94 protein-coding genes, 2 pseudogenes and 1 riboswitch (1 of these 97 only partly in view) are annotated in these 103,525 nt (G+C 63.4%); of the genes and pseudogenes, 36 read left to right on the forward strand and 60 right to left on the reverse strand.

All coding sequences use genetic code 11. The features are described from left to right. On the reverse strand, window positions 1-167 hold the 5' end (the start) of the coding sequence (locus ACKAMS_RS16475) for a nitroreductase family deazaflavin-dependent oxidoreductase (protein WP_019748853.1). The gene continues 268 nt to the left of window position 1, outside the view; the window shows 167 of its 435 coding nt (coding positions 1-167); the start codon lies at window positions 165-167; its stop codon lies off the left edge, out of view. A 220-nt stretch (window positions 168-387) separates the two neighbouring features. On the opposite strand from ACKAMS_RS16475, the gene ACKAMS_RS16480 reads away from it, so the two are divergent. Continuing rightward, window positions 388-621, forward strand: coding sequence for a hypothetical protein (locus ACKAMS_RS16480; RefSeq protein WP_408989262.1), 234 nt, complete (start codon window positions 388-390; stop codon window positions 619-621). Between the two features lie 95 nt (window positions 622-716). Here the strand turns inward: ACKAMS_RS16480 and dnaE are convergent, their stop codons facing one another. The 5 genes from dnaE to lspA all read right to left on the reverse strand — a co-directional run bounded on the left by dnaE (window position 717) and on the right by lspA (window position 7,607). Then, a complete protein-coding gene (dnaE, locus tag ACKAMS_RS16485; protein WP_003941755.1) occupies window positions 717-4,253 on the reverse strand; it encodes a DNA polymerase III subunit alpha in 3,537 nt (1,178 codons plus the stop codon). Window positions 4,254-4,352: 99 nt separating this feature from the next. After that, window positions 4,353-5,306 (reverse strand): EamA family transporter RarD, encoded by a 954-nt coding sequence (rarD, locus tag ACKAMS_RS16490; RefSeq protein WP_029255546.1) that lies wholly within the window; start codon window positions 5,304-5,306, stop codon window positions 4,353-4,355. Window positions 5,307-5,317: 11 nt separating this feature from the next. Continuing rightward, window positions 5,318-6,001: a hypothetical protein gene (locus ACKAMS_RS16495; RefSeq protein WP_408989263.1), complete on the reverse strand. Its 684-nt coding sequence runs from the start codon at window positions 5,999-6,001 to the stop codon at window positions 5,318-5,320. Next, the gene (locus ACKAMS_RS16500; RefSeq protein WP_408989264.1) at window positions 5,998-6,924 is read right to left on the reverse strand and encodes an RluA family pseudouridine synthase; all 927 of its coding nucleotides are present in this window, start codon (window positions 6,922-6,924) and stop codon (window positions 5,998-6,000) included. The genes ACKAMS_RS16495 and ACKAMS_RS16500 overlap by 4 nt, the downstream gene beginning before the upstream one ends. Continuing rightward, window positions 6,921-7,607 carry a signal peptidase II gene (gene lspA / locus ACKAMS_RS16505; RefSeq protein WP_408989265.1) on the reverse strand — a complete coding sequence of 229 codons (687 nt, stop codon included), beginning with the start codon at window positions 7,605-7,607 and terminating at the stop codon, window positions 6,921-6,923. Before lspA ends, ACKAMS_RS16500 begins: the two co-directional genes overlap by 4 nt. Before the next feature lie 68 nt (window positions 7,608-7,675). Here lspA and ACKAMS_RS16510 point away from each other — a divergent pair, with 68 nt between their 5' ends. The 3 genes from ACKAMS_RS16510 (at window position 7,676) to ACKAMS_RS16520 (ending at window position 10,897) form a co-directional block, all read left to right on the forward strand. Further along, window positions 7,676-8,602: a hypothetical protein gene (locus ACKAMS_RS16510; RefSeq protein ID WP_097387282.1), complete on the forward strand. Its 927-nt coding sequence runs from the start codon at window positions 7,676-7,678 to the stop codon at window positions 8,600-8,602. Further along, window positions 8,599-9,363: a sensor domain-containing protein gene (locus tag ACKAMS_RS16515; RefSeq protein ID WP_408989266.1), complete on the forward strand. Its 765-nt coding sequence runs from the start codon at window positions 8,599-8,601 to the stop codon at window positions 9,361-9,363. Before ACKAMS_RS16510 ends, ACKAMS_RS16515 begins: the two co-directional genes overlap by 4 nt. A 142-nt stretch (window positions 9,364-9,505) precedes the next feature. Then, window positions 9,506-10,897 carry a glutamate decarboxylase gene (locus ACKAMS_RS16520; protein ID WP_046378698.1) on the forward strand — a complete coding sequence of 464 codons (1,392 nt, stop codon included), beginning with the start codon at window positions 9,506-9,508 and terminating at the stop codon, window positions 10,895-10,897. A gap of 83 nt (window positions 10,898-10,980) precedes the next feature. On the opposite strand, the gene ACKAMS_RS16525 is transcribed toward ACKAMS_RS16520, so the two are convergent. The 25 genes and pseudogenes from ACKAMS_RS16525 to ACKAMS_RS16645 form a co-directional block, all read right to left on the reverse strand. Then, window positions 10,981-11,472, reverse strand: coding sequence for a hypothetical protein (locus tag ACKAMS_RS16525; RefSeq protein ID WP_228117853.1), 492 nt, complete (start codon window positions 11,470-11,472; stop codon window positions 10,981-10,983). Window positions 11,473-11,603: 131 nt separating this feature from the next. Beyond that, on the reverse strand, window positions 11,604-12,968 hold the full coding sequence (locus tag ACKAMS_RS16530; RefSeq protein ID WP_019748863.1) for a DNA polymerase IV: 1,365 nt from the start codon (window positions 12,966-12,968) through the stop codon (window positions 11,604-11,606). 36 nt (window positions 12,969-13,004) lie between these two features. Further along, window positions 13,005-13,343, reverse strand: coding sequence for a TfoX/Sxy family protein (locus tag ACKAMS_RS16535; protein WP_003941748.1), 339 nt, complete (start codon window positions 13,341-13,343; stop codon window positions 13,005-13,007). A gap of 68 nt (window positions 13,344-13,411) precedes the next feature. Continuing rightward, a complete protein-coding gene (gene ileS, locus ACKAMS_RS16540) occupies window positions 13,412-16,525 on the reverse strand; it encodes an isoleucine--tRNA ligase (RefSeq protein ID WP_020908068.1) in 3,114 nt (1,037 codons plus the stop codon). Between the two features lie 420 nt (window positions 16,526-16,945). Continuing rightward, a pseudogene (locus ACKAMS_RS16545) lies at window positions 16,946-17,131 on the reverse strand (hypothetical protein); the annotation flags it as partial. Between the two features lie 49 nt (window positions 17,132-17,180). After that, a complete protein-coding gene (locus tag ACKAMS_RS16550) occupies window positions 17,181-18,008 on the reverse strand; it encodes a DivIVA domain-containing protein (RefSeq protein WP_003941722.1) in 828 nt (275 codons plus the stop codon). Between the two features lie 126 nt (window positions 18,009-18,134). Further along, window positions 18,135-18,413, reverse strand: coding sequence for a YggT family protein (locus tag ACKAMS_RS16555; RefSeq protein WP_003941780.1), 279 nt, complete (start codon window positions 18,411-18,413; stop codon window positions 18,135-18,137). A gap of 189 nt (window positions 18,414-18,602) precedes the next feature. Then, window positions 18,603-19,253, reverse strand: a complete 651-nt coding sequence (locus ACKAMS_RS16560; RefSeq protein WP_003941752.1) for a cell division protein SepF — start codon at window positions 19,251-19,253, stop codon at window positions 18,603-18,605. Window positions 19,254-19,338: 85 nt separating this feature from the next. Continuing rightward, window positions 19,339-20,088, reverse strand: coding sequence for a YggS family pyridoxal phosphate-dependent enzyme (locus ACKAMS_RS16565; protein ID WP_408989267.1), 750 nt, complete (start codon window positions 20,086-20,088; stop codon window positions 19,339-19,341). 6 nt (window positions 20,089-20,094) lie between these two features. Continuing rightward, on the reverse strand, window positions 20,095-20,862 hold the full coding sequence (gene pgeF, locus ACKAMS_RS16570; protein WP_408989268.1) for a peptidoglycan editing factor PgeF: 768 nt from the start codon (window positions 20,860-20,862) through the stop codon (window positions 20,095-20,097). Window positions 20,863-20,970: 108 nt separating this feature from the next. Then, window positions 20,971-22,158, reverse strand: a complete 1,188-nt coding sequence (gene ftsZ / locus ACKAMS_RS16575; RefSeq protein WP_003941788.1) for a cell division protein FtsZ — start codon at window positions 22,156-22,158, stop codon at window positions 20,971-20,973. A 276-nt stretch (window positions 22,159-22,434) separates the two neighbouring features. Further along, a complete protein-coding gene (locus ACKAMS_RS16580) occupies window positions 22,435-23,241 on the reverse strand; it encodes a cell division protein FtsQ/DivIB (RefSeq protein ID WP_019748870.1) in 807 nt (268 codons plus the stop codon). After that, a complete protein-coding gene (gene murC, locus ACKAMS_RS16585) occupies window positions 23,238-24,746 on the reverse strand; it encodes a UDP-N-acetylmuramate--L-alanine ligase (RefSeq protein WP_020908071.1) in 1,509 nt (502 codons plus the stop codon). The genes ACKAMS_RS16580 and murC overlap by 4 nt, the downstream gene beginning before the upstream one ends. Beyond that, window positions 24,743-25,912: an undecaprenyldiphospho-muramoylpentapeptide beta-N-acetylglucosaminyltransferase gene (gene murG / locus ACKAMS_RS16590; protein WP_019748872.1), complete on the reverse strand. Its 1,170-nt coding sequence runs from the start codon at window positions 25,910-25,912 to the stop codon at window positions 24,743-24,745. The genes murC and murG overlap by 4 nt, the downstream gene beginning before the upstream one ends. Further along, on the reverse strand, window positions 25,909-27,387 hold the full coding sequence (gene ftsW / locus ACKAMS_RS16595) for a putative lipid II flippase FtsW (protein ID WP_020908072.1): 1,479 nt from the start codon (window positions 27,385-27,387) through the stop codon (window positions 25,909-25,911). The genes murG and ftsW overlap by 4 nt, the downstream gene beginning before the upstream one ends. Next, the gene (gene murD, locus ACKAMS_RS16600) at window positions 27,384-28,907 is read right to left on the reverse strand and encodes a UDP-N-acetylmuramoyl-L-alanine--D-glutamate ligase (RefSeq protein ID WP_408989269.1); all 1,524 of its coding nucleotides are present in this window, start codon (window positions 28,905-28,907) and stop codon (window positions 27,384-27,386) included. The genes ftsW and murD overlap by 4 nt, the downstream gene beginning before the upstream one ends. 5 nt (window positions 28,908-28,912) lie before the next feature. Then, window positions 28,913-29,995, reverse strand: a complete 1,083-nt coding sequence (gene mraY / locus ACKAMS_RS16605) for a phospho-N-acetylmuramoyl-pentapeptide-transferase (RefSeq protein ID WP_003941699.1) — start codon at window positions 29,993-29,995, stop codon at window positions 28,913-28,915. After that, window positions 29,992-31,551 (reverse strand): UDP-N-acetylmuramoyl-tripeptide--D-alanyl-D-alanine ligase, encoded by a 1,560-nt coding sequence (gene murF / locus ACKAMS_RS16610; protein ID WP_020908074.1) that lies wholly within the window; start codon window positions 31,549-31,551, stop codon window positions 29,992-29,994. Before murF ends, mraY begins: the two co-directional genes overlap by 4 nt. After that, window positions 31,548-33,182: a UDP-N-acetylmuramoyl-L-alanyl-D-glutamate--2,6-diaminopimelate ligase gene (locus ACKAMS_RS16615; RefSeq protein ID WP_408989270.1), complete on the reverse strand. Its 1,635-nt coding sequence runs from the start codon at window positions 33,180-33,182 to the stop codon at window positions 31,548-31,550. The genes murF and ACKAMS_RS16615 overlap by 4 nt, the downstream gene beginning before the upstream one ends. 168 nt (window positions 33,183-33,350) lie before the next feature. Next, a complete protein-coding gene (locus ACKAMS_RS16620) occupies window positions 33,351-35,225 on the reverse strand; it encodes a penicillin-binding protein 2 (RefSeq protein WP_020908076.1) in 1,875 nt (624 codons plus the stop codon). Continuing rightward, window positions 35,222-35,866: a hypothetical protein gene (locus tag ACKAMS_RS16625; RefSeq protein WP_019748878.1), complete on the reverse strand. Its 645-nt coding sequence runs from the start codon at window positions 35,864-35,866 to the stop codon at window positions 35,222-35,224. The genes ACKAMS_RS16620 and ACKAMS_RS16625 overlap by 4 nt, the downstream gene beginning before the upstream one ends. Further along, on the reverse strand, window positions 35,863-36,876 hold the full coding sequence (rsmH, locus tag ACKAMS_RS16630) for a 16S rRNA (cytosine(1402)-N(4))-methyltransferase RsmH (protein ID WP_020969860.1): 1,014 nt from the start codon (window positions 36,874-36,876) through the stop codon (window positions 35,863-35,865). Before rsmH ends, ACKAMS_RS16625 begins: the two co-directional genes overlap by 4 nt. 190 nt (window positions 36,877-37,066) lie before the next feature. Next, window positions 37,067-37,498, reverse strand: coding sequence for a division/cell wall cluster transcriptional repressor MraZ (gene mraZ, locus ACKAMS_RS16635; RefSeq protein ID WP_408989271.1), 432 nt, complete (start codon window positions 37,496-37,498; stop codon window positions 37,067-37,069). A gap of 596 nt (window positions 37,499-38,094) precedes the next feature. Continuing rightward, window positions 38,095-38,541 (reverse strand): DUF3040 domain-containing protein, encoded by a 447-nt coding sequence (locus ACKAMS_RS16640; protein WP_019748880.1) that lies wholly within the window; start codon window positions 38,539-38,541, stop codon window positions 38,095-38,097. 237 nt (window positions 38,542-38,778) lie between these two features. Then, window positions 38,779-39,330, reverse strand: coding sequence for an SAV_6107 family HEPN domain-containing protein (locus tag ACKAMS_RS16645; protein WP_020908080.1), 552 nt, complete (start codon window positions 39,328-39,330; stop codon window positions 38,779-38,781). A gap of 147 nt (window positions 39,331-39,477) precedes the next feature. Between ACKAMS_RS16645 and ACKAMS_RS16650 the strand changes: the two genes are divergently transcribed. The 3 genes from ACKAMS_RS16650 (at window position 39,478) to ACKAMS_RS16660 (ending at window position 42,543) form a co-directional block, all read left to right on the forward strand. After that, window positions 39,478-40,083: an N-acetyltransferase gene (locus tag ACKAMS_RS16650; RefSeq protein ID WP_029255555.1), complete on the forward strand. Its 606-nt coding sequence runs from the start codon at window positions 39,478-39,480 to the stop codon at window positions 40,081-40,083. Next, window positions 40,080-41,678: an NAD(P)/FAD-dependent oxidoreductase gene (locus tag ACKAMS_RS16655; protein ID WP_256064334.1), complete on the forward strand. Its 1,599-nt coding sequence runs from the start codon at window positions 40,080-40,082 to the stop codon at window positions 41,676-41,678. The genes ACKAMS_RS16650 and ACKAMS_RS16655 overlap by 4 nt, the downstream gene beginning before the upstream one ends. Window positions 41,679-41,748: 70 nt before the next feature. Further along, a complete protein-coding gene (locus ACKAMS_RS16660; RefSeq protein ID WP_408989272.1) occupies window positions 41,749-42,543 on the forward strand; it encodes an LppM family (lipo)protein in 795 nt (264 codons plus the stop codon). Between the two features lie 48 nt (window positions 42,544-42,591). Here ACKAMS_RS16660 and ACKAMS_RS16665 read toward each other — a convergent pair whose 3' ends face one another. Further along, window positions 42,592-43,581 (reverse strand): methylenetetrahydrofolate reductase, encoded by a 990-nt coding sequence (locus tag ACKAMS_RS16665; protein WP_003941803.1) that lies wholly within the window; start codon window positions 43,579-43,581, stop codon window positions 42,592-42,594. A gap of 170 nt (window positions 43,582-43,751) precedes the next feature. Between ACKAMS_RS16665 and ACKAMS_RS16670 the strand changes: the two genes are divergently transcribed. From ACKAMS_RS16670 to ACKAMS_RS16685, 4 genes are all read left to right on the forward strand, one after another. Continuing rightward, on the forward strand, window positions 43,752-44,891 hold the full coding sequence (locus ACKAMS_RS16670) for a polyprenyl synthetase family protein (protein WP_021344573.1): 1,140 nt from the start codon (window positions 43,752-43,754) through the stop codon (window positions 44,889-44,891). Window positions 44,892-44,893: 2 nt separating this feature from the next. Beyond that, the gene (crtI, locus tag ACKAMS_RS16675; RefSeq protein WP_408989273.1) at window positions 44,894-46,486 is read left to right on the forward strand and encodes a phytoene desaturase family protein; all 1,593 of its coding nucleotides are present in this window, start codon (window positions 44,894-44,896) and stop codon (window positions 46,484-46,486) included. A gap of 98 nt (window positions 46,487-46,584) precedes the next feature. Then, window positions 46,585-48,162, forward strand: a complete 1,578-nt coding sequence (locus tag ACKAMS_RS16680) for an alpha-(1->6)-mannopyranosyltransferase A (RefSeq protein ID WP_408989274.1) — start codon at window positions 46,585-46,587, stop codon at window positions 48,160-48,162. Between the two features lie 10 nt (window positions 48,163-48,172). After that, window positions 48,173-49,117 carry a phytoene/squalene synthase family protein gene (locus ACKAMS_RS16685; RefSeq protein WP_029255559.1) on the forward strand — a complete coding sequence of 315 codons (945 nt, stop codon included), beginning with the start codon at window positions 48,173-48,175 and terminating at the stop codon, window positions 49,115-49,117. Window positions 49,118-49,137: 20 nt separating this feature from the next. On the opposite strand, the gene ACKAMS_RS16690 is transcribed toward ACKAMS_RS16685, so the two are convergent. Further along, the gene (locus tag ACKAMS_RS16690; protein ID WP_020969869.1) at window positions 49,138-49,506 is read right to left on the reverse strand and encodes an Rv2175c family DNA-binding protein; all 369 of its coding nucleotides are present in this window, start codon (window positions 49,504-49,506) and stop codon (window positions 49,138-49,140) included. A gap of 333 nt (window positions 49,507-49,839) precedes the next feature. On the opposite strand from ACKAMS_RS16690, the gene pknB reads away from it, so the two are divergent. Both pknB and ACKAMS_RS16700 read left to right on the forward strand, forming a co-directional pair. Then, window positions 49,840-51,903, forward strand: a complete 2,064-nt coding sequence (pknB, locus tag ACKAMS_RS16695; protein ID WP_019748891.1) for a Stk1 family PASTA domain-containing Ser/Thr kinase — start codon at window positions 49,840-49,842, stop codon at window positions 51,901-51,903. 27 nt (window positions 51,904-51,930) lie between these two features. Next, window positions 51,931-52,359, forward strand: coding sequence for a protein-tyrosine phosphatase family protein (locus tag ACKAMS_RS16700; RefSeq protein WP_020969872.1), 429 nt, complete (start codon window positions 51,931-51,933; stop codon window positions 52,357-52,359). Window positions 52,360-52,442: 83 nt separating this feature from the next. On the opposite strand, the gene ACKAMS_RS16705 is transcribed toward ACKAMS_RS16700, so the two are convergent. The 8 genes from ACKAMS_RS16705 to ACKAMS_RS16740 all read right to left on the reverse strand — a co-directional run bounded on the left by ACKAMS_RS16705 (window position 52,443) and on the right by ACKAMS_RS16740 (window position 59,091). After that, window positions 52,443-53,828, reverse strand: coding sequence for a class II 3-deoxy-7-phosphoheptulonate synthase (locus tag ACKAMS_RS16705; protein WP_007730070.1), 1,386 nt, complete (start codon window positions 53,826-53,828; stop codon window positions 52,443-52,445). Window positions 53,829-53,918: 90 nt separating this feature from the next. Then, window positions 53,919-54,410 carry a polyadenylate-specific 3'-exoribonuclease AS gene (locus ACKAMS_RS16710; RefSeq protein ID WP_003941683.1) on the reverse strand — a complete coding sequence of 164 codons (492 nt, stop codon included), beginning with the start codon at window positions 54,408-54,410 and terminating at the stop codon, window positions 53,919-53,921. Window positions 54,411-54,476: 66 nt separating this feature from the next. Next, window positions 54,477-55,283 carry a lysophospholipid acyltransferase family protein gene (locus ACKAMS_RS16715; RefSeq protein WP_378668671.1) on the reverse strand — a complete coding sequence of 269 codons (807 nt, stop codon included), beginning with the start codon at window positions 55,281-55,283 and terminating at the stop codon, window positions 54,477-54,479. 94 nt (window positions 55,284-55,377) lie between these two features. Then, a complete protein-coding gene (locus ACKAMS_RS16720) occupies window positions 55,378-56,418 on the reverse strand; it encodes an ROK family protein (protein WP_020969875.1) in 1,041 nt (346 codons plus the stop codon). Between the two features lie 124 nt (window positions 56,419-56,542). Continuing rightward, a complete protein-coding gene (locus ACKAMS_RS16725; protein WP_019748896.1) occupies window positions 56,543-56,938 on the reverse strand; it encodes a hypothetical protein in 396 nt (131 codons plus the stop codon). Then, window positions 56,935-58,203 (reverse strand): ArsA family ATPase, encoded by a 1,269-nt coding sequence (locus ACKAMS_RS16730; RefSeq protein WP_408989275.1) that lies wholly within the window; start codon window positions 58,201-58,203, stop codon window positions 56,935-56,937. The genes ACKAMS_RS16725 and ACKAMS_RS16730 overlap by 4 nt, the downstream gene beginning before the upstream one ends. Beyond that, window positions 58,204-58,641, reverse strand: coding sequence for an SRPBCC family protein (locus tag ACKAMS_RS16735; RefSeq protein WP_019748898.1), 438 nt, complete (start codon window positions 58,639-58,641; stop codon window positions 58,204-58,206). Between the two features lie 63 nt (window positions 58,642-58,704). Continuing rightward, window positions 58,705-59,091 (reverse strand): hypothetical protein, encoded by a 387-nt coding sequence (locus ACKAMS_RS16740; RefSeq protein WP_019748899.1) that lies wholly within the window; start codon window positions 59,089-59,091, stop codon window positions 58,705-58,707. A 159-nt stretch (window positions 59,092-59,250) separates the two neighbouring features. On the opposite strand from ACKAMS_RS16740, the gene ACKAMS_RS16745 reads away from it, so the two are divergent. Beyond that, on the forward strand, window positions 59,251-61,062 hold the full coding sequence (locus ACKAMS_RS16745) for an AMP-dependent synthetase/ligase (protein ID WP_408989276.1): 1,812 nt from the start codon (window positions 59,251-59,253) through the stop codon (window positions 61,060-61,062). Window positions 61,063-61,144: 82 nt separating this feature from the next. Here the strand turns inward: ACKAMS_RS16745 and ACKAMS_RS16750 are convergent, their stop codons facing one another. From ACKAMS_RS16750 to ACKAMS_RS16765, 4 genes are all read right to left on the reverse strand, one after another. After that, entirely contained in the window at window positions 61,145-62,272 is a 1,128-nt protein-coding gene (locus tag ACKAMS_RS16750) for a glycosyltransferase family 4 protein (protein ID WP_020908095.1), read from the reverse strand. 106 nt (window positions 62,273-62,378) lie between these two features. After that, window positions 62,379-63,737 (reverse strand): hypothetical protein, encoded by a 1,359-nt coding sequence (locus ACKAMS_RS16755; protein WP_307846892.1) that lies wholly within the window; start codon window positions 63,735-63,737, stop codon window positions 62,379-62,381. 74 nt (window positions 63,738-63,811) lie between these two features. Beyond that, on the reverse strand, window positions 63,812-64,864 hold the full coding sequence (locus ACKAMS_RS16760) for a C40 family peptidase (protein ID WP_020969878.1): 1,053 nt from the start codon (window positions 64,862-64,864) through the stop codon (window positions 63,812-63,814). A gap of 324 nt (window positions 64,865-65,188) precedes the next feature. Further along, complete coding sequence (locus ACKAMS_RS16765; protein WP_019748904.1) at window positions 65,189-65,746, reverse strand: C40 family peptidase; 558 nt, start codon at window positions 65,744-65,746, stop codon at window positions 65,189-65,191. A 14-nt stretch (window positions 65,747-65,760) separates the two neighbouring features. Next, a riboswitch (cyclic di-AMP (ydaO/yuaA leader) is annotated at window positions 65,761-65,939 on the reverse strand. Window positions 65,940-66,460: 521 nt separating this feature from the next. On the opposite strand from ACKAMS_RS16765, the gene ACKAMS_RS16770 reads away from it, so the two are divergent. Both ACKAMS_RS16770 and ACKAMS_RS16775 read left to right on the forward strand, forming a co-directional pair. Continuing rightward, window positions 66,461-68,221, forward strand: coding sequence for a DEDD exonuclease domain-containing protein (locus ACKAMS_RS16770; RefSeq protein WP_182261442.1), 1,761 nt, complete (start codon window positions 66,461-66,463; stop codon window positions 68,219-68,221). Between the two features lie 78 nt (window positions 68,222-68,299). Next, complete coding sequence (locus ACKAMS_RS16775; protein WP_003941677.1) at window positions 68,300-68,575, forward strand: Lrp/AsnC family transcriptional regulator; 276 nt, start codon at window positions 68,300-68,302, stop codon at window positions 68,573-68,575. Window positions 68,576-68,583: 8 nt separating this feature from the next. Here the strand turns inward: ACKAMS_RS16775 and trpD are convergent, their stop codons facing one another. Next, on the reverse strand, window positions 68,584-69,675 hold the full coding sequence (trpD, locus tag ACKAMS_RS16780; RefSeq protein WP_408989277.1) for an anthranilate phosphoribosyltransferase: 1,092 nt from the start codon (window positions 69,673-69,675) through the stop codon (window positions 68,584-68,586). A 126-nt stretch (window positions 69,676-69,801) separates the two neighbouring features. After that, window positions 69,802-70,290, reverse strand: a complete 489-nt coding sequence (locus ACKAMS_RS16785; RefSeq protein ID WP_054826532.1) for a hypothetical protein — start codon at window positions 70,288-70,290, stop codon at window positions 69,802-69,804. A gap of 127 nt (window positions 70,291-70,417) precedes the next feature. Between ACKAMS_RS16785 and ACKAMS_RS16790 the strand changes: the two genes are divergently transcribed. The 4 genes from ACKAMS_RS16790 to ACKAMS_RS16805 all read left to right on the forward strand — a co-directional run bounded on the left by ACKAMS_RS16790 (window position 70,418) and on the right by ACKAMS_RS16805 (window position 74,748). Continuing rightward, window positions 70,418-71,029 carry a heme-copper oxidase subunit III gene (locus ACKAMS_RS16790; protein WP_007730060.1) on the forward strand — a complete coding sequence of 204 codons (612 nt, stop codon included), beginning with the start codon at window positions 70,418-70,420 and terminating at the stop codon, window positions 71,027-71,029. A gap of 64 nt (window positions 71,030-71,093) precedes the next feature. After that, on the forward strand, window positions 71,094-71,945 hold the full coding sequence (locus ACKAMS_RS16795) for a cytochrome c (protein WP_020908102.1): 852 nt from the start codon (window positions 71,094-71,096) through the stop codon (window positions 71,943-71,945). After that, window positions 71,942-73,084, forward strand: a complete 1,143-nt coding sequence (locus ACKAMS_RS16800) for a ubiquinol-cytochrome c reductase iron-sulfur subunit (protein ID WP_020908103.1) — start codon at window positions 71,942-71,944, stop codon at window positions 73,082-73,084. The genes ACKAMS_RS16795 and ACKAMS_RS16800 overlap by 4 nt, the downstream gene beginning before the upstream one ends. A gap of 59 nt (window positions 73,085-73,143) precedes the next feature. Then, window positions 73,144-74,748, forward strand: a complete 1,605-nt coding sequence (locus ACKAMS_RS16805) for a cytochrome bc complex cytochrome b subunit (RefSeq protein WP_044480654.1) — start codon at window positions 73,144-73,146, stop codon at window positions 74,746-74,748. Window positions 74,749-74,896: 148 nt separating this feature from the next. On the opposite strand, the gene ACKAMS_RS16810 is transcribed toward ACKAMS_RS16805, so the two are convergent. Continuing rightward, the gene (locus ACKAMS_RS16810) at window positions 74,897-75,193 is read right to left on the reverse strand and encodes an antibiotic biosynthesis monooxygenase (RefSeq protein WP_020908105.1); all 297 of its coding nucleotides are present in this window, start codon (window positions 75,191-75,193) and stop codon (window positions 74,897-74,899) included. 66 nt (window positions 75,194-75,259) lie between these two features. Between ACKAMS_RS16810 and ACKAMS_RS16815 the strand changes: the two genes are divergently transcribed. Next, window positions 75,260-75,649 (forward strand): DUF3224 domain-containing protein, encoded by a 390-nt coding sequence (locus ACKAMS_RS16815; protein WP_029255570.1) that lies wholly within the window; start codon window positions 75,260-75,262, stop codon window positions 75,647-75,649. A gap of 107 nt (window positions 75,650-75,756) precedes the next feature. On the opposite strand, the gene ACKAMS_RS16820 is transcribed toward ACKAMS_RS16815, so the two are convergent. Beyond that, a complete protein-coding gene (locus tag ACKAMS_RS16820) occupies window positions 75,757-76,173 on the reverse strand; it encodes a cytochrome c oxidase subunit 4 (RefSeq protein ID WP_003941723.1) in 417 nt (138 codons plus the stop codon). Window positions 76,174-76,212: 39 nt separating this feature from the next. Further along, a complete protein-coding gene (locus ACKAMS_RS16825; RefSeq protein WP_019748910.1) occupies window positions 76,213-77,277 on the reverse strand; it encodes a cytochrome c oxidase subunit II in 1,065 nt (354 codons plus the stop codon). Window positions 77,278-77,596: 319 nt separating this feature from the next. Here ACKAMS_RS16825 and asnB point away from each other — a divergent pair, with 319 nt between their 5' ends. After that, a complete protein-coding gene (gene asnB / locus ACKAMS_RS16830) occupies window positions 77,597-79,522 on the forward strand; it encodes an asparagine synthase (glutamine-hydrolyzing) (protein WP_397510220.1) in 1,926 nt (641 codons plus the stop codon). A gap of 62 nt (window positions 79,523-79,584) precedes the next feature. Here the strand turns inward: asnB and ACKAMS_RS16835 are convergent, their stop codons facing one another. The 3 genes from ACKAMS_RS16835 to ACKAMS_RS16845 form a co-directional block, all read right to left on the reverse strand. Continuing rightward, on the reverse strand, window positions 79,585-80,562 hold the full coding sequence (locus ACKAMS_RS16835) for a carbohydrate kinase family protein (protein ID WP_003941700.1): 978 nt from the start codon (window positions 80,560-80,562) through the stop codon (window positions 79,585-79,587). Between the two features lie 196 nt (window positions 80,563-80,758). After that, window positions 80,759-81,109, reverse strand: coding sequence for an iron-sulfur cluster assembly accessory protein (locus tag ACKAMS_RS16840; RefSeq protein ID WP_007730053.1), 351 nt, complete (start codon window positions 81,107-81,109; stop codon window positions 80,759-80,761). 149 nt (window positions 81,110-81,258) lie between these two features. Continuing rightward, the gene (locus ACKAMS_RS16845; protein ID WP_408989278.1) at window positions 81,259-82,326 is read right to left on the reverse strand and encodes a glycerate kinase; all 1,068 of its coding nucleotides are present in this window, start codon (window positions 82,324-82,326) and stop codon (window positions 81,259-81,261) included. A 134-nt stretch (window positions 82,327-82,460) separates the two neighbouring features. On the opposite strand from ACKAMS_RS16845, the gene ACKAMS_RS16850 reads away from it, so the two are divergent. The 6 genes from ACKAMS_RS16850 (at window position 82,461) to ACKAMS_RS16875 (ending at window position 87,578) form a co-directional block, all read left to right on the forward strand. Then, entirely contained in the window at window positions 82,461-83,117 is a 657-nt protein-coding gene (locus ACKAMS_RS16850) for a DUF3043 domain-containing protein (protein WP_007730051.1), read from the forward strand. A gap of 2 nt (window positions 83,118-83,119) precedes the next feature. Continuing rightward, entirely contained in the window at window positions 83,120-83,707 is a 588-nt protein-coding gene (gene cobU / locus ACKAMS_RS16855; protein WP_060938899.1) for a bifunctional adenosylcobinamide kinase/adenosylcobinamide-phosphate guanylyltransferase, read from the forward strand. A gap of 23 nt (window positions 83,708-83,730) precedes the next feature. Beyond that, on the forward strand, window positions 83,731-84,876 hold the full coding sequence (cobT, locus tag ACKAMS_RS16860) for a nicotinate-nucleotide--dimethylbenzimidazole phosphoribosyltransferase (protein ID WP_050793993.1): 1,146 nt from the start codon (window positions 83,731-83,733) through the stop codon (window positions 84,874-84,876). Between the two features lie 2 nt (window positions 84,877-84,878). After that, on the forward strand, window positions 84,879-85,646 hold the full coding sequence (locus tag ACKAMS_RS16865; RefSeq protein ID WP_029255574.1) for an adenosylcobinamide-GDP ribazoletransferase: 768 nt from the start codon (window positions 84,879-84,881) through the stop codon (window positions 85,644-85,646). 9 nt (window positions 85,647-85,655) lie between these two features. Next, the gene (locus ACKAMS_RS16870) at window positions 85,656-86,630 is read left to right on the forward strand and encodes a GlxA family transcriptional regulator (RefSeq protein WP_408989279.1); all 975 of its coding nucleotides are present in this window, start codon (window positions 85,656-85,658) and stop codon (window positions 86,628-86,630) included. Between the two features lie 126 nt (window positions 86,631-86,756). Further along, window positions 86,757-87,578, forward strand: a complete 822-nt coding sequence (locus ACKAMS_RS16875; protein WP_256064322.1) for a dienelactone hydrolase family protein — start codon at window positions 86,757-86,759, stop codon at window positions 87,576-87,578. Here the strand turns inward: ACKAMS_RS16875 and ACKAMS_RS16880 are convergent. Together ACKAMS_RS16880 and gcvT are read right to left on the reverse strand one after the other, a co-directional pair. Then, window positions 87,572-88,675 (reverse strand): branched-chain amino acid aminotransferase, encoded by a 1,104-nt coding sequence (locus ACKAMS_RS16880; RefSeq protein WP_003941766.1) that lies wholly within the window; start codon window positions 88,673-88,675, stop codon window positions 87,572-87,574. The two genes, ACKAMS_RS16875 and ACKAMS_RS16880, sit on opposite strands and share 7 nt — an antisense overlap. Before the next feature lie 32 nt (window positions 88,676-88,707). Next, on the reverse strand, window positions 88,708-89,808 hold the full coding sequence (gene gcvT / locus ACKAMS_RS16885) for a glycine cleavage system aminomethyltransferase GcvT (protein ID WP_408989280.1): 1,101 nt from the start codon (window positions 89,806-89,808) through the stop codon (window positions 88,708-88,710). 159 nt (window positions 89,809-89,967) lie between these two features. On the opposite strand from gcvT, the gene ACKAMS_RS16890 reads away from it, so the two are divergent. Continuing rightward, on the forward strand, window positions 89,968-91,485 hold the full coding sequence (locus ACKAMS_RS16890) for a leucyl aminopeptidase (protein WP_113683681.1): 1,518 nt from the start codon (window positions 89,968-89,970) through the stop codon (window positions 91,483-91,485). Window positions 91,486-91,541: 56 nt separating this feature from the next. Here the strand turns inward: ACKAMS_RS16890 and ACKAMS_RS16895 are convergent, their stop codons facing one another. Further along, window positions 91,542-91,892, reverse strand: coding sequence for a hypothetical protein (locus tag ACKAMS_RS16895; protein WP_003941713.1), 351 nt, complete (start codon window positions 91,890-91,892; stop codon window positions 91,542-91,544). A 364-nt stretch (window positions 91,893-92,256) separates the two neighbouring features. Between ACKAMS_RS16895 and sucB the strand changes: the two genes are divergently transcribed. The 5 genes from sucB (at window position 92,257) to ACKAMS_RS16920 (ending at window position 97,698) form a co-directional block, all read left to right on the forward strand. Beyond that, the gene (gene sucB, locus ACKAMS_RS16900) at window positions 92,257-94,005 is read left to right on the forward strand and encodes a 2-oxoglutarate dehydrogenase, E2 component, dihydrolipoamide succinyltransferase (protein WP_020908115.1); all 1,749 of its coding nucleotides are present in this window, start codon (window positions 92,257-92,259) and stop codon (window positions 94,003-94,005) included. Between the two features lie 120 nt (window positions 94,006-94,125). After that, complete coding sequence (locus ACKAMS_RS16905) at window positions 94,126-95,013, forward strand: TIGR01777 family oxidoreductase (RefSeq protein ID WP_019748921.1); 888 nt, start codon at window positions 94,126-94,128, stop codon at window positions 95,011-95,013. Window positions 95,014-95,042: 29 nt separating this feature from the next. Further along, complete coding sequence (gene lipB, locus ACKAMS_RS16910) at window positions 95,043-95,804, forward strand: lipoyl(octanoyl) transferase LipB (protein ID WP_408989281.1); 762 nt, start codon at window positions 95,043-95,045, stop codon at window positions 95,802-95,804. A gap of 51 nt (window positions 95,805-95,855) precedes the next feature. Continuing rightward, complete coding sequence (gene lipA, locus ACKAMS_RS16915; RefSeq protein WP_003941610.1) at window positions 95,856-96,866, forward strand: lipoyl synthase; 1,011 nt, start codon at window positions 95,856-95,858, stop codon at window positions 96,864-96,866. Between the two features lie 76 nt (window positions 96,867-96,942). Beyond that, window positions 96,943-97,698: a DUF4191 domain-containing protein gene (locus tag ACKAMS_RS16920; protein ID WP_003941625.1), complete on the forward strand. Its 756-nt coding sequence runs from the start codon at window positions 96,943-96,945 to the stop codon at window positions 97,696-97,698. A 71-nt stretch (window positions 97,699-97,769) separates the two neighbouring features. On the opposite strand, the gene ACKAMS_RS16925 is transcribed toward ACKAMS_RS16920, so the two are convergent. Next, window positions 97,770-98,243, reverse strand: coding sequence for an RDD family protein (locus ACKAMS_RS16925; protein ID WP_019748923.1), 474 nt, complete (start codon window positions 98,241-98,243; stop codon window positions 97,770-97,772). Between the two features lie 213 nt (window positions 98,244-98,456). Here ACKAMS_RS16925 and glnA point away from each other — a divergent pair, with 213 nt between their 5' ends. Then, the gene (gene glnA, locus ACKAMS_RS16930) at window positions 98,457-99,893 is read left to right on the forward strand and encodes a type I glutamate--ammonia ligase (RefSeq protein ID WP_003941609.1); all 1,437 of its coding nucleotides are present in this window, start codon (window positions 98,457-98,459) and stop codon (window positions 99,891-99,893) included. Window positions 99,894-100,037: 144 nt separating this feature from the next. On the opposite strand, the gene ACKAMS_RS16935 is transcribed toward glnA, so the two are convergent. Beyond that, window positions 100,038-100,655: a YdeI family protein gene (locus ACKAMS_RS16935; protein WP_047887990.1), complete on the reverse strand. Its 618-nt coding sequence runs from the start codon at window positions 100,653-100,655 to the stop codon at window positions 100,038-100,040. A gap of 122 nt (window positions 100,656-100,777) precedes the next feature. Then, the gene (locus ACKAMS_RS16940; RefSeq protein ID WP_408989282.1) at window positions 100,778-101,743 is read right to left on the reverse strand and encodes a helix-turn-helix transcriptional regulator; all 966 of its coding nucleotides are present in this window, start codon (window positions 101,741-101,743) and stop codon (window positions 100,778-100,780) included. Between the two features lie 110 nt (window positions 101,744-101,853). Here ACKAMS_RS16940 and ACKAMS_RS16945 point away from each other — a divergent pair, with 110 nt between their 5' ends. After that, window positions 101,854-102,795 carry an alpha/beta fold hydrolase gene (locus ACKAMS_RS16945; RefSeq protein ID WP_408989283.1) on the forward strand — a complete coding sequence of 314 codons (942 nt, stop codon included), beginning with the start codon at window positions 101,854-101,856 and terminating at the stop codon, window positions 102,793-102,795. A gap of 86 nt (window positions 102,796-102,881) precedes the next feature. Here the strand turns inward: ACKAMS_RS16945 and ACKAMS_RS16950 are convergent. Beyond that, window positions 102,882-103,162, reverse strand: a pseudogene (locus ACKAMS_RS16950) (ATP-binding protein); the annotation flags it as partial. Between the last annotated feature and the right edge of the window lie 363 nt (window positions 103,163-103,525).

A 103,525-nucleotide genomic window follows, 5' to 3' on the forward strand; every position in this document is an offset into this window, starting at 1 on the left:
AGCGGCGTCTTCCTGACCTTGCCGGACTTTGCCCCGACGGTCGTGAGAACGACGACGGGCATGCCGTTCATGTCGTTTCCCTCGGTGCCACCGGAGTTCTCGATGCGTGCGACCTGATCGGCGGCCCACGACGCTGGACTGGGTTCGTACTCACCTGTGATTGGCATGTGTACCAGTGAACACCCACTCGAGCACCTTGGCCACCGAACCACACCGACCAGGACCGTCGTCGGCACACTCCCCTGGTTGATCGATTAAGTGAGCTGCCGATCAATAAAGTTCGCTTGCCCGAACTCTCATCTCTGGCTACTCTGAAACCACAGCTTCGAACAGCCGTATCGCTAGCCAAGCCGCATCGAGAACAGACTGCACCGAGAAGGGGACGAGATGACTACCGCAGATATCTCCACTCGCGAATCACGCCCCTCGTCCGACCATTTCGTCGATCTGGCCGGGACTCAGTGGCCGCTGTACAAGATCGAAGCTCTCGCGGTCGGTTTTGTGTTGTTCGTGGTCGCCGGAGCTGTCACCCAGTCGATGCAGGTAGCCGTACTGACTGCCGCAACAGCAGCCGTGGTCACCTGGTGGGCGCGTCGCGTGTACTACTCACGCACCACCTGATCACCCCACTCCCCGATCTCCCGCGAACCACGAAGGGACCTTGCTGCTGATGCAGCAAGGTCCCTTCGTTCTGTTCAGATCCGCTCGATCGGCGGTCAGACCGTCAGACAGCTCGGCCCGAGTAATGCCTTCAGGTCGCCCATCAAAGCCGAGGATGGTTCGACCCGAAGGACGTCGTCGACCTTCCACAAGCTGATCTCGGTTCCACCGATCAGCCGAACGTGAACGTCGGATGTTCCGGGGTGCCTCGTCAGCACCTGCTTGAGAGCACTGAGCTTGTCCTTGGTGCATTGCCGAAGCGGCAGCGAGACCGACAGGGGGCGCGCGACCCCGATCGCCGAAATATCAGGCACCGCAAGGTCGTTGCCGATCAGCGACATCCGATCGTCTCGGATCGAAACGCGAGCCTTGACCAACACGATGGCATCCTCGGCGATGTCCATCCCGTACACGGCGTAGGCCTGCGGGAAGAACAGCACCTCGATTCCACCCACGAGGTCTTCGAGCTGCACGATGCACCAGGTCAGACCGTTCTTGTTGACCCGACGGTCCACCGAGGCAATGATTCCGCCGAGAGTTACCTGGGCACCGTCCTGAACGCCGCCTTCGAGTATCGCAGCGATGGACGTGTCGGACTGCTGGCGAAGAATGTGCTCGACTCCGTTGAGCGGATGGCCGGAGACATACAGCCCCAACATTTCTCGTTCGAGTGCCAGGCGATGCTTGGAGTCCCACTCTTCGTCAGGAATCTTGACGTCGAACACCGAGGTGATCGACTCGTCCGCCTCGGCACCGCCGAAGAGGTCGAACTGTCCGATCGCCTCTGCCTTCTTGGTGCTCATCACGGAATCGATGGCGTCGGCATGAACCAACATCAGGCCCTTGCGCGGGTGACCCAACGAGTCGAAGGCACCGGCCTTGATGAGAGATTCGGTGACCTTCTTGTTGCATGCCATCGCGTCGATCTTGCCGAGATAGTCGGAGAAATCGGTGAACTTCGATTTCTCGGTGCGCGCCTTGATGATCGAGGCAACGACGTTGGCGCCGACGTTGCGCACCGACCCCATACCGAAACGGATGTCGTCGCCGACCGTCGCGAAGTCGACGCGTGACTCGTTGACGTCCGGTGGGAGAACTGTGATGCCCAACTTGCGGCAGTCTGCGAGGTAGATCGCGGACTTGTCCTTGTCGTCACCGACGGAGGTCAGCAGACCTGCCATGTACTCGGCCGGGTAGTTCGCCTTGAGGTACGCAGTCCAGTACGACACGAGTCCGTAGCCGGCGGAGTGCGACTTGTTGAACGCGTACCCGGCGAAGGGAAGGACCGTGTCCCACAGCGCCTTGATGGCGGCTTCGCTGAAGTTGTTGTCCAACATGCCCTGCCGGAAGCCGGCGTAGGCCTTTTCCAGCTCGGACAGCTTCTTCTTACCCATGGCGCGACGCAGCAAGTCGGCCTGACCCAGGGTGTAACCGGCCACCTTCTGCGCCAGTTGCATGATCTGCTCCTGGTAGATGATCAGGCCGTACGTCTCCGAGAGGATCTCCGCGAGCGGCTCCTCCAGCTCGGGGTGAATCGGCTTGACGTCTTCCAAGGCGTTCTTGCGCTTGGCGTACGAGATGTGGGCGTCCACACCCATCGGTCCCGGTCGATACAGCGCCAATGCGGCGACGATGTCGCCGAATCCGGTGGGCTGCATCAGTTTCAGCAACTCGCGCATACCGCCGCCGTCGAGCTGGAACACACCAAGAGTGTCGCCGCGGGCGAGCAGTTCGTATGTTGCCGCATCGTCCATCGGCAACGTGTCGAGGTCGAGGTCGATGCCGCGGTTGGCTTTGATGTTCTCGAGCGTATCGCCGATAACCGTGAGGTTTCGCAGACCGAGGAAGTCCATCTTGAGCAGGCCGATAGCTTCACACGATGGGTAGTCCCAACCGGTGATGATGGCGCCGTCCTGGGCGCGCTTCCAGACCGGGATTGCGTCGGTGAGCGGTTCGGACGACATGATGACCGCGCAGGCGTGCACACCGGCGTTACGGATCAGCCCTTCCAGACCCACCGCGGTCTTGTAGATCTTCGCGACGTCCGGGCTGGAGTCGATGAGCGCTCGAACCTCGACTGCCTCCTTGTACCGCTCGTGCTTCGGGTCGGTGATACCGGAAACCGAGATGTCCTTGGCCATGATGGGCGGCGGGAGCGCCTTGGTGATCTGATCGGCGATGGCAAAGCCCGGCTTGCCGAACTGGACGCGAGCCGAGTCCTTGATGGCAGCCTTGGTCTTAATGGTGCCGAAGGTGATGACCTGGGCGACCTTGTCGTTGCCCCACTTGTCCGTCGCGTAGCGAACCATCTCGCCGCGACGGCGATCATCGAAGTCGATATCGATATCTGGCATGGACACACGCTCGGGGTTGAGGAATCGCTCGAACAGCAACCCGTACGGGATGGGGTCGATGTTGGTGATACCCATCGCGTAGGCCACCAACGAACCGGCAGCCGATCCACGGCCGGGCCCGACGCGGATTCCGACGTCCTTGGCGTGGTTGATCAGGTCGCCGACCACCAGGAAGTAGGCCGGGAAGCCCATTTCGTTGATGACGCCGATCTCGTAGTCGGCGCGGGCGAGGTACTCCTGCGGAGGTCCGCTCGGGAAGCGGCGATCGAGTCCGCGCATCACCTCGGCGCGCAGGAAGGTCTGCTGCGTGTGACCCTCCGGGACCGGGAAGATCGGCATGCGGTCGTGGAACGCCCACACGTCCTCGTACGACTGCACACGCTCGCCGATGGCCACGGTGTTGTCGCACGCCCCCGGTACTTCGTTGTCCCAGATGGCGCGCATCTCGGCAGCGGACTTGAGGTAGTAGCCGTCGCCGTCGAACTTGAAGCGAGTGGGGTCGGACAGCGTCTTGCCGGTCTGGATGCAGAGCAGCGCCTCGTGGTTCTCGGCGGCGTCCTTGGTGACGTAGTGGCAGTCGTTGGTGGCAAGTGGCGGAATACCGAGTTGCTTGCCGATGTCGAGCAGACCCTCGCGCACCCGGCGCTCGATCGAGAGACCGTGATCCATCAGTTCGAGGAAGAAGTTGTCCGGTCCCCAGATCTCCTGCCACTTCGCGGCAGCTTCGAGAGCCTCGCGATCGTGGCCGAGACGAAGGCGCGTCTGGATCTCACCGGACGGGCAGCCCGTGGTGGCGATGATGCCCTCGGCGTGCGCCGCGATGAGTTCCTCGTCCATGCGAGGCCACTTGCCGAGCTGTCCCTCGATTGACGCGAGAGAAGACAGCTTGAAGAGGTTTCGGAGCCCCGTGGCGTTCTCGGCCACCATCGTCATGTGCGTGTACGCACCGCTACCGGAGACGTCGTCGGACTTCTGGCTGCGATCTCCCCAGAGAACTCGTTTGGTGTTGAAGCGAGACTCGGGTGCGATGTACGCCTCGATGCCGATGATCGGCTTGATGCCGGCACTCTTGGCCTCGTTGTAGAACTGGCTGGCGCCGTACATGTTTCCGTGGTCGGTCATGCCGACAGCGGTCATTTCGAGACGAGCGGCCTCCTCGAACATGGCGCCGACCTTGGCCGCACCGTCGAGCATCGAGTACTCGGTGTGATTGTGAAGATGTACGAACGAGTCAGCCACGTGCGCCTCTCTGAAGGTCTGGGAGCGAGATCGAGTGTATGCCGCGTTGCCGACACGTTCGGCGACCGCCATCGAGGAGTCGCAGTGTGCCGCCTCCGATCACGTGACCGGAACCTCAGGTTCGGCGCTCGACCTCATCGAACGCCGCGAACGTCGACTGGCGACGAAGGTATCTGTCGTGAAGATCACCAGCGCAGCCCAGATCAGAACGAAGCCGATCCAGCGTGAGGCCGGCATGTCCTCGTGCATGACGGCCACACCCCACGCCATCTGCAGCGCCGGGGTGAGGTACTGCAGCATGCCCATCGTCGCCAAGGGAACTCGCTGAGCGGCAACGCCGAACAGGAGCAGGGGCAGTGCAGTGACCGGGCCGGCGGCAAGCAGCAACAGGCTGTGTCCGGCGCCGCTGCTGATGAAGGCACCGGCCCCGGTCAGGCCGAGAAACACGAGGTAGCCGACCGCGAAGGGTGCGGCGACGACTCCCTCGGCAGTCAAACTGGTTCGGGGATCGAGCGGAACCACCTTCTTGACCAGCCCGTAGGTGGCAAACGAACCGGCGAGCACCAATGCGACGATCGGCGGTTTACCGAAGTCGACCGTGATCACGACAACTGCCGTTGCAGCGAGGACGAGGGCAGCGATCTGAGCGCGGCGCAATCGTTCGCGGAAGATCACGACGCCGAGCAGAACAGTGACCAGCGGGTTGATGAAGTACCCGAGGGCCGCCTCCACGACGCGGCCTGACACCACGGCATAGATGTACGTTCCCCAGTTCACCGCGATCGCCGCTGATGCCGCGGTCACCAGCAGCCAGGTGCGTGCGCTGATTCCGCGAAGCGATCCGAGGCGGCCGGCAAAGGCCAACACGATCAGCATTAACAGAAGGGTCCACACCACCCGGTGCGCAAGGATCTCGACCGGATCGGCGAAGTCGAGTAGTCCGAAGAATGCCGGGAACGTTCCCCACAACAGGAAAGCCGCCACACCGTAGAAGATCCCCGAGGACGAACCGGACCTAGCGCGTTCGTCCTTGTTCACAGAACCGGAGTTCACGGAACCGGAGTTCACGGGACCGGGCCGTCGTCGGGGCCGGGAGCAACGACGTCCACGTACTCCGGCAGCAATGGACGGACGGCCGCCAACCACGTCGAGGCGTCGGACGGCAATGCTTCCACTGCACGGACGTTCGAGTCATGTTCGATCGCTTCGAGTCCTTCGGGAGTAGCTCGCACCAGCACGCCCACCGCGCAGGCGCACCCGGCGGACAATTGCTTCGCCGACGCGAGCGCCACCTGTTGCTGACGATCGGTGTCGCCGCCGAGCGAGATCAGTCGCGTGGCTGCAACACCGGGCGATCTGCGCACTGCTTCGTCGTTGTCGGGAACGGGCACGGACATGAGCGGCGTCTGGACGCGCTCGATCGGAACTCGGAACATGACCCTGGAAACGCGAACGCCCGAGACCTCAGCGCCCGGCACCTGCACACTGCTGGTCGACGTGATGACCTCGTCGACGGTGAGTGCCTTCGTGAACGAGACCAACGCCCACACCGGCCCGTCGACCGACGCGACCGAATCTCGCGCTCGGTCGAGGTAGTCCGGCACAGCTTCCCCACTGTCCGGACCGAGAGTGTCCGTCGTGATCGGCGGGGTCGGCACGGGATTCGCGAACCCCACGCCCACCACCGCCGCCACACCGACCACCACTGCGACGACGGCCAGCGCGGGGGTAAGCCCGCGCGGTGTCATGAGGACCGGAGAACTTCGAGTGCGTGTTCGAGATCCTTCGGGTGCTTACTCTTGATCTCGACCCAACGACCGTCCGCCGGGTGGGCGAAGCCGAGCGAGACTGCGTGCAGCCACTGGCGTTCGAGACCGAGCCTCTCGGCAAGTCGGGGGTCCGCGCCGTAGGTCAGGTCGCCGCAGCACGGATGGCGCAACGCCGAGAAGTGGACACGGATCTGGTGTGTGCGACCGGTTTCGAGGTGCACGTCCAGCAGACTCGCTGCCTGGAACGCCTCGATGGTGTCGTAGTGCGTGACGCTGGGCTTGCCGTCGGCCGTGACCGTGAACCGCCAGTCGTTCCCGTGGTGGCGTCCGATCGGGGCGTCGATGGTTCCGCTGCTCGGGTCGGGGTGTCCCTGCACGAGTGCGTGGTAGCGCTTGTCGATGGTCCGCTGCTTGAAAGCGCGCTTGAGCAAGGTGTATGCGCGCTCGGAGGTGGCAACCACCATGACACCCGACGTTCCGACGTCCAGACGGTGAACGATGCCCTGACGCTCGTGGGCACCGGACGTCGAGATACGGAAACCGGCCGCGGCAAGTCCGCCGATGACGGTCGGTCCCGTCCACCCGACGCTGGCGTGCGCGGCAACTCCGACGGGCTTGTCGACTGCAACGACGTCGTCGTCGGCGTAGAGGATCTCCATCCCCTCGACCGGTGTCGCCTCGATGGTCAGGGGCCGCGGCGGTTCGGGCAGGACAACCTCGAGCCACGACCCTGCGGTCAGACGATCGGACTTGCCGACCGCCACACCGTCGACGAGTACCGAACCCTCTTCCGCGAGTGTCGCGACCACGGTGCGCGAGAGTCCGAGAAGGCGCGCGAGGCCGGCATCGACCCGCATGGCGTCGAGGCCGTCGGGCACGGGCATCGAACGGGATTCCCTCACTTGGTTTCTCCCTCGGCTGCGGCCTTCGATTCGGTGAGCTTCTTGTCGTCCGCCTTGTGATCACGCAGGCGTTCGCCGTTGGGTTCGAAGCCGAAAAGAGTCAGTAGGACAAGCAGGATCGCGCCACAGACGATCGCGGCATCCGCGATGTTGAACACGGGCCACCAACCGACGGAGACGAAGTCCACCACATGTCCGCGCATGATTCCGGGAGAGCGGAAGAATCGGTCGACGAGGTTACCCAGCGCGCCGCCGAGAACGAGGCCGAGACCGAGCGCCCACCACGGTGATCGGAGCGTGCGACCGATCTTGATCACACCGATGACGACACCGATGGCGACGAGGGTGAGGATCCACGTCATCGACGTCGCCATCGAGAACGCTGCACCGGGATTGCGCACCATCGTGAATGTGACCACGTCACCGATGATTTCGATCGGCTGCCCCGGCTTGACCGCGGCGACTGCCCACACCTTCGTGAGAATGTCCGAGAGCAGGATGACAGCGGCGATGGCAATGAGCATGGTCAGCCGGCGGGGCTTTGCGACCGGCGCAACCGCCAGGTCACCGTCTTCCGATTTCACGGCTTCCGGTTTCACGGTTTCGGGCTCGTCGGCCTTCGAGATTTCGGTAATCGGCTGATCCTCCGCGTTGACATCTCGGTCTGGGTGGTCTGTACTCACGCAACCATCATCCCTCATGTTCACCGCACCGGGTCACGCACTCTGCAACTGCGGCTAGCCTGGAGCGCGTGCCACTGCTGTCCACGACCGGCCGACGAGTTCCGTTCGCCCTCGCTGCCCTCGCTCTCACCACCGTTCTCACCGCTTGCGGCGACTCGGATCAACCTCCCACCACACCTACCTCGTCGCCGAGCGAAGTCACTGTTCCGGTGACCGCCGCCACCGTCGAGGTACTCGATGCGGGAAGCGAACCGCGCGAGGTACTGCGCATGAACTTGCCTGTCGGCACCACGCAGACGGCGACGCTCGTCACCCAGGCGGTCGTGAGTCAGCAGATCGATCAACAGCCGGCACAAGATTTCTCTTCGCCGGAGATCACGATCCCGCTCTCGGCAAACGTGACCGCTGACGATCCCACCGCTGTCGTAGACCTGACGCTGTCGTCGATGACCTCGCCGGACGCAACGCTGCAGGCAGCGCTGAGCGGGGCAGACGGATCTGCGGCCGGATTGTCGGTCACGGATTCGGGCGCCATCACCGCCCTACGGTTGAAGCCGTCCGCCAACTCGGCCAATGCTGCCCGCGCTGCAATCGAACAGGCGCTCGGCCAAGCGGTCTACCGGACCGTTGCACTCCCCGACGCTCCGGTCGGTGTCGGCGCACGTTGGGTGGTTCGACAACAAGTCAGCAGTGAAATCCTGCTCGATCAGACAACCACCGTCACGCTCACCGCGCGGGAGGGCAATCGGCTTTCGCTCGCGGTGGACGTATCGCAGACCCCGCAGAGCCCGGTCTGGAACCTGGCCGGTGACGCCGGAACGCTGAACATCGATCAGTACGTCATGGCCGGCTCCGGAAACCTCACCGTCGACCTCTCACTCCCCTTGCCGATCGCCGGACAGATGACCGTCGGCGGCGACCAGGCGTACGGCGATCCGGACAGCTCCTCGGTGATCCGGCAGACGATCTCCAACAGCATTCGGTGGGAATCGTGACACGCCGGTCGCTCGCACTGGGCCTGACAACAACGGCGGCACTGTTCGTCGTCACCGGTTGCGGCTCGGACGACTCTCCTAGTGCTGACACAACTACGCAGGTTTCCGCCCCACAGGTCGGCTTGGCGCCGTTCACAGCTGCTCCGGCCGCACCGCTGAGCGGGGCACCTCTCGACCGTGATGCGCTGCAACGAGCCGCGCTCACCCTCTCCGAACTACCTGCGGACTTCGACATAGTTCCCGACCCGGTCGACGACCTCGGCCTCGCACCGGCGCCGGAGAGTTCGGAGGCGGACAAGTCGAGCACCGACCCCGCCGTCTGCGCTCAGGTTCTGGCACCGATAGCCACCCAGGCTCCCGGATCGGTCGCCGACCTCTCCGACATGTTCACCGGCCCCGATTTCACGAGCATCGATCAGGACTCTGCTTCGTACGCCGACGGCGCAGCGGCAGCAGCAGCTTTCGAGAAACTTCAGACCACGCTGGCCGGGTGCGCGGAATATTCGGGAACCGATGCCGACGGAACGACAATCACCTATCGCGTCGGCGGAGCGTCGGACCCGAACGTCGGCGACGCGTCTTTCGCTTTCCGAATCATCACGGAGAGTGGCGGTTTCACCTTGGTCGCCGATGCGATCGTGGCCGCAGTCGGGACCACGTTGACCCAGGTGTCCGCAACTGCGCCGAGTCCGATCGCCCCCGACGTGCTGCACTCGATGGCATCGGCCGCCGCCGATCGCCTGCGCGCACAAACGCCCTGACAACGAGCGGATTAGTCCCGTCTCGGCCTTACGCGAATGATTCGGGACCACAGACCCTTTGACAACTGCCCGTCCACACTGAACGGTGAGAGTAGGTACGAAACAGACCAACGCGACACACTGATGTGAGGAGCCAGAGTTCATGCCGGAACCCAGAAGGTCAGATCACACCGATTACGTAGCCGTCAATCCGATCTTCTCGAGGCCTGGCGAGGATTCGGTTGCATCGAAGTACACACTCGAACCCGACGGCATGCTTCCCGAGACCGCGTATCAGATCGTCCACGACGAAACGATGCTCGACGGCAATGCGCGGCTCAATCTCGCGACGTTCGTCAGCACGTGGATGGACGATCACGCCACCAAACTGTATGCCGAGTCGTTCGACAAGAACATGATCGACAAGGACGAGTATCCACAGACCGCCGCGATCGAAACCTATTGCTGGCGCATCCTTGCCGACCTCTGGCACTCGCCCTCCCCCAAGGACGCAATCGGTACCTCAACGATCGGTTCGTCCGAGGCGTGCATGCTCGGTGGCCTGGCGATGAAACGACGCTGGCAGCACGCACGAAAAGCCGCGGGGAAGTCCACCGAAAAACCAAATCTCATCATGAGTTCCGCCGTCCAGGTGTGCTGGGAGAAATTCTGCAACTACTGGGACGTCGAGGCGCGCTACGTGCCGATCAGCGAGGAACACCGGACCCTCGACGGTCACGATCTGGACAAGTACGTCGACGAGAACACCATCGGCGTAATCGCGATCATGGGTGTCACGTACACCGGGATGTACGAGCCGGTCCTGGAAATCTCGAAGGCACTCGACGCGATCCAGGAAAAGACGGGACTCGACGTTCCCATCCACGTCGACGGCGCTTCCGGCGCAATGATCGCCCCGTTCCTACAGCCGGAACTCGAATGGGATTTCCGGCTCCCGCGCGTGCACTCCATCAACACCTCGGCGCACAAGTACGGACTCGTCTACCCCGGCCTCGGCTGGGTGGTCTGGCGATCGCAGGATCTACTTCCCGACGACCTCGTGTTCAAGGTGAGCTACCTCGGCGGCAGTATGCCGACCTTCGCGCTGAACTTCTCGCGGCCCGGCGCTCAGGTGATCCTGCAGTTCTACTTGTTCCTGCGTCTCGGCCACGACGGCTATCGCGCGATCCAGCAGTCCTCACAGGACGTGGCGAAATTCCTCGCCGAAGGAATCGGGAAGCTCGACGCCTTCGAATTGTGGAACGACGGTTCCGACATCCCGGTCTTCGCGTGGCGCCTCGCCGAGGGCCACACGTCCAACTGGACGCTGTACGACCTGTCGGACCGACTGCGGGGCAAGGGCTGGTTGGTGCCGGCCTATCCCATGCCGGACGATCTCTCGGATCTGACAGTGCAGCGCATCGTGGTTCGTAACGGACTGAGCATGGACCTGGCAGCCAATCTGCTGCGCATCATCGAAGAGGAAACCGCGTTCCTCGACGAACTCGACAGCCCGATGCCGCGGCCACGCGTCACCGAGGGATTCCATCACTGACGACGATCACTGCATGAAGAGCGGCCGCCGACTCCCTTTCGGGGGTCGACGGCCACTCTGGTGTTTCAGGTGTTGCGCAGAGATCAAGCAGCGCAAGCAGGCGAGGTCAGACCTGCAACGCCGACGATCTGGCAAGCGGTGGTCTTCGAGAGCTTCCAGACGCCGTCCTCGTAGACGAACGAAGCCTGCAGACCCTGCTGCAGCGGCTGGCCGTTGACGACGATGTTCAGCGAAGCTGCGGCCGTCTCGCTACCCGTGTCGGTGACCGGGTCGAGGATCTCGACCTGCGCGCCGGCAGCCTTGGCGGCAGCGGCGACCTGGTTGATCAGCTCGGGATCCTGCTCGGCGCCCTGGACGAGGTTGACCTTGTCTGCGGCCGGAACGGTCTCGTCGAGTGCCTGGGCGACCTTGCCGTTGAGCTCAGCAGACGTCGGGAGCTCGGGAGCTGCAACGTCCGTGGTGCTGGTGGTGGCCGTCGCACTCTTGGACGTCGTGGTGGGTGAGTCGGTCTTGTCATCCGAGCCACAAGCGGTCATCGTCAGGGCTGCTGCGATCGCCACGGCTGCAACGGTCATCTTCTGAAGCTTCAACTTCTCAGTCCTATCCATTCGGGTGTTCACATTCGAGCGTCAGTCGAACATCGTGCTTGCTCGAGGATCGTCGACAACATTACCCAACGGTAAGCGGAAAAAGTCTAAGGACATCCTCAGAGAAGGCTGTCGACCGCATCTGCTACCTCGAGCACCTCATCCGATTCGGCGAAGGTTTTGGCTATTCCCGTTCCGCTGGAACGGGTTTCGAAGCGAACTGTCACCACTCCGTGCCCGGCGCCTTGCACCCAACCGTGTCCGTATTCTGGATGCTTCACGTCCAAACCAGGGTGCCAGTAGCGCTGAGGGACGCGTGCGGCCACCGGAACGTCGAGTTCGGCCTCATCGAGGGCGCCCGTGAGAGTCTCGACCGGATAGCCGGGAACATCCTGATCCAACTCGGGAAAAAGTGATCCTTGCCGAACGGTGGACAAACCGGCGAATCCCACACCGACGAGGCGAATCGGCCCCAATTCCTGCGGGTCGATGACCTGTTTCTGCGCAGTCGCGACAAGGATTTGGCGGTCGATGGTGGCAAACGGCAACGTCACGGATCGCGTCAGAATGCTCATATCGGACTTCTTGAGCTTCAGTACGACGGTGCGAGCTGCTCTTCCGTCCTTCTCCAGCCTGGAAAATGCTGCGCGACCACTACTTTCGACGGCCGCGCGCAATTGTGCCATCGTGACGATGTCTGCGGCGAACGTGGATTCCGCGCTGATCTGCTTGGATTCGGCACGCTCGGCGACCGGCCGATCGTCGATCCCCTGCGCGAGCCGATGCAACCCCGGTCCGACAGTGGTTCCGAGTATCGACGCCACCTCCGCTATGGGAGTGCGGGCAAACCCTCCGATGGTTTCGATTCCGAGACGCTTGAGCTTTTCCTCGGCAACAGGACCGATCCCCCACAGCTTTCGCACCGGAAGAGGATCGAGCAACTCGTGCTGCATCCCGGGAGGAATCACTGCGACGCCGTCGGGCTTTGCCAGTCCCGACGCGATCTTGGCGACCTGCTTACCTGCGCCGGCACCGATCGAGGCGACCAACCCGGTCTCGGCCTTGATCAACGCCCGCAGGTCCTCGCAAAACGCGCGGACCTCGTCGGCCCCGACTCCGGCCAACTCCACCGGTTCACCGAAGGCCTCGTCCACCGACAATTGCTCGAGGATCGGCATACGAAGGCGCAACGCGTCGAAGGTGCGTTTACTCAGAACCGAATACAACGACATCCGCGGTGGCAATACCACCGCTCCGCCACCGACCATCCGGCGTGCTTGGTGCATCGGCATTGCCGAACGCGCACCGAAAACTCTCGCTTCGTAACTTGCCCCGGCCACCACTCCGCGCCCACCCAAGCCGCCGACCAGCACCGGGCGACCTCGCAGCGTGGGACGGGTCAACTGCTCGGCAGAGGCGAAAAACGCATCCATGTCGAGATGCAGCACCCACCTGCGACTTCGTGTGGGATCACCTTGATTCATCGGGCGTTACGGTTCTCTCAAAAGTAGGTGCAGAATTTACGTCCGCGCCTTCTTCTTGGGCGACTTCTTCTTCGGCAGGGGTAGTACGTCGGCAGTCCGTTGAATGAAGGCGTGCAGGTGATCGAGGTCCTGCAGCCTTTCCTCCGTCACCCGGTAGTAATCCTTCGCTCCCGGGTACGGCGGAGCCAGATCGGCCTCTGATCCGAATTCGGTACTGACCTCGGTGGGTTTGACGAACAGAACGTCTCCGCAGATCAAGCCCACGATCTTCTCGTCGCAATACAATCCGTACTCGCCGAACATCGCCCTTGCCCGCACGTCGAGCGGTTCCAACTGCTCGAGAATGCGCGCCACGGTTTCCTTGCTCGTACTCATGAGAGCAAACTACTCCGGCACCCCGACATACAGACATTCATCGGGGAGCCGGAGTAGTTTCGGCGGTATTAGACCTTCGTGATCGCGGCGCGGATACCGTCACCGAGATCGACGGCGTCGTCTCCCGCTTCACCCACCGAGAACGAGGTGGCCAGAACCTCACCGGCGATCAATTCGCGATGACGCTCCGCCCACTCCTTGCAGTCCTGCGGAACCTCGAGTACGACGTTGATCCGGTCCGAGACGTCCAAACCGGCGGCACGACGCGCATCCTGCAACTGACGGATACGGTCCTTCGCCCAGCCCTCGGCTTCGAGTTCCTCCGTCACGACGGAATCGAGTACGACGAGTCCCGCACCGTCTGGCAATGCAGCCGTCGAATCAGGCTCGGCTGCAACCAGTTTCTGCGTGTACTCCTCGGGCAGCAGTTCGATGCCCGCCGCAACTACGACGCCGTCCGCGTTCTCGGTCCAGTCGCCCGCCTTGACCGCCTTGATGACAGTCTGAACGGATTTGCCCAGACGCGGTCCTGCAGCACGCGCGTTGACCGCGATCTCGAAGCGCCCGTGCACGTCGACGTCATCGGTCAGATCGACCTTCTTGACGTTGACCTCGTCGGCGATCAGTCCGAGGAACGGACGCAGACGCTCGGCATCCGGCGCCGCAACCGTGACCTCGGGCAGCGGAAGACGAACTCGCAGATTCTGTGCCTTGCGCAGGCTCAGCACCGTGGAGCACACGGTCCGGACGTCGTCCATCGCCGCTACCAGCTCGGGGTTCGCGGGGAGCTCCGACGCCTCCGGCCAATCAGCCAGGTGAACCGAGCGCTCCCCGGTCAACCCGCGCCAGATCACCTCGGACACCAGCGGCAACAGCGGCGCAGCGAGACGCGTCACGACCTCGAGCACGGTGTGCAGGGTGTCGATCGCGTCGCGATCCTCGTCCCAGAACCGCGAACGAGACCGTCGCACATACCAGTTGGTGAGCGCGTCGCAGAACAACCGAAGCTCGTCGCACGCGCCGGCGATGTCGTTGACCTCGAGGGCCTCGGTGATCACGTCGCGGGTGGTAGCGAGCTTGGCCAGGATGTACTGATCGAGGATGTTCTCCGAATCGGTACGCCACACACCGGATTCCGGCGCGTACAACTGCAGGAAGCTCCAGGCGTTCCACAGCGGGAGCAACGCCTGACGTACGCCTTCGCGGATGCCCTGCTCGGTCACGATGAGGTTTCCGCCGCGCAAGATCGGCGAAGACATCAGGAACCATCGCATGGCATCGCTGCCGTCGCGGTTGAACACCTCCTTCACGTCCGGGTAGTTGCCCTTGGACTTGCTCATCTTCAGTCCGTCGTCACCGAGCACGATGCCGTGCGCAGCAACGGTTTTGAACGCCGGACGATCGAAGAGTGCGGTTGCCAGCACGTGCAGCGTGTAGAACCAGCCGCGAGTCTGCCCGTTGTACTCGACGATGAAATCGCCCGGGAAATGGCCCTCGAACCATTCACGGTTCTCGAATGGGTAGTGCACCTGCGCGTACGGCATCGAACCGGATTCGAACCAGCAGTCGAGCACCTCGGGAACGCGACGCATCATCGACTTCCCGGTCGGGTCGTCGGGGTTCGGACGGACCAGGTCGTCGATCATCGGGCGATGCAGGTCGGTCGGACGCACACCGAAGTCTGCCTCCAACTGATCGAGCGAGCCGTACACGTCCGTACGCGGGTACTGCGGATCGTCCGACACCCACACCGGGATCGGGCTGCCCCAGTAACGGTTTCGGCTGATGTTCCAGTCTCGTGCACCTTCGAGCCACTTGCCGAACTGGCCGTCACGGATGTGCTCGGGCACCCACGTGATGTCCTTGTTCAGCTCGACCATGCGATCTCGGAACTTGGTGACCGCGACGAACCACGAGGGAACCGCCATGTAGATCAGCGGCTGCCCACTGCGCCAACTGTGTGGGTACGAGTGCTCGATCGTCTCGTGCCGCAGCAGCTTTCCGGCAGCCTTGAGGTCCTTGATGATGACCGGGTTGGCGTCGAACACCATCAGGCCCTCGTACGGCGGAACCATCGAGGTGAACTTTCCACCCGGATCGAGCGGCTGTACGACCTCGATACCGTTGGCCGTGGCCACGTCCATATCCTCTTCACCGAAAGCCGGTGCGAGGTGGACGATTCCGGTTCCGGAGTCGGTTGTCACGTAGTCCGCCGAGAGCACGACGTGCGCATTCGGATGTCCGAGGAAGAAGTCGAACGGCGGTGTGTACGACAGTCCGACCAGCTCGGCGCCCTTGTGACGGGAAACGACCTCGGGGTCCTCCCCCAGCTCACGTGCGTAATGAGCTACCCGTGCTTCTGCGAGCACGTACCGCTTTCCGTCCTCGCCGAGCACCTGGACGTAGTCGACCTCGGGATGAACCGCAGTGGCCAAGTTGGACGGCAGTGTCCACGGAGTCGTGGTCCAGATGATCGCGTTTGCGCCGTCGAGGGGTGAACCCGGAGCGACCAACGGCATGTCGACCGTGACTGCAGGATCCTGACGCATCTTGTACGCGTCGTCGAGACGAGTCTCCTGATTGGACAGCGGAGTCTGCTCGTACCAGCTGTAGGGCAGCACACGGAAGCCCTGATAGATCAGGCCCTTGTCGTGCAGCTCCTTGAAGGCCCACATGACGGACTCCATGAAGTCGACGTCCAGGGTCTTGTAGTCGTTGTCGAAATCGACCCAGCGCGCCTGGCGGGTGACGTAGTCACGCCACTCGTCGGTGTACTTGAGCACCGAGGCCTTGCAGTACTCGTTGAACTTGGCCAGACCCATGACTTCGATCTCGGCCTTGTCCTTGATGCCGAGCTGCTTCTCCGCTTCGAGCTCTGCCGGAAGGCCGTGGCAATCCCAGCCGAAGCGTCGTTCGACCTTGCGTCCACGCATTGTCTGGAAGCGCGGCACCAGGTCCTTGACGTACCCCGTCAGCAGGTGGCCATAGTGCGGCAAACCGTTTGCGAATGGCGGTCCGTCGTAGAAAACGAACTCTTCGTTACCGTCCCGATTGGAAACCGACGCACGGAAGGTGTCGTCGTCGTCCCACTGTTTCAGGACTTTCTGTTCCAGTTCGGGGAACTTGACTCCGGTGTCGGCGGGGACACCGTAGTCGACTTTGGGATACCCGTTACTCGCCATGGCGATCTCCTCGTGCCAGTCGGACTCGGCACGGGGACGACGTGACGCTTGTGCGCCGACACCGCGGTACCACCCCGTTTGCACCCCGCAGATCCGTGCTTTCACACCGGATCTCGAGCTGCCACTCGATCGAGCTGTGACGGGCTCACCCGTTCGGTTCTACTGGGTCCTCGACACGTACGAAAGCGTCGACAACCGTTCTTCCGAAAGCTCCCCGGTGATTGCCGGATCACAGCCTGGTATTCGTGTTGGACAGTCTAATACTCGTCCTGGACCTTGTCGGAACTCGCCCTAGGACTTGTCGGGGGCACCCGGCGACCCGCCGTGGTTTCCCTGATTGTCGTCGTTGGCAGTAGCTGCATCATCGGTCGAGGAATCCGAGGAACTCTCGACTCGACCGTAAGGCGACGACACGCCGCTGCCCGATATCGGGTCATCCAACGAAGGAACCGCCTTCCTGCTGGTCAGCGCACTGACCAGCAGGAGGACGGCACCTGCTACACAAATCGCGATACATGCCCACGCCCAGATCAGCGACCCTGTGGTCAGGGCAACGATCAGGAGAGCGAAGCCAACTCCCGCGAGAACCAACGTCACGACCAGCACGTATCAACCTTTGTCCGGTCCGATAGCTGAGCCGACGAGGCGCTCTCGGTCAGCTGTTTCCCTTGGCGAAGGACGGGCTGTAGGAATCCTGTCCACCGTCGACCGGAACGGCCGAGCCACGCTGTTCGAGCTCTTCGAGCTGCGATTCCAGGTAGGACTTCAGGCGCACCCGGTACTCACGTTCGAACGTCTTGAGCTGCTCGATACGGCCCTCGAGGACCGAACGCTGCTGGTTGATGGTCGCCATGATTTCGGTGTGCTTCTTCTCGGCGTCTGCCTTGAGAGCGTCTGCCTTCTCCTGAGCCTGGCGAAGCTGGGTCTCGGAGCGAGTCTGAGCGTCGGTCAGCATTGCTTCCGACTTGTTGCGCGCATCCGCGATCATGCCGTCGGCCTTGCTTCGAGCCTCGCTCATGAGCTGCTCGGAGTTGGTGCGAGCACTGCCGAGCAGCTGCTCGGATTCGGTCTTGGCATCGTTGGTGAGGCGATCCGCCATCTCCTGAGCCAGTCCGAGGACCTTCGCGGCCTGCATGTGGGTGTCGCCACTCTGCGGCGCTGCAACGGCAGCGGCGGCGGGAACCGGAGCTGCAACGGGTGCAGGCTTGGGCGGTTCTACGACCCGAGCGGGCTCCGGCTTGGGCTGCGCTGCGACGGGTGCTGCCTGCTGAGCAGGTGCCGGCGACTTCTTGGCAGCCGCGAGCTCCTGATCCAGCTCACCTACGCGCTGGCGCAGGTCCGCATTCTCTTCGATGAGCTGCGACAGCGCCTGCTCGACGAGGTCGAGGAATGCGTCGACCTCGTCCTCGTTGTAGCCACGCTTGCCGATAGGCGGCTTGCTGAACGCAACGTTGTGCACGTCAGCTGGAGTCAGTTGCGGCATGGAAGGATCCCTTCACGCGTCATTTGGCGGTCTAGCAAGCATTCAGTTGCAACACAGTCTACGTAGTGGCGAACCACCGGATGAGTTATGGCTTCCATTCTGGCATACCACTCACTCGGACTGCGCTCAGCGAACAACCGACATCAGGATGATGACGATGAAAAGCAAGACCATGATGGATAGATCCAAGCGAACTCCACCGAGGTTGATCGGGGGGATCAACCTGCGGAGCAGTTTCACCGGAGGATCGGTGATCGTAAAAATGGTTTCGAGAATGACTGCGACCAATCCGGTCGGTCGCCAATCTCTGGCAAACGAACGAACGAACTCGACGATCACTCTGCCGATCAGCAACAGCCAGAAGACAACCAGCACCAGATAGATCACAGAGAGAAGCGCGTCCACACCCTCACTCTGCCTGACTTCTGCGGTGTGTCCAAAACAGACACACCGCAGCAATTCCGGAACCGGCCCGCATCGAGTCCGTCTTGTAACGGCCGGCGATGGGTCCGAATGCGGCGTCCGCCGAGACGGGCCGCCGTTCGAATGTGCTCACGTCACCCCTGCTCAGGGGCCGGACTGCGGTCGAGACCATCATTTCTGGCTGTAGAAACCCGTCTCCGCGATACGACGGCGTTCCTCAGCGGAAACGTCGATGTCAGCCGGTGAGAGAAGAAACACTTTGGTGGCTACCTTGTCGAAAGAACCACGCAATGCGAACGCCAGGCCGGCCGCGAAATCGACCAGACGCTTCGCGTCGGCGTTGCTCATGTCGACCAGATCCATGATGACGGGAGTGCCGTCGCGGAACCGCTCACCGATGGTGCGGGCCTCTGCGTAGCTCTGCGGACGCAGTGTCGTGATCTTGGCGAGCGGGCCGCCGTCATCGACAACAGGCGCACGTCGCGCTTCGGGACGCTCTGCACGGGCGTCGACCGCGAGGTTTCCACGGCTTGCCGGACGCGGCGCCATCGCCGGGCGGCTACTGCGGCTGGGAACGGTGTCGACGCGGGGCCGGGAATCGTAGCGATCGAACTCCGCGTCCTCCTCGTCACGACGACTGGGCGCGTAGCTCGCCTTCGAGAAGGCAGGTTCGACGAACTCGCGGTCGTCGCGCTCGGCATAGCCGTCGTGACTACGACGGGGTGCGCGGCGAGCCTGATCGGGCTCCTCCACGTATTCGTCCTCGTAGTCATCGAGGGGAACCATGCCGAAGTAAGCCTTGAACTTATGCAGGTTGCTCATTGATCGACCTTCCTTGGCGCGGCGGAATCAATCCGACTGCGACCGGTCGCAGCGGTGTGGACGGGTTGGGCGATCACCTGAGCGATCACCTCGAGATTACTGGTCGTGAGCCGAGCAGTGCGGTTCCGACACGCACGCACGTTGATCCGTGGCGCACTGCGGCCTCCAGATCACCGGTCATGCCAGCCGAGAGTTCGGTTGCCCGAGGATGCGATTCGAGAATCAAAAGATGTGCCCTGCGGAGGATTTCGAACTGCTCGTCCGGATCCGATCCAAGTGGCGGGACGGCCATCAGTCCCGCAAATTCGAGACCTTCGGCTGATTCGATCCGCTCGGCGAGAGGAGTTAGCTCTCCCGTGGGAACTCCGCCACGCGCAGGGTCTCCGTCGAGACTTACCTGGATGAGCACCCGCAGCGGCGCTTTGCGCTCCCCGTCGGACAAAGCTCCGAGCGCCGCCCGATCGAGTGCATCGGCCAGTCGTGCACTGTCCACCGAGTGAATTGCGTAGGCCCACTTCGCTACCGAACGCGCTTTGTTGCGCTGCAACTGCCCGATCATGTGCCAGCGAACCGGATCGTCGATCGCGCCGCTCTGTGCAGCGCCGTCGAAGTCCGCGACCTTCTCCACTGCTTCCTGCTCACGAGACTCACCGAATTCACGGCAACCCAGTTCGTACAGGATTCGGGCGTCGGACGCCGGAAAGAATTTGGTAACTGGCAGCAGTGCTACTTCGGAAACTTCACGACCGGCGACAAGGCAGGCGGCCGCCAGCCGCGCACGCACCGAGTCGAGTGCCGTCGATATTTCTGTCAGCCGCATATCCGTCTGGCGCATTTCTGCCTAGACGGTTTCCTGCGCTGCGGGCGCTTCCATCCAGATCACTGCAGCTTGACGCCCAGTCAGAGATTCTCGGCGATGACTGAACAACGCGCGATCCTCGATCGTGCACCGCGGGTCCTCGGCAACACCGGACACACCCGCGGCGAGCAACTGCTTACGCAGTCCCGCACGCAGATCGAGTCCCGGCGTGCCCTTCTCGGTGCGAGTTGCGCTGCCCGGCAAGTGCTTTTCCACGTCCGCACGCATCGCGGCGGGAACCTCGTACTGGCGTCCGCTCGCTGCCGGGCCGAGGAAGGCACCGATACGTGAGACGTCCGCGCCCTGTCGCACCATCTCCGCGAGGACGCGCGGGACGATACCGATGCGGGCACCGATCCGTCCGGCATGAACTGCCGCGATCACACCGGCCTCCTCGTCGGAGAGCAGAACGGGAACACAGTCTGCGCTGAGGGTGGCGAGCGCCAGGCCGGGAACGGTGGTGACCAGAGCGTCCGTCACGGAAATCACTTCGTCGGTCGGTTCCGTCACGACAGTGACGTTGCGCGAGTGGATCTGTTCCATCCACACGAGATGGTCAGGCTCGACGCCTATTTCGCGTGCCAGACGACGGCGATTCGCCTCGACGGCTGCCGGATCGTCTCCGACGTGATCGCCGAGATTGAACGACTCGTACGGCGACGCGGAAACACCACCGGCTCGGCTGGTCACGACGCGGCGAATGCGGGTGCGGATGGTCGACTTCTCGGTACTCAAGATAAGTGTGCTCACAAACGTCGAAAGTTGTCGTCCGGCTCAGACGTGACCGGACATCCAGTCAAGAACAGGGTACCCAGAAATTCCGGGCACCCTGTTCTCGAAACTGTTTGTAGCCCTGCGTCAGCGACGCATGAAGACAGGCACATCGACGTCGTCGTCGCCCTCGTCTTCCTGGACCGGCGCATGGCGTGGGCCACCGATCGGAGGCAAGCTACCTGAACCCGTCGTCTCGCGCGCTGCGGAAATCGGCTGCTCGCCAGCAGGTTCGGCGGCCACCGGTGACCGGCCGACCTCACCCGCGCGCCCGGCGCCGATAGCTCCACGTCCCTGTGCGGTCGACTCCACGGGACGACGAGCCGGAGCTCCTCCGTCGAATCCCGCAGCGATGACCGTCACACGAACCTCGTCACCGAGTGAATCGTCGATGACCGTTCCGAAGATGATGTTGGCGTCGATGTGCGCGGCTTCCTGCACCAGCGAAGCCGCCTCGTTGATCTCGAACAGGCCCAGATCGCTACCGCCGGCGATCGACAGGAGAACGCCGCGGGCGCCTTCCATCGATGCTTCGAGGAGAGGCGAATTGATCGCAGATTCCGCCGCCTTGATCGCGCGTCCCTCACCACGTGAGGATCCGATGCCCATCAACGCACTGCCTGCACCGGACATGACACCCTTGACGTCCGCGAAGTCGACGTTGATCAGACCCGGGGTGGTGATGAGGTCGGTGATGCCCTGGACACCGTTGAGGAGAACCTCGTCGGCGCTGCGGAAGGCGTCCATGAGGCTCACGGCCGCGTCACCCAGCTGAAGCAGGCGATCGTTGGGAATGACGATCAGCGTGTCGCAGGACTCGCGCAGCGCCTGGATTCCGGTATCCGCCTGTCCCCCACGACGCTTGCCCTCGAAGGAGAACGGCCGAGTCACGACGCCGACGGTGAGTGCGCCCAGCTTCCGGGCGATGCTTGCCACGACAGGGGCACCACCGGTTCCGGTGCCACCACCCTCGCCTGCGGTCACGAACACCATGTCGGCGCCCTTGATGACCTCTTCGATCTCGTCCTTGTGATCTTCGGCTGCCTTGCGACCCACTTCAGGGTCAGCACCGGCGCCGAGGCCACGGGTCAATTCACGACCGACGTCGAGCTTGACGTCGGCGTCACTCATCAGAAGGGCTTGCGCGTCCGTGTTGACCGCGATGAACTCGACTCCCTTGAGTCCCTGTTCGATCATGCGGTTGACTGCGTTCACGCCGCCGCCGCCGATGCCGACGACCTTGATTACGGCGAGGTAGTTGTGCGGGGGCGTCATCGGCTCTCGCCTTCCGTGTCGTGTTTCACGCTGCTTGTCAGTGCTGCTGTCTTTTTACTGCTGCTGTATTTGTTACTGCTGCTGTATTTGTCACTGCTGGTGTATTTGTTACTGCTGGTGTTCGAGATAAACTCTAAACCTCAACCACAGGGTTAGAGTTATGTCAAGTATTCGATCTGAAACGAAACGCTATGCACCGTCGTCGCGTTCCGCCATTAGGCGCGCCGAGACACACCGAAGTATTTGCCACGCACCGGCGCACGGGTGCACCGTGCGCTATCGGACCGTCGGAAGATCAGGACTGGACACGTCGTACGTCTGTCCCGGTTGAGTCAACAGAGGAAGCGTCACGGCAGCCTTACGATCCGAGTGCTCGACACCGCCCCAGTTTACGACGCGACCGTCGAGCAGAGTCAGCGTGACACTCGAAATCGACCGAGCGGCAACCTCTCCCACCTGAAATCGCAGATCGGGCGGCAGCACCGACAACACCTCGAGCGCGGCAAGCGTCGGCTCGTCGTTCCATCCAGGCGTCGGTGTCACCAGACGCGGAACCCCCGGCGGCGGGACGCCCATCTCGAAGTCGACACCCTTCTCGTCCAGCAGGTGTGCACCCTCGGGTGAGTCGACGAAGACAACCGGTACCCGTTCGGTCACGGTGACGCGAATGGTCGACGGATACATCCGCTGCACTCGGGCGGAGGCCACCTTCGGAATCGTCGCTACACGTGCGGCGGCGGCGCCGGTGTCGACCCGCATCAACGGCTGACCGGTCGGTACTGCCAGGAGCGAAAGGATCTGTTCCTCACTGACCGTCGTCGCACCGAGAACTTCGGTGCCCCGGACCGAGAGCACCGGAGACAACCAGGCCGTCAGCGCAATTCCCACCACCAGCACGATTGCCAGCGGTGCCACGATCAGCGGTCGCTTGAACCACTTACGAGTCGGCGTGGGTTCGGGAGCTGGCTCCGTCGACCGCGTCGAGTATCGCGATTCGGTGCGAGTACTGCGCCGACGCGTACTGGTGGCTCGCCTGGCCTGAGGATCTCGACGCCCGCGACGACTTCGTGCGTCGGGTGTCATCGCGGCGCGGGATGCGGCGCCGAACGCAAAGCATCGAGGATCTGTTTGCCGAGCATGGTCACGTCACCGGCGCCCATCGTGATGACGATGTCGCCGGGGTGAGCCAACGCCGCCACCTGCTTCGGTGCCTGCGACAGATCGGGTTGATAGTGAACAGGTTTGGTGACCGATTGAGCGACAAGCGCACCGCTGACTCCCGGCATCGGCTCTTCGCGAGCACCGTAGACATCGAGAACCACTACCTCGTCGGCCAAGTCCAGTGCCTGCGCGAACTCCACGGCAAATGCCGCTGTGCGCGAATAGAGGTGAGGTTGGAAGACCACGATCACACGTCCGGCTGCCGAATTGGTCGACGACGAATCATCTTCCGGTCGAACCAGATCCGCGGCCGCGCCGAGAACCGCGCGAACTTCGGTCGGATGGTGGGCGTAGTCGTCGAACACCCGGACACCACGCTCGCGGCCGGTGAACTGGAAGCGGCGGTGGACGCCACCGAATCCGGCGAGCCCCTCGACGATCTCCTCGGTCTCGGCGCCCGCATCACGGGCGGCCAGCAGGGCGGCAAGTGCGTTGAGCGCCATGTGCCGACCCGGCACTGCCATCCGCACGGTTCGCGCGGCGTTCTCGCCGGCCAGTTGGAACTGCAGGACTCCCCCGACGTCGTGTGCATGGAAGCCCAGTAGTCGGACTCCGACCTCGACGCCGTCGACAGGTTCGAAGGCAGTGCCCGCTTCCACTTCCTGCGCATCCGCTGATCCGTAACCGAGCACACGGATGTCCGAACGACCCGAGGCCACGATTCGCTTCGCGAGATCCGCAGATCCTGGATCGTCGAGGCAAGCAATCAGAAGTCCACCCGGACGTAGCTTGTCGACAAAATCGTCGAACACCTTCACATACGCTTCGACGCTGCCGAAGTAGTCGAGGTGATCGGCCTCGATGTTCGTCACGACGATCACGTTGGGGTCGTACTGAAGCAGCGACCCGTCGCTCTCGTCGGCCTCGGCGACAAAGACGTCACCGCTGCCGTGATGGGCATTCGTGCCCGCCTCGTTGAGTTCGCCGCCAACGGCAAACGAGGGGTCGAAACCGCAGTGCTGCAGGGCGACCACGAGCATCGACGTCGTCGACGTCTTGCCGTGTGTTCCCGAAACCAAGAACGTGCGATTGCCCTGCATGAGTGATGCAAGGACAGCCGGCCGAAGAATCACCGGGATTCCGCGGCGAGCGGCCTCGACGAGTTCCGGGTTGTCCTTCGGGATAGCTGCGTGCGTCGTGACGACGACGGTCGGTCCACCTGGCAGCAGGTCGAGAGCATCGGCGTCGTGGCCGATCCGGACCTGTGCCCCGCGTGCACGAAGCGCCAGGACTCCTCGGCTCTCCTTGGCGTCCGAACCCGAGACAAGGCCCCCGCGGGAAAGCAGAATTCGAGCGATGCCGGACATACCGGCACCGCCGATTCCGACCATGTGTACTCGCTCGAGGTGGGCGGGCAGCGCGGTCATCGGTTTCCCCTTGCGTTTTCCTGGACGGCGTTTTCCTTTGCCGCGATGTCGAGCACGATCCGTGCGATCTCTGTTGCCGCCGTGCGGTGCCCGACATTGGCAGCGCCACTGCTCATCTTGTCGAGACGCGCGCTGTCGCTCAGCATCGGGACGACGGTGCCGGCGACGAACGTCGGCGTGAGCTCGTTGTCGGAGACGATGATCGCGCCGCCCGCTGCGACAACGGGTTTCGCGTTGAGTTCCTGTTCACCGTTGCCGTGCGGCAGCGGAACGTAGACGGCCGGTAGTCCGACCGCCGAGACCTCGGCGACCGTCATCGCGCCCGAACGACAGATCGTCGCGTCGGCTGCGGCATACGCGAGATCCATCCGCGAAAGATAAGGAACAGCCACATACGGTGCCGTCTCCGAGTACTGCGTGACCTCGAGGGAGTTCTTGGGTCCGTGTGCGTGAAGGACCGAGATCCCGGCCTTCGCCAGTTCTTCCGCTGCTCCGGACACCGCGTCGTTGAGAGACTTCGCGCCTTGCGATCCGCCGAAGACGAGCAGAACGGGACCGTCCTGAGGCAGTCCGAAGTACTCGCGAGCTTGCGAGCGGAGTCCCGCTCGATCGAAATTGGCGATCGACGCGCGAACCGGGATGCCGACGATCTCGGCGTCCTGATCGCCGCGGTTCTTCACTCCGGAACCCGGAACAGCGGCAAGCACCCGCGTCGCCAGGCGAGCACCGATCTTGTTCGCGATGCCGGCACTGGCGTTCGCCTCGTGGATGACGATCGGAATCTTGCGGCGGCGCCGAAGAACACCGCCACGTGCGGCAAGATACGCCGGAAGCGCGACGTAACCACCGAAACCGACGATCACGTCGGCGTCGACGGAATCGAGTACCTCACGGGTCTTGCGCACCGAGGCGAGGATGCGTGTCGGCAGTTTGACGAGATCCATCGTGGGCTTACGTGGAAGCGGAACCGGCGGAATGAGCTCGAGTGTGTACCCGCGGGCAGGCACCAACGTGGTTTCGAGACCACGTGCTGTCCCGAGTGCGGTGATCCTGGTGTCGGGCTGAGCGGCCTTGACCGCGTCCGCGACCGCAAGTGCGGGTTCGATGTGACCAGCCGTGCCTCCCCCTGCCACCACTACCGACAGAGCCGATTTGTTGCCGCTCACCTACGAATTCCTCGCTCTCGAACTTCTCGTGGATCTTGTGCCCTACGTGTCGGCGCCTGCCGACGCTGACCATTCTGCCCTCCCGCGGTGCGCTTCCGTGACCCAGCGGCCGCACCTCGGTTGGAATCCGAGGAAGGGCGAGCGCCTTGATCTGCCCGCTTGCGTCGATCGCCCGTCTCGATCGCGCGCCGGCCGTCGCGTCCGCGTGCCGGTTCGATCTGTCGTGCGGGCTTCGGTCGACGGATCGGCCGGCCCCCTGACGGCGGGTGGTACAGCACCGGCTTGGGCAGTCTGAGCAACTTCGAGATCTTGCCGTCCTGACCGGAGTTCAGAGCGGCAACTGCTTCTGGCTCGTGGCGCGCTGCATTGGCGATGACGCCGAACATGAACAGCGTGATCGCCAAGGACGAACCACCGGCGGAGACCAAGGGCAACTGGAGTCCGGTCACCGGCAGCAGTCCGATGACGTAACCGATGTTGATCATCGCCTGGCCGACGATCCAGGTAGTTGCGGTGGCCGACAGGAGCCGCCAGAACGGATCGATGCTGCGGGCTGCGATCCGCAATCCCGTGTACACGAATACAGCGAACAAACCGATCACCACTGCGCAGCCGACAAATCCCAGCTCTTCACCGATGATCGCGAAGATGAAGTCGTTGTGCGCGTTGGGTAGGTAGTTCCATTTGGCGACGCTCTGCCCGAGTCCGCGACCGAAAAAGCCGCCGTCTGCGAGCGAATACAAGGCCTGCTTGGCCTGATAGTTGTTGCCCTGCAGGTCATCGCTCTTATTGAAGAAGGCCTGGACTCGGTCGGATCGATACCCGGCCGTCATGGCCAGGACAGCGGCGCCGACAACGCCTGTCAGCGCTATCGAGCCGAAGAGTTTCAGTGGAAGCCCGCCGAACCACAGCAGGGCCCCGACGATGATTCCCAGTGCGATGGTCGTACTGAGGTTCGGCTGCGCGACGACCAAGGCGAAGACCAGCATCGCAGCGGGCACGAGCGGAATCAGGATCGACTTCACGGATCGGTCGTCCGGACGCCTCGAGGCCAACAGATGCGCGCCCCAGATCGCCAAGGCGACCTTCATGATTTCCGATGGTTGCACCGAGAATCCACCGACGTTGAACCAGCGACGCGCACCCTGCGCTTCGGTGCCGATTCCCGGAATCAGAACGAGTACCAGCATGATCAGCACGACGACGAACAGCGGAAACGAATACTGCCGGAGCACTCTCGCCGGGATCCGCAGCGCGACGTAGAAGAGCACCGCCCCGAGAATCGCGAAGATCAACTGCTGGGTGAACAACGAATATGCCGAGCCACCGGACACGTACTGCTCGACGCTCGACGCAGACAGAACCATCACGAGCCCCAAGACAGTCAACATCGTGGCAATCGTCACCACCAGGTGGAACGACGCCAACGGCCGCGCCAACCAGGCACCGATTCGGGTCTTGGGACCCTTGGTCATAGCAAGTTCCCGGCTTGGCCAGGCGAATCCGTGAACGGATCGGGTAATGCGGCTACGGCGGCGGCGAAACTGTCACCACGGTGTCCGTAGCTGGCGAACATGTCCAAGGACGCGGCGGCCGGGGCAAGTACAACTGCATCACCGGGGGACGCCAACTCGGCAGCTTCGACGACCACTGCGGCCATGACGGCATCCGCGTCGGCACCCGACGGCAGCCGGATGGTGAGAGTCGAGTTGCTGCTGTTTTCGCTCACCGCTTCATCGTCCCCCGACAGCACGTGCACCACGGGAACATCGGGCGCGTGTCGCGCCAGCGCGTCCTCGATCACACCGGCGTCACGGCCGAGAAGAACGGCGCCGGACAGTCTCGGCCCCACTTCGCTCACCAACTGCTCGACGCTTGCGCCCTTGAGCAGACCGCCTGCAACCCAGACGACGCGGTCGTGCGCGAGTATCGACGGCCTGGCTGCGTGCGGATTGGTGGCCTTGGAATCGTCGATGTACACAACGGACCCGACACGACCGACCAGGGCCCCTCGGTGTGGGCCGACCTTGTGTGCGGCCAGTCCGCGTTCGACGACGTCGGCCTCGAATCCGAGTGCCCGCGCCAAAGCGGCAGCGGCCAGCGCGTCCATGACGCCTGCCGGGCCGGCCGGATCTATGGAAGCTGCTTCGGCCAAGCGGACGTGATCGCCGAAAGCGTTGTCCACGAGGTGTCCCGCTTCGACGCCCAGTTCTCCTTCGCCCGGTTCACCCAATCTGAACCCGGTGACAATGTCTGCAGTTGCGCGAGTTCCCAGTTCGGAAGCGATTGCGTCATCGAGGCCGACCACCGCGACCTTTCCACTCAGCGCCCGCGACTTTGCCTCGGCGTACGCGCTCATTCCGCCGTGCCAGTCGAGGTGATCCTCGGCGACATTGAGGACGACGCCGGCATCCGGACGCACCGAAGGCGCCCAGTGCAATTGGAAAGACGACAGTTCGACAGCGAGGTACTCCACGCGCGGCGACGTCCCGGCGAGTGCGTCGAGTATCGGAAGCCCGATGTTCCCGCAGGCTCGGCCGACAACTCCGGCGGCGTCGAGAATCGAGGCCAGCATCGACGTCGTCGTGGTCTTGCCGTTCGTCCCCGTCACGACGAGCCACTTACGGGGTCCGCCGAAGTGCCCGCTGTGGTCGACGCGCCACGAGAACTCGACGTCTCCCCAGATGGGAATCCCGTGACCGGCGGCCGCTGCAAGGATCGGTGCATCGGGCCGAAAGCCCGGACTGGTGACGACGAGCCCGTACTCGGTGATCGAATCCGGAGCATCCTCGATCGAGGTGGTGGTCACCATGTCCGCGCCGAGCTCGGCGCAGCGCTCCGCAAAGTCCAAGGTCGAATCGGCGACCGTCACGACAGCACCAAGAGCGACGAGAGGTTCGATGGTCGCTTGACCGGACACCCGCCCTCCGGCGACCAGCACTCGCGTACCGCGGAGCCAGGACAGGTCGTTCTCGGAATCCGCTGAGCTGGTCATGGTTTTCAGCCTCCGAGCGCTGCGAGGTATTCGCTGTAGAAGAGTGCCAATCCGATAGCCGACGCAATAGCCGCCAGCAACCAGAATCTGATGATGACCGTGGTTTCAGCCCACCCGGCAAGTTCGAAGTGGTGATGGAACGGCGCCATTCGGAAGACCCGCCGTCGGCTGGACCGGAACACCGCTACCTGGATCACCACCGACGCGGCCTCCGCGACGAACAGTGCACCGATGACGACCATCAACAGTTCCGTGCTTGTGGTGATCGACAATCCGGCGAGCATGCCGCCGAGGGCAAGAGAACCGGTGTCGCCCATGAAGATCTTGGCGGGTGCGGCATTCCACCAGAGGAAACCGATGCACGCGCCGGCGCCGGCCGCGCAGAGCACCGCGAGATCGAGCGGGTCTCGGACGTCGTAGCAACCCTTACCGGGATTCGTCTCGCACGAGTAGCGGAACTGCCAGAACGTGATGATGACGTAGGCGCCGAGAACGAAACTCATCGCTCCGGCGGCCAATCCGTCGAGGCCGTCGGTCAGGTTGACGGCATTGGACCAGGCGCTGACCAGTAGGTAGCAGAAGGCGATGAAGACCACGGAACCGAGTGAGACGGTGGCGATGTCGCGGACGTACGACAGATGAACACTGCCCGGAGTAAGCCCGTCGTCACCGCGGAACTGCAGGGCCAAGATTCCGAAGGCAATGGCAGCGACGAACTGGCCGACCAGCTTCGCTGTCTTGTTCAGTCCCAGATTGCGCTGCTTGCGGATCTTGATGAAGTCGTCGAGGAAACCGACTCCACCGAGCGCGGTGGTCAGACCGAGAACGAGTAGGCCGGACGCCGATGGTCCCTCCGCGTTGTCCATGCCGAGACCGATGAGGTGTGAGCCGAGATAGCCGGCCCAGATTCCGGTCAGGATCGCGACGCCGCCCATCGTGGGAGTGCCGCGCTTGGCCTGGTGACTGGCTGGACCTTCGGTTCGGATCTCCTGCCCGAAACCTTGTTTCGAGAACGCCTTGATCAGGATCGGCGTGAGCATGATGGAGACCGCCAGCGCGATGCCTGCGGCGAGAAGAATCTGGATCACTGCGAATCCCCGCCGTTCTCGCCATCGGTGTTCGCGTCACCGGTGTTGTCGCTGGGCGTTGCGGCCAGAATCGCTTCGGCGACCGTCCACAGTTCAACCGACTTGGACGCCTTCACCAGGACGAGATCGCCCGGTTCGAGTTCCGCTTCCAGAATGGCGATTGCCGCAGCTGCGTCGGGCACGACGACGGACTCGTCACCCCACGACCCCTCCATCACCGCACCTTGATGCATCGCACGCGAGGTGCGGCCCGTTCCGACGACGATCAACTTGCTGACATCGAGTCTGACGGCCAGGCGACCGATCGCGTCATGCTCGACGACCGATTCCGGCCCGAGTTCACCCATCTCACCGAGCACAGCCCAGCTACGGCGCCCGAAGTGCCGATCCGATCGCGCCATGGACACCAACGCTTTGAGCGCAGCGCGCATGGAATCGGGATTGGCGTTGTAACTGTCGTTGACGACGGTGACGCCGTCGGCGCGCTCGGTGACTTCCATCCGCCTCGCGGACGCTGCCTTCGTGCCCTCGAGGACACGCGCGATGTCTGCAACCGCGAGGCCGTTCTCGAGTGCGACGGCCGCCGCGGCTAGGGCGTTGCTCACGTGGTGTTCGCCGTGAACGGCCAGGCGAATACGCGCAGAACCCTGTGAACAGTTCAGCGTGAAGGAAGCCCGGGCCTGGTCGTCGACAACCACGTCGGTCGCCCGAACGTCGCAGTCTTCGGACTGGCCGACGAATACGATCCGGGCCTTGGTTCGACTCGCCATTGCGGCGACCATGCGGTCGTCGGCGTTGAGGACCGCAACTCCACCGTCGGCTGCCGACGGGAGTGCTTCCACCAGTTCACCTTTGGCGACCGCGATCGCTTCACGCGAACCGAATTCACCGAGATGGGCCGTGCCGACATTGAGAACGACGCCGATCTTCGGCGGCGCGATCTTGGTCAGTTCGCCGACGTGACCGACCCCACGGGCCGACATCTCGAGGACCAGGAAGCGGGTCTTCTCGTCGGCGCGGAGCACAGTCCACGGCAAACCCAGTTCGTTGTTGAACGAGCCTGGTGGGGCGACCACCTCACCGCGCTCGCGAAGCAGCGCCGCAATCAGGTCCTTGGTCGAGGTCTTGCCCGCCGAACCAGTGACACCGACCAGCGTCAGCCCGCCCCCCGAAGCCGAACCCTCTGCTGCCAGTTCGTCGACCACGGCCCTGGCCAGGAGGCCGAGGGCATGCAAGACGGCAGCCCCGGATCCGTCTGTGTCATGTTCGAGCAACATCACAGCGCTCGGACCGTCGTTCGGTACCGACGGGACAACTATCGCCGGAACCCCGACCGGCCGCGCTGCGAGCACCGCCACCGCACCGGCGGCCACCGCCGCTTCCGCATGGTCGTGACCGTCGACGCGTGCGCCGGGGAGTGCGAGAAACAGTCCACCTGGACCAGCCTTGCGCGAATCGAATTCGACGGTTCCTGTCACCTGAGTCGACGGATCGTCGACGTCATGCAGGGTTCCTCCGACGATCTCGGCGATCCGAGAGAGCGTCATCGGGATCATTGCTTGCCTCCATGTGCTGTGTTGATCGCGAATCGGCCGATCATTTCGCCCAACACCTCGCGGTCGTCGAATGGGTGTTTGACCCCGTCGATTTCTTGACCCACTTCGTGGCCTTTGCCTGCCACCAGTACTACGTCGCCTGGCTGCGCCCACCGGACTGCTTGCTCGATCGCGAGCGCCCTGTCCCCCACTTCGCGAATCTCGCCGCGTTCGGATTCGGGAACGTCGATGGCGCCTTGCATAACCGAAGCGCGAATTTTCGCGGGATCCTCGGTGCGCGGGTTGTCGTCGGTGACGATCAGCAGGTCTGCGCCCCTCGCACCAGCTTCGCCCATGAGGGTGCGTTTGCCGGCGTCGCGGTCACCGCCCGCACCGACGACCACAGCCACTCGGCCGGGAACCTGATTGCGCAGGGTGGCGATCACGGCTTCGAGTGCCGCCGGTTTGTGGGCGTAGTCGACCACTGCCAGGAAGCTCTGCCCGCGGTCGATCCGCTGGACCCGTCCGGGGACATCCACCGTTCCGAGTGATCGAACAGCAGCGTCCGGATCGAGTCCGGCCGCGAAGCTGACAGTCAGTGCCAAGGCTGCGTTGGCCACGTTGTATCGACCGGGGAGGCGAAGCGAGACGGGCCACGATTGTCCGTCCGGCCCGACCAACTCGAAAGTCTGCGAGCCGTCCTCGGCAACCTCGACGGCGCCGACCTTCCACTCGGCCTCGGCCGTCGAGGTCGAGACCGTGGTCACCGCATCGCTCTCGTCGGTCGCGGCCAACTCAGCCATCCGTCGACCCCATACGTCGTCGACGCAGACGACGGCATGCTCGGCTCGCACCGTCGACTCGGGATCGAACAGTCGAGCCTTGGCCTGGAAGTACTCGTCGAAGTCCCGATGGAAATCCAGGTGGTCCTGCGAAAGATTGGTGAACGCGCCGATGTCGAAGCGGATGCCGTCGACGCGTCCGAGAGCGAGCGCGTGACTGGACACCTCCATGACGACGGTATCGATCCCCTGCTCTGCCATCACGGCGAACAGCGCATGGAGTTGCGGAGCTTCCGGCGTGGTCAGAGCGCTGGGTACTCGGCGGCCGTCGATCCGAGTCTCGATGGTGCCAACCAGACCGGGCTTGCGGCCGGCTCCGGCAATCGCTGCTTCGAGCAAGTAAGACGTCGTCGTCTTGCCGGATGTGCCGGTAATGCCGACGACCTGCATCTTCTCCGAGGGCCGGCCGTAGATCTCCGCTGAGATCTCACCGAGCACATCCCGCGGGTTCGGATGAACGAGAACCGGGACGGACCGGTCGGGCGCCTTTTCGGCGGACTCGATCAATTCGAGGCCGGCCTCGTCGGTCAAGATCGCGGTCGCACCGCGCCCCAGAGCGTCGACGGCGAACTGAGCGCCGTGCGTCCTGGCACCGGGCAGAGCGGCGAAGAGGTCATCGGCCACGATTCCCTGCGCACGCAGGTCGACGCCCTTGACGACGACCTCCGACGACTGTGATCCCGGTTGCCCGACCCATTCGAGGCGAGCTCCGGACAGTTCGGAGAGCGCCGTGATCGCGGTAGCAACCGGTTGTGTCGGACGCGTCCCGGGAGCGCCGTCCGAGTTCGACGATTGCAAACGATTCGGCACTGTCACTCGACTCCTGGCAATTGTCGTTGTTCTATCGCGGTCGTTGTTCTATGGCGGTCGCAGCGCAAGCAAAGTTCGGCGTACTGCGATGAATGAGGTTACTGCGACGTTTGAGATTACCGTGTCCGGGATTCACCCGAAGACCCTGTCGAAACCGACACACCGCAATCAGTCCGCCTGCAACACCAACTTGCGACCGGGGTCCGGCGACATCGGAACGCTGTCACGCTGCAGCATCCACGACGCGATGTTGTGGAACAACGGTGCTGCCGATTGACCGCCGCCGCCGTCCACACCGCGAACCGGTGCGTCGAGCATGATTCCGATCACGAATCGGGGGTTGTCCGCGGGCGCGATCCCCGCGAAGGTGATCCAGTAGTTGGAGTTGGAGTAGCACTTGCACGCGGGATCCACTTGCTGCGCGGTGCCGGTCTTTCCGCTGACCTGGTATCCCTCGACGCCCGCGGCAACACCGGTTCCTCGTTGGTTGCCGGTGTCTTCCTGAGTGACCGATCGGAACATGTCCCGAACCGTCGACGCTGTCTGGGCGCTGACCACCTCGACACCCTCGGGCTGCGGCGTCTCGGTCCGAGTGCCGGAAGAATCGACAGTCGACTTCACGATTCGCGGAGGAATTCGCACACCGTCGTTGGCAATGGCCTGGTACATCCCGGTCATCTGCAAGGTTGTCATCGAAAGACCCTGCCCGATCGGCAAGTTCGCGAAGGTTCCGCCGGACCACTGATCGCGACTCGGGACGCTGCCGGCGCTCTCGCCGGGAAGTCCGACGTCTGTGCGTTGTCCGAGGCCGAACCTGTTCAGCATGTCTGCGTAGCGATCCTCGCCCACTCGCTGAGCGAGCATCAAGGTGCCGACGTTCGAGGACTTTCCGAACACACCGGTAGAGGTATACGGGGCCACACCGTGATCCCACGCATCCTTGACTGTGGCACCGGACATCGTGATGCTGCCCGGGACTTGCAGAACTTCGTCCGGAGTTGTCTTACCGTCCTCGATGGCCGCTGCTGCGGTGACGATCTTGTTCACCGATCCGGGCTCGAACGGCGTGCTGACCGACGGATTGCCCATTTCGGCTGTCGGCGCGTTCTTGTCGATGCCGATCGCGGGGTTGAAGGTGCTGTCGTTGGACATGGCCAACACCTGTCCCGTCTTGGAGTCCATGACCACAACCGAAGCGTTCTTGGCGCCCGACTTGTCCTTGGCGATCTGGACCTGCTGCTGAACGTAGAACTGGAGGTCCGAATCGATGGTCAGCTCGACACCCGAACCGTTGACGGCCGGTTGCTTGTCACGCCAGCTACCAGGGATCACAGCGCCGTCGGAACCGCGGTCGTACGTTTCGGATCCATCGGTTCCGGCGAGCGTGGAGTCCATCGAATCTTCGAGGCCGAGCAAACCGTGCCCGTCCCAGCCGGTCGCGCCGACGAGATTCGCCGCCAGAGAGCCACCGGGGTACTCGCGGATGTCCTGTCGCTCGAGGCCGACCTCCCGGAACTTGTCCGAGATCTCGGCAGCAACCGCCGGATCCACGCTGCGAGCGAGGTACGTGAAAGTCTCGTTGCTGTTCATCTTCTGAAGCAGATCTTTTTCCGGAACGGTATCGCCGAGCTTGGCGTGGATTCCGGCGGCGATCTCGGCGAGGCGATCGCTGACTTCCGGCGCCTGCTTGTCACCCTCGGCGCCCTGCTCGATGCTCTTCGCGCGCGCTTCCTCGAGTTCCTTGCGTACTCGCACCGGCTGGAAAGTCAGCGCCTTGGCTTCCATGGTGAACGCGAGGGGGTTTCCGTTGCGATCGGTTATCGAGCCGCGTACGGCCGGATCGACCTGCGTCGTGGTTCGTTGATTCGCAGATTCCGCAGCCAGGCTCGGCGCATCGATTCCCTGAATCCACAAGAGCTGCAATGCCGCAACGGCGAGCGCACCACACATGGTGATACGACCGACTCGCTGACGAAACGGAAATGAGGCAGTGGCCGAGCGGCGCGGACGCCGACCGGGGTTGTTACGGGAGTTCTGACTCACCGACGTTCCTCAGGCGGAGCAGGCACCGCCGTCGTGGTGGCGGGTGCTGTCGTCGTGGGGATCACAGGAACCAATTGTTCACTCTGCGCGAGGTTTCGCGTGTTATTCGGAACGCTCGGCGTGGCTCCAGGAACAACCGGCGTTGTGGTGCGCGGCGGTGTCGCGGTCGGTGCGGGCACCGATGTGGGCGCATCGAGCGGCGGCATCGCGCCGGCAGTCGCGGGAGTCGGCGTTCCGACGACCTCGACCGAACCATCCGGATGAACTACCAGACGTGCAGGGTCCTTGGCGGGGACCATGCCGAGAGCGCTTGCCTGATTTGCCAACTCCGGAGCCGAGTTACGCGACTGGAAGTCACGTTCGAGCGCTGCTTTCTGCTCGACCAAAGACTGGTTGTATGCACGTGCATCACTGAGTTGGTACGAATCCTCGGCAGCGCGAGTGGTCAGCAGCAGAGTCACCGCGAGACCGATGGACAGAAGTCCGATAACGGAGGCCACGAACGGTACCCGCCCCTTGAGCATCGCCCGAGGAGAGATCGACGGGCCGGCAGCAGCGGCAGTTCCGGTCCGGCCTGCCGCCCGTGCGGTGCGCTTGTCGTATGCGCGTTGCGCTGCACCGGATTTGCCCTGACGACTCATGCCCGCCTCCTGGAAATGCGTTCTGCGGCACGCAAACGCACCGGAGCTGATCGTGGGTTCTCTTCGATTTCCTGCTCAGACGCACGTTCTGCGCCACGGGTGAGAATGCGGAACTCCGGCCCCATACCCGGCAACTCGACCGGTAGACCTTCAGGACTGGTGGACTTCGAGCGGGGAACCAACTCCGCCTTCACAACTCGATCCTCGAGCGACTGGTAGGACATGAACACCACTCGCCCACCGACTGCCAGTGCATCGAGCCCGGCAGGAACGGCCGCACGAAGCGAATCCAACTCGGCATTGACTTCGATCCGCAGCGCTTGGAAGGTGCGCTTGGCCGGGTGTCCACCCGTACGCCGCGTGGCCGCCGGGATTGTTCGGTACAGCAACTCGACCAGAGCTGCACTGGTGGTGAATGGTTCACGCTCACGCTGCCGAAGGATCTCGGACGCAATCTTTCCGGCGAACCGCTCTTCGCCGTACGTGCTCAGAATGCGAGCAAGGTCGCCGTGACTGTAGGTGTTCAGGACCTCTGCCGCGGTCAGCCCGACCGTCTGATCCATCCGCATGTCGAGAGGGGCGTCGATCGAGTACGCAAAACCTCGGTCGGCTTCGTCCAACTGCATCGACGACACACCCAGATCGAAGAGGATCGCGTGAACCGACTCCGTCGACGGCAGACCTGCCTGTTCGAGCGCGTCTTCGATCCCGTCATACGTGGTGTGCACGAACGTGGTTCGGTCCGCGAATGGCGCCAGACGCTCGGAAGCGATGCGGAGTGCGTTGGTGTCGCGATCGAGACCGATGAGGTGAAGGCCCGGGTACTTGCCGAGGAAGAATTCGGAGTGGCCTCCGAGCCCCAACGTCGCATCGATCATGTATGCGCCTTCGCCACCGTCACCGACGGCGGTGATGGCAGGGCCGAGAAGATCGTCGGCACGATGCAGAAGTACGGGGACGTGCGCGAAGCCATCGGCATCCGAGGGTTCGTTCACCTCGTGATCCACCATGATTGCTCCGGCTCCTACTTTCATGATTTCCGATGACTTTTCGAAAAGGTGCTGACTTTCCGAGAAGGCGATGACTGTTCGAGAAGGCGAATGCTTCGAGGTCCCTGCCCGAAGGAGAACCTGGCGCTGGGGAAGTGCGTCAGGGTCTTTCCGGGCAGAGGCCTCGCGGCATTCGCCGGGGGCTCTTCGCCTAGACGATCTCGCTGAGAGATTCGCCTGTTGCCTGCGAATAGTCCTCTTCGTTGTCTCCGAGATACCTCTCCCAGGCTGCTAGATCCCAGATCTCGAGGTAATCGACGGAGCCGGTCACTACGCATTCCTTGGACAGGTTTGCGTAACGCCGATGATCAGCCGAGAGGGTGATTCGCCCCTGGGCATCGGCGTGCTGTTCATCTGTACCGGCGGCCAGGGCACGTATATACGCCCGAGCTGCCGGATCATTGCGTGGAGCTGCCGCTGCCTTTCGAGCAAGCTTGACGAACTCGTCCCGGGGGTAGATGGCGAGGCTGTGATCTTGACTCTTGGTGATCATCAATCCTCCTGCCAGTTCGTCTCGGAACTTTGCCGGCAACGTGAGCCGACCTTTGTCGTCGAGCTTCGGCGTGAAGGTACCGAGGAACACTCGACACCTCCTGCGAGCTTGCGCTGAAACCCTCCCTATCGAGCGGATCGTGCTTCAGCTCTCCGCCCGAACCCACAGTACCCCACTTTCCCCCACAAACAAGGAGCACATGGTCCCTATTCAGCATCATTTGCTGATAAATAGCAGGTCAGCGCAGGTGGGGATACGTGGGGGAAATTTGCAACCGTGTCCCGGCCCACACCGCCGTCATATCAACCCTTCACGCCACGATTTGCCGCTCCCCCAGACAAAATCGCAGTACAAGCGCGGTTTTCGAATAGACGTGAGCGGGACGAGGTCTGGTCGTGCGTTGCAGTTCGACCAGGGTGGAGGAAAGTGGAGGGCCGAGTGGAGCGAAGTGGAGGAAGCTCGCGGGCATGCCTAGGGGCGCCCGTGGGTGGCGAGTGATTCGCTCGCGCGTCACTGATTCACTTCGATGGATTGCCGGCACACACGTACAACACCCACACCAACGACGTGTGGCGGTCGGCAACCTTGGTTGCCGACCGCCACACGTGTGGTCGTCCGTGCCCTACAGAGGGCGTCATGTCCGAACTGCACCACTCTCGAAGTACGCCCGAAGAAGGGCGGGAGAGCTAGTCCTGCTCGAACCTGCGTTTGAATCGATCTTCCATCCGCGACGAGAATCCGCCGCCGGACTTGCGGCCGCGTCCCCGCCCGGATCCACCGGCACTACCCCTACCCGGCGGACCGGAGGGATGATTGCCACCTTCGGAAGCGGGTTCGGCTGCTGCTGCGGACTTGCGTCCACCACCCCAGAGGAACAAGACCCCTGCGCCGAACATGAACAAGAAACCGAACAGGCTGATGATCGGAAAACCGCCCGGCTTGAGCGGGAGGGCAACCCCCGCGATCAGCAGGACCAGACCCAGCACGAATAGAGCCGCTGCTTGGAACCGCCGTCTACTCGACGGCGCCCGCATACGGCCGCCCCTCACATTGGAGGCGAACTTGGGGTCTTCGGCATAGAGAGCGCTCTCGATCTGATCGAGCATGCGCTGCTCGTGCTCGGAGAGTGGCACGGTACCTCCCCCGGCACTGGAAGTTTGGCAACCACCCCACGGTGTGGGGCGGCGGGTAATCAAGTTGGACGATTACCTGTTTTCATAATACGAGCAGTTTAGGTCTCGGACCACCAACTCCGGGTACGAGTTCCGCCACAAGCGTACGTATTCGTGCCGAAGGGCCCCGATTCGGCTCCATTTGCCTGTGCGGACCAGGAAATTCCCCGGAAACAACTGCCAACACGGACCATTTGTTCACGACGCTCGCAAATGCTCGGACGCGTCCTGACCGATGAAATCTTCGACCGCCGTGAGAAAACGACCGACCTCGGCGAAGAATGCATCGGAATCGGAGTCCGTGATCACGATCGACACACCGGTTTCCACGGCCGCACGCGCAGCGGACCACCCCGCGAAGAACTTCGACCACGCTCCGAACGCGGGCGCTGCGGCGTCCATCAGAACCCACGCGTTTCCGCTTCGCTTGCGCTTCGATCCGGCACCGGCAGGAGCTGCGGCCAACACTGCCCCGGCACCACGTAGTGCTGCCAGATAGGCACACCGGAACCGGTCGGCAGGATCGCCCGCCCCAATCGCTTCCTCGAGAAGCGCATCCGCCTTCCGGAGGAGCCCCCACGCCACACCGGACTTTCCCACTTGCGCAGTGCGGTGGCTGGCGTCCGTCGCACCGAAGGACCGCCTCGCCGATATCGGCAATCGCGAGATAGCGGCATCCGACGGGCTCGACAACTCGGCCGGAAGAGTTCGTTGGCACTTCACACGATCAGGCTTTACATGCTCGGACATCGGGGCACCTCCTGCACCGTAAGGATCCAAGGCCAGGTGGGCCGGAGATGCCCGCTTCCCTTCGGGCATCTCCGGATCACCCACATCGAACATCTGTTCGACCTATTCAATATAACTGCACCCACCGACACGCCGTCAAGAGAAGAGGTGAGACCGGTCGACCCGCAGATCGCCTGGACACCACATACGGTCGACCTCGATCGTGAAGAATTCGCGAGTCGACTCCACGAGGCACTGGCCGTGTACGTCACTGCGATGGACTATCCGCGAGGAACCGAGTTCCATCGCGCACCGATGTGGCAGGAGCACGCGAACCGGCCTGGCTGGAAAGCCGTCGGCGCATTGGCGGTTCCCCAGCAACCGTCACACGAAAATCTGCCGCTGGTGGGGATCGCTTACGGGTATCGCGGGAGCCCGGACCAGTGGTGGCATCAACAGGTACTGCACGGGCTTCGGCGCTCGGGTCGCCCTCAGAGCGAGATCGACGCGATTCTGAGCGACTACTTCGAACTCACCGAACTCCACGTGCATCCGAACGGTCAAGGTCACCGATTGGGCGAATCGCTCTTGCGCCACCTCCTCGTCGATCGAACCGAACGCAGCGTTCTGTTGTCGACACCTGAGGTGTTCGACGAGGACAACCGAGCCTGGCGGCTGTACCGCCGTCTCGGCTTTCGCGACGTGCTCCGCAGATTTCGTTTTGCCGGCGACAACCGGCCATTTGCGGTCCTCGGCCGTGGACTGCCGCTGTGAGCGCATTTCTCGACGCCGTCGTCGTCGGTTCCGGACACAACGCGCTCGTTTCGGCCGCGTATCTCGCACGCGAGGGTTGGTCGGTCGAGGTTCTCGAGAAGGACACGGTTCTCGGCGGTGCCGTCTCGACCGTCGAGCGATTTCCCGGATACAAGGTGGACCGGGGGTCGTCTGCACACCTCATGATCCGACACAGCGGCATCATCGAGGAACTCGGACTCGGCGCGCACGGCCTTCGCTACATCGACTGTGACCCGTGGGCGTTCGCTCCGCCCGCCCCTGGCACCGACGGGCCGGGCATCGTGTTTCATCGCGACCTCGATGCAACCTGCCGGTCCATCGAACGAGCTTGCGGGACAAAGGACGCCGACGCGTACCGGCGGTTCGTCGCGGTCTGGTCGGAGCGCAGCCGACACGTGATGAAGGCATTTTCCACACCGCCCACCGGATCGAACCTGATCGGTGCGTTCGGAGGACTGGCCACAGCGCGCGGCAACAGCGAACTGTCGCGGCAGTTCCTCGCGCCGGGCGACGCACTGCTGGACGAGTATTTCGACAGTGAGGCACTCAAGGCAGCGTTGGCGTGGTTCGGCGCCCAGTCCGGGCCTCCGATGTCAGAACCAGGAACCGCTCCGATGGTCGGCTTCGCGGCCCTCATGCACGTCCTGCCGCCCGGGCGAGCAGTCGGAGGGAGCGGCGCACTGAGTGCTGCGTTGGCATCCCGGATGGCTGTCGACGGCGCCACCGTCGCGCTCGGTGACGGCGTGACGTCGATCCGCCGGAACTCGAATCACTGGACCGTCACAACCGAGAGCGGTCGAGAAGTTCACGCTCGCAAGGTAATCGCGGGTTGCCACATCCTCACGACACTCGATCTCCTGGGCAACGGAGGCTTCGACCGAACCACGCTCGATCACTGGCGGCGGAAGATCAGGGTCGGCCCCGGCATCGGCGCTGTATTGCGACTGGCGACATCTGCGCTCCCGTCCTACCGCGGCGACGCCACGACACGGGAAAGTACCTCGGGATTGCAATTACTCGTTTCCGATCGCGCCCACTTGCGCACTGCACACGGCGCAGCACTGGCAGGGGAACTGCCTCCTCGCCCTGCGGTTCTCGGAATGAGTTTCAGCGGAATCGATCCCACGATCGCCCCGGCCGGGCGGCATCAGGTGACACTGTGGTCGCAGTGGCAGCCGTATCGTCTCAGCGGACATCGCGATTGGGCGTCGGTCGCCGAGGCCGAGGCCGACCGGATCGTCGGCGAGATGGAGGCTTTTGCACCCGGATTCACTGATTCCGTCCTCGACCGCTTCATTCAGACTCCCCGCGACATCGAGTCGGAATTGGGGATGATCGGCGGAAATGTCATGCACGTCGAGATGTCACTCGATCAGATGATGTTGTGGCGACCGCTTCCCGAACTGTCCGGCCATCGCGTTCCGGGAGCAGACGGGTTGTATCTGACCGGAGCCTCGACGCATCCCGGTGGTGGTGTGTCCGGAGCCAGTGGTCGCAGTGCGGCTCGAATCGCACTGTCCGACAGCCGCCGGGGTAAAGCGAGTCAGTGGCTGCGTCGTTCGAGCAGGTCGTGAAGGTCACCCGCCGAACTTCACCCGCCGACACGCCCCCGCCTCGATGACTGGCTACGCCACGGCTGGCACGATGACCACTGTGCAACAGTCCACCGATCCCGCCGCCAAGCCGACCAGTCGGAAACGCTTCCTGACGGTTGCCGCGCTCGCCCTCATGCTTGTTCCCTTGCTTGCCGGGTGCATCCGCGTGCAGGTGTCGATGGGAGTGTCCGCGAACGATCGTGTGACCGGACAGGTGGTAGCTGCCGCTATTCCGACGAACGAGGCGGACAAGGGTCCGCAGCTGACCCCGCCTACCTCGCTGGAGGACAAGATACGGGTTCAGGAATACAAGAAGGACGGATACGTCGGCAGCCAGGCGTTCTTCAGCGACTTGTCCTTCGGTGACGTCGCCCAACTGGGCTCGATGTATGCCGAGGGATCCGGGTCGTTCCAGATCACCCTCAAGCGATCCGGGGACACCGTCACGCTCGACGGCAAGGCAGATCTGAAGACGGTTCCGACTCAGGGCGCCGACGTCCAGGTCAGCATCGCCTTCCCGGCACGGGTCGGCACGACCAACGGAACACGAGACGGCGATTCCCGGGTGTCGTGGACTTTGCCCGCCGGCGAGGTGTCGACAATGCGTGCCGAGGTCAACTACGCGGACCCCAGCACCCGAAGCTTCGCCGGGTGGGCAGGAATCATGGCCGGGCTGGCGCTCGGTGTCGCGATTATCGTCGGTGCAATGGCCTGGATGGCGCGCAATCGAGCACCGATCAAGCGCGCGCCCGCCGCGAAAGCACCGGCCATGAAGACGCCTGTCACGAAATCACCTGTCAGCAAGCAAGCTGACAACAGGAATCCGAAAAACACCACGAAGTAGCGCCTGACGATTGCCCCCTCGATTGGTGTCGAGCGGGGAAACCGGAAATCAGACGGCTTGTGCTGTCCCGACAGAGGTGTCGGGGGTGAGACCGAGTCGCTCGAGGACCTCGCTGGTGGCGCGCGCGAAGTTCAACGTGATGAAGTGCAGGCACGGAGCGCCTTCGGCGATCAACCGCTCTCCCATCTCGGTGGCCAGATCGATGCCGAGTTCGCGGACCGCTGCACGGTTCTCGTCCGGACCGCTTCCGGCCGCGGCGTCGAATCGGCGTTCGAGGGCGGGAGGCAACGACGAGCCCGAGAGCTCGAGCATGCGCCTCACCGAGCGCAGCGACGTCACCGGCATGATCTCCGGGATGATCGGCTTGGCGCCCTGTTCTGCGTCGTATGCACTCACCCGGTCACGGAGACGCAGGTAGTCCTCCACGTCGAAAAACATCTGCGTGATCGAGTACTCGGCGCCGGCACGCAACTTCGACACCAGGTACTTCGTGTCGTACGCCAAGTCCGGAGCGCGGTAATGCCCCTCGGGGAACGACGCGACGCCGACGTGGAAGTCGCCCAGGTCACGGACCATCCGCACGAGTTCCTCGGCGTACTCGACGCCTTCGGGATGCTTCTTCCACTCGCCGAGCGGATCGCCGGGCGGATCGCCGCGCAACACGAGGATGTTGCTGATGCCACGGTCGGCGTATGCACCGACCATGGCGCGAAGTTCTTCGGTGCTGTGCGAAACAGCAGTCAGGTGAGCAACCGGCAGCAGGGTCGTCTCCTCGGCCAGTTCGCCGGTGACGCGCACCGTACGATCGCGCGTCGAGCCACCTGCGCCGTAAGTCATCGAGACGAACGCCGGTCCGAGCCGCTCGAAGGTACGCACCGCACGCCACAGGCGCGCTTCGGCATCAGCGTCGCGCGGCGGCGAAAACTCGACCGAGAACGGAATACGGCTACCTGTCGAGGAAGCGATCCGATCGACGATCGACGGTGTTCGGGTGGCCCACCCCTCGCTGGAGCGGCCCCTGACTGGATCGAATGTCACCGGTCAAGCATATGTTTTCCAGCTGCAAACAAGCTCATCGCCCAGGACCGCGTATCCCGAATGTCAGGATCACGCAGTTCACGGCCCGAACCCCCGTTGATTCCAACCCCCACTAAGCTGGGCCTCAAGCTCGCTTCCGTGTAACCCTCCGGCGCGAGAACATACCGATCTTGGAGGCCACCCTGTCCGCAGGAACCGCGCGCGTTGGACAGAGTTCGACCAACACCGCACCGCATCCGACCTCACTCGAACTGCCAGGCATGTTCGAAGGAGCGCTCCGCGACTTCTTCGATTCACGCCGCGAACTCGTCTCGAACATCGGCGGTGGATACGAGAAAGCCGTCAGCACCCTCGAAGCCTTCGTCCTGCGCGGAGGAAAGCGCGTCCGGCCCTCGTTCGCTTGGACGGGATGGCTCGGCGCCGGAGGCGACCCGAACGGGAGCGACGCGGAGGCGGTGATTCGTGCATGCGCGGCCCTCGAACTGGTGCAGGCCTGCGCGCTCGTGCACGACGACATCATCGACGCATCAACGACCAGGCGCGGCTTCCCGACCGTTCACGTCGAATTCGAGGACCAGCACCGAGGCGAGGAGTGGAGCGGCGACTCCGCGCACTTCGGCGAGGCCGTCGCCATTCTCCTCGGCGACCTGGCCTTGGCCTGGGCTGACGACATGATCCGAGAATCCGGGATCAGCCCCGACGCGGCCGCACGAGTGAGCCCGGTCTGGTCGGCAATGCGCACCGAGGTGCTCGGTGGCCAATTCCTCGACATCAGCAACGAAGCCCGCGGAGACGAGACCGTCGAGGCAGCCATGCGGGTCAACCGTTACAAAACCGCCGCGTACACGATCGAACGCCCACTGCACCTCGGCGCCGCACTGTTCGGTGCAGACGCCGAGTTGATCGATGCCTACCGGACGTTCGGCACCGACATCGGGATTGCCTTCCAACTTCGCGACGACCTGCTCGGTGTCTTCGGAGATCCGTCCGTCACGGGCAAACCGTCGGGCGACGATCTCATCGCCGGTAAGCGGACTGTCCTGTTCGCGATGGCGCTTGCCCGCGCCGACGCCGCAGATCCGGCGGCAGCAGAACTGCTCCGCAACGGAATCGGCACCCAGTTGACCGACAACGAAGTCGACACTCTGCGTCAGGTGATCACCGATCTTGGCGCCGTCACCGACGTCGAAACGCAGATCGACACCCTCGTCGAGGCAGCTGCGAACGCCCTCGACTCGAGCACGGCAACGGCAGAGTCCAAGGCTCGCCTGACCGATATGGCGATCGCGGCCACGAAGCGAAGCTACTGACCGTGGCAGACGTGCACCGCACTCGAACCGTCAGCTCGCCGACCGATCGAGTCGTGATCGTCGGCGCAGGACTTGCCGGACTGTCTGCGGGGTTGTATCTGCGTGGCGCCGGCCGCGACGTCACGATCCTCGAGAGCAACGGCTCGGTCGGCGGGCGAGTCGGTGTCTACCAGGGCAGTGACTACAGCATCGACAACGGCGCAACGGTGCTCACGATGCCCGAACTCGTCGAAGACGCTCTTGCGGCCGTCGGCTCCGACCCCGACTCGACAAACCCCAAATTCGTTGTGCACAAGCTCGATCCGACGTACCACGCGCGATTCGCAGACGGCACCGCTCTCGATGTTCACGCCGACTCCGAAGACATGGCTGCCGAAGTCTCCCGTGTCTGCGGGCCGGAAGAAGCGCAGCGATACCGTGCGTTGCGGCGATGGCTGAACCGCATCTTCGACGCGGAATTCGACCGCTTCATGGACGCCGACTTCGATTCTCCCCTCGGACTGGTCAATTCGCGTGAAGCAGTCAAGGATCTGAGCCGACTCGTCGCACTGGGAGGATTCGGGAAACTGGGCGGGCAGGTGGATCGCAAGATCCGCGACCCTCGCCTCCGGCGGATCTTCACTTTCCAAGCGCTGTATGCGGGAGTTGCTCCGTCTCGAGCCCTCGCGGTGTACGGGGCGATCGCTCACATGGACACCTCACTGGGCGTCTACTTTCCCGAGGGCGGGATGCGCACGATCGCCGAGTCGATGGCCGACGCTTTCACCGAGGCCGGCGGAATTCTGCATCTCGGCCGCACGGTCGAACGACTCGAGGCGAGCGACCGTCGCGTGCGTGCCGTACACACACGCGACGGTGAGAGCTACGACTGTGATGTCGCAGTCCTCACCCCCGACATGGCCGTCACGGACTCCCTCTTGCGCCCGCATACGCGATTGCGCACGCGACCGGTGCGTACATCGCCGTCCGCGGTCGTGATTCACGGCACTGTTTCTTCAGCCGTCGCCGACGGATGGCCCGCGCAGCGACACCACATGATCGACTTCGGCGAGGCGTGGAAGCGCACCTTCGCCGAGATCACGGCACGCCGCGGCCGCGGGCAATTGATGAGTGATCCGTCACTGCTCGTCACCCGACCGGCGCAGACCGACCCGAGCCTGGCCTTCTCGCGAGACGGCCGGATCCGTGAACCGCTGTCAGTCCTCGCGCCGTGCCCGAATCTGGACAGTGCGCCGCTCGACTGGGCAGTTCTCGGCCCGGCCTACGTGCGTGAAATCATCCTCACGCTGCAAGAACGTGGCTATACGGGACTGGTCGAGGGGTTCGATATCGATCACGTCGACACCCCGCAGACCTGGCTCGAGAAGGGCATGGCCGCGGGTAGCCCGTTCGCGGCGGCACACACCTTCACCCAGACGGGGCCGTTCCGACGCAAGAACCTCGCCCGCGGCTTCGACAACGTCGTTCTCGCCGGATCGGGAACCGTTCCGGGGGTGGGAGTACCGACCGTTCTGCTGTCCGGCCGGCTCGCCGCCGAACGTATTACCGGTACACGCGAGCGAGCCAGCGCGGTGGGCACTCGTGCGAGCAACTAAACTAGCGCCTCGTAACCGACCATTCATCCACGATTCACCGACTCGGGCGCTGCATGCGCCGATCGACACCGATCTCCTCGGGGGAGGAACCTGCACCGATGACGTCCTCTGCCGCAGCCACTGAAAGACCGTGGCACCTAAGGGCCGCCAATTTCCTTCGGACTCCCGAAGGTCACAGTGCACTGCTCGGTTTCTTCGGCGCAGTCATGATCACGTTCGGCGGATTCGGTGCCGGTAGCGTCCGGCGCCAAGATCCGCTGCTCGAGTCGATGCATCTGTCCTGGCTCCGTTTCGGACACGGATCGATTCTGTCGGCGGCCATCGTCTGGATCGGTGTCCTGTGCATGATCGCTGCCTGGGTTCGACTGGGCCGCTCGACTCTGCGCGGTGACGTCTCGTTGCGCGGCCTGCGCTACGTCGTCCCGGTCTGGACGTTTCCGCTGCTGTTCGCGGTGCCCATGTTCAGCCGTGACGCCTACTCCTACCTGGCACAGGGCGCCTTGTTACGCAACGGCTTCGACCCGTATGCCGTCGGCCCCGTCGTCAATCCGGGAATCCTGCTCGACAACGTCTCCAACGTGTGGACGACGACAACTACCCCGTACGGCCCGGTTCACCTTCTCCTTGCCGACGCCATCGTTCGGCTGACCGGCGAGAACGTCATCGCCGGCACGATGCTGTTGCGGATCACGATGCTGCCCGGACTCGCCCTGATGATGTGGGCCGTTCCCCATCTCGCGACGAAGCTCGGCGGAAACACCTCGATCGCCCTGTGGCTCGCAGTACTCAATCCCCTCGTCCTGATCCACCTGATCGGCGGCGTTCACAACGAGATGCTCATGGTCGGCCTCATGGCCGCGGGCATTGCGCTCGCTCTCGAACGCAAGCACCTGTTCGGAATCGGGCTGATCGCACTCGCCGTCGCGATCAAGGCAACCGCGGGCGTCGCACTTCCCTTCATCGTCTGGATCTGGATGATCCACGAGCGGGAGGACGCGGCCGCGGCCGGGCGCGAACCGGCGTCACCGATCCGATCGTTCGTCAAAACGGCCGGTGCAGGTTTCGCGGTATTCGTGGCGGTACTCGGATCCACCTCACTGATCGCCGGAGTCGGCCTCGGCTGGACGACCGCACTCTCGGGTTCGGCAAAGATCATCAACTGGCTCTCGCTGCCCACGATCGTGGCGCACATCGGAACCATGGTCACCTCCTGGTTCGCCGGTGACCATTTCAACGACATCCTCGAAGTCTCCCGGACCATCTCGGCGGTTGTGTTGATCGCGATCATCGCCGTCGTGTGGTGGCGCTACCGCAAGACCGAGCGCGACGCCGTCATGGGCATCGTGATCGTGATGGTCGCCATCGTCGTTCTGTCCCCCGCAGCACTCCCCTGGTACTACTCCTGGCCGCTGGCAGTAGCGGCCGGTTTCGCAATGTCGCCGACGACTCTCGCCGTACTGACAGGGCTGTCCACCTGGCTGATGCTGGTGTTCCAGCCTGACGGATCGATCGGCCTCTACACCTTCCCGCATGTGGCTCTGGCCATCGTCGCTGCCGTGATCGCGGCTATGTCCTTGCAGACGGAAGATCCACTCAGACTTCGTGGACGCAAACACGAGAAACCGATCGAAATGACGTCAGCCGCCTCGGCGCCCTCGACGTCAGAATCTGCGTGATCCGCGTGTCATGAACGCATTGTCTGCGTCCTATGAATTCTGCGAGGACGTGACGAGGGAACACGGCCGAACGTACTTTCTGGCCACTCGGTTGCTGCCCGAGCCTCGACGCCGCGCAGTTCACGCTCTCTACGCATTTGCTCGCGTCGTCGACGACGTCGTGGACGAACCCTCGGGTCCGCATGAACGAGGCACGGTGCTCGCCGACGTCGAACGTGCAGCCGTCACCGCACTCGACAACCCCACTGCGACAGGTGGCTTCCCGTCGACGGTTCCCCTCGACCTGACACGCGTACTCCCTGCCTTCGCCGATGCTGTGAAGACGTTCGACATTCCGCGTGCATACTTCGACGCCTTCTTCGAGTCCATGCGGATGGACGCCCCCGACACCGCGAAGTTTCGACCCGTCTACAACACGATGGACGAGCTTGCCGAGTACATGTACGGCTCCGCCGTCGTCATCGGTTTGCAGATGCTCCCGATTCTCGGAGTGAGCGTTCCGCAGCAGGAAGCTGTAGTGCCCGCGTCGAATCTCGGTGAGGCGTTTCAGCTGACCAACTTCATCCGCGACGTCGGTGAAGACCTCGACCGGGGACGTCTGTATCTCCCGGCGGGCGAGTTCGCCGCATTCGGGGTCGACATCGAGATGCTCGAGCACGGGCGCAGAACCGGAACGGTGGACGTTCGGGTCAAGCGCGCGCTGGCACACTTCATTGCCGTGACGCGGGGGCGGTATCGGTCCGCCGAATCCGGCATCCCGATGCTCGATCGGCGGGTCCAGCCGTCGATCCGCACGGCTTTCGTGTTGTACGGAGCAATTCTCGACCAGGTCGAGCGCGCCGACTTCCGGATACTGCATCGACGAGTGTCCGTTCCCGGACGCACGCGACTTCGAGTCGCTGCGCCGGGTCTGGTCCGGTCGGCAACCTACGCGGCGAAAAACCGCATGAGGTGAGTTGTCAGAAGGCCGGCATCTCAGAAAGCCATGGCCTGTGCGCGGCGGATGACCTCACGCGCGAGATCACCATGCAGTGCGTCCACCGGGCGCCCCGGCAGGGAATCGTCGGCCAGGAACAACCAGCGAAGGATTTCGATATCGGTGTAGCCGCCGTCGTGCAGCACCGCCAGCAGACCGGGCAACCACTTGACGATCTGGCCGTCCTCGCCGAAGAACACTTCGGGGACACCGAGAACGCCATGCCGCTTGACTGCGATGATCTTGTGATCGCGAAGCAACTGGTGAACCTTGCTCACCGGCAACCCGACGTTCTTCGCCACATCCACCAGCTGGAACAGGGAAACCGAAGAATCCAGGACATCATCACAATAAGGAATCGCGCTCACCGCGAGAAGTTTATCCGGTCCGGCGAGCCCGCTGTGTACCGCCCGGTGCAGTGCTCGAAACCGCCGCTCCGCTTGGGTCACAGCGCTCTGTGACGTTCTCGAGACTTCCGCGTCGGTATCGCTGGCTACGATGGACGGGATGCGGCGTATCAGTAACCGAGATTTCGCGAACCGGGATTTCGTGAACTGGGATTTCGTGGTGACCGCGAATCGGCGCCCGTACGGCGGGGGCCACTACTTACATGCTGACAGCTACCGCCCAGAGCACAACCACACAGAGCACAACCACACAGATCGCAAGCACGGAGGAATAGTCATTACGGAGGTCGAGGGTTGATCGGCGAAATGCTCGAGCGCCGCTATCGAGTGGACGCACCGATCGCGCGCGGCGGTATGTCGACCGTGTATCGAGGCCTCGATACACGGTTGGATCGACCTGTCGCGATCAAGGTGATGGACCCGCAATTTGCCGGCGATCCAGCGTTCCTGACTCGTTTCGAGTTCGAGGCCCGGGCCGTGGCCAGACTCAAGCATCCGTCCCTTGTGGCCGTCTACGACCAGGGCAGCGATCGCAATCACGTGTTCCTCGTGATGGAACTCGTCGACGGTGGAACTTTGCGCGAACTCCTTCGTGAGCGCGGACCGATGCCGCCTCACGCCGTCGCTGCAGTCGTGGCACCTGTCCTGGACGCGTTGGCGGTGGCGCATCGAGCGGGACTGGTTCACCGTGACGTCAAACCCGAGAACATCTTGATCTCGGACACCGGCGAAGTGAAGATCGCCGACTTCGGATTGGTGCGTGCAGCCGCGGCAGCAACCACCACCTCCAACAGCGTGATCCTCGGCACCGCAGCCTATCTGTCGCCGGAACAGGTGACGTCAGGAATTGCCGACACTCGAAGCGACGTCTATTCGACCGGCGTGTTGATGTTCGAACTTCTCACCGGTACAACACCGTTCACCGGTGATACGTCACTCTCCATCGCCTACCAACGCATCCACGACGATGTCCCGCGCCCCGGTTCACGCATCCCCGGTGTACCGGCGCAGTTCGATCGCCTGGTTGCCGAAGCCACTCACCGCGAGCCGGCACATCGTTTCGCCGACGCTGGTGAGATGGCAGCTGCACTTCGCAGTGTGAGCGAACAACTGGAACTTCCGTCATACCGCGTTCCGGCTCCGCGTCGAAGCGCCCAGCACCAGAGCGCGCAGGTTGCCCCGGCTCGGCCACAACCGGCGCCTGCGCCCCCGACGGATGTACACCCGAACTCTGCTGCGCGCCCGAACCCTGGTGCCACGACGGTATTGGCGTCCGGCGTGGCCCCGGCTGCGGCAGCCACCACGGCGCTCGGCACGGGCTCTCCTCCCCCCGGTGGCATTCAGCACACTCGCGCGGTCACCGCACAAACTGCTCGTCCGGCGACGGTCGACGGCGACTCGGATTTCGACGACGGTTCCGATTTCGGCGACGACCAACTGGGACCTGACGATCCGCACGCTCATTTTGTCGAAGCACGACGCAAGTCTCGACGAGCCACCCTGATCTGGCTGCTCGTCATCGCGGTCCTCGCGCTTGCGTTGGGCTTCGGCGGATGGTGGATGGGCTCGGGCCGCTATACGGCTGTTCCCTCGATCGACGGGCTGACCAAGGACACTGCGGTCACCGCCCTGCAGGACGCCGGGCTCTCCCCCGACGTCCAGGGTCAGTACTCCGATGCCCAACCCATCGACACGGTGATCGGGACAGACCCGGCCTCCGGCTCCAGGGTTACCAAAGGCTCGACCGTCGCGCTGCTGACTTCGCTCGGGCGTCCGACTGTCCCGCCCATTCCGGCCGGCGGCGACGTCTCGGCCCTGGGCGCACAACTCGCCGACCGTACTCTCGTCGCGGTCGACGGCGGGGACACATTCAGCTCCAAGATCCCGATCGGCGGCGTGGCGGCGCTCGACCCGGCGCCGGGAACCGAGGTTGCCGTGGGCTCCTCGGTCAAGGTCATCACGTCCAAAGGGTCACCGCCCGTTGACATTCCCGATGTGAAGGGCATGTCCGAGAACGCTGCGCGCGCCGCCCTCGACAAGGTAGGTATCTCCGTCAGCACCACCAGAACAACGTTCGACGACGCCGTCGAGGGCGGTAGCGTGATCGGCACAGATCCCGCAGTCGGGTCCTCCGTCAACGCCGGCACCTCCGTTGTTCTCCTCATCTCCGACTCCGTCAAGGTTCCCTCGCTGATCGGCCGCTCCGTCTCCTCAGCACGCGAAGAACTCGGCCGCCTCGGCCTCGAGATCACCGTGCGTCAGCTCACCCAGAACGACAGCTCGGTCATCATCAGCCAGAGCGTCAAGAACGACCTCGTTGCCAAGGGCACCGACATCAGCGTCGTCGCAATTCCCTGACAGTCCGCTTCGGCCTAGTCTGAATTCATGGCCACGTGGGAACCCGAGAGCATAGGGATACTCGACTTGCCGTCGGGGAGATCGATTCGGGGTCGAGGACTCCGCAATCCACTTCCTTCCGGACCTCTCCCCACCTTCGGTGTCTACCTGACCGGTAAAGAACCTCCCGCCACCGAGTGGGATTCGGTGTGGGTCCGCTGGCGAGATTTCTGGTTGCCGAGCGATCCCGACGCGCTGCGCAGCGCCTTGCACGAAGTGTGGGTGCGTTCGGAAACCGAGCGAGTCGAGATCGCGTGCGGTGGCGGATTCGGCCGCACCGGAACAGCTTTGGCCGCTCTTGCCATTATGGACGGAGTGCCGAGTGAGGACGCCACCGCGTACGTTCGCGCACGCTACTCACCTCGCGCCGTCGAAATGCCCTGGCAGCGCCGATTCGTCACACGATTCACGAAATAGCGAACGCCCCCACCGGCGCGAGCGGGTGAGGGCGTTTGCCGAAAATCAGTGCCAGTGCGAATCAGCTTCGGCGAAGCAGGGTTTCAGCCTCGCAGCATCTCGGCCACGAGGAACGCGAGCTCCAACGACTGTTGGGTGTTCAATCGGGGGTCGCACGCCGTCTCGTAGCGACCACCGAGATCGAGATCGGAGATGTCCTGCGCGCCGCCGAGGCACTCGGTGACGTTCTCACCGGTCAGCTCGACGTGGATACCACCCGGATGCGTGCCGAGGCCGTTGTGGACCTCGAAGAAGCCCTGAACCTCGTCGACGATGCGATCGAAGTGGCGCGTCTTGTACCCGGTGGAGGCTTCGTGGGTGTTGCCGTGCATCGGATCGCACTGCCAGATGACCTGGTGGCCGGTGGCCTGGACCTTCTCGATGATCGCCGGCAGCAGGTCGCGGACCTTGCCGTTGCCCATGCGCGAGATCAGAGTCAGTCGACCCGGCTTGTTGGTGGGGTCGAGACGCTCGACATATTCCACCGCCATTTCCGGCGTGGTGCTCGGACCGATCTTGAGGCCGATCGGGTTGGAGACCAACTCGGCGAAGGCGATGTGCGCGCCGTCGAGCTGACGGGTGCGGTCACCGATCCAGAGGAAGTGGGCCGACAGGTCGTAGAGCTTGGGGTGGTCGCTGTCGTTGTCGAGACGCAGCATCGCGCGCTCGTAGTCCAGAACCAGGGCCTCGTGGCTGGCAAAGATCTGTGCCTGGTGCAGGCTCGGATCGGTGACGCCACACGCGTTCATGAACTGCAGGCCGCGGTCGATCTCGGCTGCCAGTTGCTCGTAGCGTGCGCCCGCGGGCGAAGCTGCGACGAACTCGCGGTTCCAGTCGTGCACCTTGTGCAAATCGGCCATACCGGCGCCGGTGAGCGCGCGAACCAGGTTCATCGCGGCGCTGGCGTTGGCGTATGCGCGCACCAGACGCGAAGGATCGTGCGCACGGACTGCCTCGTCGGCGACGAGCGAATTGATCATGTCGCCGCGGTACGACTTGAGCCCCAGCGAATCGATGTCGGCAGAACGCGGCTTGGCGTACTGGCCGGCGATGCGAGCAACCTTGACGACAGGCATCGAGGAACCGTAGGTGAGCACGACGGCCATCTGCAGCAACGTGCGGATGTTTCCCTTGATGTGCGGCTCGGTGTTGTCCGCAAATGTCTCGGCGCAGTCACCGCCCTGGAGCAGGAATGCTTCACCACGCGCGACCTGCGCGAGACGCTCTTGCAGCGCCTCGACCTCGCTGGCCACCGTGATGGGAGGCACGCTCTCGAGCACAGTCCGCATGGCGGCCGCCTGGTCAGCGGGCCACGAGGGCTGCTGAGCAGCGGGCTTCGCGAGTGCCTCGTCGAGCTGCTTACGCAGTCCGGCAGGCAGCGGCGGGAGTTCGGGCAAGCGGTCGATCGGCACGTCGACAGTCCAGTTCACCTCTACAGGATATTCGCTCGCCCGTCGGCGCGTCACACAGGCTCTCGATCGCAGCCCAATCGGGACACTTCTCGCGCACCGAAACCTGAGTCAGCGAAGTGAGCGTGCTGCCGAAATCGCATCGAACTTCACGAGGTTGTGCCTGGCGTCGGCAAGTGCGTCGTGTGCGTCGGCGGGCGCTGACGGGAGGGCAGGACTGCCGTTGTCTTCCCAGAACTGTCGGAGTTCGCGGGTGTACCGCGGCATCGACTGCGGTAGTTCGGTCATATCGCCCCACAACTGGCACAGCGCGACGTGGTCGTATGCGGCTACCCACGCCCAGAGCTCCGGAACGACCATCGGCCGCGGAACGAAGAATTTCAGAAGATCGTCGCGGATCTTCTCGCGTGATTTCCACAGCGGCGACGAAGGCTGCGGCAACTTCGGCAGCACGTTCTTGCGCACCCAACTACCGGCACGGGCGGGATCGAACTCCGTCGAGACCGCGTAATACTCTCGGCCGTCCTCGCAGACAACGCCGATGGACACGAGATCGATGGTTCGACCGTCTTCGATGAATTCACAGTCGTAGAAGTAGCGCACGTCCGAAAACTATGCCGCACGCGCAGGCTCTGGAGCCAATGCGCGTGCGGCAGGTGTGGGAAATCTCTAGCTGGCCTGTGCGTCCGGGAGCGAATCCTTGTCGGTCTTCGCGGACTCCTTCGACTCGGCCGAGACCACGAGATCAACAACCGACTCGCTGCCTTCCGCCGGAACATCGACGGCAGCTTCGGGTTTCGTGGGCGCCTGGTTCTTGAGGCTCGCCGCGTAGATGTCCACGTACTCCTGACCGGAGAGTTTCATCAGCTTGTACATCACTTCGTCGGTCACAGCCCGCTCGACGAAGCGGTTTCCGCCCATGCCTTCGAAGCGGGAGAAATCGATGGGTTCACCGACGATCACGGTGACCTTCGCGGGGCGCCACATCCGTGAGCCGATCGGATTCATCTTGTCGGTACCGACCATCGCAACCGGGATCACCTTGACGCCCGATTCGAGCGCGAGGCGCGCCATTCCGGTCTTGCCCTTGTAGAGACGACCGTCAGGCGAACGCGTTCCTTCGGGGTAGATACCCAGCAGACTGCCCGAACCGAGAACCTTGAGACCGGCGTTGAGCGCATCCTGCGCCGCGTCCGCGCCGGTTCGGTCGATGGGGACCTGTCCGACCGCGGTGAAGAACCACTTCTGGAAAGCGCCCTTCAGGCCGGAACCGGTGAAGTACTCGCTCTTGGCAAGGAAGGTGATACGGCGGTTGACGCGAAGCGGAAGGTAGAACGAGTCCAGAACCGCCTGGTGATTGCTGGCCAGAATGGCCGCGCCGTCAGTCGGAATGTTCTCGTGACCTTTGACCGTCGGACGCCCGAGCAGCCAGAGAATCGGCCCCAGCAACACATACTTGAAGAGCCAATACCACACGGCGTCCCTCCCATTCACAGCTGAATTTCGCTGAGTACGACCTTACTGCCGACCGGTAACCCCCGCTACACACGCCCCTGGAGGATCGACCCGATCACAGTCCGGCAGACGTGGTTCCAGCGCCGTCGACCCCACCGAGATCCTGAGGCACTACCGAACGCGCCAATGCGGCGGCGCCCACCATGCCCGCAGCTTCGCCGAGTTGAGCCGAACGGATTCGTGCCAGCGGGCGGTGCTTCGCGCCGGTCAACAATGTCGCGTACTGCTCACGGGCGTCGTCGAGAAACAGTGGGGCAGAACTCGCGACGCCGCCTGCGATCACGACCAGATCGGGATCGTAGACGTCCCCGACCATCGCCAATCCGACGGCCAGCCAACGGGTGAACTCGGCAATGGTTGCCAGAGCGAGTGGGTCACCGTCCTGCGCGGCGTTGGCGATCCGGCGACCGGTGAGGGAACCCGGATCCACCGCTACTTCGCGCGCCAGAACCGTCGACGCAGCCGGGTCGGCGGCCAGCAGTTCGATTGCCGTGTCCACGAGCGCCGTTCCGCTGCAATAGCGCTCCCAACACCCACGCTTGCCACACGCACACTGACGCCCGCCTGGCACGACCTGGATGTGGCCGAGTTCGGGGGCGACGCCGTGACTGCCCCGGTACAGCTCACCGTTGATCAGCAGCGCGCCGCCGATTCCGGTCCCGATTGCCACCATCACGACATTGCGGCCACCTGCGGCCGCGCCGAATCGGTGCTCCGCGAACGCCGCTGCATTGGCGTCGTGCTCGAGAACGACGGGCAATCCGAGCCGCTTACTCAAGTCACTGCCCACCGGCGCGTCCACCCAGGGCAAGTGCGGCGCGAACCGAACCGAGCTTCGATCGGAGGTGATGAAGCCGGCGACCGCCAACCCCACGGCAGATACCTCGTGCCGGGTGACCAGTTCGCGTACGACGCGATCGAGGCCGTCTTCGAGAGCGCGTGCGGACTGCGGGGTCGGGGCTTGAATCATCTCGAGCACTTGTCCGTCGACGTCCACGACGGAGGCCCTGATGCTCGTTCCGCCGACGTCGATGCCGACCGTCAAGATGTCGTCCATGGTGGAGTCGGAGACCGCTTTCAAGCGGCGCGCGCTCATCGCGCCAATTCCCGCGCGAGCGGCGCCCGCTGGAGTGCGCACCCTGTATCGGTGCCTCGTGCGTCGGTGACCATTGTGTCGATTGTGCTCATCGCGGGCCGTCAGCTCTACCCGGGGTACTAAGTCAGTCCTTGACCGTCACGTTGATCGGGACAAATGCCGCCGTTCGAGTTCGCTCGGCACCTGGCGTCGTCGCTCCGCTGTCCGGTCCGCGATCCGGGCCGGACGGCCCCCCGAGAAACTCGTCGAGAATCTCGCGAAGCAATGCGAGGAACGCCGCTGCGTGACCCGCGAGAAACGCCAGTAGTTCGTGGTGCTCACCGCGAACCAGTGCAGCGAGAGCGCACACCGGGCACCAGCTACAGCCGGTGAACACCGGCTGCGTGTCCGCTGACGCCGAGTCACCCGCAACGTCGGCCGTCGCTGCTGCAGCCTTTTGCAATACCGGTTCCAGGCGCGTCAGAACGGTATCCGCCAGCGCACGAAATTCCGCGACGAGGCGCTCGTGCTCTTCGCTCATACTGGCCACACCGCGGGATCCGGGCTGAACCGGATGATCAGGTAACTGCCGTCCAACTCCGCCCCGTTCACGACACAACGACGCAGCACCGACGCCAAACGAACTCTGCGTCGTACGCCGTCTGCTCCCACCAGCACATCGTCCTCCACCCGGCCCAACGACAACGACGACGGATCCACGAGCGGAAGGTACATCCGCATCACGTACACCGAATCGACTCCGGCCCCCGACTCCAACGACACCACGATGTTGTCCGCGGTGTCGACAGCGTCGATTGTGTCGACGGTGTCCGAATCCGTGCCCGTTCCACCCTCGAACGTGGCCGCGATCTCGCCCAGAGCCGCCAACCCTACCGGTTCGGCGCAGGCGCGCTCGACCGTTGTGACGGACATTCCATCAGTCGATCCACGCAATTCGTCGACGACGAGTGCCTGTGACGCCCTGATCGAAGCAAGCCACTGCGCCGCCGGCGAATCGTCGACACCCTTCCCGGCCGACGAGTTGAACTGCGGGACAATGTTGTTGACCATAATCCCGTCGACTCGCAATCCGGCCAGAGCCAGACCGGACAGCGTCCGGCGAGTCGCCGCGGCCGACACGCCATCGGCCGACGTCACAACGCGCACGCTGGTGTTCTTCCGATCCGAGAGGTGAACGGCGATTCGATCCACCGACGCGAGCACGCGTTCGATGACGGACACGAGTAGCAACACTCGCATGTCCGAGCCCGTCACGGCGACCATCCGCCTGTGCCGCGGCCACAATCGCTCGAGATACTCCGACACCATCGACGGCGACCCGAGGATCCGCAGCGCTTCGGCTGCGGCCGGACAGTCCACGATCACGAGGTCGTAGTCACCGCTGCTCGAGATATCGACGATCTCGGAGAGTCCGAGTATGTCTTGGATCCCCAGGGATCCCGTCAACTCTTCCGGTTCCAACCCTTCGAACGACGAACCGTGTTCGTGATCTCCCGCTCCGAAATTTCCTGCAGCATCGATCAGTCTCGACAGTCCTCGGAACTTTTCCTCGAGGAGCTCGGAAGTGTCGAGTTGCCGGACGTCGAGGCGCTCGGTGAGAGGTGTAGTCGTTCGCAGCGCCGGCGCGCCCACGACATCCGCGAGAGAACCTGTCTGATCGATCGACACCAAAAGCACTCGTGCCCCGTCGGACGCAGCCGACACAGCCGTCGCCGAGGCAAGCGTCGTCGTGCCTGCTCCGCCTTTACCGACGAACAGTTGGACGCGAGATCGTTGCTCCGGCACTCAGCCCTCGACTCGCTTCTTCAGTTCTTTCAGAGCTGTGTCGGTAATGATCTTCTCGGCCTTGCGCTTGAAGAGACCGATCATCGGGATCGTCAGGTCGACCGTCAACTCGTAGGTGACAGAGGTGGTGCCGTTCGGGCCGGGCTCGAGTGTGTACGAACCGAATTGGGACTTCTGGATCTCACCCGAGATCAGCTCCCAGCTCACCGCCATACCGTCCGGCGCCCACGAATACTGCAGTTCGTAGGTGTCCTTCACCATCCCCGCGTCGAGGACAAAACGCACTCGGTCCGCGCGGCCGCCCTGCCCCGGCGCCGTCACCTCGACGGACTTCGCCGCGGCCACCCATTCGGGGTACTGCGCGAAATCGGCGATGACGTCCATCACGGCGTCGGCAGGGGCGTCGATGCTGATCAACCCCTTGGTCTTCTCGGCCATACGACTGCGCTACCTTCCTTCGTCAAAAGTCCAGAACCTGCACAACGAGCACTACTTCGATTATCAGTCCGGTGCTACCCCGGCGGCACGTCCTGCTTCGAGTTCGCGCTTGAGCTGGAAGGACATGACCTTGCCGTCGACCCGACGCTTTCGGTTCATCCCGGCGAGGTCGAGGTTCGCCAGATCCGACGGTGATACGCCGACCGGTTCACAGTGCAGGAAGTAGTGCGCGATCGTCCCGTCCATGACCGGTTCGAGCCACACCTCCATGGTGCCGACCAGCTGACCGGACACTCCCCAACGGAATCCTGCGGGACCGCGATCTTCCCGGACTTCGAGCGCAAGATCACTGAACCAGCGACGCCACCGCGCGCGCGAGGACAACAGTTCGGCGACCCGCTCGGGCGGGGCGGCGATGAAAGTCTGGTCTGCGACCTGAATGCTGCTCACCGAAGTAGCTTCACATATCGCGTCGGCGAAGCGTCGGGGGGTGTCGCACCACTACATACCGGACAGACTGTAAGCCTGGCCACAACTGCGTCGGACATGCGACTACAGTAGGAGACGAAAACCCTACTCGTCAGTATTTCGCAGTGTCGGAGGTATTTCGTGCCTGAGTTCAGCGCACCCCAGACGTTCACCATTCCCGAGGATGCCTCCGCGGTCGACTCGGTCTTCGCCTTCGCGAAGACGAAGCCGGCGGCGGTTGTCTACAAGCGCAAAGTCGGAAATGCATGGGTCGATGTCACTGCAGGCGATTTCGCCGCCCAGGTGACTGCAGTCGCCAAGGGCCTCATCGCGATCGGCGTCAAGCAAGGCGACCGCGTCGGCCTCATGTCGGCGACGCGTTTCGAATGGCCGCTCGTCGACTACGCCATCTGGGCAGCCGGTGGCGTGACGGTTCCGATCTACGAAACCTCCGCAGCCGAGCAGGTTCGTTGGATTCTCGAGGACTCCGAAGCAATCGACCTCATCGTCGAGAACGACACTCACGCCGCGACCGTGAAGGACGTCGCTGCAGCCGCACCCGCGCTGCGCACGGTCTACCAGATCGATGCCGCGGCAGCCGGTAAGGGTGTCGTCGAGGAATTGACCGCACTGGGCGCCGACATCGCCGACGAGGACGTCCACGCCCGCGTCGCTGCACTGAAGGCCTCCGATCCCGCCACCCTGATCTACACCTCGGGCACCACTGGCCGACCCAAGGGCTGCCAGCTGACGCACTCCAACCTCATTGCGGAGTCGAAGGGCATCCTCGACTCCAACCTCGGGACGCTGCTCAAGACTCCCGGCGTTCGCACCCTGATGTTCTTGCCGCTCGCGCACGTTCTCGCTCGCGCAGTCAGCATCGCGTCGTTCGATGCCGGTGCAGCGCTTGGACACACGAGCGACATCCCGAACCTCGTTCCGACGTTCGGCGAGTTCAAGCCCGACTTCATCCTCTCGGTGCCGCGCGTATTCGAGAAGGTCTACAACAGCGCACGCGCCAAGGCGCACGGTGACGGCAAGGGCAAGATCTTCGACGCGGCCGCAGACACCGCGGTCGCGTGGAGCGAGGCTCAGGACAAGGGCGGCGCGGGCATCGTTCTCAAGGCCAAGCACGCCCTCTTCGACAAGCTCGTGTACTCGAAGCTGCGCGCTGCACTCGGTGGACAGTGCCAGCTGGCCATTTCCGGTGGTGCACCCCTGGGCGCTCGACTCGGCCACTTCTTCCGCGGTATCGGCGTCACGATCTACGAGGGCTACGGACTGACCGAGACCACCGCAGCGTTCGCCGTCAACACCATCGGCGCACAGAAGGTCGGCTCTGTCGGAAAGCCGTTGGCCGGCAACTCCGTTCGCATTGCCGAAGACGGCGAGATCCTCCTCTCGGGACCGGTGGTCTTCACCGGCTACTGGCGCAACGAGAAGGCGACCGCCGAGTCGATCGAGAACGGCTGGTTCCACACCGGAGACCTGGGCACCGTCGACAAGGACGGCTACATCACGATCACCGGTCGCAAGAAGGAAATCATCGTCACGGCAGGCGGCAAGAACGTCTCCCCCGCTCAGCTCGAAGATTCCCTTCGCGCACACCCCCTGATCAGCCAGGCCATCGTGGTCGGCGACCAGAAGCCTTTCATCGGCGCTCTCATCACCATCGACGCGGAGGCACTTCCCGCCTGGAACGAGCGCAACAACAAGGCCGCGGGAACCACAGCTGCCGACCTGGTTTCGGACGGCGAACTGGTCGGTGAAATCCAGGACGCCATCGACGAGGCCAACAAGCTCGTCTCACACGCCGAGGCGATCAAGAAGTTCCGCATTCTTCCGGTCGACTTCTCCGAGGACACAGGCGAACTCACGCCCACGATGAAGCTCAAGCGCAACGTCGTGCACGAGAGCTTTGCCGCCGACATCGAAAAGATCTACGCCAAGTAGGTTTTCGGCAAGCAGCTTCTCGCAGCAACGAACGGCCCGCACCGAATTCGGTGCGGGCCGTTTGCGTTCGAGTCCCGGTGGCTCAGCCGAGCAGATTACGCAGCTTCGAAGCGAGCGTGTCCCACTTCCAGTCTTCGGCAACCCACTCCCGGCCGGCTGCTCCCATCGCGGCCGCTCGATCACGATCGGACAGCACCTCGATCACGGATTCGGCGACGTCACGAACAGAGGTGCCGTCGACCACGAGCCCGGTCTTGTTCTGCTGCACGGTTTCCGGAGCGCCACCACTGCGGCCGGCGATGACCGGAACGCCGGTCGCCGAGGCCTCGAGGTAGACGATTCCCAGTCCTTCGACATCCAATCCCGCGCCTCGCGTGCGACACGGCATGGCAAACACGTCGGCAATCGTGTGGTGAGCCGCCAACTCTGCGGCGGGCACCGTGCCGGTGAAGACGACGTGATCGTCCATCCCGGTCTTACGTGTCAATTGACGGAGGTGGTCCTCGTACGGTCCACCGCCGACTATCACCAGTACCGCCCCGTCGACGCTCTTGCGAATGGTCGGCAGCGCCTTGATGAGCATGTCCTGCCCCTTGCGTGGCACGAGCCGCGACAGGCACAGGATCGTGGGCCGCTCCCCCAGCCCGTATCGCTTGCGCAGTTCTGCGCGGGCGACCGAGTCCGGGTGGAACACCGACGTGTCCACTCCGGACGGAAGGTGCTCGAGCGCCGCTTGCGGGCCGAAAGCCGCCGAGAACCGTCCACGGGTGTATTTGCTGACAAACGTCACCGCATCCGTGTGATCGCCGATCACACGCAACGACTGCCGCGCACCGGGAATCATCGACCACCCGACCTCGTGGCCGTGAGTACTCGCGATCACTCGGCTCGCTCCGGCGCGTCGAACAACCGGCGCCAACAGCGCCAAGGGCGCTGCCGCACCGAACCACACCGACTCACAGTCGTGCTTCTTGACCAGCTTCGCGGCCCGACGAGCGACAAAGGGCGACGGCAGCATCAGTGTCGTCGGGTGCCGAACGACCTCGAAAGGCTGTGCCGCATCGAACTTCTTGTGCGAGTCGCCCCGCCACCGCGGTGCGTACACCACCAACTTGTCCGCCGGCAGGTGCCCGGCAAACGTGTGGAGATAAGACTGGATACCTCCGGGGCGAGGAGGAAAATCGTTGGTCACCAAGAGGGTCCGGCGCATCCGTCCACCGTAGGGCACGCTGTGCTTGGAGTCGTGACAAGGGCACGCAGTGCTTCGAGACTTGCGAAGCTCACCTCGCCGAGTCGAACGTCCAGCCGCAAACCGCTCAGCCCAGATGGCTGTTGGTCCAGTCGACCCAGCCGACTCGCAGTTCCTCGGTTCCAACGCCGAGGACCGCTCGGATCCGCGAGTCGAGGTCTTCGGCCGTCATCTTTCCGGAGGCGAGGGCGCGAAAGAGGTCGGTCAGCTTCGCCTCGCCGAATCGATCAGCGATATACGCGTTGATAGACCACGCCGATTCGTACGCCAGTGAACTCACGACCGGGACACCGCCGAACTGTGTGTCGTCCGGAAACTCTGTCGGAGTATCGCCGGAGCGGACCGCTGCTGCCAGAGTCGGCGCGATCTCACCCCAGGCCCGCGAGGATCCACGATTTCCCGCGTACTCGGCGAACCCTTCCAACACCCACATCGGCGACCCGTCACGGGTTTTCGATCGGGCGGCTATGTGCATGAGCTCGTGGCGCAACACCGTTCGCCTGGTGATGTCGGTCAGCCTCGAAGCCGCGGCAGGTGAGAAGACCACCCGCTGGCCGCTCACGTCGGAAGACCCGTCCGCCGTTGCATCCGCGACCGACACTGCGGCAATCGAAGCGCCGTCGTGATGGGAGCCGACCAGTGCGGTGAACTCCTCCGCGGACCCCGCCACCATGAGCACCGCGCGCTCGGACCACCACGGCCCCCACAACTGCGTCGTGTTTTCGATGGCTGAGTCCACATCGGCCGCCAAAGCGTCGACGAACGCCTGCTGACCCGGGTGACCGATCACGAGTGCATTGCCCGCTGCATTTTCGGCGACGGCCAGCGGGCCGAAGTCCCAAGGGCCGTTCCAGGATTCGCCCGCCGTTCGGGCTCCGTCCAGTCCGACGATCGACCCGTCCGCAAGAACCGACCACTGATCGCCGCGTTTCGCGAGCGTCATGGACACTGCCTTGCGAGTGGGCAATGCGTCAACGCCGTCGAGGGCGTATCGCAACAGAACCTGTGCATTCCAGACCTCGACGTCTCCGTCCGGTGCACCGGTTCGCGGCGCCGGTGTCAGGCCGCCGCTGGGAATCTCGTATCCCCAGTCGGCAAAGTCGAGCGCTCCCGCAGCGGTGGCTCGTCGAACTTCCGCTTCGAGCACACCGGGTGCCGCGGCACTGTCGACGAACTTCGCCAGCCCCGACGGATCGTCGGACATCTGCGCCGCAGCCCATGCATCGAGAAATGCTTGTACCTGCGCGGTGCGTTCGGCGTCCTGCTCACTGGCCGCATTTTCGTCGGAATCGGACCTGTTCGTCAGGAAGATCGTCAACCCTAGAACGAGCACCACGGCAACGCCGAGCGCCACGAGGGCTGGATACTCCCAACGGCGTGGTCGATCTGCGCCGACGTCGGGCGTCGTCATCGGTTCAGTCGGCACGGTGCCGAGTGTAGGAGAACTCGACTCGACGCTTCACGGCGGCTGGCCACACGCCGCTCGGGCGCAGCAAGCCGTCAGTAACGACGCGCAGTGGAGAACTCCATGCCTGCCATCGACTGAACCTTCACCGGTACGCCGAACGTCGACGCATGCAGAATGTTTCCGTCGCCGGCGTAGATACCGACATGCGAGTTGTCGCTGTAGAAAGTCACGACGTCACCGGGCTGTAGTTGGTCCCTCGACACCGGTACGCCGCCCTGCGCCTGCGCCTGGCTCGAACGCGGCAGAGTCTTCCCGATTTGCTTGTAGGCCCATACGACCAGACCTGAGCAGTCGAACTCGTTCGGGCCGGTCGCGCCCCAGACATACGGGTCACCGATCCGCGTGAGGCCTGCCTGCAGAGCAGCAGCACCCGAACCAGGCGTCAAGTTAGCTAGAATTTTGCTGAGATCGACGTCCGGCGGGAATGGCGTACCGCTCAGTTGGTTACGCTCGTCGTCGGTGAGGCTCTGGAAAGCTTTGGTCACGTCGGCGATCTGCGTCTGCAGTTCACTCTGCTTGCGCTGCAAATCGTCACTGAGTGCGCGGGCTTGATCGGCGGCGGTCCGCGCTTCTTCGGCCGAACGCTTCGATGCTTCCGAGGCGGCACGCGCTTCGGCAGTGGCTTGGTTGAACTGTGAGACCTGCACTGCCGCGTCGTTGGAAATCACGTCCAGCGCGGACATCTGATCGAGCAACTGCTGCGGCGAGTCGCTCACCATCAACGCAAAGAGGCGATTGGTCCGCGCACCCTGGTAATTCGCTGTGGCAATACGGTTTACCGCCGGAGCGAACTCGGCGACACGTGCCGAAGCCGCGTCGAGAAGACCCTGATCGGCTGCCGAACGCGCGTCCGCATCATTCGCGACCGCCAGCTTCGCGTCGAGGTCGATCTGTGCGTTGTGCAGCGCTTCGTTGGTCTGCTCGGATACCCGGGAGAGTTCACCGAGCTTGTCGAGCGCCTCGGTGGGGTTGGTGATGACGGGGTCGGCACCGGCCTGCATCGAAGGCCCCGCGACGAGTCCGAACGCCAGCACTCCCACTGTCAATGCGGCGCGTACTCGACTGTTGTTTTTCGATGAAACCACGGAATGCAACTCTCCGTCTCGGTGAAGCGACGTCGACCGGGACCGGTCGACGATCTGTTAGCTGGCTGTCAACTATCCACAGTACCTGTCTCGGCCGCGCAATGTCTCGATAAGGTTACGGAACGGCATACGTTTGTGTCTACTCGCCGGTAGGCGTGTCGGGGTGAAGTACCGGGCGAATTGTCGCGAAACGAAAATGTGGGCCTCGAATCAAAGATTCGAGGCCCACATTCGAAGATCCGGAGCTCCCCCGAGCTCCGCCGCCTTGCAGCGGCGGATCGTTCCGACCGTCTACCGGAGACAGCCGTCGAGCGTGTTCAGAAATCAGTAACGGCGAGCACCGTCGTACGGCATCGAGGACACCGGTGCGAGCTTCACGGGCTGACCAGCGGTCGACGCGTGGATGACGTTGCCGTTGCCGGCGTAGATGCCCGAGTGCGATCCGCCGTAGAAGGAGATCACGTCGCCGACCTGAAGATCGGACTGTGAAACGGCAACGCCGGCTGCGGCCTGGTCGTAGCTCGTGCGAGGCAGGTTCAGACCAGCCTGCTTGTATGCCCACTGGACCAGACCGGAGCAGTCGAATGCGTCCGGGCCCGATGCGCCGTACACGTACGGGGAGCCCAGCTTGCTCTCTGCGGCGCGAACTGCCTGCTCACCAACACTGGAGATGGGAGCGGCCGGAGCGGCCGGTGCGATGTCGGTGATGCCCGGGATGACCGGCAACTGAGGAATAGAAACGCCCGGAACCTCGAAGGTGCCGACGCCGGGGATGGTGATGGGGTCTGCCGAGGCAGGTGCAGCGGTTGCAGCAAATGCTCCGACTGCGAGCGCGCCGGCTACTGCCAACTGCGCTGAACGCTTGAAACTCTGTGACGCCACTTAAGGGGTGCTCCATTTCTTCCATTCATCCGCCGACCGAGTTAGCTGACGGGTTCGGGCTGGGAAGATCAGCCCTACCCGCGTGGTCCGCAGCGATCATGCGTGCTGCACCCCAGGCGGGATTCACCCCAGTGGAAACTTGGGTTCCCGGTTCGGGTTCCTCGCGGAGATCCCGATTAGGCGGTTCCTGACGATGCCGGTCCTGTTTGGTCCGGCAAGACTTCGTTAGGTCTCAGGAAGGTTACGAAATGATCGCGACGATGTCGACCGCTTCGTGACAATCGCGCCCGATTCGCCGGAAATCATGCTGCCGCGCCCGCGATACGCCGGACGGGTCACGAAGAGATAACAACAGGTCTGTTCGGCGAGGCTCACCTGGCCCGCAAACCTGCGCTTGCTACCCACTGGCAAGGGTCACCAAACCCGACAATCCGATCTTCCATGCAGTTCAACGCCGATTACTTGAAACTAGAACCCGTTTCGATCAATCAGGCGGTTTCGGCGACTGATCGCCGTAGCAACACCCTCACGAATCGCCCTACCGGTAAGTAGGTAGGAGTCCGCATTCGCGAGTTCCCACCGCAAGTGTGATCCTCGTCTCTCGTACTTTTGTCGGGGGTCAATCCGTTGCTTTCCCAATGGAAGTCGGAGTGAGCCGGGTTCCGCGTATGCACTCTCGAATTCGTGTCGGGGGGTCCTTCTACTGTCTGCGGTGTGAGTCCCGCCTCGGCCCGAGAATTTCCGTCTCCGTCCCCGTTCTCCGACGGGGAGAAGTTCGACGTCGGGCGGCAACTGAGCTTCGACGAGCTGGACACACCGCTGAGCGAAACGACGTTTGTCGTCGTCGACCTCGAGACCACAGGTGGAAGCGCCGACCAGGACTCCATCACCGAGATCGGCGCCGTCAAGATCCGCGGTGGCGAAGTGCTCGGTGAAATGGCAACACTCGTCGATCCCGGCCGATCGATTCCGCCGTACATCGTCGAACTGACCGGAATCACCACCGCCATGCTGATCGGCGCACCTCCCATCGAACGTGTCCTACCCGCTTTTCTCGAATTCGCCGAGGGTGCGGTGCTGGTGGCACACAACGCGCCCTTCGACATCGGCTTCCTCAAAGCAGCGGCGTCACGCAGCGCACGCCCGTGGCCGGCGTTCCGTGTGCTGTGCACTGTGAAGCTCGCCAGGCGCGTGCTCACCCGCGACGAGGCGCCTTCGGTCAAACTCTCCGCACTCGCCCATCTCTTCCAGGTGACCACCCAACCGACGCACCGCGCGCTCGACGACGCGCGGGCGACCGTCGACGTCCTACACGGGTTGATCGACAGAGTCGGGAACCAAGGCGTCCACAGTTACAGCGAACTCGTCGACTACCTGCCCAACATTTCCTCACATCAGCGCGCAAAACGGTCCTTCGCCGCAAACCTGCCGCGAAGCCCGGGTGTCTACCTTTTCCGAGGCCCTTCGGACGAAGCCCTCTATATAGGAACTGCTACCGACCTTCGACGCCGCGTCCGCAACTACTTCACCGGTTCGGAGACCCGCGGCCGGATGAAGGAAATGGTCGCGCTCGCCACCCGTGTGGACCACGTCGAGTGCGCCCATGCGCTCGAGGCAGGGGTGCGTGAACTACGACTACTGAGCGCGCATGCACCCCCGTACAACCGTCGCTCCAAATTCCCCAAAAGAGGATGGTGGATCACTCTCACCGACGAGGCGTTTCCCAGACTGTCCGTGGTTCGCACGCCTACGGCCGATTCGATCGGCCCGTTCACCTCTCGCGGCGACGCAGTAGAAGTCGCCGACACCGTCGCAGAGTTCAGCCGCCTACGCACGTGCACCAAACGTCTCGGGCGCGGCGCCGTTCACGGCCCTGACTGCCCCGCTCGCGAACTGGGGGCGTGTCCCGCCTCCTGGGCACCGGAACTCACTGCGCAGGACTACGCGGCCGCCCCTGAGACTGTGCGTGGATTCTTCCGGGGAACCAACGACGCTCCCCTCCAACAAATGCAGGCGCGAATAGACGAGCTGTCCGAACACGCGTTGTTCGAGAATGCTGCTCGTCTGCGTGACCGAACGGTCGCAGTCTCTACCGCAGTGCGGCGCACTCAGCGACTTGCAGCAGTCGCGGCGATCGAACAACTGATTCTCGCCCGTCCCACCGGGGACGGGGGCTGGGAGCTGTCGGTGATCCGTTCCGGACGTCTCGCGTCCGCCGGGCTCGCCAGACGTGGAACTCACCCGATGCCCGTCGTCGACGCCATCACCGCGGCAGCCGAAACCGTCCTACCGGACGACGCACCGTTTCGCGGCGCGTCACCCGAAGAACTGGGCCTGATCGCACGGTGGCTCGCATCGGACGGTGTCCGAATCGTGTCGGCGACATCCGGCTACGTCGAACCTGCGGGCGGCGCCGGCAAGTGGGAAGCCTGGTGCCGACTCGCGCGGGCCGGTACCGAATCCGAACATCGATGACGTAACGACGGGGCGGCACCCCTAAGCTCGATCGAAACCACCGGGTCATCACAACCCACCGGGAAATCGAGGAGAGAAATGATCAACGCCATCGTCATGATTCACGCCGAGTCCGCTCGGATCCCGGAAACCGCGCAGGCCGTCGCCGACCTGTCCGGAGTGACGGAGGTCTACTCGTGCGCAGGTGACGTCGACTTGATCGCCATCGTGAAGGTACGTGACCACGCCCAGATCGCCGACGTGGTCACCGGAGGAATCAACAAGGTGCCCGGCGTTCTCCGAACCGCCACACACATCGCCTTCCAGTCCTTCTCCAGCGCAGACGTCGAGGCCGGTTTCTCGCTGGGCGAGTAGCTCGTCGATCAGGCTTGGTCGGCCAGTTCGGCGGTCAGTGCCGCCCACTTGTGAAGCAGTTCAGCGCCGGCGCCGCCGTCGATCGCGGCAGCGGCCGCAGTCATCCCGGCGGAGATCGCATCCTCGAGATCGTCACCGACACCGTTGAACGCCGCGATGGCCGCTCCCGCGTTCAGCAAGACCGCGTCCCGGACCGGCCCCTTCTGCCCGGAAAGCAGCGTTCGGGCGACGGTGGCGTTGAATTCGGCGTCTCCTCCGCGCAACTCTTCGAGAGGAACGCGGTCGATTCCGAGGTCGCGCGGATCCAGCGTGACAGTTCGCACACTTCCACCGCCGACGATGTGAACCGTCGAAGTCGTCGATGTGGTCAGTTCGTCGAGTCCGTCGTCTCCACGCACCACCAACGCCGAATTACCGCGCTGCGCAAGGACTCCCGCGACGACCGAGATCAGCTTCGGAAATGCGCACCCGATCAGCCCGGCACGCGGACGAGCCGGATTGGTCAGTGGACCGAGCACGTTGAATGCCGTCGGGATGCCGATTTCCTTGCGAGGCACCGCCGCAAAGCGCAGTGCGGGATGGAAGACCGGCGCGAAACAAAAGCCGATGCCGACCTCTTCGACGCACCTCGCAACCTGCTCCGGGCCGAGGTTGATGCGAACGCCGAGCGCCTCGAGCACGTCTGCGCCACCGCTCTTGGACGAAGCAGCGCGGTTGCCGTGCTTGACAACTCGCACACCGGACGCGGCAACCACGATCGAGGCCATCGTCGAGATGTTGACCGTGTTGGAGCGGTCGCCACCCGTGCCGACGATGTCGACCACGTCGGAATCGACCGGCACGCGCCGGGAGTGTTCGAGCATCGCGCCGGCGAGCCCTTCCAACTCCGCGGGGGTTTCGCCCTTCATCTTCAGCCCGACGCCGAAAGCGGCGATCTGAGCGGAAGTGGCATTGTCCGACATGATCTCGCCCATCGCCCAGCGACTGTCGGCTTCCGACAAGTCACTGCCGTCCGTGAGCAAACCGAGAATCAACGGCCAGGACCGCACCACTGCACTCGAATCGACGTTCACGGCGTTGGATGCGTCGGTGCCGGCCATAGTGCCTTGGTCCCCTGTCGTTCAAGTGGGCTGGATTTCGAGCTGTCGTTTCGCGCTGCCATTTTGTGCTGCCGATGACCCTCGCAGCCTAGTCAGTGAGGTAAGGAGGAAACCGAATAGGGCCGCTCAGGACTTTCTGCGACCGCGTTTGGGCGGCGCCTCCGCAAGTATCGGGGGCTGGAGCGCGTCCCACCCGGCGACCGAACCACCGAGTCGCTGCGCCAGACCGGCCATTCGTGACCGCTCCTGGGAGCAATGCAGGGCGTCAAGCACCTGGACACGCTCGAAGACGACGCGAACCGAATTCTCGACCACCGGAGTCACGTCCTCGGGCCGACTCGAGCCTCGCACATATCCGTCCTGGGCGACGATGCTCTCGGCATCGGCTACCGAGCCCTCCGGGAGGTCGAGATGATGCCGCAGAACCACTTCGGACTCCGCCCTGAACTCCGGCTCGGTGGAGGCGGCACGTTCGAGAGCCGTCGAGCTCGCCTCGGCGTCGTCGAAGCCTTCGGCAACGACGACCAGATCCGACCGCCCTGCATCGAGCGGTGTCGGAATCTTCGTGCCGAAAATTCTCAGGAACCACGGTCTACTCTTGTGTGTAGCTGCCATCGCGCCAGCATATTCCGACCACGCCACCAGCGCGTTCGCCGCCCGATCCCGCGAACTCGAGCCGAGCGACGCGCCGATGGTGGACCCGAGTGGTCGTCTCTTACGACGAAGCGTCATACTTCTGTCTGTGACGAGCGCAGTAGGGACTTCAGGATCGGCAATCACCCAACGCGTGCACTCGCTGAACCGGCCGAATATGGTCAGCGTTGGCACCATCGTGTGGTTGTCAAGTGAGCTCATGTTCTTCGCAGGGCTCTTTGCCATGTACTTCGTGGCACGAGCTCAGGCGAACGGAAATTGGCCGCCGGAGCCAACCGAATTGAACCTGTATCTGGCCGTGCCGGTGACCTTGGTGCTTATCGCATCTTCGTTCACCTGCCAGATGGGTGTCTTCGCGGCTGAGCGTGGCGACGTCTTCGGACTTCGTCGCTGGTACACCATCACCTTGGTCATGGGGGCGTTCTTCGTCGCCGGCCAGGGTTACGAGTACTACCACCTCGTGCACGAGGGCACCACGATTTCGAGCAGCGTGTACGGCTCGGTGTTCTACATGACCACCGGCTTCCACGGTCTGCACGTCATCGGCGGTCTCATCGCCTTCGTCTTCTTGATCGCACGTACCCGGGTCAGCAAGTTCACGCCCGCCCAGGCCACCGCCGCGATCGTTGTTTCGTACTACTGGCACTTTGTCGACATCGTGTGGATCGCGCTGTTTGCCACGATTTATTTCATCCGTTAATCAGCTGTACGCCCCAGGCAGCCCCTGACGTCCAGTTCCGTCCCGACATACCAAAGGGATACAGATGAGTTCATCCCCCCCTCCCGCATCCGATAACTCAGCGAATGCCGCGAAGTCGCGTCGCCAGCGGAAAATCCGCCGGCGCGTCACTGGCGCGCTCGTATTGATGATGGGATTGATCAGCGCAGGTTTCCTCGCTTCGGCGTTGACACCAGCTCCGCAGGTTGCGACCGCCAGCGACGATTCAGCAGCCCTGATTCGTGAAGGCAAGCAGCTCTACGACACGTCATGCATCACGTGCCACGGCGCGAACTTGCAGGGCGTGCAGGACCGCGGTCCCAGCCTCATCGGCGTCGGCGAAGCAGCCGTGTACTTCCAGGTCTCCTCTGGTCGTATGCCCGCAGCTCGCAACGAGGCCCAGGCTGCACGCAAGGACCCCAAGTTCGATGCTGCGCAGACCGACGCCCTCGGCGCTTTCATCCAGGCCAACGGCGGCGGCCCGACGCTCATCCGCGACGAGAACGGCGAAATCGCCCAGTCCTCGCTGCGCGGTGGCGACATCGGACGCGGCAGTGAGCTCTTCCGGCTCAACTGCGCGTCGTGCCACAACTTCACCGGCCGCGGTGGCGCACTGTCCTCGGGCAAGTACGCCCCGGTCCTGGATCCGGCCAGCGAGCAGCAGATCTACGCTGCCATGGTTACCGGCCCCCAGAACATGCCGAAGTTCTCGGATCGTCAGCTGACGATCGAGGAGAAGAAGGACATCATCGCCTACGTCAAGTCGTCGGGCGAGTCGAAGGACCCCGGTGGGTACGGGCTCGGTGGCCTCGGTCCGGCCTCTGAGGGTCTCGCCATGTGGGCCGTCGGAATCATCGCTGTCGTCGGTGCAGCATTGTGGATCGGAGCAAGGTCATGAGCGACGCTGGCCAGCATGGCGGCGATACGCCTAAGAAGTACACAGATGAAGAGCTCGACGCGATGTCACGCGACGACCTGGTCAAGCTGGGTACCAATCTCGATGGCGTCGATGTCGTCTACCGCCGTGATCGTTGGTCGGTAAAGGGCACCAGGGCGGAAAAGCGCGCCGAGCGCAACGTCGCCTTCTGGTTCGGCCTCGCCGGCGTTTCGGCGATCGCATTCATCGCGATCTACCTGTTCTGGCCCTGGGAGTATGCAGGTGCCGGTGACGAGAACTACGGCAAGTACAGCCTGTACACCCCGCTGATCGGCTTGACCATGGGTCTGGCGATCCTCGGCGTCGGCATCGGTGCCGTTCAGTTCACCAAGAAGTTCATCCCCGAAGAGGTCTCGATCCAGGACCGCCACGACGGTGGATCCACCGAGGTCGATCGTCGCACGATCGTCGCCGAGCTCGGCGACACCCTCGATACGTCCACCCTCCCCCGCCGAAAGGCCATCAAGCGCAGCTTGATGTTCGGCGGTGGCGCACTCGGCGTCATGATGGTCATGCCTCTCGGTGGACTCATCAAGAACCCGTGGGCCAAGGGCGACGACTCACCCCTGTGGGTGTCCGGCTGGACCCCGAACTACCCGGGCGAGACCATCTACCTGCGTCGTGACACCGGCCGTCCCGAGGACATCGTCCTCGTTCGCCCGGAAGATCTCGATGCCGGTTCGATGGAAACGGTCTTCCCGTTCCGCGAGTCCGACCGTGGCGACGAGCACGCTCTGCTCGCAGCACTGCGCGGCATTCGTAACTCGGTGATGCTCATCCGCCTCCGCACGGAAGACACCGCGCGTGTCACCAAGCGCAAGGGCCAGGAGAGCTTCAACTACGGCGATTACTTCGCGTACTCGAAGATCTGCACCCACCTGGGTTGCCCCACCTCGCTCTACGAACAGCAGAGCAACCGTATTCTGTGCCCCTGCCACCAGTCGCAGTTCGACGCACTGACCTACGGCAAGCCGATCTTCGGTCCCGCTGCTCGCGCACTTCCGCAGTTGCCTATTACAGTGAACGAAGAGGGCTTCCTGGTCGCCGACGGTGACTTCATCGAAGCACTCGGCCCGGCATTTTGGGAGCGTCGACCGTGACCACAACAACAACCAAACCGTCCAAGATCAGCGCGGCAGCGGCTGGACAAGCGGAGGCTATGGACTCCCGCTACCACCTCGCCGCAGGCATGCGCCGGCAGATCAACAAGGTCTTCCCGACGCACTGGTCCTTCATGCTCGGCGAGATCGCGCTCTACAGCTTCGTGATCCTGCTGATCTCCGGTGTGTTCCTGACACTGTTCTTCGATCCGTCGATGGCACACGTCGTCTACCAGGGCGCATACCAGCCGCTTCGCGGTGTCACGATGTCTCGCGCCTACGAGACGACCCTGAACATCTCCTTCGAGGTGCGCGGCGGTCTCTTCGTTCGCCAGATTCACCACTGGGCTGCACTGATGTTCGCGGCGTCGATCATCGTTCACCTCGCTCGCATCTTCTTCACCGGCGCATTCCGTCGTCCGCGTGAAGCGAACTGGGTCATCGGCTGCCTGCTGCTCATCCTGGCGATGTTCGAAGGCTTCTTCGGCTACACCATCCCCGACGACCTGCTCTCGGGCACCGGCCTTCGCGCCGCCTTCGGTGGTATCACGATGAGTATCCCGATCGTCGGTACCTGGATGCACTGGCTGATCTTCGACGGCGACTTCCCCGGCGACCTCATCATCCCGCGGCTCTACGTCGCTCACGTGCTGCTGTTCCCGGGCATCATCCTGGCTCTGATCGCCGGCCACCTCGCGTTGGTCTGGTACCAGAAGCACACGCAGTTCCCCGGCCCCGGCCGTACGGAACAGAACGTCGTCGGCGTCCGCATCCTCCCGGTCTTCGCAATGAAGGGTGGCGCGTTCTTCGCCATGACCTTCGGCGTGCTCGCACTGCTCGGTGGTCTGTTCCAGATCAACCCCGTCTGGAACATCGGTCCGTACAACCCGTCACAGGTCTCGGCAGGTTCCCAGCCCGATATCTACATGATGTGGACGGACGGCCTTGCTCGACTGTGGCCGGCGTGGGAGATCTACCTGTTCGGCCGCTACACGATCCCCGCTGTGTTCGCCGTCGCCCTGATCATGGGCCTCGTCTTCGCACTGTTGATCGCGTACCCGTGGATCGAGAAGCGTCTCACCGGAGACGACGCTCACCACAACATCCTGCAGCGCCCGCGCGACGTGCCGGTCCGTACCGCTATCGGTGCGATGTCCATCGCGTTCTACCTGGTGCTCACGATCTCCTGCATCAACGACATCATCGCGTACCACCTGCACATCTCGCTGAACGCAATGACGTGGATCGGCCGTATCGGCATGGTCATCCTTCCGCCCATCGCGTACTTCGTGACGTACCGGTTCTGCATCGGCCTGCAGCGCAGTGACCGTGCAGTCCTCGAACACGGCATCGAGACCGGCATCATCAAGCGGATGCCGAACGGCCAGTACATCGAGATCCACCAGCCGCTCGGCCCCGTCGACGAGCACGGACACCCGATCCCGCTCGAGTACCAGGGTGCCGCTGTCCCGAAGAAGATGAACAAGCTCGGCCTCGCCGGCAAGCCCGGTAGCGGTAGCCTCATCACCGCTGACCCAGTCGAGGAGAGCGAGGCTCTCGAAGCCGCTCATCACGAAGCTGAGCACGAGCAGCTTCAGATCCTTCTGGACTACCAGAACCGAACCAACGGCAAGTCCGATGGTTCCAGTGGAGAACTCCACTAAGAACGACAGTTGACCAGTGAGGCCCCGAACCGGATTCCGGTTCGGGGCCTCACTCGTTCTCTGAGCGATTCAGCATGACAACCTCCATTGGGTCACCACTCCCCCGGTTCGACGTCTGAGCGCCGACAACAGCGGGCACGACGCCTTGCTAGACCTCGAGCACAGTTGAATAGTGCTCCACCGTCGGGAACGGCTCGTAGAAGTGGTGGAGAAGTTCTCGCCACTTCTCGTATCCCGTGGACTGACGGAACCCGATGGTGTGTGACTCCACGTCTTCCCACTCGACGAGCAAGAGATACCGCTCCGGCGATTCCAGGCAGTGCGAGAGTCGCAGCCTGATGAATCCGGGGACCTCGGAGATGATGGTTCGGGCCACATCGAACGCGGCCTCGAATCGCGCTGACTGCGACGGATCGACCTGCAGGACGGCATGTTCGAGGATCATCTACGGAGTGTTGCACGTTCTCGGTAGTCCCCTCGAGGCGTTGCCGCCTGGTGAGATACTCGGACCATGACATCCCATGCACGCGGCACCTTCGAGATCGATCTCCGCCCCGCCGATCCTGAGCTCTCCGGACGCGTCGGGCGCTTCGAGTTCGACAAGACGTTCATCGGCGGCGTCGAAGGAACATCGACCGGACTCATGCTGTCCGCGGGCGATCCGACAACCGGTGAAGCGGGCTACGTCGCTTTGGAGTTTGTCACCGGGCAGGTCGACGAAGCTGTGGGATCGTTCGCCCTGCAGCAGTTCGGTCAGATGATCAACGGAACGCAGAAGCTGCTGTACGAGATCGTGCCGGGGTCCGGAACCGGCGAGCTGAAGGGCATCTCGGGCACTCTCGAGCTAGAGATCGTCGACGGTCTGCACCGCTACGACCTCGGATACTCGCTCCACGATTGACAAAGAGCGGTTGGGTAATCGGCACCCTCGTACCGCAACTCGTAGATACGACAACAGAGGCGCCGTACCCGGGTGGGTGCGGCGCCTCTGTTGGAGTGCGGGTGAAACTAGTGCTTCTCGGGTCCGGTGTAGTACTCGAACACCAGGCCTGCGGCTGCGGCGAGCACACAGACAACTGCGACTGCGATGAGCCACGGCTGGAAGTACGCCAGCGACACTGCCGCGAGTGCAGCTGCGGCGGCAAGCAGGATCGGCCAGAAGCTACCCGGGCTGAAGAAGCCCAGTTCTCCTGCACCATCCGAGATTTCTGCGTCGTCGTAGTCCTCGGGACGGGTGTCCAGACGACGGGCAACGAAGCGGAAGTAGGTACCCACGATGAGCGTCAGACCTGCAGACAGGACGATGGCCGTCAGTCCGGCCCACTCGATACCTGTGCGTGACAGAGCGGTGAACACTCCGTAGATGATCGCGACGAGAATGAAGAACATCGTCAGGATCTCGAAGAGCTTGGCTTCGATCTTCATATCAGCACTTGTCCTTGTTCAGTGAAGAGGCTGGCCGGCTCAGTTGCCTGCAGTGGCGACGGTTGCCTGACGGTACTCGCGGTCGGTGTTGAACGGCGTGGTCGACGTAGCCACCGGCGACTGACCGATTGCCTGCAGGGCCTCGGCGGTCGTCAGACCACCCTTGCCCTCCGCGTCACCCTTGCGCAGTTCGATGTACTTGGCGAAGTCCTCGGGCGAAACCGCACGAACCTCGAAGTTCATCATCGCGTGGAACGTGCCACACATTTCTGCACAACGCCCGACGAACGCGCCTTCCTTCTCGATCTCACTGATCTGGAAGATGTTGTCCGAGTGGTTCTCCTTGGGGTTCGGGAGAACGTCGCGCTTGAACAGGAACTCAGGCACCCAGAAAGCGTGGATGACGTCCGAGGAAGCGAGTTCGAACTGGATCCGCTTGCCGGTGGGCAGAACGAGGATCGGGATCTCCTGGCTGGAGCCGACAGTCTCGATCTTGTCGTAGTGCAGGTAGCTCAGGTCCTCGGTGCTGTTGCCGTGGATCGGGCCGGGAACTTCTTCGCCGTGATCGTTGACAGTGGAGCCCTCGGCCTTGGCAGCCTCTTCGGCTTCGACGTCGATGCCGTTGTACTTGGCACTGCCGTCACCGAACTCGATGGAGCGGTAGCCGAACTTCCAGTTCCACTGGAATGCCGTGACGTCTACGACGACGTCAGGGTTGTCCGTCTTGTCCAGAACATGGTTCTGGACGATGACGGTGAAGTAGAAGAGAACCGCGATGATGACGAAGGGAACTGCCGTGTAACCGAGTTCGAGAGGCACGTTGTATGCCGTCTGACGCGGGAATTCCGGCGAGTCCTTCTTCTTGCGGTGGAAGATGACGGCCCAGAAGACCAGCCCCCACACCAGCACACCCATGACGAGGGCGGCTACAACCGACCACGTCCACAGCTCACGCATGCGCGTCGCCTCCGGGGTGATGCCCGAAGGCCACCCGAAACGAAGCACTTCGTTGTCGATGGAGCAACCCGACAGCAGCAAGGCAGCAATGCCCAGAGATACTGCCAGCCCCGCTCGCCGAAGGATCCGACCTTGCGCCACGTTCACGCCTTCCTGATCGCCACAAAATTCAACTAGGGCATGCCCGGAGGGAAGGCCCAATTACTACGCAGCGTAGACCAAAGCCGGGCGCTATCCATCCTCGGGTCCTCGCCCGTGTCGCGGCGGACGTCACACAGCTCTCTCAGGTGCTGCTCAGGAACGGCTCAGGTCGTTTCGGCGACGCACATCACGTCGATTCGTTCCGCCGCGATCGGCAGGGACGTCGATCTGCGGCATACTTTCGACAAGAGTTCGTTGACCTCTCCCCGACACTCGTGTCCGGGAGCCTTCTCTACAAAAATTCTGAATCGAGGAACCGGACGCTGTGTGTGGACTGCTCGGGCTACTGACATCTGGCGGAACCAGCGAGGACGCCGTCTCGCGGGTCGACCAGGCGATGCATTGCCTTCGTCACCGCGGGCCGGACGAACACGGGACGTGGAACGACGACCACCTCGTCTTCGGGTTCAACCGCCTGGCGATCATCGACATCGCTCATTCCCACCAGCCGCTGCGTTGGGGCCCGCCGGAGAACCCGGAGCGTTATGCGCTCACGTTCAACGGCGAGATCTACAACTACCTGGAGATCCGCGCCGAACTGGTCAAGGACCACGACGCCAAGTTCTTCACCGAGGGCGACTCCGAGGCCATCGTCGCTGCATTCCACTACTGGGGTGAGGATGCGGTCCGGCGCCTACGCGGAATGTTCGCGTTCGCGATCTGGGACACCGACACACGCGAGCTGTTCATCGCGCGCGATCCGTTCGGGATCAAGCCGCTGTTCATTGCTACCGGCGCCGGCGGCACCGCGTTCGGCAGTGAGAAGAAGAGCCTGCTCGAACTCACCGATCTGATCGGCATCGGTACCGAGCTGGATCCGCGCGCCATCGAGCACTACACCGTTCTGCAGTACGTACCGGAGCCGGAAACACTGCACAAGGAGATCCGACGCCTGGAGTCGGGCAGCTTCGCTCGGGTGCGTCCGGGCGAGGAACCCACGATCACGCGGTACTTCACGCCGAAGTTTCCGGCCAAGCCTTTTGCACCTGGCACCGAGAAGGCGCGCTACCAGGAAATCGCCGAGGCACTCGAGGATTCGGTCGCCAAGCACATGCGCGCCGACGTCACCGTCGGTTCGTTCTTGTCCGGCGGTATCGACTCCACGGCGATCGCGGCACTGGCGATGCGCCACAACCCCAACCTGATCACCTTCACGACCGGTTTCGAACGTGAGGGCTATTCCGAGGTCGACGTCGCTGCAGAATCTGCCGCGGCGATCGGCGCGAAGCACGTCGTCAAGGTGGTCTCCCCCGCCGAGTTCGCCGCTGCCATTCCCGAGATCGTCTGGTACCTCGACGACCCGGTAGCCGATCCGGCATTGATTCCGCTGTGGTTCATCGCCAAGGAAGCCCGCAAGCACGTCAAGGTCGTGCTGTCCGGCGAGGGTGCCGACGAGCTGTTCGGCGGTTACACGATTTACCGTGAACCGTTGTCGCTCAAGCCTTTCGAGTACCTCCCCAAGGGATTGCGTCGGGCTGCAGGCAAGTTGTCCGAACGCATCCCGGACGGTACTCGCGGCAAGAGTCTGCTCAATCGCGGTTCGTTGACCCTCGAGGAGCGCTACTACGGCAATGCTCGTAGCTTCAACGACGCTCAGCTCCGCGCCGTCCTTCGCGATTTCCGCCCCGAGTGGACTCACCAGGACGTCACCGCGCCGATCTACGCGCAGTCACGGGACTGGGATCCGGTTGCCCGGATGCAGCATCTCGACCTGTTCACCTGGCTGCGCGGCGACATCCTCGTCAAGGCCGACAAGATGACGATGGCCAACTCGCTGGAACTGCGTGTGCCGTTCCTCGATCCCGAGGTCTTCGACGTAGCGTCACGCGTGCCGCTCGATCAGAAGATCACGAAGGACACAACCAAGTATGCACTGCGTCAGGCCCTGGAAGGCATTGTGCCGCACCATGTTCTGCACCGTGCGAAGCTCGGATTCCCGGTTCCCCTGCGCCATTGGCTGCGCGGCACCGAACTCTTCGACTGGGCACATCTGCAGATCGAGGAGTCGGGTACCGACCACATCTTCGACAAGCAGGCCGTCGTGAAGATGCTCAACGATCACCGCGAGGGCGTGTCCGACCACAGCCGACGCCTGTGGACCGTGCTGACGTTCATGGTCTGGCACGGGATCTTCGTGGAGAAGCGCATCGTGCCGCAGATCCAGGAACCGGTGTACCCGGTCAATATCTAGGCCTTCGGCCCGTGAGTGGTCAGGGAGTCTCCGGACTCCTCAACCACTCACGGGGCGGAATCCTACTTCGGCAGGATCGTCGCGATCTCGTCCGCAGCCGCACTGCCGTATGCGTCGGTAAGGCGCTTGAGGGCCTCGTCGCGATTGAACACCCACTCCTGTGTTCCCACGGTCTCGAGGATCAGCACAGCGACCAAAGATCCCAGCTGTGCGGCGCGCTCGAAGCTCAAGCCAGCGCCGTGTGCGAGCAGGAACCCGGCGCGGAAACCGTCGCCAACGCCCGTCGGATCCACCTTGCCGGTCTCGGGCACTACGTCGACGCGCACCCAATTACCTTCGGCGTCAACAATTTCCACACCCTTGGAGCCGAGGGTGGTGACACGAATGCCGACCTGCGCGCGGATCTCTTCCTCGCTCAGACCAGTCTTCTGCTGAAGCAGACCCCACTCGTACTCGTTGGTGAACAAGTACTTCGCACCGTGGATGAGCGCCTTGGCCTCGTCACCGGACAGGCGAGCAAGCTGCTGCGACGGATCCGCTGCGAACGGGATTCCGAGCAGACGGCATTCGTCGGTATGGCGAACCATGGCCTCGGGGTCGTTGGCGCCGATCAGCACCAGCTCGACTGCGCCCGCAGTCTTGGCCACTGCCGCGAGTTCGATCTCGCGGGCCTCGCTCATCGCACCGGGGTAGAACGACGCGATCTGCGCCATGTCCTCGTCGGTGGTGCACACGAAACGCGCCGTATGTGCCTTGTCCGAGATACGGACCGCGCTGCAGTCGACGCCGTTGTCCTCGAGCCACGTGCGGTACTCGGCGAAGTCGGCACCGACTGCGCCGACGAGTAGCGGGGACCCACCGAGCACGCCCATGGCGTAAGCGATGTTGCCGCCGACACCCCCGCGGCGAATCACGAGATCGTCCACCAGGAAACTCAGCGAAACGTGGGCGAGCTGATCGGCGAGGAGCTGATCGGCGAAGCGGCCGGGGAAGCGCATCAAGTGGTCGGTGGCGATGGAACCGGTTACCGCAATAGTCACGGATCGTGGCCTTTCAGCGAAGTGAGTACAAGAATGAAAGAGGAGCAAAAGTTCACGTTACCGCCCGTAGCGCCGTCATCGGCGCCCGAGCCGTCAGATCGGAACGGTCTACGTACGAGTCACCACAGACAACTGACGCGAAACCGAATGTCGGTTCCGCGTCAGTTGTTTGTGAATTGAGTTGTGATCGACAGACTCAGTTGAACGAGTCACCGCAGGCGCAGGAGCCTGTTGCATTGGGGTTGTCGATCGAGAAGCCCTGCTGCTCGATGGTGTCGAGGAAGTCGATGGACGCACCTTCGACGTACGGCGCGCTCATCCGGTCGACAACCAGGTTGACGCCGTTGAAGTCGACGGTGAGGTCACCGTCGAGCGTGCGGTCGTCGAAGAACAGCTGGTACTTCAGTCCGGCACAGCCGCCGGGCTGCACTGCGATACGCAGCGCGAGGTCGTCGCGACCCTCCTGATCGAAGAGTGCCTTCGCCTTGGCGGATGCGGCCTCGGTCATCTTGACGCCGTGGGTGGCGGTCTCGTTCTGCACAGTCATGGGCTCTCCCTAATGTTCGTACCAACCCGTGAACGCTTCAACGGTACGCCGCTGCCGACTTATTCCCGCCAGTCCTTACCGGGTGCGATTCGTCTTCATCCTATCCGGTCTTCCCGACACGGCAACGGCGCGTCGACGCTTGTTGATCCTCACCTCCGGGCGCCGCGCCAGATGTTCCACTCCCGTGCCGTGTGTTCGGCGAGTCCCTCGAGACACGCCGACGCTTCCTCCATCGCACGTTCCACCGACCCGGCGAACTCCGTCACCGATTTCGTCGCGACTATCGAGGTCGACGCAAAGTCCGCCGCGTCGAGCGTCACCTGACCGGCAAAGACGAGCGTCGGAACTCCGTGCGCCGCCCCGGCCGAAGCAAGCGTCGTGACGAGTTTGCCGCGCAGAGATTGGTGGTCGAACTTGCCTTCGCCCGTGATCACCAGGTCAGCGGAAGCCAATAGCGCCGCCTGGCCGGTGCGATCGGCGACGACGTCGGCCCCGGATCTCCGCTGCGCACCGAGAGCGAACAGCGCAGCACCGATACCACCTGCGGCGCCGGCACCCGGAAGATCCGACACTCGTTTTCCGGTTGCGGACTCCAACTGTTCGGCCCATCTCGCGTTCCTCGCTTCGAGGACAGAGACGGCATCGGGGTCGGCGCCCTTTTGCGGGCCGAACACCGCTGCCGCACCGTGCTCGCCAAGAAGTGCGTGTTCGACGTCGGTGGCCGCGACCAACGCAGTGCCCGCCGTAGCCGCCGTTGCGGCCTCCAGACCGCCCAGCGCCTCCACCAGTCCACGTCCCCCGTCGGTGCAGCAACTCCCACCGAGTCCGACGACAATCGTCTTCACGCCTGCCTCGAGCGCGACAGCGATCAGTTCTCCGACACCGCGACTGTGCGCGGTGAGTGCGCTGTCCCGTGTCGGCGGACCTCCGAGGAGACCGAGCCCGACAGCCTCGGCGGACTCGATGTACGCCGTGTCCGAATCCAACAGCCACGCGGCGTCGACGCCCGCGGTCAGTGGCCCAGGAACCCGTGTGGTCCGGAGGTCGCCCCCAGCCGTGGCCAAGACGTCGACGAAACCCGGCCCACCGTCGGATTGTGGCGCGGTGACGACGTCGTCTTCGGGTCGGCCACGTCGCCAACCGGCAGAAATGGACTCAGCCGCCTCGACGGCCGTCAACGTCTCACCAAACGAATCTGGAGCAACTATTACCCGCATAGCGGAAGTCTAAGAGTCCCGAATGACCCCGATGTTTCACGATCTCGCGCGTTTCAGTGCCTCGGGCGATCGGGTTTTTCAGAAAGACCGAGGTCGGTTTCCCAGACCGTGCACTTATCCAATAGCCTGGAGGTGTGAAATTGCTACGCCGCGGTGACTCAGACAACTCCGACAAACGTGACGTCGAGGGCACTGAGGCATCCTCGGCCTCCGAAGAGGCGCCCATCGAGCAGGTGGGCAAGGGCCGCCCCACACCCAAGCGTCGTGACGCCGAGGCGAAGAGGCGTGGCCCCGTTGCCCCTGCCCCGCTGACCGCGAAGGAAGCCCGCGCCCGCCGTAAGGCGACCCGCGGCTCCAAGGAGGACCGCAAGGCCGAAGCCGCCGAGCGTCGCGCATCGTCGGCAGACCGCCGCGCCCGCATGCTCGCCGGCGAGGACAAGTACCTGCTCCCCCGCGACAAGGGACCGGTTCGCGCCTACGTCCGTGATTTCATCGACGCCCGCCGCAACCTCGTCGGGCTGTTCATGCCGCTCGCATTGATCCTCATCATGACGATGTTCGTCACGCCCGCACTCCAGCAGATCGTCACGCTGGCAATGCTCGTGATGATGCTCTTCATGGTCGGCGAAGGCATCTGGCTCGGTCGCATGATCAACAACCGCGTCGCCGAGCGCTTCCCCGACAGCACCGACGGCGGATTCAAGCTCGGCTGGTACGCGTTCGTTCGCGCGTCGCAGATCCGTAAGCTGCGCGCACCGAAGCCTCGTGTGGGGCCGGGCGACGCAATCTGAGCGTGACGAACACGTATAGAACTTTGGTCCTCGGCGGCGCGCGGTCTGGTAAGTCCGCGCACGCCGAGGATTTGGTTTGTGCAGGCCACTTACCCGAAAGTTCGGCACCGATCCGGTACCTGGCGACAGCCAGACGTGATGTCACCGACGCAGACTGGGAAAGCCGGATCGACCAGCACCGCAACAGACGGCCTTCTCATTGGTCGACTGTCGAAACCGCAGCTGCGGGGGACCTCGCGGCGCAGCTCGAAAGCGATTCACACACAGCGACGTTGGTCGACGATCTGGGAACGTGGCTGACCACTGAACTCGATCGGCAAGGCGCCTGGGACGCTCCGCGCGGCACCGTCACTCCCGCTGCGGACAGCCTGGTCGCCAGTGTCGAGAACTACCGCGGACACCTGGTGCTGGTCAGCCCCGAAGTGGGTTTGGCCGTCATCCCCGAGACACGGTCGGGACGATTGTTCCGCGACGAGATCGGCACTCTCAACGCTCGTATCGCCGCGGTGTGCGATCGTGTCGTACTAGTGGTTGCAGGGTTACCGCTCATCTTGAAAGATACTGCTGCACAACCGGAAGGCACGATGTGAGTACCGAGGCCAATCCAGGGGCCATTTCAGGGGCGAATCCAGATGCCAACCCTGACGTCGCGCCAGTCAGTAGCGCCGACTTCGAACCCGTCACGCCGCCCGACCGCGAGGTGCGTGCGCAGGCCGACGCGCGTCAGCGTGATCTGACCAAGCCGGCAGGTTCGCTGGGCCGACTGGAGGCTCTCGCCGGTTGGGCATCAGCCTGCCAAGGAGTTTGTCCCCCACACGCTTTCGCTCGGCCTCGCGTCGTCGTCTTCGCGGGTGATCACGGAATCGCCCGCAACGGCGTCTCCGCCTATCCGCCGGAAGTGACCGCACAGATGGTCGCCAACTTCCTCGGGGGCGGCGCGGCAGTCAACGTCCTCGCCGAGGTTGCCGGCGCCACGGTACGCGTCGTCGACATCGCAGTGGACGGCGATACCGATCCGTCCGTCTCGAACCACAAGGTGCGCAGGTCTTCCGGGTCCATCGACCGCGAAGACGCCATGTCGAACGAGGAAACCCTTCAGGCCATCGCCGCCGGCCGAGCGATCGCGGACGAGGAAATCGACGGGGGCGCAGATCTTCTCATCGCCGGCGACATGGGCATCGGCAACACGACGCCCGCAACCGTACTCATCGCAGCACTGACGGACAGTGAACCCGTCGCAGTCGTGGGTCGAGGTACCGGTATCGACGACGCCGGGTGGATCCGCAAGACCGCAGCGATTCGCGACGCTCTCCGTCGCGCCCGTCCGCACGTTCGCGACACAGTCGCGCTGCTGCGCACGTCTTCGGGTGCCGACCTCGCCGCGATGGCCGGCTTTCTGGCCCAGGCAGCTTCGCGTCGTACGCCGGTGATCCTCGACGGCGTAGTGGTCACCGCAGCCGCCATGGTTGCCGACGAACTGGCTTTCGGCGCACGTGAATGGTGGGTCGCCGGACACCGCTCCACAGAACCCGCGCACACCATCGCGTTGACACGCATGGGTCTCGACCCGATCGTCGAGTTCGACATGCGTCTCGGTGAAGGTTCAGGTGCAGTCACAGCGCTCCCGATTCTTCAGGGCGCAGTGGCAATCCTGGGCAAGATGGCGACATTCTCCGAAGCCGGTGTCAGCACTCAGGGCAGCGCACCTGCCGACGAACCCGAGTCGATCGACCTGACCAAGACCGATACGGCGGAGTGAGCATGGCGGGCCCGCTGTCCGGAGTGCCTCTGGCCTTCTCGTGGCTGACGGTCCTTCCGGTTCGTGGTCCCTCCGACATCGACCGAACTGCCGGTCGTCGCGCCATCGCGGCAGCTCCGCTCACCGGGATCGCACTCGGCATTGCCGCGACGTTTCTGCTTTGGGGCACAACCAGTATCGGCCTGAATCCCTATCTCGCAGGCTTGCTGACGGTCGGTGCGCTCGCTCTCGGGACACGCGGGATGCACGTGGACGGACTGGCAGACTCCGTCGACGGACTGGGTTGTTACGGTCCACCGGAGCGCGCCCGCGAGGTCATGCACAGCGGCGGTGCCGGACCGTTCGGGGTCGCGGCACTGTTGATCTTCCTTGGGCTGCAATCGGTCTCCTTCGGCGTCCTCGCTGTTGCCGACTCCCCCACGCAGTGGATCGCCGTTCTCGTTTCTGTCGCTGCGGGTCGTGTGGCCGTCGTTTTTGCCTGCCGCCGAGGTATTCTCGCGTCGAGCCCGAGCGGATTCGGTGCGCTCGTCGCCGATTCACAACCGCTGTGGGCCGCAATCGTGTGGTCGGTTCCGCTGATCGCCGCTTCCGGCTTTGCCACCGACCGGTGGTGGCTCGGCCCTCTCGTGACCGCGTCGGCGCTGGTGATCAGTGTGCTGTGCGTGCGTCACTGCGTCCGTAGATTCGGTGGACTCAACGGAGACGTTCTCGGATTCGCGCTCGAACTCACTGTGACGCTGACGGCCGTCGGCCTCACTCTCGGACTGTGATCCGACGTCGTGCGAGTAGGTGTCCTTGCGTACGAAGGTTGCCTCGCGGCCGAGATCTTCGTTTTCACCGACCTTCTCCTGATCGCGAATCGGGTCGCTGATGGAGCGCCCGCCGACCCCTTCGAGGTATCGGTCATCGCAGCGTCGGGCACGCCCGTCGTTGCGGCAGGTGGATTTTCGCTCGGCGTGCAGGAGGGGCATCACGACATCGATCACCTGGTTGTGCCGGGGTTCGACCTCGTGCCGTCCGAAGACCCTGCGACGCGTTTGTCGCTGTGGGACAGAGAAATCGAGTTCATCCGTGCGTGCGAGGCGCGCGGCGTTCGGGTGTCGTCGGTCTGCGTCGGCGCGTATCTGCTGGGCGAGGCGGGACTGCTCGACGGACGCCGATGTACGACGTCGTGGCTGTACGGTGCGGACCTCGCAAGTCGTTACCCCGGTGCGACGGTTCGAACCGACTCGTTGATCGTCCAGGACGACGGCGTCACCACCACTGCGGCGTTCACTGCCGCGCTCGACCTCGCAACAGCACTCGTGCGCGAGCATCTCGGCGACAAGATTGCGCGAACGACTACGAGAATTACTCTGGCGCCGGAAAACCGAACCAGTCAATCTCCGTACATCGTCGACTCGATGCTGCCCGTCAAACACACACAGTTCGCCGACGACGTCGGGAGTTGGTTGGTCGAACGGATGGCGGCGCCTTACGACTTGGATCTGCTGTCGGATGCTTTTCACCTCAGCACCCGAACCATGCTTCGGAAGTTCAAGGACGAGACCGGGGAATCGCCGCGCAGTTATCTGCAGCGTGCACGGATCCGAAAAGCGAAACGGTTGTTGGAATCGACCGACTGGTCTCTCGGAAAGATCCTGGGGCACATCGGCTATCAGGATCCTGGAACCTTCCGTCGCCTGTTCACCGACCGCGTCGGCATCAGCCCGGCCGATTATCGAAAGCGATTCCGCAACGGCGGCGGCGGATAGGCCGTGTGTGGCGAGCCCGCCCGAAAACGTGGCGAACCGCCCTCTTCTGTAGTTGATCCCGCGCCGAAAGACTGTGCAGAGGAATTGTTTCGACTACTGAGAGGGCTCACCGTGCCGAACCGGAGCATGACCGAAGACGATCCGCTCGAAGACTTCGACCGTCGAACGATCACCATCGACGCAGTGGCGAAGTCCGTGTACGTGGCCGGCACCGGTCCCGCAGTAATCGTCATGCCGGAGATGCCGGGCATCAGCCCGCACGTCGCGCGATTCGCCCGCTGGGTGCGCGATGCCGGTTTCACTGTCTTCGTGCCGTCATTGTTCGGGCGCGACGGAGCGGTCCCCACAGTGGACGAGGGGCTGACGGTGTTCAAGAGAGCCTGCGTCAGTGCGGAGTTCCGCGCCCTCGCTGTCGACGAACCGAGTCCGGCGGTCCGTTGGCTGCGTTCACTCGCCGCTTCGGCGCATGAGGAGTGCGGCGGTCCTGGCGTTGGCGTGATCGGGATGTGCTTCACCGGCAACTTCGCGTTGTCGATGATGCTCGAACCCTCGGTCATCGCGCCAGTTCTCGCCCAACCGTCGTTACCGCTCGATCGACCGGACGAAACCGACAGCGGGCCCGAAGAACTCGAAGCCGTGCGCTCGAGACTCGAGGCCGAAGACCTCACGGTGCTTGCATACCGGTTTCAAGGTGACCCGTTCTGCCGCGCACAGCGATTCGCGGCCTACTCGAAGGCCCTGGGCGAGCGCTTCGTCGGAAAGGTACTGCCCGACGAAGCGGCCAACGCGACAACGTCACCATTCTTCGAACACGTCATTGCCAATCCACACAGCATGGTGACGGCTCATCTCGTCGACGAGGTGGGATCGCCCACCACCGTCGCTCGAGACGAGATTCTGCAGTTCTTCCGCGAGCGGTTGCTCGCAGAACGAACCAGCGATCAGTGAAGCTTGGTCATCCAGCCGTGGGTGTCGGCGAAGGTGCCGCGCTGAATGCCCGTGAGGGTGTCGCGCAGTGCCATCGTCACTTCACCCGGCTCGCCGTCGGCGATGGTGAACTCGCCCTCGGCGGACTTGACGCGTCCGACGGGGGTGATGACTGCTGCTGTGCCGCAAGCGAAGACCTCGGTGATTTCACCGCTCTTGCACTTGGTGCGCCATTCGTCGGTGCTGATCTTGCGCTCCTCGACGGCGAAACCGGAATCGGCGGCAAGGGCGAGCAACGAGTTGCGCGTGATGCCCGGCAGCAACGAACCGGACAGCGACGGCGTCACGAGGCGAGCGTCGGGGCCGGAGCCGAAGACGAAGAACAGGTTCATTCCACCCATTTCCTCGACGTACGTGCGCTCGATGGCGTCGAGCCAGACCACCTGGTCGCAACCCTCGTCGGCAGCTTGCGCCTGGGCGAGGAGCGAAGCGGCGTAGTTGCCGGCGAACTTGGCCGCGCCGGTACCGCCAGGGGCCGCGCGAACGTATTCGGTGGACAGCCACACACTGACCGGCTTGACGCCGCGCGGGAAGTACGCACCGGCGGGTGAGGCGATCAGCAGGTAGCGGTACTCGTCGGCGGGACGGACACCGAGTCCGGCTTCGGTGGAGAACATGAACGGACGGAGGTAGAGCGCGTCCTCGCCACCGGCTGCGGGAACCCAGTCGAGATCGACGTCGATCAGTTCGGTGATGGAATCGATGAACATCTGCGACGGGAGCTCCGGCATGGCCAGACGGCGCGCAGATGCTGCGAAACGCTCGGCGTTGGCCTCGACGCGGAACGAGCTGATCTCGCCACCCGGCTGACGGTATGCCTTGAGGCCCTCGAAGATGGCCTGTCCGTAATGCAAAACCATTGCGGCCGGATCGAGCTCGATGTTTCCGTACGGCAACACCTGGGCGTCGTGCCAGCCCTTGCCCGCGGTGTAGTCGATCGAGACCATGTGGTCGGTGAAGTGCCGCCCGAAGCCGGGCGCCGCCAAAATGTCACGGCGCTCGGCGTCGGACTTCGGGGACGAGCTCTGAACACGAACGAAATCGGCGGCACCTGTCATGGGCGCAATCCTATCGAACGTGAAAAAGCTCTCTACTTGGTGTTGGTCTCCACGAACGGAGGAGACACCACGACGCACCGAAGAGCACGACCACGGACGTCGACTTCGATCTCGTCGCCGGCCGAAACATTGGCGCCGGAATCGAGGAGCGCCAACGCAATTCCCACTTTGATCGAAGGCGAAAACGTCCCCGAGGTGGTCTCGCCGATTGCCTCGCCGTCACGCAGAACACCGAGGCCGGCACGAAGCACGCCGCGATCGAGAGCCTTGATCCCCCAGAGTTTGCGAGCCGGGCCGGCAGCCTTCTCGTCGGTCAAGGTCTCTTTGCCCCAGAATGTCGGCTTCTTCCAACCGATCGCCCATCCGCAGCGCGCTTCGAGCGGAGAAATCTCGAGCGAAAGCTCATGCCCGTGCAGCGGATAACCCATCTCGGTACGAAGAGTGTCACGGGCGCCGAGTCCGGCGGCCTGCCCACCCTCGGCGCGCACTGCCTCGAGAAGCGCACGGAACAACGGCTCGCTGTCCTCCCACCGCGGCAGGAGTTCGTAGCCGACCTCACCGGTGTAACCGCTGCGGCACACACGAACAGGCACGCCGTTCCATTCCGCATCTTCGTACGCCATGTACTCGATCTCGGTGGGAAGTCCCAGCGCCGTCAGAACCGCCACCGATTTCGGACCCTGCACAGCCAGCACACCGTAGGCACGATGCTGATCCTCGACGGTGATTCCGTCCGGTGCGAGGGCGACCAGAGCCGCAACGACGTCCGCGGTATTGGCCGCGTTCGGGACGAGGAAGATCTCGTCGTCGCTGACGTAGTACGCGATGAGGTCGTCGATGACACCACCGGACTCGTTGCAGCACAACGTGTACTGAGCCTTACCCGGCCCGATCTTGTTCAGATCGTTGGTCAGTGCGGAGTTCACGAATTCCGCGGCGCCCGCGCCACGCACGACGGCCTTGCCGAGGTGACTGACGTCGAAGAGTCCGACATTCTCACGCACAGAGGTGTGTTCGGCCACGACGCCGGCGTACGAAACCGGCATCTGCCATCCCCCGAACGGCGCGAACGTCGCGCCGAGTTCGACGTGGACGGGGTGGATCGGGCCCTGCAACAGTTGTTCGTCGGTCATGGCCCACAACCTATCGGACTTCGCCGATCGAAACATGTCCGCAGCGAGAGCTCACCCGGCCGCGACGATCGCCCCGTCCGCAAACGGCAAAGGGCCTAACATCGACTCAGGCATCCGCCAGAACCGGACGCATCGCACACTCACCTCACAGGAGACACCTTGAGCACTCGCACAGCCCGATCGTTGGGACCCGACCTCGTTCTCGCCGGCACAGTCGCCAAGCGCGCAGAGATATTGGTCGTCGGTCTGACGTCGGGTCCGGACGGCCCCGAGATCGCACTCAGCGAAGGCATCGTCGCCGAAGACGTGCTCGCCGAGATCCTCGACAGCCTCATCGCCGTCGGCGCCACCGGCAAGCCCGAGCAGCTCACCCGCGTCCCGGCACCGAGCGCGCTGTCGGTCACCAGCGTCCTCGCCGTCGGACTCGGCTCCGCCGACAAGCTCGACAGTGAGCAGATCCGCAAGTCCGCGGGTGCTGCAGCGCGCTCACTGTCTGGCATCGACACCGTCGCAACCACGCTCTCGATCCTCGATCTCGGCGCAGCCGCCGAGGGATTTGCGTTGGGCGCGTACAGCTTCACCGAATTCAAGTCGTCCATGACGGCTCCCGGTCCTGATTCGCAGCCACTGGCCCGCGTCGAACTTCTGGTGCCCTCGCCGCGCACCAAGGAGACCAAGGCAACGCTGGCACGGTCGGCAGCGATCGCCGAGGCCGTCGCCACCGCACGCGAGTTCGTCAACACTCCCCCGAGCCACCTCTACCCCGCCGAGTTCGCCGCGCGCGCCAAGGCACTGGGCGTCGAGGCCGGGCTCACCGTCCAGGTGCTCGACGAGAAGGCACTCGAGAAGGGTGGCTACGGCGGAATCATCGGCGTCGGCAAGGGCTCGTCACGCCAGCCGCGTCTCGTCCGCCTCGAATACGCGTCGAAGAAGCGTGGAGCCCGCAAGGTCGCACTGGTGGGCAAGGGCATCACCTTCGACACCGGCGGAATCTCCATCAAGCCTGCCGCCGGAATGGAGAACATGACCTCGGACATGGGCGGCGCCGCAGCCGTCATCTCCACCGTCGTGCTTGCCGCCAAGCTCGGTCTGCCCGTCAACGTCGTCGCATACGTCCCGATGGCCGAGAACATGCCGTCCGCGACCGCCCAACGTCCCGGCGACGTGCTGACCCAGTACGGCGGAATCACCATCGAGGTCGTCAACACCGACGCCGAGGGCCGTTTGATCCTGGCCGACGCGATGGTTCGCGCGGGTGAGGACAACCCCGACTACATGATCGACACCGCAACCCTCACCGGTGCGCAGATGGTGGCGCTCGGCAACCGCACCCCCGGCGTCATGGGCACGGAGGAGTTCCGTGACCGCGTCGCCTCCATCTCGCAGAGCGTCGGCGAGAACGGTTGGGCCATGCCGCTGCCAGAGGAACTGCGCGGAGATCTCGACTCCAAGGTCGCCGACATGGCCAATGTCACCCCGCACCGCTGGGGCGGCATGCTGGTCGCCGCTCACTACCTCAAGGAATTCGTTCCCGAGGGTGTCCAGTGGGCGCACATCGACGTCGCAGGTCCGGCGTACAACACGTCAGGGCCGTGGGGTTACACCGGCAAGGGCGGCACCGGCGTTCCGGTTCGCACGATGATCTCGGTCCTGGAGGACATCGCGGTCAACGGCTGACCACTTGCTGTGCGCCTTTATTAACCGCGGGAGGTTAATAAAGGCGCACAGCAAGTTCAGGCGCCGTCGCGCAATTCCTGCTCTCGGGCCCGCTTGCGTTCGATTCGCTTACGCTCGTCGTGATCGCGCATACGCTGCGGATATCCCGTTTTTCGGACGTCGTAGACCGGAATCTTCAGGTCTTGTCCCAATTTGCGGGCACCACGTTCGCCGCCGACACGACGACGAGTCCACTCCCCGTCCTTCGCGACGAGGACAACGGTCACCTCGGTCACCGTTGTCTGCGGTTCCACATAGGCCTCGACGCCTTCGTGCGAGTGCGCCCAATTCGCCAGATGATCCGCATCACTCTGCGCTGCGGCCTGAGCCGCACTCGGCGGACGCTTGAAACGATCGAACAGTCCCACGGTCGTACCCTCCTCGGTACCGACGCCGCGGATGCACCCCGGCGATATGTCAAGTTTGCCAGGCGATGTCCGTTGTGCCTGCGCACGACATACCGTTTGGTCCGCTTACGACGTTACAGCCGGACCCCCAACGCATACCTACTCGCCAGTAGCCGACACACCCGAAACGGACGGCATCCCCCTCATCGGACACGCCCGGCGTATCAATGGAAAGATGAACGACGGTGACGCCGCGCCCGCGCGTCGACATCGGCAAAATAGCTACAAGTAGCCGCACGTCGCGCGCCACTCGAGCACAATGCATTACGACCACAAGTCGACAAAATTCAACAACCCGAACACAACTGTCGAGGAGTCAAAAGACATGGCCTTCTCCGTCCAGATGCCAGCCCTAGGTGAGAGCGTCACCGAGGGAACTGTCACACGGTGGCTCAAGCAGGAAGGAGACACGGTCGAAGTCGACGAACCCTTGCTCGAAGTCTCCACGGACAAGGTCGACACCGAGATTCCGTCTCCCGTCGCCGGCGTCCTGACCAAGATCGTCGCGCAGGAAGACGACACCGTGGAAATCGGTGGCGAGCTCGCCCAGATCGGTGAAGCCGGCGAAGCCGCAGCACCCGAGGCAGAGGCACCCGCCCCCGCCGCAGAGGAAGCTCCCGCCGAGGAAGCCCCGGCTGCCGAGGAACCCGCCGAAGAAACTCCCGCTGCCGAGGCACCCGCTGCTTCCGGCGGTTCCGCTGAAGGCACCGCCGTGACGATGCCCGCCCTCGGCGAGTCCGTCACCGAAGGCACCGTCACCCGCTGGCTCAAGGCCGTCGGCGACGAGGTTGCCGTCGACGAGGCGCTGCTCGAAGTCTCGACCGACAAGGTCGACACCGAAATCCCGTCCCCCGTCGCCGGAATCCTGCTCGAGATCAATGCGCAGGAAGACGACACCGTCGAGATCGGTGGCCAGCTGGCCGTCGTCGGATCCGGCGCACCCGCCGCGGCTCCGGCACCCAAGGCCGCTCCCGCAGCACCGGCCGCTCCGCCGGCACCCAAGGCTGAAGCACCGAAGGCTGAGGCACCCAAGGCCGAGGCACCCAAGCCTGCTGCCGCACCGGCCGCACCCGCTCCGAAGCCTGCTGCAGCTCCCGCACCGGCGGCCGCACCCGCAGCTTCCGGCGACAGCAGCCCGTACGTCACCCCGCTCGTGCGCAAGCTCGCCACGGACAACGGCGTCGACCTCGCGACCGTCACCGGCACCGGCGTCGGCGGCCGTATCCGCAAGCAGGATGTGCTCGCCGCTGCGGAGGCCAAGAAGGCTCCCGCCGCCGCTGCTCCTGCTGCAGCACCCGCGGCCGCACCGGCCGCCACCGCAGCCGCAGGCGTCCGACCGGAACTGGCACACCTGCGCGGAACCACGCAGAAAGCCAACCGTATTCGGCAGATCACGGCCACCAAGACGCGTGAGTCGCTGCAGAACACCGCTCAGCTCACGCAGACCTTCGAGGTGGACGTCACCAAGATCGTCGCCCTGCGGGCCCGTGCCAAGGCCGGCTTCATCGAGCGCGAAGGCGTCAACCTGACGTTCCTTCCGTTCTTCGCCAAGGCAGTCGTCGAGGCGCTGAAGTCGCACCCGAACATCAACGCCAGCTACGACGAGGCTGCCAAGCAGATCACCTACTACGACGCTGAGCACCTCGGCATCGCAGTGGACACCGATCAGGGCTTGCTCTCCCCCGTCATCCACAACGCCGGCGATCTCGGCCTTGCCGGTTTGGCTCGCGCCATCGCCGACATCGCGAAGCGTGCACGCTCGGGTGGCCTGAAGCCGGACGAGCTCTCGGGTGGAACCTTCACCATCACCAACATCGGCAGCCAGGGCGCGCTGTTCGACACCCCGATCCTGGTACCGCCGCAGGCGGCCATGCTCGGAACCGGCGCGATCGTCAAGCGCCCGATGGTGGTCACCGACGAGAACGGCAACGAGTCCATCGGCGTTCGCTCGATGATCTACTTGCCGCTGACCTACGATCACCGTCTGGTCGACGGCGCCGACGCCGGCCGATTCCTCACCACTGTGAAGCAGCGGTTGGAAGAAGCCTCGTTCGAAGCTGATCTGGGCCTGTAAGCAACTGCTCGGCCGGCCGGGGCGTCATCTCCATCAGGAGGTGGCGCCCCGGCTTTTTCAGTACGGTCGGATATACACGGTCGGATATCGAAGCAGGCTGAATCGAAGGAGGCTTTCCGAATGCGAGTAGTCATCGCCGGCTCGTCCGGTTTGATCGGAACGGCCTTGGTGTCATCGTTGCGCTCCGACAACCACGACGTCGTACGTCTCGTGCGACGCTCGACCGCTGGACCCGACGAATCGCGTTGGGACCCGGACCAGGACCGTCTGGACCTCTCCGTCCTACAGGGCGCTGACGCCGTCGTGAACCTCTGCGGCGTCGGCATCGGCGACAAACGGTGGTCGGGTTCCTACAAGCAGGCGATCCGTGACAGCCGCATCGTCGCGACCGATGTCCTGGCCGAAGCTGTCGCAAGTCAGAAGGTTCCCGTACTCGCCAACGCGAGCGCCGTCGGCTACTACGGCGACACCGGCGACAAGATCGTCGACGAGGATTCGCCGGCAGGCACCGACTTTCTCGCCACGACGTGTCGCGATTGGGAAATTGCCACCGAGCCCGCACGCAAGGCGGGAGCCCGCGTGGTCAATCTGCGCTCGGGCGTCGTGATTTCACCCCACGGCGGCATGCTCGGTCGGCTTCGGCGCCTTTATTCGTTCGGTCTCGGTGGGCGACTGGGCAATGGTCGCCAGTACTTTCCGTGGATCTCACTCGAGGACGAGTGCGACGCGATCAAGTTCGCGCTCACGAATTCCGAAATCTCCGGTCCCGTCAACCTGACCGGTCCGGCACCGGTCACCAACGCCCAGTTCAACGACGCCATGTCCCGTGCGGTCCACCGACCGGCTCCCTGGATCGTTCCCGGGTTCGCACTCGAAGCGTTGATCGGAGAATTCGCCAAGAGTGGCATCCTCGGTGGCCAGCGCGCCATTCCCGCGGCCTTGGAAAAGGCGGGATTCTCCTTCCGCCACAACACGATCGGGGAAGCGCTGGCGGCCGCACTCGGATGATTCCGAAGTCGGGCGTAATCTCTACGTCCATGAGCAGCGCTGACGTTTCCGCCCGGTTCTCGAAACTGCCGATCGCCGTCGAGCAACTCGGTTTGATCGACTACAACGCCGCGTGGGACCGCCAGCGCGAGCTCGCGGCAGCGCGGGCAGACGACATCGGACCGGACACGCTACTGCTCCTCGAACACCCGCCGGTGTACACGGCAGGACGACGCACGGAACCCGAAGACCGTCCCGTCGACGGCACCGCTGTCATCGACGTCGACCGCGGCGGGAAGATCACCTGGCACGGCCCCGGCCAGCTGGTCGGATATCCGATCGTGAAACTGGCCGAGCCCATCGACGTGGTGCGGTATGTCCGACGCATCGAGGAAGCACTGATCACGGTGTGCACGGACCTCGGGCTGAACTGCGGGCGCATCGACGGCCGCTCCGGCGTCTGGCTGCCCGCCGAACTCGCAAACGGGCAATGGAAGCCCGAGCGCAAGGTTTCCGCCATCGGCGTGCGCGTCCAACGGGGCGTGGCACTGCACGGCTTCTCCCTGAACTGCAATTCGGTCCTGACCGGATTCGACAACATCATTCCCTGCGGCATCCGTGACGCCGGGGTGACGACGCTGTCGCATGAACTCGGTCGCGACGTCACCGTGGACGAAGTCACTCCCGCTGTGACCGAGGCAGTGATCGCTGCTCTCGACGGAACCATGCCCGTCACCGAACGGAACGTCGAGCGCGTCACCTTCGAAAGCGCCTCGCCTACTCCGACTTTTACTACCGTTCAGTACAGCTGACGGGCTCGCCCGAACCCCGTTGCAGGAATCACCGGGCGTAGGATCACTGTCGTGACTATCGCCCCAGAAGGACGTAAGCTGCTCCGTCTCGAGATCCGAAACGCGGAGACGCCCATCGAACGCAAACCCAACTGGATCAAGACCCGCGCAAAGATGGGCCCCGAGTACACGGAGCTCAAGGGCCTGGTCAAGCGTGAAGGTTTGCACACCGTCTGCGAGGAAGCAGGCTGCCCCAACATCTACGAGTGCTGGGAAGACCGCGAAGCCACGTTCCTGATCGGCGGCGAGCAGTGCACACGCCGCTGCGACTTCTGCCAGATCGACACCGGCAAGCCCGAAGCCCTCGACCGCGACGAGCCCCGTCGCGTCGCGGAAAGCGTTCAGGCCATGGGGCTTCGGTACTCCACGATCACCGGCGTCGCCCGCGACGACCTCCCCGACGGAGGCGCCTGGCTCTACGCCGAGACCGTCCGCAAGATCCACGAACTCAACCCGGGCACCGGCGTCGAGAACCTGGTTCCGGACTTCAACGGCAAACCCGAACTGCTCGACGAGGTCTTCGCCTCACGCCCCGAGGTACTCGCACACAACCTCGAGACCGTCCCCCGCATCTTCAAGCGGATCCGTCCGGCATTCCGGTACCAGCGAAGCCTCGACGTCATCACCGCAGCACGCGACTACGGACTGGTCACCAAGTCCAACCTGATCCTCGGTATGGGCGAAACCCCTGAAGAGGTCACCGAGGCGATGGCAGATCTCCACGCCGCCGGTTGCGACATCCTCACCATCACCCAGTACCTGCGACCCTCGCCCCGGCACCACCCCGTCGAGCGGTGGGTCAAGCCCGAGGAGTTCGTCGCACACTCCAAGGCTGCAGAAGAGATGGGCTTCGCCGGCGTCATGGCCGGTCCGTTGGTTCGCTCGTCGTACCGCGCCGGCCGCCTGTATGCGCAGGCCATGGCACATCACGGCCGTGAACTTCCCGAGGCGCAGCGTCATCTGACCGAGGGCGGAGACGCTTCCCAGGAAGCCAGCTCACTCATGGCGCGCCTGAATCGCTGATCCACTTTTTGCTGTGCGCCTTTATTAACCGCGGGCGGTTAGTAAAGGCGCACAGCAATGGACGTATCCTGGGTACATGGCGAACGGCAGCAAATCCGGTAAGGGCAAACCCACCAAAGAGGCAAAGGCTGCAGCGAAGGCTGCCCGCAAGCAGGCTTCCAAGGAACGTAGAACTCAGCTCTGGCAGGCATTCCAGATGCAGCGCAAGGACGACAAGCTCCTCCTGCCGCTGATGATCGGCACCCTCGTCGGTGCTGCTCTGGTCTTCTTCCTGGTCGGTCTCATCTGGGGCCTTCAGTGGTTCCTGCTGCCGATCGGCATCGTTCTCGGTCTCCTCGGCGCGTTCATCATCTTCGGTCGCCGCGTCCAGAAATCGGTGTACAAGAAGGCTGAAGGTCAGGCCGGTGCCGCTGCGTGGGCGCTAGACAACATGCAGGGCGCGTGGCGCGTCACGAATGCCGTCGCCGGCACCACCCAGCTCGACGCCGTTCACCGCGTCGTCGGACGGCCGGGTGTCATCCTCGTCGCCGAGGGTTCGCCGCAACGCGTCAAGGGCCTCCTCGCGCAGGAGAAGAAGAAGACTGCCCGCCTCATCGGCGACACCCCGATCTACGACATCATCATCGGCAACGACGAGGGCCAGGTTCCGCTCTCGCAGCTCCAGCGCTACTTGAACAAGTTGCCCCGCAACATCGACACCAAGCGCATGGACAACATCGAAGGGCGCCTCGCTGCGCTCAGCGCACGCGGCGGCGGAGCAGCGCTTCCCAAGGGCCCGATGCCCGGAGGCGCGAAGATGAAGGGAATGCAGCGAACCATTCGTCGTCGCTGACACTCCCCCACAGCAAACGAAAGACCCGGGCCCATACGGACCCGGGTCTTTCTTCGTTCGAGAAGTTTGTGTCAGCGCGACTTCACGAGCAAAGTGCCGGTCGCGCGGTCCTGCATACCACGACCGTCGATGTCGGTGATGGTCGCGGGAATGACGAACACCAGCAGCGCCTGACGCCCCAACGCGCGCACGAAGCCCACTCGGATCGGGCCTTCGATTCGCGCAACCTGAAGTCCGAGGACGAACTGCCCCGGGGTGAAGTTGAACAGAGCCACGGTGACGACACCGACGGCGAACCACACCATCAAAGTGACAGTCGAGGTCATACCGTCGAAGAAGTCTCCGGTGATGAGCGAGGCCACTCCCACGGCCATGACCCAATCCACCAACAGTGCGGCGATACGACGGCCCGAACCGACCAGCGAACCCGGCCCCTCCTGAGGGAAACCGAGGAACTCGCCACGGTACGACTGCTCACGGCCGTCCGTGCTCTTCGGCAAAGCTGCTTGCGGCCCAGAGAGCCAAGTTCCGGTGATACGTGCCATGCTGTCCAGGATAGGCGTCGCAGCACCGTAGTCCAGATTTGCCGGGTTTTAACTGTGTGGCCGGTCACATGGACTTCGGAAATCCCCAGGATGCTGCGACGCGTAACACTGCCGAAACAAAGGCTTGACGAGCGGGCAACACCAGCTCCCTACCGTCTGCCTCGACGGATTCAACCGACATCACTTGGCTGAAGCGACTTAAGGAGCACAAGCGTGGCGTTCACCACGGCCGAAGAGGTCATCAAGTACATCGCGGACGAGAACATCGAGTACGTCGACATTCGGTTCAGCGACCTGCCCGGCGTCCAGCAGCACTTCTCGATCCCGGCGTCTGCTTTCAACCAGGACGTGTTCGAGGACGGCCTCGCATTCGACGGATCTTCGGTCCGCGGATTCCAGTCGATCCACGAGTCCGACATGATGTTGCTTCCCGACGTCACCACGGCGCAGATCGACCCCTTCCGCAAGGCGAAGACCCTCAACATCAACTTCTTCGTGCACGACCCGTTCACCCGTGAGTCCTACAGCCGCGACCCGCGCAACGTTGCCCGCAAGGCCGAGGAGTACTTGGTCAGCACCGGCATCGCGGACACCGCATTCTTCGGCGCCGAGGCCGAGTTCTACATCTTCGACTCGGTTCGCTACGACTCCGGCATGAACTCCGCGTTCTACGAGCTGGATTCCATCTCCGGTTCCTGGAACACCGGCGCAGAGACCAACGCCGACGGCTCCCCGAACCTCGGCTACAAGGTTCGCGCCAAGGGTGGCTACTTCCCCGTCGCTCCGTACGACCACTACGTGGACCTGCGCGACGAAATCTCCACCAACCTGACCAACGCGGGCTTCGAGCTCGAGCGCGGCCACCACGAGGTCGGCACCGGCGGACAGCAGGAGATCAACTACAAGTTCAACACGCTGCTCGCAGCTGCTGACGACCTGCAGTTGTTCAAGTACATCGTCAAGAACACCTGCTGGCAGCACGGCAAGTCCGCGACCTTCATGCCGAAGCCGCTCTTCGGTGACAACGGCTCGGGCATGCACGTCCACCAGTCCCTGTGGAAGGACGGCAAGCCCCTCTTCCACGACGAGTCCGGCTACGCAGGCCTCTCGGACATGGCTCGCCACTACATCGGCGGCATCCTGCACCACGCTCCGTCGCTGTTGGCCTTCACCAACCCGACGATCAACTCGTACCACCGTCTGGTGCCGGGCTACGAAGCCCCCATCAACCTCGTGTACAGCCAGCGCAACCGCTCGGCAGCTGTCCGTATCCCGATCACGGGCAACAACCCGAAGGCAAAGCGTCTCGAGTTCCGCGCACCCGACTCCTCGGGTAACCCGTACCTCAACTTCGCTGCACAGATGATGGCCGGCCTGGACGGCATCAAGAACAAGATCGAGCCGATGGCTCCGGTCGACAAGGACCTCTACGAGCTTCCCCCGGAGGAGGCTCGCAACATCCCGCAGGCTCCGACCAGCCTCGAGACGGTCATCAACCGCCTCGAAGCCGATCACGAGTACCTGACCGAGGGTGGCGTCTTCACCACCGACTTGATCGAGACCTGGATCTCGCTCAAGCGCGAGCAGGAAATCGCTCCGGTCAACCTGCGTCCGCACCCGTACGAGTTCGAGCTCTACTACGACGTGTGATCCGCATCCTGACGTAAGTCAGACCTGCGAGTACCGAGTCCACCCGTCCCGCTTCTGCGGGGCGGGTGGACTTGTTTCTGTCCGAGGGAAACCCCTCGGACAGATGATGACCGGCCTTCATTCCGGACGCGGTCGAATCGCGGATCAGCCGCGAGCACGTTCGCCGATGGCCGCATTGTTGACGATATGGGCGATTCGACCTGCCCGTGTTGCGTCTCGAGCGGCACAGACTATCCACCACAGCATCTGTTTGCGGGCGCTGGGCGGAAAACTGTCCCAGTTGCTTCGCGCTTGCGGGTCCAGGTCCAGCGCCGCCTGCAAGTCAGATGGTTCCTCGAGGTCTTCGACCTGGTCGAGAATCGTCCACCAACCAGTGGATTTCGCGGCAGCAATGGCACCACGACCAGCAGCGGTCATGAGGCCACGCGCCTCCATATCCGCTGCGCGTTCGCGGTTGAGTCGGGTCCAGGAACTCTTGCGTCTACGCGGCGTGAACAGTTGCAAATTGCGCTCTTCGTCGAAGATGGTGTTGGTGGAATCGATCCAACCAAAGCAGATGGCTTCCTCAACGGCCTGAGGGTAGGGGCAGCGTGGTCGGCTGGTGGTGGTGCGCCAGGAGCACAACCACACACCTCGGCCTGACGTGTGATTGTCCGTCAGCCAAGTTCGCCACTGTTCCCGAGTCTCGGCGTGGATGATCGGGTAGTCGAACTTCCACGTCGGGGGGTGGATGGAAGCCGGCGATGATTTCGAATTGGTCAATTACTCTCCAAGCTCACAGGGGAACGGATACGTGTCTCGATAGACGAGGGGCCTGCGCGGGGAACACGTCCCCGCGGCAACCTGGACATGAATGGTTCTGTCGCACAATCCTCTTCTGACTGTCATGGTGGCGAGACCCTGAGGTGAAGGGCGAGCCGACTGACGGTGTCGGCAAGCTCGGTTGGTTCGATGACGACCACTGGGGCGGTGAGCGCAATGCGCGCAACCGTCATGGCGAGCCTGCCGAGATCTTCGCTGCGGATCTCGACAAGGCAGCGGTCCGCTGCCACCTCGATCGATGTGTGGTCTATCCATCTGAGTACGCCCTCGAGGTCGGCGAACGTAGCTTCGATGGCGAGTTTTGCATCGTGGTGACGGGGTGGCGAGCCGACTGATCTCGCGACGAAGGCTGCCGCGTCACCGCCCGGGATCTCGCGTGGCGTGAAATGACTGCCTGCCAGCCAGGGCTCCGAGAGCCGGTCCAGTCGAAAAGTTCGCCAATCCGCACGATGGTGGTCCCATGCTACGAGGTACCAACGACGTCCCGCCGTGACAAGGCGGTGCGGCTCGACGAGCCGTCTGCTGCTCTCGCCGTCACCTCGCCGGTAGTCGAAACGAACGTGCTCGTGGTCGCGACATGCCGCAGCGAGCACACTGAGTGCTTCGGGGTCGACGATGTCGTCATCTGCCCGCCGCATGGAACTGACGCTCGAATGCAGTGCCGACACACGTCGGCGTAGTCGATGGGGCAGGAGTGCTTCGATCTTGGTCAGCGCGCGCAGCGATGTTTCTTCGATGCCTCCGATGGCGGCCTCGGCGGCGTAGCGCAGTCCGACGGCTACCGCCACGGACTCGTCATCGTCGAGGATCAGGGGCGGCACGTGTGCCCCCGTTGCAAGTCGGTAGCCCCCGTACTTTCCGGACGTGGAATCGACCGGATAACCGAGGTCGCGTAGGCGATCGATGTCGCGGCGCACCGTCCGCTGCGTGACATCGAGTCGTGCGGCAAGTTCGGCACAGTGCCAGAAGCGATGGGTCTGAAGGAGCGAGAGCAATTGCAGTGCTCGGCCTGTGGGATCGTTCCGCATTTCTTCAGATTGCCAGCGATCTAGGACTTTATGTGTCCACGATGCTCCCTAACGTCGGAGCAACCGGTCGATCCAGACACGAGATCGGTACTCAACTCAAAGGAGCATCCGTGAATCCATCCGACTTCCCCAGGCCCGTCCTCATCCAAGTCAACGGCGTGGAACTCGAAGTCTTCGAGGCAGGGCGACACAATGCCGGGAAACCCATCGTGTTGTGTCACGGATGGCCAGAGCACGCCTATTCCTGGCGATACCAGGTGCCCGCCCTTGTCGAGGCGGGCTACCACGTCATCGTCCCGAACCAACGCGGCTACGGCAATTCATCACGTCCGACCGAAGTGACGGACTATGACATTGAACATTTGACGGGTGATCTCATCGCACTTCTCGATCACTACGGCTACGAAGATGCCACCTTTGTCGGTCACGATTGGGGTGCCTTTGTCGTGTGGGGCCTGACCCTGTTGCACCCGGACCGGGTAAACAAAGTGATCAACCTGAGCCTGCCCTACCAGGATCGCGGAGAGCAGCCCTGGATTGAGTTCATGGAAGCCGTGCTCGGCGGTGATTTCTACTTCGTCCATTTCAATCGACAGCCGGGCGTCGCGGACGCGGTGTTCGAAGACAACACCTTCCGGTTCCTCCGCAACCTGTACCGGAAGAACGAACCCCTCAGGGAGCCTCAGCCGGGTATGGCACTGATCGATCTCGCCAGAGCAGAGACACCACTCGGTGAGCCTCTGATGAGCGATAGCGAATTGGCCGTTTTCGTCTCCGCCTTCGAATCGACAGGATTCACGGGCAGTGTGAACTGGTACAGGAACCTTGACCGCAACTGGCATTTGCTGGCGGAGGTGGACCCGATTATCCAACAGCCCGCACTTATGATCTACGGCGACCGTGACGCGATCGCGAGAGCTGAGAACCTGACAGAGTTCGTGCCCAATGTGGAAGTAGTCAATCTCGACTGCGGTCACTGGATCCAGCAAGAAAGACCCGAAGAGACCAACCAAGCGATCTTGAACTGGCTGGAGCGGCAGGATGCCACATAGTTTCAAGGCTAGGTGCGGGTCTCAGTGAAAATGTCAGTCTCATTCAAGTCCGATAGGGGGCGTGATCCGGACCCACCTTGTGTGTATCAAGCGGATTGCTGAGCTCGGATGTGGACGAGTCGGTAAGAGTCGGTGGCGGTTTCGATGATGTTGCCGCCGAAGGTGAGCCGATCCACGATGGCGGCGCAAAGTCGTGGTTCGGTGAACGTTGTCGTCCAGCCGGAGAACGATGCGTTGGAGGCGATGGCGACGGTTCTTTTCCTCCCGTTCGGTCAACACCTGAAAAAGCAGCTCGGCGCCTCGTTTGTCGAGTTCCATGTAACCGAGTTCGTCGATGCCGAGCAGATCCCCCTCGGCCGTAGCGGGCGGTCCCGACCACCCACTGCCAGTTGGCCCAGGCCCAACCAGTTCCGGCATCGCCTGGATGGACGTTGTCGCCTGCTGCATCGACAAGAGGCTCTCGCCACATTTCAAATCGCCTCTGATCCAACAAGTTACCGGGTTCCGGAAACGCGTCTACCTCTCCGGGTCCACTTTCGGGAATCAACGAGAGCGTCGGAAAACAAGCCATGCACTCAACCCGGCGATGGGCACAAGCCAAATCCCGAAAAAGAAGGCGACTGCTCGCCACACACCGATTCGCCGGGACACGGAAACCACATCGGCCGTTCCGACAAGGCACAGGGAAATCCATATCAAGGCGAGAGTGAATCCGCCGACGTACAGAAGA

The sequence above is a fragment of the Rhodococcus sp. 5A-K4 genome (assembly GCF_046097995.1).
Taxonomy (GTDB): Bacteria; Actinomycetota; Actinomycetes; order Mycobacteriales; family Mycobacteriaceae; genus Rhodococcus_F; species Rhodococcus_F erythropolis.

Excerpts from the sequence above, each read along its gene's own strand:
- ACKAMS_RS16480 (WP_408989262.1), top strand. The coding sequence starts at position 388 with ATGACTACCGCAGATATCTCCACTCGCGAATCACGCCCCTCGTCCGAC.
- ACKAMS_RS16495 (WP_408989263.1), bottom strand. The coding sequence starts at position 6,001 with ATGACACCGCGCGGGCTTACCCCCGCGCTGGCCGTCGTCGCAGTGGTG.
- ACKAMS_RS16520 (WP_046378698.1), top strand. The coding sequence starts at position 9,506 with ATGCCGGAACCCAGAAGGTCAGATCACACCGATTACGTAGCCGTCAAT.
- ACKAMS_RS16525 (WP_228117853.1), bottom strand. The coding sequence starts at position 11,472 with ATGACCGTTGCAGCCGTGGCGATCGCAGCAGCCCTGACGATGACCGCT.
- ACKAMS_RS16530 (WP_019748863.1), bottom strand. The coding sequence starts at position 12,968 with ATGAATCAAGGTGATCCCACACGAAGTCGCAGGTGGGTGCTGCATCTC.
- ACKAMS_RS16535 (WP_003941748.1), bottom strand. The coding sequence starts at position 13,343 with ATGAGTACGAGCAAGGAAACCGTGGCGCGCATTCTCGAGCAGTTGGAA.
- ileS (WP_020908068.1), bottom strand. The coding sequence starts at position 16,525 with ATGGCGAGTAACGGGTATCCCAAAGTCGACTACGGTGTCCCCGCCGAC.
- ACKAMS_RS16550 (WP_003941722.1), bottom strand. The coding sequence starts at position 18,008 with ATGCCGCAACTGACTCCAGCTGACGTGCACAACGTTGCGTTCAGCAAG.
- ACKAMS_RS16560 (WP_003941752.1), bottom strand. The coding sequence starts at position 19,253 with ATGAGCAACCTGCATAAGTTCAAGGCTTACTTCGGCATGGTTCCCCTC.
- ACKAMS_RS16565 (WP_408989267.1), bottom strand. The coding sequence starts at position 20,088 with ATGCGCCAGACGGATATGCGGCTGACAGAAATATCGACGGCACTCGAC.
- ftsZ (WP_003941788.1), bottom strand. The coding sequence starts at position 22,158 with ATGACGCCCCCGCACAACTACCTCGCCGTAATCAAGGTCGTCGGCATC.
- ACKAMS_RS16580 (WP_019748870.1), bottom strand. The coding sequence starts at position 23,241 with ATGACACCCGACGCACGAAGTCGTCGCGGGCGTCGAGATCCTCAGGCC.
- murC (WP_020908071.1), bottom strand. The coding sequence starts at position 24,746 with ATGACCGCGCTGCCCGCCCACCTCGAGCGAGTACACATGGTCGGAATC.
- ftsW (WP_020908072.1), bottom strand. The coding sequence starts at position 27,387 with ATGACCAAGGGTCCCAAGACCCGAATCGGTGCCTGGTTGGCGCGGCCG.
- murD (WP_408989269.1), bottom strand. The coding sequence starts at position 28,907 with ATGACCAGCTCAGCGGATTCCGAGAACGACCTGTCCTGGCTCCGCGGT.
- murF (WP_020908074.1), bottom strand. The coding sequence starts at position 31,551 with ATGATCCCGATGACGCTCTCTCGGATCGCCGAGATCGTCGGAGGAACC.
- ACKAMS_RS16625 (WP_019748878.1), bottom strand. The coding sequence starts at position 35,866 with ATGAGTCGTCAGGGCAAATCCGGTGCAGCGCAACGCGCATACGACAAG.
- rsmH (WP_020969860.1), bottom strand. The coding sequence starts at position 36,876 with ATGGTGGATCACGAGGTGAACGAACCCTCGGATGCCGATGGCTTCGCG.
- ACKAMS_RS16645 (WP_020908080.1), bottom strand. The coding sequence starts at position 39,330 with ATGTCCGAGCATGTAAAGCCTGATCGTGTGAAGTGCCAACGAACTCTT.
- ACKAMS_RS16660 (WP_408989272.1), top strand. The coding sequence starts at position 41,749 with ATGACCACTGTGCAACAGTCCACCGATCCCGCCGCCAAGCCGACCAGT.
- ACKAMS_RS16680 (WP_408989274.1), top strand. The coding sequence starts at position 46,585 with ATGACGTCCTCTGCCGCAGCCACTGAAAGACCGTGGCACCTAAGGGCC.
- ACKAMS_RS16685 (WP_029255559.1), top strand. The coding sequence starts at position 48,173 with ATGAACGCATTGTCTGCGTCCTATGAATTCTGCGAGGACGTGACGAGG.
- ACKAMS_RS16700 (WP_020969872.1), top strand. The coding sequence starts at position 51,931 with ATGGCCACGTGGGAACCCGAGAGCATAGGGATACTCGACTTGCCGTCG.
- ACKAMS_RS16720 (WP_020969875.1), bottom strand. The coding sequence starts at position 56,418 with ATGAGCGCGCGCCGCTTGAAAGCGGTCTCCGACTCCACCATGGACGAC.
- ACKAMS_RS16725 (WP_019748896.1), bottom strand. The coding sequence starts at position 56,938 with ATGAGCGAAGAGCACGAGCGCCTCGTCGCGGAATTTCGTGCGCTGGCG.
- ACKAMS_RS16735 (WP_019748898.1), bottom strand. The coding sequence starts at position 58,641 with ATGGCCGAGAAGACCAAGGGGTTGATCAGCATCGACGCCCCTGCCGAC.
- ACKAMS_RS16750 (WP_020908095.1), bottom strand. The coding sequence starts at position 62,272 with ATGCGCCGGACCCTCTTGGTGACCAACGATTTTCCTCCTCGCCCCGGA.
- ACKAMS_RS16775 (WP_003941677.1), top strand. The coding sequence starts at position 68,300 with ATGATCAACGCCATCGTCATGATTCACGCCGAGTCCGCTCGGATCCCG.
- trpD (WP_408989277.1), bottom strand. The coding sequence starts at position 69,675 with ATGGCCGGCACCGACGCATCCAACGCCGTGAACGTCGATTCGAGTGCA.
- ACKAMS_RS16785 (WP_054826532.1), bottom strand. The coding sequence starts at position 70,290 with ATGGCAGCTACACACAAGAGTAGACCGTGGTTCCTGAGAATTTTCGGC.
- ACKAMS_RS16795 (WP_020908102.1), top strand. The coding sequence starts at position 71,094 with ATGAGTTCATCCCCCCCTCCCGCATCCGATAACTCAGCGAATGCCGCG.
- ACKAMS_RS16800 (WP_020908103.1), top strand. The coding sequence starts at position 71,942 with ATGAGCGACGCTGGCCAGCATGGCGGCGATACGCCTAAGAAGTACACA.
- ACKAMS_RS16805 (WP_044480654.1), top strand. The coding sequence starts at position 73,144 with ATGGACTCCCGCTACCACCTCGCCGCAGGCATGCGCCGGCAGATCAAC.
- ACKAMS_RS16810 (WP_020908105.1), bottom strand. The coding sequence starts at position 75,193 with ATGATCCTCGAACATGCCGTCCTGCAGGTCGATCCGTCGCAGTCAGCG.
- ACKAMS_RS16815 (WP_029255570.1), top strand. The coding sequence starts at position 75,260 with ATGACATCCCATGCACGCGGCACCTTCGAGATCGATCTCCGCCCCGCC.
- ACKAMS_RS16820 (WP_003941723.1), bottom strand. The coding sequence starts at position 76,173 with ATGAAGATCGAAGCCAAGCTCTTCGAGATCCTGACGATGTTCTTCATT.
- ACKAMS_RS16840 (WP_007730053.1), bottom strand. The coding sequence starts at position 81,109 with ATGACTGTGCAGAACGAGACCGCCACCCACGGCGTCAAGATGACCGAG.
- ACKAMS_RS16845 (WP_408989278.1), bottom strand. The coding sequence starts at position 82,326 with ATGCGGGTAATAGTTGCTCCAGATTCGTTTGGTGAGACGTTGACGGCC.
- ACKAMS_RS16865 (WP_029255574.1), top strand. The coding sequence starts at position 84,879 with ATGGCGGGCCCGCTGTCCGGAGTGCCTCTGGCCTTCTCGTGGCTGACG.
- ACKAMS_RS16875 (WP_256064322.1), top strand. The coding sequence starts at position 86,757 with ATGACCGAAGACGATCCGCTCGAAGACTTCGACCGTCGAACGATCACC.
- ACKAMS_RS16880 (WP_003941766.1), bottom strand. The coding sequence starts at position 88,675 with ATGACAGGTGCCGCCGATTTCGTTCGTGTTCAGAGCTCGTCCCCGAAG.
- gcvT (WP_408989280.1), bottom strand. The coding sequence starts at position 89,808 with ATGACCGACGAACAACTGTTGCAGGGCCCGATCCACCCCGTCCACGTC.
- sucB (WP_020908115.1), top strand. The coding sequence starts at position 92,257 with ATGGCCTTCTCCGTCCAGATGCCAGCCCTAGGTGAGAGCGTCACCGAG.
- ACKAMS_RS16905 (WP_019748921.1), top strand. The coding sequence starts at position 94,126 with ATGCGAGTAGTCATCGCCGGCTCGTCCGGTTTGATCGGAACGGCCTTG.
- lipB (WP_408989281.1), top strand. The coding sequence starts at position 95,043 with ATGAGCAGCGCTGACGTTTCCGCCCGGTTCTCGAAACTGCCGATCGCC.
- ACKAMS_RS16920 (WP_003941625.1), top strand. The coding sequence starts at position 96,943 with ATGGCGAACGGCAGCAAATCCGGTAAGGGCAAACCCACCAAAGAGGCA.
- ACKAMS_RS16925 (WP_019748923.1), bottom strand. The coding sequence starts at position 98,243 with ATGGCACGTATCACCGGAACTTGGCTCTCTGGGCCGCAAGCAGCTTTG.
- ACKAMS_RS16940 (WP_408989282.1), bottom strand. The coding sequence starts at position 101,743 with ATGCGGAACGATCCCACAGGCCGAGCACTGCAATTGCTCTCGCTCCTT.